Genomic DNA, 115,343 nt, shown 5'->3' with positions numbered 1-115,343 from the left:
CGCCGAGATATTCAGGCGCATTCTGAATGCCGACTGGCACGCGCACGCGTTGCATCACATCAGCGAAAAAATCGAAGTAGAACTGTTCCGGCTTGTCACGCGACGACGGCGGCTGCAGGATCAGCGACGACGCACCATGATCGACGGCGTAGTCTGCTAGCGCGAGTTGTGTATCGACCGTATCGCCTGAAACGGTAACAGCGAACGGCACGCGATTCTCAACATGCCGGCCCGTCCATTCGATGAAGCGCTGCTTCTCTTCGAGCGACAAACGGTTCACTTCCGTAGCAAGGCCAAGAATCACAATACCGTTCGCGCCCGCTTCGATCGTGCGATCGATCTGCGTATGAATCGCGCGCTGGTCGAGTGCGTTATCCGCGTCGAAGTACGCGTAAAGCACGGGCCACATGCCGTGCGGCGAGAAGGGTTGAGATTGAGTGGCCATGATCGCTCAGTGCGAATCGCGTGGTACGGGCGCACCGCTCGCGCCCACGAGGAAGTCGAGGTCCGCGCCCTGATCGGCCTGCAATACATGTTCGACATAAAGGCGGTAGTAGCCGCGCGCGGGCAGTTCGGGCGCTTGCCATGCAGCGCGCCGTCGTTCGAGTTCTTCATCGGACACATCCAGATGCAGGCGCCGCGCGTCGACATCGAGTTCGATCATGTCGCCTGTCTGCACGAGCGCGAGCGGTCCGCCTGCCGCGGCTTCGGGCGATACGTGCAGCACGACGGCGCCATACGCAGTGCCGCTCATGCGGCCATCGGAGATGCGGACCATGTCGGTGATGCCTTTTTGCAGTACTTTTTTCGGCAACGGCATGTTGCCGACTTCGGCGAAACCCGGATAGCCCTTCGGCCCTGCGCCCTTGAGCACCATCACGCAGTGTTCGTCGATATCGAGCGATTCGTCGTCGACCTTCGCATGCAGTTCTTCGACGTTCTCGAACACCACCGCGCGTCCGCGATGCTTCAACAGCGAAGCCGTCGCCGCCGACGGCTTGATCACCGCGCCATTCGGCGCGAGATTGCCGTGCAGTACCGCAATGCCTGCGTGCGGCTTGAAGGGATCGGCGAAAGTCGTGATCACTTTCTGATCGTAGTTCGGCGCATCGCATACGTTGTCCCAGATGCTCTCACCGTTGACCGTCAACGCGTCGCGATGCAACAGCCCTTGCTCGCCGAGTTGCCGCAATACCGCGGGCAGGCCACCCGCGTAGTAGAAATCTTCCATCAGGTATTCGCCCGACGGCTGCAGATTCACGAGACACGGTACGTCCGAACCCAGTTCCCAGTCGTCGAGTGCGAGATCGACGCCGATGCGTCGCGCAAGCGCAATCAGATGTACGACGGCGTTCGTCGAACCACCGATCGCCGCGTTCGTGCGGATCGCGTTTTCGAAGGCTTCGCGCGTAAGAATCTTGTCCATCGTCACATCGTCGCGAACCATGTCGACGATACGGCGGCCCGCGAGATGCGCGAGCACCTGGCGGCGCGCATCGACGGCGGGAATCGCCGCGTTGTGCGGCAGTCCGATGCCGAGCGATTCGACCATCGACGCCATCGTCGACGCCGTGCCCATCGTCATGCAATGGCCGCGCGAACGGTTCATGCACGATTCGGCATCGATGAATTCCTGCTGGCTCATCGTGCCCGCGCGCACTTCCTCGGACATCTGCCACACTCCCGTGCCCGAGCCGATCGTGCGGCCGCGAAAGCGCCCGTTGAGCATCGGTCCGCCTGACACCGCGAGCGCAGGAAGATTGCACGACGCAGCACCCATCAGCAGGGCAGGCGTGGTCTTGTCACAGCCGACGAGCAGGATCACGCCGTCGAGCGGATTGCCGCGTATCGACTCCTCGACATCCATCGAAGCGAGATTGCGAAACAGCATCGCCGTAGGCCGTAAATTCGATTCTCCCAGCGACATCACGGGGAATTCGAGCGGCAGTCCGCCCGCTTCGCGCACGCCGCGTTTGACGTACTCGGCGAGTTCGCGGAAATGGGCATTGCAGGGCGTGAGTTCGGACCACGTATTGCAGATGCCGATGACGGGACGGCCATCGAATTCGTCGTGAGGAATGCCCTGGTTCTTCATCCACGAACGGTGAATGAAGCCGTCCTTGTCGTTGCGGCCGAACCAGCTTTGCGAGCGGAGTTTACGCATGGGGTCTCCTGTTTCTGCTTCGTTTTGCGCGCCGTGCTTCGTGCCGCACGTTGTAGTGAGGCTGCGAATTCAGCTTAGCCTATTCATCGCACGACAAGGCGCGATTCGTTCGGCCTCGCAGGACTGTTGAGCGATACGGTTGCATCGCAGCAGATGCCGCGCGACAGGCGTGGTTCATTGCGGCGCTGACGCTGCCCTTGTTGCGCAAGCGGGGGGCGCGCATTTCATGCATCCCTCATCGGACGCCGACCTTCCAGTAAACGACACGCGCCGTGCGTCATCTCGCACTGCAGCATCCTCACAAACCCTTGCCGCACAACGCTCAGACAAGTCCGCTAACGGCCGTTCGTTTTCGCTCGTGTCGTATTTCCGCAAGCGTCTGTCGCAATTAGTCGGCTAGGCGGGGTTTTTTCTGGCAACTATGTAGTCACACATGTGCGGGCCGGCGCCTGCACCACGAGGAGATGGACTCGATGAAATCCCCAAAGGTGGTAGTCGAAGGTTTATGTAAGGTTTTCGGGCCGAACCCGAAACTGGCGCAGGACATGCTCTCGCGAGGCGCGTCGAAAGACGAGGTGTTCGCCAAAACGGGGCACGTGGTCGGCGTCCACAATGCCTCCTTCGACGTGCAGGAAGGCGAGATTTTCGTGCTGATGGGCCTGTCGGGCTCCGGCAAGTCGACACTGATCCGTCTCATCAACCGGCTCGTCGAACCGACGGCCGGCAAGGTCATTATCGACGGCCGCGATGTGGCGGCCATCAAGCGTTCCGAGTTGACGTCGCTGCGCCGCACCGACATGAGCATGGTGTTCCAGTCGTTCGCACTGATGCCGCAGCGCACGGTGCTGTCGAACGCCGCGTTCGGTCTCGAAGTGGCAGGTGTGGGCCGCAAGGATCGTGAGAAACGCGCGCTCGATGTGCTGGAGCAGGTGGGTCTCGCGACGTTCGCGGGCAAGCTGCCGGCCGAATTGTCGGGCGGCATGCAGCAGCGTGTGGGTCTCGCGCGTGCGCTCGCCGTGAACCCGTCGCTGATGATCATGGACGAAGCGTTCTCCGCGCTCGACCCGCTCAAGCGCAAGGAAATGCAGAACGTGCTGCTGGAACTGCAGAAGAACCAGCAGCGCACGATCCTGTTCGTCTCGCACGACCTCGAAGAAGCGCTGCGTATCGGCAGTCGCATCGCGATCATGGAAGGCGGCCGCGTGGTGCAGATCGGCACGCCGCAGGACATCATCGCCAATCCCGCCGACGACTACGTGCGCGCGTTCTTTGAAGGCGTCGATACGAGCCGTTATCTGACTGCGGGTGATCTGATGCAGGCGAACGGCGTGCCGCTCTTGCGCGATCTGAACCAGACGAGCGTCGCCGAATCGTTGAACGGCAGCGCCGAATACGCGTTCGTGCTCGATGCGGATCGCCGGATCCGCGGCTTCGTGACACGCGATGCGATCGGCAGCGCGACGCCTTCGCTGAAGAAGGTCGAATGCATTTCGCGCGGCGCGACGCTCGAACATGTCGTGTCGCGCGTGTGCGCGAGCACGACGGCTCTGCCCGTGGTCGACGACGAGGACCGTTACTGCGGTTCCGTCGATCAGGCCGCTGTCCTGAAGGTCATTACGCGCAATAGAGGTGCCGCCCATGTCTGAGATCATTCCACTCGGCCGTTGGGTCGACCAGTCCGTTCACTATCTGCTCGACCACGACGCGAGCACGTTCGATTCGATCGGCAAGGCGATCGAGAGCTTCGCCGCGATGATCGAGCATGGCCTGCAGGCCATTCCGATGTGGGCGCTGATGGCTTTCTTCATCCTGATCGGTTTGTGGCGCGTGGGCTGGCGATTTGGCATCTTCGCCACCGCCTCGCTATTGCTGATATGGGCGACCGGCTTCTGGGATCAAACGGTCGTTACGCTGGGCCTCACATTGTCTTCGACCATCATCAGCCTCCTGTTCGGCATTCCGCTCGGCATCTGGGCCGCGAAGAACAAGCATGTGCAGATGATCGTGCGGCCGATTCTCGACCTGATGCAGACGATGCCCGCCTTCGTCTATCTGATTCCTGCCGCGATGCTGTTCGGCCTGGGCCGCGTACCTGGCATTCTGTCGACGGTGATCTTCGCGATGCCGCCCGCTGTGCGTCTCACGAGCCTCGGCATCAAGCACGTGAACCGCGAAATCGTCGAAGCAGGGCAGGCGTTCGGCTGCACGTCGACGCAACTGCTGTTCAAGGTGCAGATCCCGAATGCGTTGCCGTCGATCATGCAGGGCGTGAACCAGACGATCATGATGGCGCTGTCGATGGTGATCATCGCGTCGATGGTCGGCGCAGGCGGCCTCGGCAACGATGTGCTCGCGAGTATTCAGCGCCTCGATATCGGGCTGGGTTTCGAAAGCGGTCTGTCCGTCGTGTTGCTCGCGATCATTCTGGACCGTATCACTGAGAGCTTCGGCCGCTCGCCCGGCGCTGCGACGGCACCGCGTTTCGCCGGACTGCGCAACGTGATGCGTGTGCGCCGCGAACAGCCGGTTGTCGCGCAAAGCTAGATCTTTGTCGCATTGAATCGCGCGCCGGGTTCCCGGCGCGTCTGCAATAGAACCAATAGTGGTCGTCCCGCGAAGGCCTTCTGGCTTTCGCGGTGGCCAAACACATTCTTCTTTATGCATCACGGAGCGCGACGTGACGTCTACCCGGGCTGAAGCGCCGTTGTCGAATCTTGCTCATGTGGGTTTTCTGACCTTACCCAGTTTTTCGATGATCGCGTTCACGAGCGCGGTCGAAGTGCTGCGAATGGCGAACTACGTATCGCGTGCGCAGCACTACCGGTGGTCCATCATCACGCACGACGGCGTGCCTGTGCGCGCGAGCAACGGTCTCACCGTCAAGCCGACGCGCACGCTCGAAGAGTCCGGCATGCCGGATGTGCTGATCGTGTGCGGCGGCACGCAGATACGCAATGCCGTCGATACGAACGTGAAGACCTTGCTCGCCGATGCGGCGTCGCAAGGCGTGCCGTTAGGCGGTATTTGCACGGGCGCTTATGCGCTGATGGCAGCGGGACTGCTCGACGGCTATCGCTGTTCGGTGCATTGGGAAGATCTCTCTTCGCTGCACAGGGAATATCCGCATGTGCGTTTCGCCGACGAACTGTTCGTGATCGATCGCGATCGTTTGACCTGCACGGGCGGCACTGCGCCGCTCGATCTGATGCTCGATCTCGTCGGTTCACGCTTTGGACAGAACCTTGCTGCGCAAGTGTCGGAGCAGTTCATTCTCGAGCGCATTCGCGGCGCGAGCGACCAGCAGCCGATCCCTGTCGATGCGCGCGTCGGTTTCTCGCGTGCCGAACTGATCGAAGTGGTGCGGCTGATGGAGGCGAATATCGAAGAGCCGTTGTCGCTCGATGAACTCGCGCGGCTCGTGCAGTTGTCGCAGCGCCATTTGCAGCGGATGTTCAAGGTGTATCTGAGCGTATCGCCGACGCACTACTACCTGTCGTTGCGTTTGCGGCGCGCGCGCGATCTGCTGCGCACGACGGACGCATCGATTGCGCGCGTGACGGCCGTGTGCGGCTTTCATTCGCCGTGTCATTTCAGCAAGGCATATCGCGCGCAATTCGGCCATGCGCCGAGTGTCGAGCGTCGCCACGCAAACTAGCGAGTCGGGCAAAGCCATCGACTGCGGCCAGAACAGAACAACCCTGAGGAGAATGTCATGAAATGCAAGCTGATGATGGCGGCCGCGCTATTGACGACGGCGGCCGCGACGGCACACGCCGCTGATCCCGCCGTGTGCCGCAACGTTCGTTTCGCCGACGTCGGCTGGACCGATATTGCGGCGACGACGGGCCTCGCGTCGACGATCTTCCAGGGCCTCGGCTACAACCCGACCAAGACGATCGCGTCCGTGCCGATCACGTTCGCGGGCATCAAGAGCAAGCAGATCGACGTGTTTCTCGGCTATTGGGCGCCGACGATGGATCCGATCATTCAGCCTTTCGTGAAGGCGGGCACGATCAAGGTGCTCGCGACGCCGAACCTGACGGGCGCGAAGTACACACTCGCTGTGCCCGATTACGTGTACAACGGCGGACTGAAGAACTTCAGCGACATCGCGAAGTATGCGGACAAACTCGACGGCAAGATCTACGGGATCGAGCCGGGCAATGACGGCAATGCGCTGATCAAGAAGATGATCGACGGCAACCAGTTCGGGCTGGGCAAGTTCAAGCTGGTGGAGTCGAGCGAGGCGGGCATGCTGGTCGAGGTGAATCGCGCGATTCGCGACAAGAAATGGATTGTGTTCCTTGGCTGGGAGCCGCATCCGATGAATGTGCAGATGAAGATTGATTATCTCGCTGGCGGCGATGATGTGTTTGGGCCTAATTATGGCGAGGCTAAAGTGTTTACGGCTACGCCGCCGGACTATGCTGCGCGGTGCCCGAATGCGGCTAAGCTGGTTTCCAATCTGCAGTTCACCACGGCCATCGAGAATCATGTGATGGTGCCTATCATGAACAAGGAAGATGCCAACAAAGCTGCGCTCGCCTGGTTGAAGGCGAATCCTCAGGCTTTGGATAAGTGGTTAGCCGGAGTGCAGACGATTGATGGCAAGGACGGCTTGCCGGCCGTTAAGGCTTATATTTCTGCGCATTAAGGTTTTTTTGTCTGCGACGCTAGTCGCCATGCTCGGTTTTTGTTTTTCTTCTTTGCTGGCGTCCGCGATTTCGTATCGGTTCTTCATGCGTTGCCCCTGTGCGGGGCGGCACCTACTTTTCTTTGCAGCGGCAAAGAAAAGTAGGCAAAAGAAAGCCGCTTCAAACCTCCGGTGCCCGCCAGGATAACGCCACGGCACACGGTGTTTGACCTGTCGCGCAGTGACGCAAACACTCCGTAGAAAGCCCGCAGTCAGGCGCGCGCGGCGCGAAAGATGACATCCACCTGGAGCACATTCGGTCAGCACGTTTTTTTGGCTTTGCCGTCGGTCTGATTGCGGCGGTATGTGCTCCAGACTGTGTGTGGGGCTTTCGCGCCGTGCGTGGTTGACTGCGGGCTTTCTACAGCGTGCGGACGTTGCTGCGCGACAGCTCAACTGCGGCATGCCACAGCGCCATCCTGGCCGGCACCGGAGGTACAAAAGCGGCTTTCTTTTGCCTACTTTTCTTTGCCGCTGCAAAGAAAAGTAGGTGCCGCCCCGCACAGGGGCAACGCGTGAAGCACCGATACGAAATCGCGGATGCCAGCCAAAACAAAAAAAGCGAAAACCCGGAATGGCGACTGCGTCGCAGACAAAACGCTAACCCCGAACAGAAAACCCCTGCAAATAACCACGATCGGCGATGCCGTTCCAAACCTGCCCATCAATCAACCGCACCGAAGGTGCACCATCAACAACGGCAACACCAACATTATCAGCAGCCAAACGATACAAATCAGTCTGATTAACTTCACACGCAATACGAGCAAAGTCATCCCGCCACTCAGCCATTCCCCACCGCGCATACTGAGCAAAAAACCAAACCCCTTCCGCAGGATGCGGAAAATTCACAGCACCGCCCGCGAAAAACTTAACAGCCGAAGCAGACCCACCAGCGATCAACCGCGAAGCGATAGAGTCAACAGACACCCCAAGAAAAGCAGCATCAGCAAGCCTGCGAGCAATCTCGCCCCGATGCTCATCGTCATCGAGCCAACGACACGCTTCAAGCATCGTCTGCACAAGCGCACGTGCGGTATTCGGATATCGCGTGACAAAATCGCGCCGACTCGCGAGTACCTTCTCGGGATGATCAGGCCACACCTCACTCGTATACGCAATCGTCCGCCCGACACCACGCTCCTGCGCAACCGCATTCCAAGGCTCTCCGGCGCATAGCCCGTCGAGTCGATCCTGCTCGAGCGCATCGACCATCTGTGGCGGCGGAATCACCACACTCTCGATATCGCGCAACGGATGCACGCCTTGGGAGGCGAGCCAGTAATACAGCCACATCGCATGCGTGCCCGTCGGAAACGTCTGCGCGAATACAGGCTTGCGGCCGAGCGTCGCCAGTGCTGCGGGCAACGTCTTGTGCTCGTCGAGCGCCGCGGCAAGCCGGTTCGATACCGTGATCGCCTGACCATTGCGATTCAGCACCATCAGCACAGCCATATCCGTCTGCGGTCCACCGAGGCCGAGTTGCACGCCATACACGAGGCCATACAGCGAATGCGCGGCATCGAGATCGCCGGATATGAGCTTGTCGCGTATCGCAGCCCACGAAGGCTGTTTCAGCAACTCGATCGTGAGGCCGTGCGCATGGCCGAATTCGAGCAGCTTCGCGGCGACGAGCGGCGCGGCATCGCTGAGCGCGACGAAGCCCAGACGCAAGTGCGTTTTCTCGAGCTTGCCCGAGTCGGCGGATGAAGAGGGGTAGGCGGTTGAGTTCATGAGCTGCACATCAATCTGGCAAGTCGGCGGCGGCGACGATCTGGCGCGCGACTTCGGCAAGCTTCACGCCCTGGTTCATCGCGCGCTTGCGCATCGTCGCGTAGGCGGCGTGTTCGGTCATCTTTTGCGAATCCATCAGCATGCGTTTCGCGCGGTCGATCAGCTTGCGCTCGGCGAGTTCGTTCTCCGCCTGCGCAAGCCGCTCGCGCAATTGCGATTCTTGTGCGAAGCGCGCAAGCGCCACTTCGAGTATCGGTGCAAGGCGCTCCGTCGCGAGTCCTTCGACGAGATACGCCGTCACGCCTGCGCCGACGGCGTCGCGTATCAGCTGCTGGTTCGCGTCGTTGCTGAACATCAGCACGGGACGCGGTGCCGTCGCGTTCATCACGGCGAGCTGTTCGAGCGTGTCGCGCGACGGCGATTCGGTGTCGATGATCACGACGTCGGGCCGTTCGCTTTCGACAGTCTCGTGCAGCGCTTGCGGCGATGCCGTCGCGGCAAGCATGTCGTAGCCGAGCCGCGCGAGCGTGTCGCGCAACTCGCCGATCGGCTTGTCGGTGTCGGTTACGAGCAATACGCGCAGCATGGATTGCCCGGCATGAGGGATTCGGAATTACGCAGATTCATTCGTCGGATTGCGGGTTCTGCCCGTCGTCCGCGAAGAGACGACGGCAGTCATTGCATGAGCACGTCTTTGCTCTGCAACTTGTATGCCATCGGCGGCAATCCGTATTACGTTGTATGCGTAACGCTCAGGCGTTCATCAAGCTGCGCGAATATTGCACCGCAGCAGTGCGAGTCGACGGCTCGTTGCACCGGATTGGCGCGAGCCGCGCGCAGTTGATACGGCGCGTTTTAACGCGCGCCGAGCCAGCGCGTGTAGCTGCGAGGAGAGAACGCGAAGGTCAGCGCGATCATCGCGGCGATGCACACCGCGAGCATGGTCCACGCAGCCGTGAAGCTGCCCGTGAGGTCGCGCAAACGGCCTGCGACGATAGGCGAAATCGCCGCGATGATAAAGCCGACGCCTTGCACGAACGCGACGAGTCGTCCGGCGATGCGGTGATCGTCTGCATGATCGAGCGATGTCACGAGCGTCAGCGAGAACGTGCCGCCGAGTCCCGCGCCCGCAATCGCGACCCACGCGAGCGGCGCGGCATCGGGCCAGGCGAGCAACCCGACGATTCCGATGAATTGCGCCGACAGCCCCGCCACGAGCCAGGGACGGCGGTCGCGGAACGACGCGGCCGCGAGCGGCAGCAACAGTGCCGACGCGGCCTGGAAAACCGTCATCGCCGCGAGCAGCGAACCGCTGTGCGCGACGCTCGCGCCACGCTGCTGATAGTAGGCGGGCAGCCACGCGACGAGCGTCGTGTAGCCGCCGTTCACGAGGCCGAAGTGCAGGCCTAACGCCCACGCGCGGCGCTTGCGCCACATCGCGACGTGCGGCGCCTGGGAAGCATGGCCGCCGACGTGAGTTGCGGCATCGCGAGACGAAGACGCAGCGCGCTGCAACGCGAGCCAGCATGCGCACGCGAGCGCGGCGGGCACGGCCCACATCGCGAGTCCCGCATGCCACGAATCGAATGCCTTCGCGACATACGGGCTGAGGCTCGCGCCGAGTCCGCCGCCGCCCATGATCGATGCCGAGAACAGGCCCATCGCAAGCGGCACGCGCGCGTGGAAACGCTGCTTCATCACGCCGGGCAGCAGCGCCTGAATGACGGCGACGCCGATCCCCGCGACGAGCGCCGTCATCAATAGCGCCGCGCCGCTCGATGCCGCGAGGCGCGCGCTGCACGCGGCGGCGATCGCCAGCAAACCCAGCGCGACGCCGCGCGTTTCGCCGCCGACGCGCGTCAGCAAACCCGCGCCGAATGCGCCGAAACCCATCGCGACGACGGGCAGGCTCGTCAGCAGCGACGCGCCCGAGAAGCTGAGGCCCGTGACCGCGCGGATCGTCGCCATGAGCGGACTGATGGACGTAAGCAGCGGCCGCAGGTTGATGCCGATTACGACGATCACCGCCAGCCAGAGTCCGTCCTTCCACGTCAATGCCGCGGATGTCGTGGTGCGCGCGAGGCGCGAAGAAGTATCGATGCCGGGAGTCCGGTTCACGGGAATACCTTGCGAGTGAGCCTGAATGGTTAACCATAATAACTTAAAATGGTTAACCATTTTAGTTCGATCTGCTATGCCGGAGATGTGCTCGCCGACGCTTGCGCAAGATGCAGTGGAACGCAACGGCCGCTAAAATACGGCCGCCTGCATCGATCTCACTCGCGATTTCACCCGTCAAACATGGCCACACGCCCGACCACACCGCCGCCCGCCGCAGACGAAGACAACGTCGAGGACCGCATTTACGCGTCGATCACCACGGCGCTGCTCGAAGGGCGCTTGCGGCCGGGCGCGCAGCTCGTCGAACGCGATCTCGCGGCGGCGTTCGCCTGCACGCGCGGCGCGCTGCGCAAGGTGCTCGCGCGGCTCGGTTACGAAGGCAAGCTCGTGCTGGAAGCGAATCGCGGCGCGTTCGTGCCGTCGCCGTCGGAAGAGAATGTGCGGGAGGTGTATCGCGCGCGGCAGATCGTGGAGGCGGGTATCGTCACGGCGCTGTGCGGCGCGCTGTCGACGCAGGACAGACGCGCGCTGAAAGCGCATGTCGCCAGCGAGAAGAAGGCGCTGAAAAGCGGGCGCGTCGACGAGCAGGTGCGGCTCGCCGGGCATTTTCATGTGCTGCTGACGCAGATCGCGGGCGGCGCGGAGTTGCAGGGTTTCGTCGCGCAGCTGGTCGCGAAGACGGAGCTGTACAAGGCGCTATACGATCCCTCGAAAGGCACGACGTGCTCCGCCGACGAACACGCGCATCTGATCGAAGCGCTCGACGCCGGCGATCTGAACGCCGCGCTCGACGCAATGCGCACGCATCTCGCGGAACTGGAGGAGCGTGTCGTCACGCGCATGCAGGCAGGTGCAAGCGACGATCTGGGCGTGGTGTTTCGGGGATGAGGAAGTGAGGCGGGCGGCATGCGTTGCACATGCCGCATCGATTGCTGTGTACTGCGTGGTCGACGGCGCAAATGCGCGACGGCCTTTTGTGCGTCGATTCGTTCCCGCGTCCCGCCCGATTGATCGCGAGACGCCTGCTGCTTCTGGCTACTGCTTGCCGCTACGTCAGCGGCGGCGCATCGGCGCGCTGCGCGGGCCGCTGCTGCGTTCGTCCTTGTGACGGAAGTTGATACGCCCCTTGGTCAGGTCGTAGACCGACAGTTCGAGCGTGACGCGGTCGCCCGCGAGGATACGGATGTGATTCTTGCGCATGCGGCCCGATGCGTACGCACCCACGACGACGCCGTTGTCGAGCGTCACGCGGTAGCGGCTGTCGGGCAGTACTTCGTCGACGATGCCGTCCAGTTCAATGAGTTCTTCTTTCGCCATGCACTACTCCTGGTCGATGAGGGAAGGGTGCCGCGCGCGGCGCGCAGCGTGTCTTGCGCGGCAGCGCGAACGCTGCTGCGGCGATACGGTTGATACGTGAAACGCGCCTTTCGCGGCGCGTCCGATCAGAGATCGGAAACGGTTTGCCCGTCCACCCGGCCGTCGATCACTTGCGACGCATGCTCGATGCAAGCCATGCGCGCCTTGCCCGCGCCTTCGAACGGACGGAAGTACGCGAAGCGGAACACACGGCCGTCGGCGGAAGGATTCTGGCCGACACGGCAGATGCGCACCGACGCGTCGTAACCGCTGTCGATCGAATTGCGGTGGGTCACGCCGCTCGCTGTGCGTCGCGGATAAACGAGCGGATGGATTTCGTAGCCCTTGTACGTCTTGACGCCTTGAGTCATATGCAAATTCCTGTCATGCGTGCCGCCGGTGCGCGCGTCACACAGGCGCGGCGAATGGGCAGCAGGCGGCGCAGCACCGTAGGGCGCACCGCAATGAAAAAGTTTGGCGCGAGCCAGATACGTAGGCTCGAACACGGCCGCGAACAACGCGGAACGGATGGAGAAATACGCTGATGCCGCACAGGCACCGAACGTAGCAAGTGTCACCCGGTCGGGTTCAAGCGCGCAGCGCGTGGCCGAAGTGACGACGACCGCCGGGTTGCCGCTGCATGCTATTGCGCGGTAACGGGACGGTTGGGGTGTAACGCGATCAGTGCAACGCGGTGAAAACGAACTACGCGAAAGACGTGGACGCGTTGCGGTTAAGAGAATGCCGGAGGATGCTGGCAGAACGCTGCGTTCGACATATTATGCCCTAAAAACAGGCCCTTGTGTAGCACAAACTTTCGCGCGGCTGCGTCCGTGAAGCATGCCGCGCCCGAAGATAGCGACAGAGCGCAAGGGCTTTGCGGGCTTACTCCGTCGTCTGCGTCAAGCGTTTTTGCAACTCGCGCGAGGCGGCGAGCGGAATGCGCGCGTCGTCCCATTGCGCGAGCCATTCGATTTCCTTCGACGTGAAAATCTGGCCGTGATTGCGCAGCGCGTATTGCAGCGAATCGATGATGTGATTGCGAATGATCTCGGGCGTGCGTGCATCGTCGAGCACGGAGCGAAACGCTTCGAGCGTAGCCATCGGTTGCCTCTTGTCGGTGAACGCTTGTGAAAGACCTGACTCTTATCGCACATCAAAATGCGCGCTGCCACGCGGTCAAAATTCACGCGGCTTCACTTCACGGTGACTGGGTATGCGCTTTGCACTGCGCAGCGTTGCCATCGACGATGCGCGCCGTTCCCAGCAATACGAGGCACTTCATGAAACTCAGAACGATTGCACCGCTCGCGCTGTGGACTGTCGCGCAACTGTCGATTGCCGCGACGGGCGATGCGTTTTGCGGCGTGCTGTCGGGCGCGGGGGTATCGGCTGAAGCGGCCGAATCGGCTGAGTCGCGGGCAACGGCTGCATCGGGCACGCAGGCCGCGAAGGGCTTTGCGTTGCGGGACGGCGAACCCGTCGATTTCATCGCGGGCGGCAAGACCGTGCGCGGCACGCTGCATGTGACGATGGATGGCGGCGTCTATCGCGCGTACTGGCAGGCGCAGGGCCGCCCCGAACGCTACGTGTTGGCGAATGCGGGCACGGACGCCGTGCGCCTGATCGCCATGCCGACGCAAGGCACGCCTGCCACGGACGGCATGCCGGGTACGACACTCAATCCGCAGCAGGTGCTGTCGTGTCCGTCGTTGTGAGTCCCGTATGACGATGAGGCGCGGGCCACCATGTCCAGCCGCGCTCGTTGTGCCGCAGTTCGACGATGGCCAGCGGCGGCACTTCGATCCGCGCGAACGTTGCTGGCGGCGTCTGCAATATATGCATCAGGGCCGCGCGGATCACGCTTGCATGTGTGACGGCGATCACGTTGCCGCGTTGTTCGAACGCATCGAGCCAGCCGCCGACACGCAGCTTCAGCGCATCGAACGATTCGCCGCCATGCGGCGCGGCGGATGGATCGCGCGTCCATGTGGCGAGCGCGTCGGGCTCTTCGTCGGCGAGTTCGAGCAGACGGCGGCCTCGCCAGCGTCCGTAATCCGCGTCGGCGAGCGCGGGCTCTGCATGCGCCGCGAATCCGAGCGCGTGAGCCGTTTCGCGCGCGCACGGAGCGGGGCTGCTCAGCGCAAGATCCGCGTTCAGCCGATCCGCATTCGCCACCCGGAAAGCCGCGGCTTCTTCGATAGCATGTGCATCGAGCGGATCGTCGGCGGGAAACGCGCCTTTGCGCTGCGCGGCCGTCGCCGGATGGCTGATCAACAACAGACGTGTGCGCATCGGCGGCTCTATGTGTGGACAGTGGAGAAAGTCGGGAGCGTGTCGCAGTTTAGCGCGTAGAATAGACGCCACTCGAAGCGCGGAAGCCGGTGCAAGCCCGGCGCGGTCGCGCCACTGTAATCGGCAGTCAATGCGTACGCAAACATGCAGGACACCAGCCGGAAGCCAGACCCAAGCTTCGACTTCCCTCATCAATCGACTATCGGGGCGCGTTACCCCCAGGAGATGTCCGTCATGAATGACACCGCTCTCGACCACGCCGGTCAGACCGATCAACCCGCCATCACGCCGATTCCGCTTCGCGAACTGCTGCCCTGGATCATCTTCGGCGGTCTGCTGATGCTGCTCGCGCTGTACTTTGTCGGCGCCGAAGAAGGCGCGACGTCGCTGATTCCCGGCATGTACGTGCATGAATTCGTGCACGACGGCCGCCACCTGCTCGGCTTTCCTTGCCACTGATCGCGTAAGGGAGTCATCACCATGGTTGGTAAGTTGTTGATGCGAGGCATGCTCGCAGGCATCGTCGCGGGCTTGCTCACGTTCGCGTTCGCGCGCGTCGCGGGCGAACCGCTCGTCGATACGGCCATCTCGTTCGAAGAAAACATGCACGCAGCGCACGATCACGGCGACGCGGGCGGCCACGATCATGACGAAGAAATCGTCAGCCGCGGCACGCAGGCGGGTCTTGGGCTGCTCACGGGCGTCGTTGCGTATGGCATGGCGTTCGGCGGGCTGTTCGCGCTGACTTTCGCGTATCTGCACGGACGCGTCGGCAAGCTCGGCGCGCGCGCGTTGTCCGCGTGGCTCGCGCTCGGCGCTTATGTCGCCGTCGTGCTCGTGCCGACCATCAAGTATCCGGCGAATCCGCCTTCAGTCGGCGATCCCGATACGATCGGCATGCGCACCGGGCTGTTCTTCCTGATGATCGTCACGTCGCTCGTCGTGGCTGTGTTCTCGATGAAAGTGCGCAAGCACCTGATGTCGCGCCTTGGCTTGTGGAACGCGTCGATCATTGGCGGCATCGTGTTCGTCGCGATCATCGCCGCGATCCAGATCGCGCTGCCGACGGTCAACGAAGTGCCCGAAGCGTTCCCGGCCGTCGTGCTGTGGAAGTTCCGCATGACGGCGCTCGGCATGCAGGCGATCATGTGGGCCGTCATCGGTCTGCTGTTCGGCGCGCTGATCGAACGCAGCGAGCGCATCGCGCGCGCATCGAACGCGGCGGCGCGCAAGTCGGCTTATCTGTAACGCTTATCTGTAACGCTTCTGTCCCGCGCCTGCGCGTCATTGCGCGGGCGCGCGTGTCTTTACTTTTCAGTTCGCCATTTCCAGAAACCGCGCCAGACAAGGATTGCGGTTCGACGGCGACCACACGAGCAACTGCGAAATCGTCGGCGCGTTCGCCAGCGGCCTGAACACGACGCCCGCCAGCTGCGCCTTGCTCATCGACTTCGGCACGAGCGCGATGCCGACGCCTTCATCGACGAGACTCAACACCGTCTGCTGCAACTGCACTTCGAAGCGCACTTCGGGCGTGAAACCGCCTTGTGCGCAATGATCGACGATGGTCGCGCGCAGACTCGGCGACACGGCTTCCGATGCCATCACGAACGGCTCATGCGCGAGTTGCGCGATGTTCAACTGGCGCGCGCGGGCGAGGGCGTGATCGCGTGACAGCGCGACGCACAGCGGCTCCGTGAAGATCGCGCGCGTGTCGAGGCTCTCGCTCGGCGCGCCCGGAAACATGATCGCGGCGTCGATCTGTCCGCTCAGCACTTGCGACGCCAGATCGTTCGATACGACTTCGCGCAGATTCAGCGTCACGTCGGGATACGCGTCGCCATAGGCGCGTGCGTAGGCGGGCAGCACGCTGTACGCGGCGCACATCGTGAAGCCGATGTTCAGCTGCCCGCTGTCGCCGACGGACGCGGCGCGTGCATTCTTCGCCGCCTGTTCGATCGACGCGAGGATCGCTTTCGCGTCGTCGTAGAAGCGCTCGCCGGCTGCTGTGAGCGTGACGCTGCGCGGACTGCGCTCGATCAACGTCACGCCCAGCGACGCCTCCAACGCAGCCAGTTGCCGGCTCAGCGGCGGCTGCGACAGGTTCAGGCGCGCGGCGGCGCGGCCGAAATGCCGGGTTTCGGCGAGCGTGACGAAGTAGCGAAGCGGCTTGACGTCGAGCATGATGCAAAAAAGGTATCGTCGAAGGCTGAATTCCGCATTGGATTGTATAGATAGAAACACTTACGCTGGCGCGTCTTCACTATCTTTGTCTTGGTTGTCGCGATCCCATGCTGTCCACGCTCGAAATCCTGTTGCCCGTCTTCGCGCTGATCTTCGCGGGCTTCTTTTGCCGCCGTCGCAATCTGCTCGGCCCGACGGCCGCTTCTGAACTGAACCGCTTCGTCGTGTGGCTCGCGTTGCCTGCGCTGCTGTTCGACACGATGGCCCATTCGACCTGGCAGCAGCTCGACCAGCCGGCCTTCATCATCACCTTTTCGATTGCCTGCGCAGGCGTGTTCGTGGCAGTGCTGCTCGTTCGGGTCGCGAGCGGCCGACATCTCGCCGATGCGAGCGTCGATGCGATCGCCGCGTCGTATCCGAACACGGGCTACATCGGCTTTCCGCTCGGCCTGCTCGCGTTCGGCAAGGCGAGTCTCACGCCGACTACCATCGCGACGATTCTGGTCGCCTGCGTGCTGTTCGCGCTCGCGATCGTGCTGATCGAAATCGGCTTGCAGACGGAGCGCACGCCACACAAGCTCGGCGCGAAGGTGGTGTGGCGGCTGTTGAAGAATCCGCTGATCGCGTCGCCGATCCTCGGCGTGCTGGCGGCGAGCGTGCACGTCACGTTGCCGCAAAGCGCGGAGACCTTCCTGAAGCTGCTGAGCGGCGCCGCGAGCCCTTGCGCGCTGGTGAGCCTCGGCCTTTTTCTGGCGGAAAAGCGCCCGGTCAAGGACGAGGGCAGCGAGTCGCTCACGTCGTTTGTGCTGACAGCCATCAAGCTGATTGCACAGCCGACGCTCGCGTGGTGGGTAGCGGCGCATGTGTTCGCGCTGCCCGCGCCAACCGTCGACATGGCCGTGCTCCTCGCCGCGCTGCCGACGGGCACGGGTCCTTACATGCTCGCCGAGTTCTATCGGCGCGAGGCACAGATCACGTCGCAGACCATTCTGCTGTCGACGCTCGGCTCGCTCGTGACGCTGTCGTTGCTGCTGTTCTACATGCACGCGCCGGGGTAGCGGGCGCCTGCCGATCCGTTGTCGCGGTCTCGCAACGCGTTTCCAAATGAGCAGTGGTCTGCTCATTTTTTTCGTCTTACACTCGACGTTAGTTCCATATAAGGATATATGTTTTATATATGGAACAAAAACAAGCCATGAGTGAGACCAGACAACATGAAGAAGTTGACCATCAACGCGCGGATCGCGACGACGATCGCGTTTCTCGGCGTGCTGCTGATCGCGACAGGCGCGCTCGGCATTTTCGGTATGGCCGAGAGCAACCGCGCGCAGCGTAACGCGTATGAGGTCAACTTCACGTCGGTGGTGGCGTTGGGCCGCTCGGGCACGGCGATGTCGCGGGCGCGATTCGGCCTCGACTGGGCGATGAGCAATCCGCATTCGCCGCAACTCGGCGAACAACTGAATCGCGCAAAACGTCTGCTCGGCGATTCCGACAAGGCGTGGGCCGCGTTCCGCGCGCTGCCGAAGACGCCCGAACTGCAACGGCTCACCGACGATCTCGACGCCAAACGCACGGCCGTCTTGCGCGACGGCATCGACCAGCTGATTCAGGCGATCGGCAGCGGCGACACGAGCTGGATGGACGAGAGCCGCGCGAATCATCTGATCGGCCTCTATTCGGCGATGAACGCGAGCCAGGGCGCGCTTGAGAAATATCTCGACGATGCCGCACAGGAGGCCGCCGATCGTTCTACCGCCACCTTTAAAACGCTGCTGACCGCGTGCGTCGCGAGCATTGTCGTCGGGCTGGGCGTCGCGTTTCTGAGCTGGCGCGCGCTGCGCCGCGCGATCATGTCGCCGATGCGCGATGCGCTCGGGCAGTTCGATGCGATTGCGTCGGGCGAATTGCGCACGCGCGTCGAGATCCGTTCCGAAGACGAGATGGGGACGCTGCTGCATGGCCTCGCGTCGATGCAGGACAAGCTCGGCGCGACGATCACGACGGTGCGCAAAGGCTCGGACTCGATCGCGGCGGCGACGCAGCAGATCGCGGCGGGCAATCTCGATCTGTCGCAGCGCACGGAAGAGCAGGCGGCGTCGCTCGAACAGACGGCGGCCGCGATGGACGAACTGACGTCGACGGTTCAGCTGAACGCCGAGAACGCGCAGCACGCCAGCCGGCTTGCCGAAGACGCATCGTCGATGACGGCACGCGGACGCGAAGCCGTCGGCACTCTGGTCGAGACGATGCATGCGATCGACGCGGGTTCGTCGAAGATGACGGGCATCATCACGGCGATCGAAGGGATCGCGTTTCAGACCAATATCCTTGCGCTCAACGCAGCCGTCGAGGCGGCGCGCGCGGGCGAGGAAGGGCGTGGCTTTGCGGTCGTCGCGGGCGAAGTGCGCAGCCTGGCTCAGCGTTCGGCGGCGGCGGCGAAGGAAATCGGCGTGCTGATCGCGGATTCGACGGCGCGCGTCGCGCACGGCGCGCAGATCGCGACGGGCGCGGGCGACACGATCCGCGAGATCGAGGCGTCGATTTCGCGCGTCGCGAAGATTGTCGGCGAGATCGCGACGGCGTCGCAGCAGCAGAGCGACGGCATCAAGGAAGTGGGCCTCGCCGTCACGCAGATGGATGAGGTGACGCAGCAGAACGCGGCGCTGGTGGAGGAGAACGCGGCGACGGCGGCTTCGCTCGCGGATGAGGCGAAGCGGTTGAGCGAGTTGACGGCGGCGTTCAGGGTGGAGGGGGAGGTGGCGGCGTAGTGCGTACGCCTGCGCCGCGGATAGTCACGTGAGTGATTCGCGGCGCGAAGTCTTACGCGGCAAGCTCAAACTTGAATTTCTTTCCGAGGGCCGCGGCCGCGCTTGCTAATGTCGTCAGCGTCAGACTGGTGTCGTTCTCGTCGAGCAGGCGATTCAGCGCTGCACGGCTCGTCTTCATCTTTGCGGCCAGGCTGGTCTTCGTCAGATGCTGGGCCTTCATTTCCTGCTCGATCTGCCAGGCAATCACGCGCTTCATAGCTGTTGCAGTGACTTCTTCGAGCATCGCCTCTTCGGCGAGGAAATCATCGAAGTCGCCGCCAATATGCTTGTTTGCCATGATGGATTCCTTCCTGTTTTAGCCATTCCTTAGCTGGCGCAGCCTTGCCTTTGCCAGATCGAGATCATCTTCCGGCGTGGCCTGCGACTTCTTGATGAAGCCGTGAAGCAGAACCATGTCGCTGCCGTCGACTGTGAACATGATGCGAGCGATACGCCGGTGCAAATGGATTCGGATTTCCCAAAGATCCCGGCCCATTTTACGCACTAGCGGCATGCCAAGCGGCCAGCCCATCTGCACGGTCTTCACGTCCTCTCCGATCGTTTTTCGATCCGGCGCATCCAACTCTTTGAGCCAGTCTCGAACCGGCTCGCTGCCGGCTTCCGTTAGAAAAAATCGAACGGACAAAACGATCTCAACGGAACGAACCATCGACAGTTTTGGGAAGATTGCGATGACTAAATCGTACCAAATTTGGTACGATTTAGCAAGTTGGTCTCGAACTCGAACAGGGTGCAGTTTTGTACGAACCGGTCCCGCCTAGCTAGGCAAACCTCTCCGCCCGATAAGCCCGCGGATCCGTAAAAGGCTTCTCCCCCGTCATCATCTCCGCCAGCAGCCGCCCGGTGACAGGCCCAAGCGTCAGCCCATGATGGTTATGCCCAAAGGCAAACCACAGCCCCTTATGCCGCGGCGCAGGTCCGATCACCGGCCGCATATCCGGCGTACAAGGCCGCATCCCGAGCCATGGCTCGGCATCGACGCGCTCGCCGAGCCCGAACGTCGCCCGCGCGAGCGGCTCGACGCGTTCGAGCTGGATGCCCGTCGGCGGCGCGCCGCGCTGCGCGATTTCGACGCCCGTCGTCACGCGCAGCCGGTTGCCTTCCATCGGCGCGACGACGTAACCGCGTTCCGTATCGACGATCGGCACGGACAGCATCTGCCGCGCGGGCCGATAGTGCATGTGATAGCCGCGCTTCGCGCGCAGCGGAATCCGGTAGCCGAGCGGTCCGAACACGGTATCGGACCACGGCCCGAGCGCGAGCACGACCTGCTTCGCGCTGAGCGTGCCTTGCTGCGTCTCCACGGTCCACGCGTCGCCCGACTGACGCAGGCTCGTCGCGTCGCCGTGGACGAACTTGCCGCCGCCCGCTTCGAACAGGCGTGCATAGCCTTTCACCAGCGCGCCCGGATTCATCACGCTCTTCGGATCTTTCCAGTGAATCGCACCGCAGATGCCGTCGCCCACGCCCGGTTCCCGCGCGCGAAGCTCGGCCGTGTCGAGCACGTTCACATGAAGGCCATGCTCGCGCACGGCATCTTCGGATGCCTTCGCTTCATGCTCGAACGCGGCGCGCGTGCGGAACGCCTCGATCCAGCCGCCGTCATGCACGAGATTGCCGACGCCCGCGCGCGCGATCAGCCGGTCGTGCTCGTCGACGCATGCGCCGATCAACGGCATCATGTCGTGCGCGGCGGCCGCGAGGCGTTGCGGCGACGATTCCCACCAGAAGCGCGCAAGCCACGTCGCGTAAGCGGGCAGCGCCTTGTAGTCCCAGTACAGATCCGTCGACTGGTTGCGTGCATAGCGCAGCAGCGTGCCGAGCTTGCGCGGAAAACCGTACGGCACGATCGACGAACGCTCGATCAGCCCCGCATTGCCGAAGCTCGTTTCCTCGCCGGGCGCGCGCCGGTCGACGAGCGCGACGCGTTGTCCGCGATCCTGCAGATGCAGCGCCGACGATACGCCGACGATGCCCGCGCCCAGCACGATGACGTCGAAATCCATAGCGATCAGGGTTGTCCTTGAGATGGCTTTAATCGAGAAGAAGGAAAAGCCGGAAGCGCAACGAGCGCGTGTCGCCACGCGCTCGCGCATTGAATCTGCGGGGTTATCGCTCAGCAGCCTATCACTTCGCGATGATGTCGCGCTTGAAGTATTTCTGCGAGAGCGACGTCAGCGTGCCGTCTTTCTTGAGTTCGGCCAGCGCGCCGTCGATCTTCGCCTGCAACGCCTTGTCGCCCTTGCGCAGACCGAAGCCCGTGCCTTCGCCGAGCGTCGACGGATCTTTCAGCGGTTCGCCGACGATCTCGAAGCCCGCGCCCGCCGGCTTGTTCAGGAAGCCGTCGTTGGCCGTCTGCGCTTCCTGCACGGCGGCGTCGAGCCGTCCCGCGACGAGATCCGCATAGACCTGATCCTGGTCCTGATACGACTCGACCTGCACGCCCGCAGTCGCCCAGTGCTTCTTCAGGAAATCTTCCTGCGACGAACCCTGCAACACGCCGACATGCTTGCCCTGCAGGCTCTTCACGTCCGGCTTCAGGCCCGAGCCGTGTTTCGCGATCGTCACGATGGGCACGATGTAAATAGGCGGCGTGAACGCAATGCTTTCCTTGCGCTTCGACGTGATGTTCATCGCCGAATTGATCACGTCGAACTTGCGCGCCTGCAGCGCGGGAATCAGCCCGTCGAACGCGTTCTCGACCCACACGCACTTCATCTTCAGCTTCGCGCAGACGGCGTTGCCGACGTCGACATCGAAGCCTTCGAGCTGGCCCGACGCGCTCTTGCTTTCGAACGGAGGGTAGGCGGCTTCGATGCCGAAGCGCAGTGTGTCGGACGATTGCGCGCAAGCGGCGCCCGCTGTCATCGCGAGGACGGCGGCAGCGAAGGAGAGCTTCAGGTTCATGACGGTTCCTGTCGTTGAGGATCGGGCCACACGCAGCGAGCGGCGGCGCAGGTGAAATATAGACTGAAAGTCCAGTATGGACTATAGGGAATACGATAGTCCAGTGATCAAAATACCGGCTCCGGCCGTTGCGAGCCTTGCGCTATATGGCTGTCAGCCTCACTGAAAGCGATTCAGCGCACTTGCGGTTGCGTCCCGAACGAGACTTTTTTGTCCAGATCTACAAAGTCTCAAGTAGACTTCGTGTCTACGATTCGATCCGCTGATCCGCTCGCGATCGAACATGAACAGCAATGGGCGCGACGCGCCGACTCTGGAGATGATTCCGATGAAAACTGCCTTGCCACTCGCCGTCGACGAACAGGCCGTCCGCGAAGCGCTGCCCGCGCTCGACGTGCGCGGCGCGCTGACGGCGATGTTCCGTGCGCTCGCTAGCGATGCCGCCGTGCAGCCGCCACAGACGCTGACGCTGTTCCCGAACGGCGCCGGCGATTTCATTACGTATCTCGGCGCGCTCGCCGATGCGAAGGTGTTCGGCGCGAAGCTGTCGCCGTATATCGTGACGGGCGGCAAGCCGGTCATTACCGCGTGGACCGCGCTGATGTCGATGGAAACGGGCCAGCCGCTGATGTGGTGCGACGCAGGCCTGCTCACGACCGAACGCACGGCGGGCACGACGGCGCTCGCCGTCGATCAGCTTGCGCGCGCCGATGCGAAGCGGCTCGCTGTCGTCGGCGCGGGCGCTGTCGGGCTCGCGCATCTGCGGCACGTCGCGCCGCTGCGCGCGTGGGAGTCGATCCGCGTGTATTCGCCCGATCTCGCCGCGAATGACGCAAAGCGCGCCGCCGTGCGATCCGCCGATACGCGCGCCGAAGTCAGCGAAAGCCTGGAAGCCTGCGTGAAGGACGCGGACGTCGTGATGCTGTGCACGTCGTCGGGCACGCCTGTGCTGCCGCGCGACGTGCTGACGAAACCCGCCTTGATTACCTCGATCAGCACGAACGCTGCCAACGCGCATGAAATCGACCCGGCGTGGCTGCCGGAGCTGGACGTCTACTGCGACTATCGCGCGACGACGCCCGCGAGCGCCGGCGAAATGAAGCTCGCCGCGCAGCACGGCTGGTCGCCGGAGAGCGTGAATGGCGATCTGCCGTCGCTGCTGGCAGGCACCTGCGCGAAGCCCGCGTACGAGCGGCACGCGTTCTTCCGTTCGATCGGTCTCGGCCTCGAAGATGTCGCGATTGCAAGCGAACTGTATCGCCATCTGACCGGTCGTCCGCGCCAGGCACAATAGCTACAATGTCGGTCAGCCGCCGCGGCGCGCAGGGCATGAGAGGCGCGCAGCGGCATCACGAAGACACTCGCGAAGATTGCCACCGTCCGCTGATGCGCAAGAAAAAAACATCCCCCGTGAAGGATCTGCTGCTGACCCGCTATGCGCCCATCGCGGACGGCATCGCCGCCTTGTTTTTCCCATACGCGGAAGTCGTGATTCACGATCTGCACGATCAGACGGTGCTATATCTCGCGAACAATCTGTCGAAGCGCGAGATCGGCGACGATTCCGCGCTCGAAGAAACCGAGCATTCGGCGCGCGAACGCGTGATCGGTCCGTACGAAAAGCTCAACTGGGACGGCCGGCGGATGCGCTGCGTGAGCAACGTGCTGTTCGACGACAACGGCCAGCCGGCGGGCATGCTGTGCATCAACTTCAATATCGCCGTGTTCGAGGACGTGCGCTCGACGCTCGATCTGTTCATCAAGGGCGCGGGCGTCGTCGCGCAACCGGAGGAACTGTTCCGCGACGACTGGCAGGAGCGCATCAACACGTTCCTGCACGGCTGGCTGCGCGAGCGGCAGATCGGTCTGAACGGGCTCACGCGCGAGCATCGGCGCGAACTGGTCGAAGCGCTCTATGCGGAAGGCGCGTTTCGCGGCAAGAGCTCGGCGAACTATGTTGCGAACGTGCTTGGCATGGGGCGTGCAACCGTCTATAAGCATCTGAAGCAGATGAAAGAAGGCGCGAGCTGACGCGTACTGCAAAGTACGGCGGCGCGCGGCCCGCGCTGCTTCGTCCGTTCAGGCTTCTTCGAGGAAATCACTGTGACAGTACGCTATCGACACTACAAGGGCGGCATCTACGAACTCATCTGCGAGGCGACGCTCGAATCGGATCCGAGCGTCACGATGATCGTTTATCGCGCCGACAACGGCACGATCTGGACGCGGCCGGCGTCGGTGTTCTTCGAGCTGATCGAGCACGAAGGACAGACCGTGCAGCGCTTTGCACCAATCAATTAGCGCCGATCAACTGGCGCCGATCAACTAGAAGCGTCTGACGGGCGGCGCGGTTGGCGCGGGCGGAATGTCGGCGGCGTCGGGCACGTCGATCACCAGATCGCTTTGCGCGACGGCCACGCACGGCAGGATATAGCCTTCCGCCTTTTCTTCGGCGCTCACGCCGGGCCAGTCGACCGTATAGCGCACGCTGCCCGATTCCAGTCGGCACAGGCATGTGCGGCACGTGCCGTTGCGGCACATGCGCGGCAGATGCAGATTCGCGAAGCCGGCCGCTTCGAGCACGGTGAGCGATTCAGGCGCTTCGAACGTGCGGCCGAGCGGCTCGACGCGGACCGTAAAGGTCCGCGCTTCATGTTCATCTTCTTGCGATGGAGGCAGCGATTCGCTGCCGGACGGTTCTTCGCGGGACATCGCGCCAACACAGACCAGACGTAGGACGGAAGCGAAGCTTAACGCAGCGCGACTTGTTGCGCTGCTTTCGCTGCGTTCAGTGCGTGGTGCGGATCCGCATGTAGCGATAAACCGTATTGCGCGCGAGCCCCAGTTCGCGCGCCGCAGCCGAAATATTGCCGTTGTTGCGCGCGAGCGTTTGCTCGATCAGCGTCGCCTGCAGTTCTTCCATGTTGGCGGGGCGCGAGGGCGTGTGCGGATCGACGCCAGGCAGCGCGCGCAACGGCGGCGCGTCGCTCGGCGTTTCGCAGTCATGCAGAAAATCGTCGGGCAGATGTTCGAGACCGATTTCATCTTCGCCTTCGGCCATGATGCCCGCCGTACGCAGCACGTTCGCCAGTTGCCGCAGATTGCCGGGCCAGCGGCAGCGTTCGAAGCAGTCGAGCACGTCCGCCGACACGCGCACAGGCATCCGCTCGCTGTCGGCTTCGTCGTTGCGCAGCCGCGCCAGGATGCGCTCGACGAGCACGGGCAGATCGGTGCGCTCGGCGAGCGCGGGCAGCGTCACGACGAGCCCGTTGATCCGGTAATACAGATCTTCGCGGAAGGTGCCTTCTTCGATCATCGCGCGCAGGTTGCGGTGCGTCGCGCAGACGATGCGCACGTCGACGGGCACCGCGCGCGTGCCGCCGAGCGGCACCACGGATCGTTCCTGCAACACGCGCATCAGACGCACCTGCTGCGCCAGCGGCATGTCGCCGATTTCATCGAGAAACAGCGTGCCGCCGTCGGCCTGCACGATCTTGCCGACATTGCCGCGTTTGCGCGCACCCGTGAATGCGCCGTCTTCGTAGCCGAACAGTTCGGCTTCGATCAGCGTGTCGGGCAGCGACGCGCAATTGACCGCGACGAACGGCGCGTTGCGGCGCGGCGATTCTTCGTGCATCGCGCGCGCGAGCCATTCCTTGCCGGTGCCCGTCTTGCCGAGCACGAGCAGCGGAATATCGCGGCCACGAACTTTCTCGACGCGGCCGAGCACGGCGGCCATGCGCGCGTCGCCCGTATCGAGCGTCGCGAAGGTGATCGCGGCGGCGCGCGGCTTGCACGACACCGTCGCTGAAGGTGCGCGCTGCATCCCGGAGTCGGCGGAAAACGCGGGACGCGCCGCGTATTCGGCGCGCGCCAGCACGCGCACGCCGCTGGGCAGCATCAGCGTCAGGCATTCGCCCGGCGCGCGCGACGCCTGTTGCAGCACGGCGGGAAACGCGTTGCCGAAGAGCGCCTCGAACGGCTGGCCGAGCAGCGTGTCGAGCGGACGGCCGAACTGGAATAGCGCGCTGCGGTTGGCCGCGAGCAGCGTACCGTTGCCGCCGAACGCGGCGAGCCCTTCGAACAGCGTGCCGATGAACTCGCTGCGCGCATGAAAGCGCACGCGCACGGCATTGCCGAACTGGTTCGCGAACAACTGGTTTTCGATGATCTGCGCCGACATCCTCACCAGCGCCAGCGTGTGCTTGTGAAAGCCGCGCGGGTCGCCGCTCACGTCGAGCGCGCCGATCGTTCGGCCGTAGGGATCGGCGATCGGCACGCACGAGCAGGTCAGGATGCGGTTGGCCTCCAGATAATGCTCGCCGCCGTGGACGACGGTCGGCTGACCTTCGGTGAGCGCGGTGCCGACGGCGTTCGTGCCGCGATCCGCCTCCGACCACGACACGCCGGCACACAGCGCGACGCGGCTCGCTTTCTCGACGAAATCGGTGTCGCCGAGACTGTGGAGGATCACGCCGTTGCTGTCGGTGAGCAGCACCATGCTTTCCGTATCGACGATCTGCGCATGCAGCGTTTCCATCACGGGCAGCGCGTGCGCGTACAGCGAGCGGTTGCGCTCGACGAGATCGCGCAGGGCGAATGGCTGCAAGGGATGGAAGTCGGGCGTCTCGGATGCGCGCAGACCGAATTCGCGTGAGCGCGCATGAGCTTGCGCGAGCACGTCGGCGCGGCCCATGACGGACGGCGTGACGGAACGTTGAGTCACTGCATGTCTCCGATGTTGTGCGTGGACGCTTTGTCGCAGGGATACGTGCACGCGCGATGTTGCGCAGTGCAGCACTGCATGCGTGTTGAAAGCGTCGTGAGCAGGAAAAACGTCCGGTCTGTGCCGACTCATGCCGACCCATCTTACAGGAGGACGCGCAGCGCGTGTTCCGCTTGCCTTCTGGCGCAGAAGTGCAATCATCGTAGAGAGGTACGCGTTCGCGCCGCGTGCCGTCGCTGGGGCAAATCGTCACGGTCCCGGACAGCGCCATTTCGAGGAGAACGTCATGGTGCGCATGGAGTTGAGAGTCGTCCTCGCCACGCTTGCGATCTTCATCGCGTTGGGCGGCATTGGATTGTCGATCCACGGTTCGATCAACTATGTGGATCAGGAGATATGGACGGGGGTGATCGCGATTGCGATCGGGATCGTGGGGTGCGTGACGATGCTCACGCTGTGGCCGCGCGATCTGCCCGGCAAGACGCCGCCCGAACATCCCGCCGACGACGTCGGGCCGCACGAACATCATCATCATTTGCCGACGCAGTTCTAGGCGCGAATTCTCGCTGCAGCGCGGCATTTTTCCGTGGACGATGCGCCGTTCCGGGGTGCATGGCGGCACCATGCTGGTGTGTGGCGAAACAAAACTTGCGGCCCGCCGGAACTCGTCTACAGTGGGTAGATCGACTGATGACCGTGCGATGACGGCGCGTGTTTGCAGTCGACAGCCCGCGCTGCGATCCATAACGGAGGCGTGAACAGGGGCAGGCGCGGTTCCCGGCGGTGACGTTCGACCAAGGTGTTCCCATGCAGATCAATTTCCCGAAAGAAGTCCCTGAATATTCTGGGCGCGAGCTGACTCTGGCGTTTCCGGCTATGGTCGATGGGCAACGGGTGGAATGCACGATCACCGCCGAGGCGCTGGAAGATCACTTCGGCGCTGCGTCACCGCGTCTAGAGGACATGATGGGCGCGTTTTCGACGCACCGCGAGCGGATTGAGGCCGCTACGCGGAGGTTGTTGTCGGAGACGGGGGCGCAGTGTGTGGTGCTGCGGAGTGGGTATGTTCGGTTTTATGAAGCCAACTGGCGGGCTTAGCGTTGGGGTTTTCTGTCTGCGACGCAGTCGCCATGCTTTGGTTTTTTGGTTTTTTGCTGCGCTGGCATCCGCGAATTCGTATCGGTGCTTCATGCGTTGCCCCTGTGCGGGGCGGCACCTACTTTTCTTTGCAGCGGCAAAGAAAAGTAGGCAAAAGAAAGCCGCTTCAAACCTCCGGTGTCTCCCAGGATAACGCCACGGCGCACGGTCTTTGAGCTGTCGCGTAGTGACGCCAACACTCCGTAGAAAGCCCGCAGTCAGGCGCGCGCGGCGCGAAAGATGACATCCACCTGGGGCACGTACGGGCGGTTGTTTTTGTGTGTTTGCCGTCGGTCTGAACGCGGCGTTATGTGCTCCAGACCGTGTGTGGGTTTTCGCGCTGTGCGCGCCTGACTGCGGGCTTTCTACGGAGTGTTTGCGTCGTTGCGCGATAGCTCAACTGCGGCATGCTGAAGCGCTATCCTGGCGGGCACCGGAGGTACAAAAGCGGCTTTCTTTTGCCTACTTTTCTTTGCCGCTGCAAAGAAAAGTAGGTGCCGCCCCGCACAGGGGCGACGCTAATAGACCGATACGCAATCGCGGATGCCAGCGCAGCAAAAAACCAAAAAAGCCAGCATGGCGACTAGCGTCGCAGACAAAAAAAACTCATTCAGATCCGAGATAAAAGAACCTAAACAAAAACACAGCAGCAATAACCCAGACAACGAGTTTGACTTGCCGGGCGCGCCCGGTCAAAAGCTTCAAACCAGCATAAGAAATAAACCCAAACGCGACGCCATTCGCAATGGAATAGGTAAACGGCATCATCAGAGCCGTAAGAGCAGCAGGCACGACTTCAGTAGCATCGTCCCAGGGCAAATCAGCCATCTCCCGCAACATCAGACAGGAAACGTACAAAAGAGCAGGCGCCGTCGCATAACCGGGCACAACACCGGCCAAAGGCGCAAAGAACAAGGCAAGCAGAAACAGCACAGCAACCGTGATCGCGGTAACGCCGGTGCGTCCACCTGCCTGCACGCCCGAGGCGCTTTCGATATACGCAGTCGTCGAAGAAGTACCCAGCACAGAACCCGCGAGAATCGCAGTGCTATCCGCGAGCAGAGCGCGATTCAATCGATGCATCTTGCCATGCACGAGCAGCCCGGCTCGATTCGCGACGCCCATCAGCGTGCCCGTCGCATCGAACAGTTCGACGAGGAAGAACACCAGAATCACGTTGAGCACGCCCGTCGACAAGGCAGCCTTGATGTCGAGTTGGAACAGCGTCGGCGAAATCGACGGCGGCATGGACACGACACCGTGAAACTGATTGCCGCCGAAGAAGAAGCTCAGAATCGTCACGCCGACGATGCCGATCAGAATCGCGCCGCGAACGCGCAGAAAATCGAGCGTGACGATCGCGAAGAACCCGATGATCGCCAGGACGACGTGCGGATCGTGCAGATTGCCGAGCGTGACGAGCGTCGCCGGATTGCCCGTGACGATGCCCGCCGTCTTCAGCGAAATGATCGCGAGGAACAGGCCGATGCCGCCCGTGATCGCCACGCGGATCGAATGCGGAATGCCCGTCACGATCACTTCGCGCACGCGCAACAGCGTGACGACCAGGAACAGACAGCCCGAAATGAACACCGCGCCGAGCGCGGCCTGCCACGAGAAACCCAGGCCCTTGACGACCGTGTACGCGAAATACGCGTTCAGGCCCATGCCGGGCGCGCAGGCAATCGGGTAGTTCGCGTAGAAGCCCATGATCAGCGAAGCAAGCGCCGCAACGAGGCAGGTCGCGACGAACACCGAGTCTTTCGGCATGCCCGCATCGCCGAGAATCGCCGGATTGACGAAGATGATGTAGGCCATTGTGAGGAACGTGGTGATGCCCGCGAGCACTTCCACGCGCAGGGTCGTGCCTGCTTCGTCAAAGCCGAAATACCGTTTTACGGAGTCCATGAGCCGAGTCTCTCGTCGATTGAAATGTCGTTTCGTAACGGCTTGTTGTGCCGCTTCCCGTACCGCTTCCTGACCGCCTGTCGCGCCTGGGCATCGCGACGCCACGGGCGGATTTAATCACGATTGTTCAGTAAATACCGCATTTGCCGCGCGCGCGTGTAGCCGAAGCAACACTCGAAACACGGCGGCAGCGCTTAAACGCGGATTTTTGCTGGCGGAGGGGCGTGATGATACCCGACGCGGGCCTTCAGGTCGGATTACGGGAAGGAATGCAGCGGAATGCAGCGCGAAGAATGGACACCTGCAAAACAACGCCCGACGCTGCACGGGCCATGCGCTGCGTGGCGCGCGATGCCATCGGGGGGCACGCGCGTCATGCACACATCGATCGAACGGAATTACTGCTGGGTGCCTTGAGCCTGCGCGCGATGCTGCGCGACGATACGTCCAGCCGCGATCGCGTTGGCCGGATAGTTGATCCAGTCGAGCGGATCGTAGCCGGCCTTGCGCCATTCGACGAGATCGGCCTTCACTTCGGCGCGGGTTTTGGGTGTGTTCTGATCATAGGCGCGCGACGTTTGCGCGAACGCGGACGATACGGCTGCGACACCGATGAGCGCGCCCAGAACCATACGAGGAATCAGCTTCATGGCAGGGGCCTGAAAAGTTAGGATGACCCCTTTATTTTAGGTTCTGTATCCACAATGAGTAAGGCTCGTAACTGAAATGAACCGTTGCTCACTTTGCGCCAAATGAGGTACGCAAGGCGTAGTTCATGCATGAGCGGCTCGCGTCATCCCATGTGTTGCGAAGGCTTGCCCATACGATCGATGACGGCCGTCAGCAGATCGACGGGCAGCGGAAACACGATCGTCGAATTCTTGTCGGCGGCAATGGTTGTCAGCGTCTGCAAATAGCGCAGCTGCATCGCCTGCGGTTGTTGCGCGAGCATCTGCGCGGCCTGCAACAGCTTCTCCGACGCCTGCAATTCGCCTTCCGCGTGAATCACCTTCGCGCGTCGTTCGCGCTCGGCTTCGGCCTGACGGGCAATCGCGCGGATCATCGTTTCGTTGATGTCGACATGCTTGATCTCGACATTCGATACCTTGATGCCCCACGCGTCCGTTTGCGCATCGAGCACGCGCTGGATGTCGGTGTTGAGCTGCTCGCGCTCGGACAGCAGTTCGTCGAGATCGTGCTTGCCGAGCACCGCGCGCAGCGTCGTCTGCGAGAGTTGACTGGTCGCTTCGAAGTATCGCGCGACCTGAATCACCGCGCGTTCGGGATCGACGACGCGAAAGTACACGACGGCATTCACCTTGACGGACACGTTGTCGCGCGTAATCACGTCTTGCGGCGGCACGTCGAACACGACGGTGCGCAGATCCATGCGCACGACCTGCTGCACGACAGGAATGATCAGCACGAGGCCCGGTCCCTTGACCTTCCAGAACCTGCCGATCATGAACACGACGCCGCGCTCGTACTCGCGAAACACGCGTATCGACGAAGCGATCAGCACGATCACCAGAAGTATCAGGATGCTGCCAAAGCCGAAAGTGAAACCGATCATGTGCGTTCTCCTTGTGATGAGGCAGGGTTGGCGGGCACGACGGTGAGCATCAGGCCGCGTCGCCCGGTCACGCGCACCGCATTGCCTGCCGCAAGCGGCGTACTGCTGCACACGCGCCAGCGTTCGCCATGCACGCGCGCCCAGCCGATGCGTTCCGGCTCGCCGTGCAGCAGGCTGTCCGGCCGGACGTCGGCGCGGTTGTCTTCGGCATCGGCGACGACGAGGCCGTCGTCGAGCACCACGCCGACGCTGCCGATCATTGCTTCGGCTCCCGTTACCACTGGCCGCCGCCGCGATCGCATGACGAGGCTCGACACGCCGAAAATGAACAGCACGCTGAACACGACGACGGCGGCGATCATCGGCAGCGGAATGCCGTAGCCGGGGACGTCGGTGTCGATCAGCATCAGCGCGCCGACCACGAACGCGATGATGCCGCCGAAGCCGAGCGCGCCGAAGGTCGGTAGAAACGCTTCGGCGATCAGGAAGGCGAGGCCGAGGAAGATGAGGGCAAGACCCACGTAATTGACGGGCAGCAGTTGCATCGCAAACAGGCCCAGCAGCAGACTGATCGCGCCCGCGACGCCGGGCAGCACGAAACCGGGATTCGCGAACTCGAAGAAGAGGCCATACATGCCGATCATCAGCAAGATCAAGGCCACGTTCGGATCGGTGATGACGGCGAGGAAGCGGCTGCGCCAGTCGGCTTCGAGCGTCACGATGGGCGCGTGCGCCGTGCTCAGGCGTTTGGTGCCCGCTGCCGTGTCGTAGGTGTGGCCGTCGACTTGCCGCATCAGGTCGGGCAGATCGCGCGCGACGATATCGACCACTTTCTGCTCTAGCGCGTCGCGCGCCGACAGGCTCACGGCTTCGCGCACCGCGCGTTCGGCCCAGTCGACGTTGCGGCCGCGCAGTTGCGCAAGGCCACGAATGTATGCCTGCGCGTCGTGAAGCTGCTTGCGCAGTTCCGTCGATTGACTGTCCATCGCGAGCGCGCCGGATGCCGCGTTGTCCTTCGCGGCCGGGTTCGAAGCGGGTGCTGCGCCGGGCAAGCCGGGCGGCTGGCCAGGCTTGGGCGTGTCCTGCCCGCCGATCCCCAACTGCACGGGCGACGCCGCGCCGAGATTGGTGCCGGGCGCCATCGCCGCGATGTGGCTTGCATACGTGATGTAGGTGCCCGCGCTCGCGGCGCGCGCGCCGCCTGGCGCGATGTAGGTCGCGACGGGCACAGGCGACGCGAGAATCGCCTTGATGATCTGCCGCATCGACGTGTCGAGTCCGCCTGGCGTGTCGAGTTGCAGGACGGCGAGTTGTGCGTGGTCGTCGGCGGCGCGGGTGAGACTTCGCACGATGAAGTCGGCGCTGGCGGGGCTGATCGCGCCCGCGACGGGAATCACGACGACGCTGCCGGGCGCGATGATCGGCTGCGCGGCATGGGCGCTGCCAGAGGCGCACATTGCGACGCCGCAGAACAGCAGCGCGCGTGCAATGCACGCAATCGCATGGATCGCGCGAGCCCCGAAAGTCCATGCGGCGGCGGACGCGGATGCGCCGCGGGCAAAGCATGCGCGATCGGACAGGCGTCGCAAACCCGCTTGCCGGATCGGGAGAAGCCGGTAGGTTCCCATCGTCGACGGCCGGCGCGCTGCGACGGATCACGTTCGTATGCGGCACGCCTGGCCTGAAAAAGCTGGCCTGTCTTAAGCTTAGTCGGATTCCGCCGGTTCCGCGCGGCGGGAGATACCCGCGCCCGGCACGGCTTGCGCACTCGCCGCCCGATAATCCGCCGGCCGCATCCCCGTCCACTTGCGGAACGCGCGATGAAACGCGCTCGGCTCCGCAAACCCGAGCGTCGCGGCGATATCGGCGATCGACTGGCCGCCGCGCTGCAACTCCGAAATCGCGATGTCGCGCCGCAGGTCGTCCTTGATCGACTGATACGTATAGCCTTCCTGCTTCAGATGCCGCCGCATCGTCGCCTCCGCGACGTGCAGACGCTGCGCCATGACGTCGGAACCGGGCCACGCGGCCATCGGGAGTGCGCGCAGCGTTTTGCGCACCCGTGCCGCCAGCGAGCCGGGATTGCGGTACTTGATGATGAAGCTCGCGGGCGCGTCGCGCAGGAAGGGCTTGACGGACTTCGTGGTCTGCACGACAGGCAGATCCAGAAAGTCCGGCGCGAGATCGACATACGACTCGCTCTGTCCGAACGACAGGTCGTCGCAGAACATCAGCCGGTATTCGTGCGCGGCGGGCGGTTCGGCACATCGAAAGCGCGCCTCGATCAGCGGAATGCGCCGCCCGACCAGCCAGCACACGAGCCCGTAGACGAGGATGAAGTACGTTGCGTAGGCAAACATGGCCGGCTGCGGCGCGCCGTCGCGAAGCGTGAACGCGAGACGCACACGGTCGTCGCGCTTCACGATCTGCGCGCTCATGTCGTCGAGTACGAGGCGCATGAAGTTGACGGCGCGCGTCAGCGCCTGGCCGCCGTTGCGCGCCGTGAGCGCCATCTGGGTCATCGCGATGAAACTGCCGCTTTTCATCGCGTGCGAATCCTGGCCGAAGAACTCGTCGTCGAGCGCGCGGGCGATGTTGGCCCACAGCGCGCCATATTGCGCCGACGTCACGCGACTTTTCGGGCTCGCGAGCATCTGCGGCGCGATGCCCGCCGTCTCGACGACAGGCAGCACGTCGACGCCGCGCGCGCGGGCAAGCGCCAGCGTCTCTTCGACAAGACTCACGGAGATCGTGCCTCTTTCGGCTTTCATACGATCGCGGTTCCCATTTCCTGAATTCTGGCAAATGCGCTCACTCGCATTGGCGGTAAGCGCCTGCGGAACCGCCATTCTGCCGCATCGGCGGCGCTTCGAGTATCCGGATATGGCAAATGCGCTCACGCAGATTGATCGCACGCGGCATCGAATCCCGCGTGCGCGCCGCCTACACTTGGCTCCACCAATGCGTCGCATGTGCAATGCAGCAGACGCAGCAAGAAGAGAGGCAAGGAGACACATGGACGAGTTCTATACCGACGAACAACGGATGATCCGCGACGCGGCTCGCGACTTCTCGGTCGAATGCCTCGCGCCGAACGCCGCGCAATGGGACCGCGAAGGCGCGTTGCCCGCGCAGGTCGTCAGACAGATGGGCGAACTCGGCTTTCTCGGCATGATCGTGCCGCCCGAATGGGGCGGCTCGTACACCGACTACATCGCGTATGCGCTTGCGCTCGAAGAAATCGCCGCCGGCTGCGCGGCATGCGCGACGATGATGAGCGTGCACAATTCGGTGGGCTGCGGGCCGATTCTCAACTTCGGCAGCGATGCGCAGAAAGACCGCTATCTCGCCGATCTCGCGACGGGCAAGCGCATCGGCGCGTTCTGTCTGACCGAGCCGCACGCGGGCAGCGAAGCGAACAATATCCGCACGCGCGCCGTGCTGCGCGATGGGCAATGGATCATCAACGGCAGCAAGCAGTTCGTGACGAACGGCTCGCGCGCGAGCATCGCGATCGTGTTCGCCGTCACCGATCCCGACGCGGGCAAGCGCGGCATCTCGGCCTTCATCGTGCCGACGGATACGCTGGGCTTCAACGTCGGGCGTCCCGAGAGCAAGCTCGGCATTCGCGCGTCGGACACGTGTCCGATTTCACTCGACGATTGCGCCGTGCCCGAAGCGAATCTGCTCGGCGCGCCGGGCGAGGGCTTGCGCATTGCGCTGTCGAACCTGGAAGGCGGGCGCATCGGTATCGCCGCGCAGGCGCTCGGCATTGCGCGCGCGGCCTTCGATGCGGCTCGTGTGTATGCAAACGAGCGCATCCAGTTCGGCAAGGCGTTGAAGGAACACCAGACCATCGCCAACATGCTCGCTGATATGGCGATGCGCCTGAACGCTGCGCGCCTGCTCGTGCATCACGCGGCGCGGCTGCGCAGCGCGGGCCGGCCGTGTTTGTCGGAGGCGTCGCAGGCGAAGCTGTATGCGTCGGAAATGGCCGAAGACGTCTGTTCAAAGGCAATCCAGATTCACGGCGGTTACGGCTACCTCGAAGACTATGCGGTCGAGCGGCACTATCGCGATGCGCGCATCACACAGATTTACGAAGGGACAAGCGAAGTACAAAGAATGGTTATCGCGCGGCACGTTTGAGCGCAGAATAAACCGCCAATAGAGCGCATTCCGCGCCAATCCCTGAGGAGACGACGATGACGGCAGAAGCCCAAGGCTTTTTCGACGCGCGCGACCTGTTGTTGCGCCATCGCACGGACTATGAGCGCGCTTATAGCGAGTTCAGATGGCCGGAACTCGGGGAGTTCAACTGGGCACTCGATTATTTCGACGTCATCGCGCAAGACAATTCGAACCCGGCGCTGTGGATCGTCGACGATCCTTCGCAGGAAGGGCTGAAGCTCTCGTATGCGCAGATGTCGGAGCGCTCGTCACGGATGGCGAATTTTCTGCGCGAGCTAGGCGTAGGGCGCGGAGACCGTCTGCTGCTGATGCTGCCGAATCGCGTCGAACTGTGGGACGTGATGCTCGCGGCGATGAAGCTCGGCGCGATCGTGCTGCCCGCCACCACGCAACTGTCGCCCGACGATGTGCGTGACCGCGTGCAGATCGGCGGCGCGAATGTCGTCGTGGTCGATAGCGCGGAGACGGCCAAGTTCGACAATCTCGATGTTCCGTTGAAACGCATCTCGGTTGGCGCGCCGCGCGACGGCTGGACGGATATCGCGGCTGCGTACAAGGCGTCTTCATCGTTCACACCGGACGGCATCACGCGCGCAAGCGATCCGATGCTGCTGTACTTCACGTCGGGTACGACGTCGAAGCCGAAGCTCGTCGAGCATACGCATCAGAGCTATCCCGTCGGCCATCTGTCGACGATGTACTGGATCGGCCTGCAACCCAACGACATCCACTGGAACATCAGTTCGCCCGGCTGGGCCAAGCACGCGTGGAGCTGCTTCTTTGCGCCGTGGAATGCGCAGGCGTGCGTGTTCGTCTACAACTTCGCGCGCTTCGTGCCGAAGGAAACGCTCGACGTGCTGGTGCGCTGCAACGTCACGACGCTGTGCGCGCCGCCTACCGTGTGGCGCATGCTCGTTCAGGAGCCGCTCGCGTCGTATCCCGTGAAGCTGCGCGAGATCGTCGGCGCGGGCGAGCCGTTGAATCCGGAGATCATCGAGCGCGTGCGGCACGCATGGAACATCACGATCCGCGACGGCTACGGACAGACGGAAACCACTTGCCAGATCGGCAACCCGCCGGGGCAGCCGGTCGTGCCCGGTTCGATGGGACGGCCGCTGCCGGGCTATCGCGTCGAACTCGTCGATGCCGACGATCATCCCGTGACGGAAGGCGAAATCGCGTTGCCGCTCGATTCGCGTCCGCTCGGCCTGATGACGGGCTACGCGAACAACCCGAAGGCCACCGAACACGCGATGCGCAACGGCTACTACCACACGTCCGATGTCGCGATGCGGCGCGACGATGGTTATCTCGTCTACGTGGGCCGTTCGGACGACGTGTTCAAGTCGTCCGATTACCGGTTGAGTCCGTTCGAACTCGAAAGCGTGCTGATCGAGCATGAAGCGATTGCCGAGGCGGCTGTCGTGCCGAGCAACGATCCGCTGCGACTGTCGGTGCCGAAGGCGTTCGTCACCGTGCGTCATGGATTCGAAGCCGGTCCCGAACTGGCGCGCGACGTGTTCCGTTTTTCGCGCGAAAAACTCGCGCCGTACAAGCGCATTCGACGTCTGCAATTCAGCGATCTTCCGAAGACGATCTCCGGCAAGATCCGTCGCGTCGAATTGAGGCGGCGCGAACTGGAGCGCACGGCCGAGCCGGCGCGCATGCCCGACGAGTACTGGGAAGAGGATTTCCCCGAGCTTCGCAACGGCAATGGCAACTAGGTGGTCATTGAGTCGCTGCACCGATATCGATCAAGGAGACATTCAGCATGAGCGCAATTCCAACGACAGTCGCGGGCCAGAAAGTCGAGACCGTGAAGCTGCTGATCAACGGCGAGTTCGTCGAATCGAACGCGACCGAGTGGCGCGACATCGTGAATCCGGCGACGCAGGAAGTACTCGCGCGCGTGCCGTTCGCGACGCAAGCCGAAGTAGACGCTGCGATCCGTTCCGCACACGCTGCGTTTGCAACGTGGAAGAACACGCCGATCGGCGCGCGCATGCGCATCATGTTGAAGTATCAGGCGCTGATTCGCGAGCACATGCCGCGCATCGCGAAGACATTGACGGCAGAGCAGGGCAAGACGCTGCCCGACGCCGAGGGCGATATTTTCCGCGGCCTCGAAGTGGTCGAGCATGCGTGTTCGATCGGCACGCTGCAACAGGGCGAGTTCGCGGAGAACGTCGCGGGTGCGGTCGACACGTACACGTTGCGCCAGCCGATTGGTGTGTGCGCGGGCATCACGCCGTTCAACTTCCCCGCGATGATTCCGCTATGGATGTTCCCGATGGCGATCGTATGCGGCAACACGTTCGTGCTGAAGCCTTCGGAACAGGATCCGCTGTCGACGATGCAACTCGTCGAACTCGCGATCGAAGCGGGCGTTCCGAAGGGCGTGCTGAACGTGGTGCATGGCGGCAAGGAAGTCGTTGATGCATTGTGCACGCATGAGCTAGTGAAGGCGATTTCGTTCGTCGGATCGACGGCTGTGGGCACGCATGTGTACAACCTCGGCAGCCAGCACGGCAAGCGCGTGCAATCGATGATGGGCGCGAAGAATCACGCTGTCGTGTTGCCTGATGCGAATCGTGAGCAGACGTTGAATGCGCTCGTTGGCGCGGGATTTGGCGCGGCTGGGCAGCGGTGTATGGCGACTTCCGTTGTCGTGCTCGTGGGTGCGTCTAAGGACTGGTTGCCTTCTTTGGTCGAGAAAGCGAAGACGTTGAAGGTGAACGCGGGACACGAGGCTAAGACGGACGTTGGGCCCGTTGTTTCGCGTGCCGCGAAGGCTCGTATTCTTGGCCTCATCGAAACGGGTGTGAAGGAAGGGGCTACGTTGGCGCTCGATGGGCGTGATGTGCATGTTGCTGGCTACGCCGATGGCAATTTCATCGGGCCGACGATTTTTTCTGACGTGACCGTTGAGATGGATGTTTATCGGACCGAGATTTTTGGGCCTGTGTTGTGCGTGATGACGGTGCCCACGCTCGATGATGCGATTGCGCTTGTTAATGGAAATCCCATGGGGAATGGGGTTGGGCTCTTTACGCAGAGCGGCGCGGCGGCTCGTAAATTCCAGAGTGAAATCGATGTTGGGCAGGTGGGGATCAATATTCCTATTCCCGTGCCGGTGCCTTTTTTTAGTTTTACGGGATCTCGTGGGTCGAAGCTTGGGGATCTTGGGCCTTATGGCAAGCAGGTTGTGCAGTTTTATACGCAGACTAAGACTGTTACTGCGCGGTGGTTTGATGATGCGACTGTTGCCGATGGCGTGAATACTACCATCGCGTTGAGGTAGGTTTTTTTGTCTGCGACGCTAGTCGCCAATCCAGGATTTTTTGATGGCGTCCGCGAATTCGTATCGGTTTATTAGCGTCGCCCCTGTGCGGGGCGGCACCTACTTTTCTTTGCAGCGGCAAAGAAAAGTAGGCAAAAGAAAGCCGCTTTTGAACCTCCGGTGCCTGCCAGGATACCGCTACGGCATATGTTCTCTGAGCTGTCGCGCAGCGACCCTCACACTCCGTAGAAAGCCCGCAGTCAACCGCGCGCGGCGCGAAAGGTGACATCCACCTGAGCACATTCGGTCGGCTTAGTTTTGTGCGTTTGCCATCGTATGTGCTCCAGGCCGCGTGTGGGTTTTCGCGCCGTGCGCGGTTGACTGCGGGCTTTCTACGGAGTGCGGACGTCGCTGCGCGACAGCTCAACACCGGCATGGCGCGGCGCTATCCTGGCGGGCACCGGAGGTTCAAAAGCGGCTTTCTTTGGTTACTTTCTTTGCCGCGGCAAAGAAAGTAACTGCCGCCCCGCACAGGGGCAACGCTAGCAGACCGATACGAAACCGCGGATGCCAGCGCAAGAAAAGGCGATTCACGCGGATAGCGGAAAGAAGCAACGAGGAAGGAGAAGACATGAAGATAGGCTTCATAGGACTGGGCAACATGGGCGCGCCGATGGCGCAGAACCTGTTAAAAGCGGGCCACGCACTGCAGGTCTTCGATCTGAACCCGCACGCAGTGCAAGAATTAAAAGCAGCAGGCGCAACAGCAAAAGAAACACCAAAAGAAGCAGCAACAGACGTAGAAGCAGTGATCACGATGCTGCCAGCAGCAGCACACGTAAAAGCGGTGCTAACAGGCGAAGAAGGCATCCTCGCGGGAATAACGAAGAGCACAACGATAATAGACTCAAGCACCATCGACCCAGCGAGCGTCAAAACCTTCGCCGAACTGGCAAAACAAAACGGCAACACGTTCGTCGATGCACCCGTCTCAGGCGGCACAGGCGGCGCCGCAGCGGGCACACTGACCTTCATGGTAGGCGGCACAGCCGAAGCGTATGAACACGTAAAACCAGTCTTACAGGCAATGGGAAAAAACATAGTCCATTGCGGCGACACCTCGACCGGCCAGGTCGCCAAGATCTGCAATAACCTTGTACTCGGCATCACGATGGCCGGCGTCTCCGAGGCAATGGCACTCGGCGAAGCACTCGGCATCGATCCAAAAGTACTCGGCGGCATCATCAATACATCGACGGGCCGTTGCTGGAGTTCGGATACCTACAACCCGTTTCCCGGCGTAATCGAAACCGCGCCGTCGACACGCGGCTACACCGGCGGCTTCGGCACGGATCTCATGCTCAAAGACCTCGGCCTCGCCACCGATGCCGCAAAACTCGCGCGTCAACCGGTCTATCTCGGCGCTCTCGCGCAACAGCTCTATCAGACGATGAGCACCAAAGGCGCCGGCAAACTCGACTTCTCCGCCGTCATCAAGCTGTACCGCAACGTGGGAGACGCGTAATGATCGAACTCGACTACGCACATGACGGCAGCGTCGCGCTGCTGACCTTGAAGCGCCCGCCCGCGAATGCATTCACCCCAGAAGGGCTCTTGCAGTTGCAGCACACCGTCGAAAGACTGAACGGCGAAGCGCAGGTGCGCGCCATCGTCATAACCGGTGACGGGCCCAAGTTCTTCAGCGCGGGCGCCGATCTCAACGCATTCGCCGACGGCAACAAGGAAGTCGCGCGTCTCGCGGCGTCGCGTTTCGGCGCTGCATTCGAGGCGCTGCAAAACGCGCGGCCCGTCGTGATCGCGGCCATCAACGGCTATGCGATGGGCGGCGGGCTCGAATGCGCGCTCGCGTGCGATATCCGTATCGCCGAGCAGCACGCCGTCATGGCGCTGCCCGAAACGGCCGTCGGTCTGTTGCCATGCGGCTGCGGCACGCAGACGCTGCCGTGGCTCGTCGGCGAAGGCTGGGCGAAGCGCATGGTGCTCACAGGCGAACGCGTCGATGCGTCGACGGCATTACGCATCGGTCTCGTCGAAGAAGTGGTCGAGAAGGGTGCGGCGCGCGAGTTCGCACTCGCGATGGCGGCGCGCGTCGCGGGCCTCAGTCCGCAGGCCGTCAGGTTCAGCAAGGAACTGATCCAGCAGGCGCGCAATGGCGTGCCGCGCGCGGCGGCGCTCGCGGTGGAGCGCGAACGTTTCGTCGATCTGTTCGACGGCGCGGATCAGCGCGAGGGTGTCAATGCGTTCCTCGAAAAACGCGCGCCGCAATGGCAGACGGCACGAGCCCGGGAGTTGCAGCGATGAGCGCCGTTCTCGAACAGGACGTTGTGCACGAACCGGACGTGCTGTTTCGCGTCGTCAATCGCGTCGCGATCGTCACGCTCAACCGGCCCGCCGCGCTCAACGCGCTGTCGCACGATATGGTGCGCGAACTGGCCGTGCTGATCGAACGCTGTCGCAACGATAGCGAGATCGTCGCCGTCGTGCTGCGCGGCGCGGGCACGAAAGGTTTCTGCGCGGGCGGCGACGTGCGTGCACTGCACGGCATGCGTCAACGCAACGAGAGCGGCTGGCTCCAGTTCTTCATCGATGAATACCGGCTCGACTACGCGCTGCATACGTTTCCGAAGCCCGTCGTCGCACTGCTCGACGGCATCGCGATGGGCGGCGGCATGGGACTCGGTCAGGCCGCGCGGCTGCGCATCGTCACCGAGCGCACGAAGATCGCGATGCCCGAGACGCGCATCGGTTTTCTGCCCGATGTGGGCGCGACGCGTTTTCTGTCCGTGTTGCCCGCCGAGATCGAACTGTATGTCGGGCTGACGGGCGCGACGCTCACGGGTGCCGACGCGCTGCTGCTCCAGCTTGCCGATCTGTGCGTACCGTCGGAATGGCTCGATACGTTCGAAGAGCGCCTGCTGCGCATCGATACATCCGACGTCGCTGCCGGCGATCTGCTGCGCGCGTTGCGCACGGTATTCGAGCCGCCGTGCAACATCGTTCCCCACGCAGGGATCGGCGTTTTCACGCAATCGATCATGCGGCACTTCGACCGGCGTTCGGGCATCGAGCGCATCGTCGCGACGTTGCGCCAGGATCTCGAACGCGAACATGCGCGCGAAGTGCGTCAATGGCTGCAGGCCACTTACGATGCGCTCACGTCGCATTCGCCGACCATGCTGTACGTGACGCGCGATGCGTTGTTGCGCGGCCGTCAGATGACACTCGCCGAATGCTTCCGGATGGAGCTGGGCATCGTCACGCGTGCAATCGAAGAGGGTGATTTCAGCGAGGGCGTGCGCGCGCATCTCGTCGACAAGGACCGCAAGCCGCGCTGGGCGCCCGCGACGCTGGCCGAAGTGCGGCCGGAACGTGTGCGGCATTTCCTGTCGTCGCCGTGGCGGGCGCAGGCGCATCCGCTGGCGGATCTTGGCGGGGATGCCTAAAACCGGTAGCCGATACCGCCCATCAGCACATCGGTATCGCGGCTGTAGCGCGTCACCACGCGATTCCACGTGACGCGCGCCGCCCAGTGCTGCGTGAAGCGATACGACGCCGAGACCGACACGAGGCCTGACAGAATGCCGTCGCCCGTCGAACGTTCGTCGGGATCGTTGCCGTGATGGATCGCGGCGTACGCGCCTGCGCCGAAGCCGAGCGTCAGGCTGTCGTCGAGGAACGCGCGCGTGAGCCATAGCTGCGCCGTCAGGCCGTCGCGGCGCGCCTTGAGGCCGCCGCCTTCGTGCAGATAGCCGAGCGTGCCGTCGAGCCAGTGCGTGAGTCCGCGCCGGTATTCGATGGCCGCGGCCGTCGACGTTTGCGACTCCAGACTGTTGAGAATGGTCTGTCCGGCCATCAGCGTGATTTCATTGTTCGTCACGTCATGCGTGCGCGGCAGCGCGTAGCTGCGCGGGCCGGGTTCGTCAGGCGCGTCGAGCTGATAGCCGACGCCGACCAGCACGGCCGTCGTCGAAGGCCCGCGCGACACCTGCACGCGATTGACCTGCAGATTCGCTGTCACACGGCGCGACGTGTACCAGGTTGCCCGCGCGCTGAAGAGGCCGCCCCAGCCGTGCGTGTTCGAATAACCCTGGCCCTGTTCGGCGGCTTCCGTATCGAAGTAGCGGTACGGTCCCGCGCCGAGCGCCACCACGAAGCGGTTCTGCGCGAGCGGCAAACGACCCCAGATCTGCACGGCCTGGCCGTCGCGGTGATGGTCGGGCAGATGGCCTTCGTTCAGCCACGTGATGCTGCCCGCCACGTATCTTCCGAATCCTTCCGTGTAGTCGATTGCCCACGAATACGTGTTCGTGTTCGCGCCCGTCAGCCAGCCGCCGTACAGGCCTATTTCCTGCGCCGACGCGCTGCGCGCCGACAGCGCAGCACATGCCGCACCTGCCAGCAGTAAAGGTCTCAAGCAAGGTCTCAAGCAAGGTCTCAAGCGGTGGCTTGGCGTGTACTTCGGATTCTTTTTCAAGTCGCGCCCCTCGTAGTTTCAATTCATTCTGAATGAATCGACCGATCCGTGCGCCGAAAGGGGCAAATGCAACGTTTACCGTTTTTTGCAGCGCGATCAATGCAGTCCGGGTACTGCGTTTGCTCGCACTCATCGTCCTGACTGATCGATATGACTGATCGATAACAGAAACGCGGACGGATGCAAATGCGCCGCCGCACCGACTCGCCGCGGGCAGATCGGTGCATCGGCGCCTATACTTTTCGCTTGTCCATCGGCGCTCCACGATGCGGCCACCGCGTCGCACCAGCGTGACGCGCGCCATCTGGCATTCGACAGTCTTCCTTCCGATCGTCCGCTTCCGATTGCCGCATGGAGATTCCCCGATGCCCCACACCATTGCACGCCCCCAGGTCACACCGCAGGAAAGCCGTGAGCGCAGCGGCTCACCACACCCCACGCCGGGCGTGACCATTCCCGTCGAACTGAACGTGAACGGCACGTCTTACGCGTTGTCGCTCGATCCGCGCACCACCTTGCTCGATGCGTTGCGCGAGCACCTTCATCTGACCGGCACGAAAAAAGGCTGCGACCACGGCCAGTGCGGCGCGTGCACCGTGCATGTGAACGGCCGCCGCGTGAACGCGTGCCTGTCGCTTGCGGCCACGCACGCCGACGACACGATCACGACCATCGAAGGCATCGGCGAACCCGACGCGCTTCATCCGATGCAGGCCGCGTTCGTCGAATGCGACGGCTATCAGTGCGGCTACTGCACGGCAGGCCAGATCATGTCGGCCGTCGCGCTGCTCGGCGAAACAATCGGCCCCGACGATGCCGACGTGCGCGAAGCGATGAGCGGCAACCTGTGCCGCTGCGGCGCGTACCAGAACATCGTGACGGCCATCCAGTCCGTGCGCGGCAAGCGCTGAGGAGACCGCGATGGAACTGTTCCAGCTTTCGCGCGCGAACGACGTGCGCGATGCCGTCGTTGCGGGCGCCGGTTCGCAGACGGCGCAACAGGGCGCACAGGTGCGCTTTCTGGCGGGCGGCACGACGCTGCTCGACCTGATGAAGCTCGACGTCGAAAAGCCGGCGCGCGTGGTCGATATCAGCCGCCTGCCGCTCGATCGCGTCGAAACGACCGACGAAGGCGGCGTGCGTATCGGCGCGACCGTGCGCAACGCCGATCTCGCGATGCATCCGCTGATTCACGAGCCGTACGCGGTGTTGTCGCAGGCCTTGCTTGCGGGCGCGTCCGCGCAGTTGCGCAACATGGCGACGACGGGCGGCAATCTGCTGCAACGCACGCGCTGCGTTTACTTCCGCGACACGGCGATGCCCTGCAACAAGCGCGCGCCCGGTTCGGGCTGTGCCGCGCGCACCGGCTTCAACCGGACGATGGCGATACTCGGCACGAGCGACGCATGTATCGCGACCAATCCGTCGGACATGAACGTCGCGCTCGCGGCGCTCGGCGCGACGGTGCAGATCCAGGGGACGAAGGGCGCGCGCAGCATTCCCATCGACGACTTCTACCTGCTGCCCGGCGATACGCCCGAGCGCGAAACCGTGCTCGAACCCGGCGATCTCGTCACGCATGTCACGCTGCCGCCGATTCCAGGCAGCCGCTCGCTGTATCTGAAGCTGCGCGACCGCGCGTCGTATGAGTTCGCTTTGGCGTCGGCGGCTGTCGTCGTCAACGTGGCCGATGGGCGCATCACGCGTGCGCATGTGGCGCTCGGCGGTGTCGGCACGAAGCCGTGGCATGCGCGCGAGGCCGAGGCCGAACTCGCGGGCGCGGTGCCCGACACGGCGAGCTTCGCGCGCGCCGCCGATGCCGCGCTCGCCAACGCGAAGCCGCAGAGCCAGAACGGCTTCAAGATCGAACTCGCGCGACGCTGCCTGATTCATGCATTGACTCAGGTCACGCAGTCCGTCTGAAACTTTTTCGAGGACTTCTTTCCATGTCCACTGTGTCCGAATCTCTGCTGTCCGTGGTCGGGCAGCCGCAGTCGCGCATCGACGGTCCGCTTAAAGTGAGCGGGCGCGCGCAGTACACCTCCGATATCGAACTGCCCGACATGCTGTACGCCGTGCCCGTTTGCGCGACGATTGCAAGCGGCCGCGTGACGTCGCTCGAATTCGCGCACGCGCAGTCGATGCCCGGCGTGCGCGTGGTTCTGCATCGAGGCAACGTCGGTCGGTTTTATCGCATCGCGGGCAATTCGATGGAGACGGGTTTCGTCGACGAAGCTCGCCCGCCGTTCGAAGACGACGTGATCCGCTATTACGGCCAGTACGTCGCCGCCGTCGTCGCCGATACGTTCGAGGCCGCGAGCGCTGCAGCAGCCGCCGTGAAGGTCGGTTACGAAACGTCGAACTACGACGTCAACGATGAACTGCGGGCGAGCGGCGAGCCGCAGGTGCAAAGCGAACGCGGCAACGCAGCAGTTGCGTACGACAAGAGCGACGTGCAGCTCGACGAAACCTATGTGACGCCCGTCGAGACGCACAACCCCATCGAACTGCACGCGAGCATCGCGGATTGGGACGGCGAGGGCTTCACGTTCTACGAGACCACGCAGGCCGTGTCCAATCATCAGGGCACGCTAATGCAGATGCTCGGCTTGCCGAAGGAACGCGTGCGCGTGATTTCGCGCTATCTCGGCTCGGGCTTCGGCGGCAAGCTGTGGGTGTGGCCGCATACGCTGCTTGCGGCGGCTGCATCGCGTCATACGGAGCAGCCGGTGAAGCTCGTCGTGAGCCGCAAGATGATGTTCCAGAACGTCGGACATCGTCCGACTACGCAGCAGCGCATGCGTCTTTCCGCCGACAGGACCGGCAAGCTCACGTCGATTCGCCACGATTACCTGAATCACTCGGCGCTCGCCGACGACTACGAGGAAGGTTGCGGCGAGATCACGCCCGTGCTGTACAGCGTGCCGGATCTGCGCGTGACGTCGGGCATCGCGCGGCGCAACGTCGGTTCACCGACATCGATGCGTGGACCAGGCGCCGTGCCCGGACTGTACGCGCTCGAATCGGCGATGAACGAACTCGCGCGCAAGCTCGACATCGATCCCGTCGCGTTCCGTTTGATGAACGAACCGAAGGTGGACGAGTCGACGGGCCTTCCGTTTTCGTCGCGGCATTTCGTCGAATGTCTGAAGACGGGCGCGGAGAAATTCGGTTGGGCGCAGCGCACGGCGGAAGTCGGTTCGATGCAGCGCGATGGCTTGACGCTCGGTTGGGGTGTCGGTGCGTGCGGCTGGCCCGCGATACGCTTTTCGGCGGAAGCGACCGTCGATCTGCGTGCGGACGGTACGGCGCGCGTCGTGTGTGGCACGCAGGATCTCGGCACGGGCACGTACACGGTGCTCGCGCAACTGGTTGCGGGTCAGGCGGGCATTCCCATCGACAAGGTGCAGGTCGTGCTCGGCGATACGATGCTGCCGCTCGGACCGATCTCGGGCGGATCGGCGGCGACGGCTTCCGTGATACCCGCCGTACTGCAGGCGGCGCGCGCCGCAATCGACATGGTGCTGGCGCGCGCGGTGGCCGTCGAAGAGTCGCCGTTTCATCGCGCGGACAAGGACACGCTCGCGTTCGGCGCGGGGCGTGTGCATCGCAAGACGGATGCGCCGGAGCAGGGCGTGCCGTTCGCGCAGATCCTGCAGGCCGCGAAGATGCACGCAGCGTCAGGCAAGGGCAGCGCGCAGGGCGGTTTCGACGATCCGCTGAAGAAGCACCATTCGATCTACTCGTACGGCGCGCATTTCGCCGAGGTGACGTGGCAGCCGGAGACGGCGCGGCTGCATGTGAGTCGCGTCGTCACGGTGATCGACGGCGGGCGCATGATCAATCCGCGCGCGGCGCGCAATCAGGTGGAAGGGGCTGTGGTGATGGGTGTCGGCATGGCGCTGTTCGAGCACACGATGTACGACCCGCAGAACGGCGCGCCCATCAACAGCAATCTCGCCGATTACATCGTGGCATCGCATTCGGATGCGCCCGCGCTCGATGTGTCGTTTCTCGATTATCCCGACCCGGTGTTCAACGAGCTGGGCGCGCGCGGGATCGCCGAGATCGGGCTGGCGGGCGTGGCGGCCGCGATCACGGATGCCGTGCATCACGCGACGGGCGTGAGGGTGAGGAAGCTGCCCGTGATGATCGAGGATCTGCTCGCGGGCTGAGGCACGATGGCGAGGCGTTACGCTTCGCCGACCGCTTCCGGTCCTGCTGCGGGCGTCGCCGTGACGCCTGCGGCGCCTTGTTCGCCCGCGCCATTCACGCGCCCGATCCACCAGCACGCGAACACGGCCGCCGCCGCCGCGAGCCAGCCAACCGCGCCATAACCCGCGATCTGCCCCTGCGCCGTCGACGACAGCATCAGGCCGCCGAACCATGCGCCGCAGCCCGTGCCCATCGCCTGCACTGCGCTGTTCGCGCTGAGGAACGCGCCGCGCGTCTGCGGCGCGGGGACGGTCGTGAGCAGTGCCTGCATCGGCACCATCCGCGACGACATCGCGACCATGAAGAACGGGAAGAACAGCACCATCGCGTAGAACGGAATGTCGGGCAGATGCGTGACGAACAGCACGGGCAGAATCGACAGTAGCGCGGCGATACGGAAGACGCGCTTTTTGCCGTAGCGGTCCGACAACTGTCCGACGCGCCGTGAAGTGAAGAACGTCGCCGCGCCTCCGGCCATATACAGCCACGACAGATTTGCAGGCGCGACACCGTGATTCGCGACGAGCGTCGGCGCGATGAAGGGAATCACCAGCATGTGGCCGATCATCACGACGAAGGTCAGCGCGAACGCGTTCAGATGCCGCACGTTTGCAAAGAGCCGCCACAGATCGGGCAACACCTGCGCGAGCGGCACGCGCTGCTTCTGCAGATGTTCCGTCAGCGACGGCACGATGCGCAGACCGCCCAGCCAGATCACGCACGACAGCACGACCAGCAGCACGAACGGCGACGCCCAGCCGAAATGCGCGCCGAGCATCACGCCAGCCGGCACGCCCGCGATCGCGGCAAGCGAGAACGCCGTCATGATCGTGCCCGTCGCCGCACCGCGTCGCGAAACAGGGATCACGTCGCCGACGATGGCCATCACCACCGACGCCAGCACGCCGCCCGTGATGCCCGCGAACGCACGCGCCACGAGAAGCAGCGGGAAGTTCGTCGCCAGCGCGCAGCCGAGGTTCGACAGCGCGAACAAAGCGTAGATGGCGAGCAGCAGACGTCGCCGGTCGAAGCGGTCGATATACGTCGCGGCCAGCAGACCCGACAGCCCAGAGCACCACGAATACGCGGAGACGGCCGTCGCGAAGCGCGCAGGCGAAATCTCGAACGCATGCATGATCTGCGGGCCGAGCGGCATCATCACCATGAAGTCCATGATGATGGTGAATTGCGTGAGCGCGAGCAGCCATAACAGGCGCCGCTCGTGCCCTTCGTTCAATGAGAACATCCCGTCTCCGGTTGAATGAGAGGCATCAGTCGTCGAGATTTTCGTGGACGGCCTGTTCGCCCTGTTTCCAGTACGCCGACGCGCGGATACGCGATTTGTCGATGCCGCGCTCGTTGACGAGGTGCTGGCGCACGGCGCGCATCGTCGCCGCTTCGCCCGCGGCCCACACGTAGCCTTCGCCGTCCGGCACGAAGGTTTCGCGCACAGCCTTCAGCAGCTCGCCGCCGCGATATTCGCCTTCGCTGCGATAGCGCCACTCGATGTACAGATCGGCTTGCGTGTCGAACTCGATGCGCGCCGACGGATCGGCCACTTCGATCACGGCCGCGACGCGCGCGCCTTGCGGCAGTTCCGCGAGACGCCGGCCGATGGCGGGCAGCGCCGTATCGTCGCCGATCAGCAGATGCCAGTCGAAACCCGTCGGCACGACGAACGAGCCGCGCGGCCCGCCGACGCCGAGGTATTGCCCGGCTTTCGCCTGCGTTGCCCATTCGGCGGCAGGACCGGCTTCGTGCATTGCGAATTCCAGATCGAGTTCGCGCGCGTCGCGATCATAACGCTTCGGCGTGAAGTCGCGCGCCACAGGGCGCGGACGGTCGGTCGGGAATACGGGACCATCGGGGCCGGCTGCCGGCAGCGTCGGCTTGTTTTCGCCGGGTGCGGGGAAAAACACTTTCACGTGATCGTCGAACGAAGCGGAGACGAAATCGTGCAGATCGTCGCCCGTCAGCGTCACGCGGATCAGATGCGGCGTGACGGTTTCGACGTGCTTCACTTCGAGAAGGCGGAATTTCAGAGGATGACGCACGCGCGTCACGGTCAGATCGGTTCGGGTTGCTTGCATACGATGTTCTCTCTCTACGTGTTCAGGCGTTTTCGTCCGGTGCGTTTGGTGCGTTTGGTGCGTCCGGTGTGCCTGGTGTCGGGTTGCCGTTTTCGCGCGGCTTGCTCTCGATTTCGGCTGTGGCGCGCGCGAGGATCGCCGCGATGCGCCGCTGTTCTTCCGGCGAGGCGTTGTCGCGCAGCAGCAGCGCGTGTTTCAGCGCGCGGCGCGCCTGTACGAACTCGGGCAGCCAGCCGCCGTATCCACCTGCGCCGTCGTCGTTGGCTTCGCCCGCTTCACCGGCGAACGCGCGGCGCACGGAGTCCATCTTCCGCGCGATATGCGAGAGCTTCGCGAGCATCAGATCGGCGCGCTCGCGGTTGCTGGCGAGGTACTCGCGGCCCGCGTCGGCGAGCGAATAGCGCTTGCGATTGCCTTCGAGCTGCACGGTCACGTAACCGAGTTCTTCCAGATACGTGAGGGCCGGGTAGACCATGCCGGGACTCGGCGCGTAGAAGCCGTTCGAGCGCGCTTCGAGCGCCTTGATCAGCTCGTAGCCGTGGCGCGGCTGTTCGTCGATCAGCGCGAGCAGCAGCAGTTGCAGATCGTCGGATGTGAACTTGCGGCCGCGCGGGAAGCCGTCGCCTTCGCCGCCGAAACCTCCGCCGAAGCCGCCTCCGAAGGGACCTTGACCACCGCCCAACGGCCCGCCGTGCCGTCCGCCGCCGCGCTGATGGCGGCCGACGGCATGCCACAGCGCATGGAAGCGCTCGTAGAAGCCGAAGAACGATGGGTCGCGGGCAAAAGCGGCGTCGCGGTCGAAGTCACGGGAAAAACGGTGGTGATGACGCATGGTTGGCATCTCCGGGTGTCGTAAGATGTATCTTAAGATATATATCTTAAGATAGTTCGTCAAGGGGAATTTGGGTCTATTATCGGGAGACAACAAAGTGTGCGGGAACGCAAAACTTGCGTTTCAGAGACAACAAAGTGTGCGGGAACCGCGAAATTCGGTGTGCGGCGCACAATTTTTCTCTGGTTTTGCTATCGAGAGGTGATTTTGATAGTGATGAAAGACGCGCAGCTTGAGCGTTTTGCGCAATGCCGACGCGCATCTTCATTTTTCAAAATACAGGGTCGCATCATACTGGCCGTCTAGAGCCTTCGGAGCGCGCGCTTTCGGCCTTCGGGGCCGTGGCGCCCTAGGCACCGTGGTGAGCCTCCATTCAGTGCCAGAACATCCGTGCTTTTATCCGAGTCGCTATGCGTTCCCTGCATGCAATCAAGCTTCCATCGCTTGGACACGTGTTCATGGCGCTCAAGCTCCACTTCGTGGATGGCAACGAATCGCTCAGGGCGATGTTGCCGCAGTGGGTCGCGCAGCTTATCGGTGAGAAGAGAGCTGGCCGGTCGCTGTCCACGTAACCGAGAAACGAATTGTCTCGTCGTCGATACCCACGCGACATGCTGTCGTGTGAAATGAAAAAGGCTCCAGCTGTGCCCAGCTGGAGCGAAACGTGACGGACATCACGAGGGGTGGACCGAACGATATAGATACTCGGTGATTGAGCGGCGCCCGATAACTTATACCGGCCAATCAGGGAATGATTTTAGGGAGGGCGTCCCTTCGCTGAAACCACACAGAGGAACTGCACTGTTGTCATTTCGGTGAGGGACATCATTGAGGTTATGCGAGGCGTCCGGCGAGACATTTAGGCCGGTGCGTGCACACGTTGCCACTTACGACACGCGGCTATCATCCCAATCGTCGTCGTCGCCGCTGCCATTGTTCAGGTCGCCGAGCGGCGGCAGTGGCTCGCCGTATTCGTCGAGGTTGCCGTAGCGGTCCTCGTGATCGGCGATGTTCGCAGCATCAACGCCCGGGGCCGCCGCGTAGACGTCTGCGATGACCGTTGACTCGGGCTGGCCGCTGTCTTTAGCGAGGACTGCCACGGCTTGCTGGGCTTCTTGCGAAAGCTCGTTCTCCGCCGCCAGCCAGTCAGTATCGTGCATGTTGCAGATGTCATTCACGCGTTCGCGATACTGGAAGCTCTTGGAGAATTCGCCAGGTGTGAGGCCGATATTCTGCGTGTCGCCAGTGCCAACTTGGGGCGCGGGGAGTTTTGCATCTTCAGGCATATGCGCCATTTTTTGCTCCATCAGGTGGATTCTTGGGTGCATATCGCGTGTCGTCGGACAGGCCGAGGGCTGTTCGACAAACTAGCTAAGAGAGCTTCGCGACGGGGCTGACTCAGCCCCCACCCATAAAAGATTAATCGGAATTGCGCGCGCTGGCGGCGCTACGAAGGCCTTCTTCATAGGCGCGACGTACCTCGCCCACCAGTTCCCGAGAGAACTCAAGCTCGACAAGCACGCGGTCTAGCGGCAGGGCGTAGCGCGCGCCAAGCTGGCCGGCAACAGCCGCACCAGCCATACGGCTCGAGCGTTGCACCGATTCCGAAATGCTACGGCCCACAACAAACCCGAGCACATAGTCTTCCTTGTAGCGCGACATCTCGCATGCGTCAGGTGCTTCGGCCGCGTCGAGGCCGACCTGCAAACCGACGTCGACCAGCGTTTTCGCTTCGTTGGAATGCTGGCTCATGGCTACGCGCCCTCCTTACCGGCGTTGCCGTCACGTGAAGCGGCCGCTCGCATGCGTGCCTTTTCGCTGGCGAGCCACGCCTCGGCTACTGCTGCACGGAGCTCGAGCTCTGCGTACGGATACGCTTTGGCGATGCGACGGTAGTGCTGCGCTTTTTCTTCGTCGGGTGCAACCTTGTGGGAATAAAACCCCTCGGGGTCGTCGCCATCGCGAACTTTTGACGGGTCGGAATAAAAGTGATACAGGTGGAGGGCGGCCTTCCAGTGACCGCGATCGGCGGCGCGCTCTAGGATGCGGATGACCGAGCTGACCAGTTTGGGCGTAGCTTCGGAGTCGATGAGTGTGATTGCCGCGTCTGCCAGTTCCGCGTAAATCGAATCCGCGAGCGGGTCCGCATCAAAATTCTCTTCGCTTGCCTGCTCGACGAGCTCCCGCGCTTGCTGGCGATTTTTGCGGTTCCAGCCTTTGGTGAGGAACTGGGCAAGCCGGGCCTTTGCGTAGGAATTGAAGAGTGAGACTGCGCGAAGAATGCGAAAGCCAACCTCAGCTTTTTCGTTTTCTTTGAGCTTGGCAATAATGTCGCACGCAAGTTCGCCCGCTCGCATGCGAATTCGCTCAGCCCACACGGGCGCGGCCCAGTGCACGTTTTCGACGATGAGCCGCACCTGTGCCTCGGTCGGAAGGCTAAGGGTCTTGAGGCAAACGGCCATCACGTACTCGCAATACGCCTCACTGCCCGTGCTGCCGCACTTTTGAGCCGCGAAGTAGTTTTCGACGTCCAGCTCGGGATAGCGTGCCGAAGGTTGCCACTCGCGAACGAACTGAGCCACGAGTTCCGGGGTCGTCGCGATGTCTCGCGCGGTGAGGAACTGCAGCGCGCGTGCGTTTTGCTCTACGCGACGACCGACGAAGTGTTGCTCGTCATCTTCGTCAAGCGGTGAGGGGGATTCAGCGTTTGACCAAGACGTTCTCATGTCGCGCCACGAATCGAGCGCGCACAGGACAAAGGCGGTCAGGTCTTTCGGGGGGATTTCGCCAACCGCATTGGGAAAATGCTTGGGAAGGAGTTCGTCGCAGCGCTCAGCTGCTCGAATGGGAGCTCTTGAATTCTTGAAGTACATCATACTGACCTCTACAGACGTCAACAGTTAAGCTCCGACGCTTCCGCGTGGGAACCAGAGGAATTCGTGCCAGCGTTTCTGCTGACTCGAGTTTCTCGTAGCTGTTGCGTTGCCCGTAGGGCCGAATGGGACGCACGGCAGCGGAACCCCGTATTACTTTCCGCACCACCCAAAAGAGACCGAACAATCCGCCAGGGGGCACTGTCGGACGCTTCCGAGTGTCTGGCCTCGGGGGCAAATATACGGGACAAGCCCCCGGCAGGTCAACAGGTGTCGCGCCCGACCCTCAATCACGTTTCAGCGCGCAACGCCCTAGGCGCGGGGCGGAGTCAATGGCGCGGCGGCAATCTCCAGAAATCTGCCCCCAATTCAGCTTGCGATGGCGATGCCCGCAGGCGCCAGGTTCTCGATGGCGCGAAACACGACGCCGAGAATCGATTCACTCTCGGTGGCCGAGTGCGCGGCCTGCAGCCTCGCGATATTGGCGACGCATCTGCGACCAGAGACCCCCGGCATCAACCTCGCGACTTGGGGTCAAGCCTTTGACTGACAATCATTGCTGGATTTTTAACTAGGCGAAGGCCTTACGCTGTGGGCTTCAACCCGAAAAATGACGATAGCAATCTATCGTTGATTTTTTTAACGATTCGAGTATCAGTGATCGCGACTAGTCTAAATGGCCATGGCCTCGCAAGGGAATACCCATTACAGGCTTGCAAAAGCTCGTTGGCTACGGATGCCGGATGACGGGCGAATCTTCAGATTATTCTCGATTCCTCATGTCAACATGGGGACATAGGGCCGATAGATTGCGACAAACAGAAGGTCTTGGAACCGATCTCGCGTGCAGTGATGTCGGAGTTTCGGCTATTGTGGCCTTTTGGCCGATCGCCGGGCAACGATCGCTATAGGTCGCGCAGGGGGCGCTCGACGACCTGCTATTTAGAATGACAGCTTCTCGAACCTCAGAGGATGGCGCCCGACCCGTTGCTCCCGTTCGGGGCTTGCAGTTTCGAGGGCGGGTACGGTTGCCCCGGGTCACGCTAGAAGTCAGCCGCTTGGTGAACATGTCCGAGTCCTGCAGGCGCCTCCGCTGGCCTATGAAAAAGTCACGGCTGCTAATCAAGCGTTGAAAGACGATGTGGAGCGGACGTTCGATAGACGGTCAGGTTGAGCAGCACTACATCTTTACGCGATGCAAAGCTGCATTCGCGCGTATCTTCCGTGGTGAGCCGAGAAAACAAGTCTGCGTGCTGCTGAACGCTGTGCAACATTGAGTTGATCATAGGGTTGGACGCCCGGCAGGTTGCAAGGCCCGCATGTCACAATGCACGACCCCTCGTAGTGCGTACTAGGATGAACGGCTGCTTCCTCAATACTACATAATTCAATCCCGATTAATGCGCAGCTTGTTAGGTTAGGTGCCCATGTTCGCCAAGAATCTTGAACATTTCCTGGTAAATCATTTCAAGGGGAGTGACGTTGCGTCCGACGACCTTGCAGACGTAGCGCAGCGCTTCGAGTCGCTGCGCGGCCATCGACAGCTTCCGCAGGGGCGCGAAAATAGAAGCAGGCATCTGAGCGTTGCAGGAGTTGCTGCTTCGCTATTGGGCTTTGCCACAAGCCGTCCAAACTGGGCAGGGCATGCCGCTACAATTCTCAAGGATTTGCGGCCGGTGGGAGGAACAGTAGCGTCCTGCTGGGGGGCCGCCAATTTCGTGGCCGCAATCGAGACTGTGCTGACGGACGCAGACGCGCGAGCGACTTTGTCTCGCATCTCGATGTCGAGTGCCGAATCAGGGACAAACGTGTACGGAATTGCATCTGTCACCTATCGTCATGATGGGGCGTTGCGGACTGTCTGGTTCGTCTCCCAATTCGCGGTCTCGCTCACGACTCCTGGGGCAGAGTTGACCTTCGATCCCGGCACCGTGGAGCCGGAAGTTGCCCGTAACCTGTCGCTCAACGGGCGCTTCTTCGAGAGACTTGTGCGAGCCATAGCACTATCTCTGATGAGTTCGGCCGAGCCAGAGGGAGACGGTTCGGAATATGACGCTGTCGAAGCCGAGCAAGCGCGCCGAGCAGCGATCGGCGTAACTGGCAGTTCTCGCTTCCTGAATGTGGGCATCGACACGCAGGTTACCTGGCCAAAGAGCGAGTTACTGGTGAAGTTCGACAAGTATCACCTTGTCCTGATGCCGAAAACGAAAGAGCACACGCAGTCGGTGCACATCGATTTGGTCGGGAATCAACTTACGCGGCGTGCGGCGAACACTGTGATCAACCGGTTCCTGAGTACGCTGGCTTGGTGTGATGACCAGTTTGCTATTGTTGAAGGCGGCTGGGCAGGCAACCCGATTCCGGTGCCCGTGAGAAAGCGTGATCTCGCCTTTGCGACAGTGCATACCTGGATTTTCTCCCGAACGATACTTGGGGAGGACAAAGCACGTAGGGCGTTGGCACTCTATCGGGAAGGCCTGAATGCGGAAGCGGCATCCTTGACTAGCTACGCGGTTCTGAGCTTCTTTAAGGTTATAGAACTGGGGTACCGGGAGAGCGAGCGGGTTAAAAAGTGGATCGGGCGGGGTTTCCAGAGCATTGCGCAGGAGGCGCACGCGGACGACGTGCGCATGAGTGCCTTCCTCGAGGACTGCAGAGCCGCTTCACCTGAGGACTATATCTGGGAGGCGTGCCGACTGGCTGTCGCGCATGCGAGCCTGAAAAGTCCTTCAGACGCCGACGACGCGGCGGAGATTCGTCGATTGAGCGTTGCGTCTTACGTGTTGCGGTTGCTTGCAAGACGCTTCATCAGAGAACGTTACAAAATTTCTGAGAGTCCTGTTTCCGATGTCGCCGAAATGTCCGACACTTCATCAGACGGCAATCGTCACTGACGATCCGTTGCTGGCCGCGCGCTTCTCTTGCTCGCTGGCGCGAAAAGGTGTTTATGTCGCGGTGCTTGATGGGCCTCGCATGACGCGCGACGATGCCGACGCCGAGGTTCTGCGTCGGAACAATGCCCTTGCCAGATTGGACGCCAAAAAGATAGTCCTCACCGGACTGAGCGACGTTTCCACAGCGGCAATGTCTGCAAAACTACCGAAGAATCGAGTGTCGCTTTGCATCTCAGACGACATTGGCAGCTTTGCAACTTCGGAACGGAGAGGCCGCGAACCGCTACGCTGGGGACACAGCTTCATCGGCGCGGGCGTCTTGCGCGCCCTTTACGAAGGGCGTCTGATCGAATTTGGAGATGGGGCCCCTACCGTTGCCGCGTATTCGCCTCGAACGGTCGATCACCTGGTCATCTGCGAGGCCGGAGAGCCGCTTTCAGAGGTGATTGCAGCAAACTATGCATTCGCGCTTGGTGCGAGTCTGCAGATCATTCCTCAGGTCGACAGCGTTGAAGCGGTCAGCCTGCTCGAGAGGTACTACTCGATAGACCTCGGAGGCGCATCGCAGGCGAGTATCCGCGATGAGCTCGAGTCGCAATTGAGAACGTTATGCGGAAATCTCGAACTTCCTCAGCAAGGGGCATTGACTTTCTTCACGCGATCGCTCCCGTTCGGGGTTGCTTTCCCTGAGCTGCCCTCGACTCATCTTTTCACATATCCGGATTTGGGAATCGCAGTCGTTAATGGTTTTTCGGCTGAGCAGCCAGGCACCCGTGGCGTGAATATTGGTGTACTGGTGGATCCTGAAAGAACTCGAGCGCCCGAGATAGAAGCGGCCGCGAAAATCTTGCCGGAAAGGGGGATGTTCGTTCGAGGATATCGTGGTGCTGGCGCTACCGTAACCGACATAACTGAGATGGTTCATCTGTTCCCGTACGACTTGCTGATTTTTGCGACGCACTGCGGGGATACAGATGGATACCGCTGGACGTATCAGTTCATCGATAGCGAAGGTTTTGAGCGAGAGCTGGTGGTTGATATAGCGGTCGGCGTTGGCCAGACGGCAGATCCTGACAAGCTTGACGTTGTGCAGTTCACCCGCTTTCACTCCCTTGATGGAGTAGACTGGAGCGACCCGGTAGCAAAAGCGAAACTTCATGTGGGAACAGCGATTCGCGACTACGAAAAAAGAATACGCAACGACGAATTAGAACCGGTGAAGAAGGAGACAATTAAACGAGTTCGGATGTCCGCCGCGATGGCCATGCACGACCATAATTACATCGCAATCCCACGTGCCTTGGCTGAGCATGGTTCCCCTGTCGTTATCAACAATGCTTGTGTGTCATGGCATGAACTGTCTGCTAGATTTGTGTTTGCAGGCGCGCGAGCCTACATTGGTACTCTCTATCCGGTGAGCGACCTCGAGGCAGAGAGTGTCGTCGTAAAGCTTCTCGATAAGGGTTGGGGAAAATGTTTGCCACATGCATTGTGGTCAGCCCAGAATTCGACTTATGGTGCTGGTAGTACCCGCCGCCCGTATGTCGTTACAGGTGTCTATCCCCAGCGTCTTAGAGTAACCCGAGAAAAAAACACACCATCATATCTATTGAAAAGGCTTGAGTCGGCTCGTGACAACTGGCAAAGGCATTTGACGACCTTAAGCGCCTTAAGCGATGACGTGACTGGAAAGCGCACGGAAGGAATCGTAGACTACTATGACCGGGAAGTGGCGTCCGTACGAAAGCGGTGGAATCTATAGCAGATGCACCAGATGCTGGCGCAGTGCGTTCGCTCGAGTCAAAAACTAGCGACATGCTGTCTGGCAGAACCTGTATCAACTAATCCGGAATAAAAAAAGCGAGCATCTGCCTTCGCAGTTCGACATAGCCCATGACTTGTGTCTCATTCGTCATGATCTGATGACACAAACACTAGTAGATGGGGAGACGATTGGACATGGTTGGCGCCAGCGTCGCTGGAGAGCGGTCTGTGCGTTGCGCGTGAACTATCGTCAAAAGGAATCCTTGTGACCACGAGCGGTTATGGGGCGGCGGCATTCGAGCTTGCCAATGGTAAACCTATTGGGCTGCTTTGCGGCAGTACCTTGCTGTATCTGCTTGAGGACCATGCGGGGAAAAAGCAATCACCACACCGGAATGATGGCGCGACACGCATCCTGACGATTGACAGAATCGCAACGTCTCGTTGTTTTACGAGACAAGGCTTGAGCAGGCTAGTTCTGATTCGCCTTCGCATGCCGTCCGATATTGCATCAATGAGGCCGACGCTCGGTCGGCCTCTTGCTGGTCAACTACGATCGGTCAGCTTTAGGCCACAAACGGGTACTCTCGCTTCCCGTTTTCTGTAGCCGACTCAACTCCGTGATGCGCCTGACTAACTCCTTGTCGATCGTCGCGTACCCGATGGGAACGTGAATCGTTGAACTCAGCGCGACCATGACAGAGATCACTGCAACAGCCTCGGCAACGATCAGAACTTCGAGGGCAAGAGGAGATGCACCCGCGGGAGCGTGAAGACCTCGATCGAAGACGCGAGTGAAGAGAAGTGCTTCCCTAGTGTTGACGGCGGCCGGAGAGATGAGCGCGGTGGAAAGGTTCGCTCCTTTTGTACGTACACGTATTGCCGAGCGAAGTGACTCCAGCATAGTCGGTAGGTCTTCGGTTGCTCCCCAGCGAGTTCCGCCTGGCCGTTGCCACAAAAGTTCAGAACGGCCTTGTTCGCTAACATTGACTTTCGCCTCGTCGAGCAGTTTCGTTATTGCTTTTCTATTTCTTTCGACGTATGGGTAGCCTATGAGCGGTGTTGTGATGTCTGCGCCAGATCTCAGTTCGTTGGCGTACCAGCTAGAGAGGTCGAACGAACCGTCCGGGCGCGTCCACCGCACTAAGTCGTCTTTGCCCATCAACCGTGCGAACTCCGTCGAGGACGCTTGGCTGGGAGTTGCCTGGTCGCGCGTACTCAATTCGACGGCCATAGCTTCTGTGAGCCGTCTCGCCCTGCCTCCGCGGTCATAGTCGTCAAGTTGCAAACGAGCTTCAATCTTGGGTACGGGTTCGATCCGCAGAATTTCGCTGCCTCCGATTTGGACGAAGCTGTAACGTCCAGCATGTACATCGAGTATGGAATAGAGCGTCCATTCGTCGGGGCTTTTTTCTCCGCGCGCTATGCGGAGGTATTCCCGGAAGTTGTCATGGAACGCCACGCCTGCCTCATTTTCATCGAGACTTTGGCGTGCAGGAATAGAGATGAGGTGCTGGACATTCCGCAATCCACGACCACTTGCCATATGCTTGGTAACCAGATCGAACCATACGTCGGCATGCATCGGTTCCGCGAAAGTTATCGTTGGTGCAGATTCATTGGATGTTCGGAACAATTCCTTTGCGGAAGCGTGGAGCGTCAACGTGTCGTCCTCGACAACTACGAGACCCCGCGCCTGCAGGTCAGAAATGACAATTCCAAGATCCTTGCCTTCGAATCCAAAGAATCGTGCGAGTCGCGTCGCCGTGATGCTTCGAACTGCATGGAGGGTGCGGAGGACGAATTCGTCGACCATCGGGAGGCGTCGCTCGCGTGTTCGCTCCGCTGCAATGACGAATTGGCGACATGGCAGGTTGAATCCGAACGTATTCGTTTGGAAAGACTCAGTGGTCGCCATGTTCACGACAACTCCTCAACAGACAGAACCCTGGAAGATGAAGGATGTTCGTTCATGTGCTCAAGGACCAGTCGCATTGGTGATTGCGAGGACACTTGTTTGCCCCACATCTTGCCGTTTCCCACGATAATTAAGCGTTCTTTCGCGCGTGAGGTGGCGACATTGCACCGGTTCTCGTTGCCCACGTGACCGGTAGAACCGCTCTGATTGCTGCGGACGAGCGAGAGGATGACGATCGCGTTTTCTTTGCCCTGGTAGGAGTCCACAGTGTCGATGCGCACGAGGCGCCTGAATTTTGGATCGAAGGGTCGGCGCGACCATGCAGATTCGAGTTGACGTTTCTGACCGCTGTACATACAAATAACACCAATCGGTGTTTCATCGTCCAATTTTGCTAACGCTTCGATCAATTTCCTGTCTTCAGAAAGACGCTCCAGAACGGTCATGACTGCGTCTACCTCGGCAGGGTTGTGATAAGTTGTATCGCCCTCGAGTTGAACCTCCTCGTGCCCCTGCTGCGACTGGGTGTCGATCCATACCATTGGAGTGGATAGCCATGGCGCTTCAATGTCCGAACGTTTCAATGTCGGCTGACGATCAATGGAAGTGTCAAGTCTGATGTCATGCGCCTCGTAAAAACATCGCGACACCATCGTGCAGATAGCCGGATCCATACGATACTGCTCGGTAAGCCTGACTCCGACTTCCAATCCATATTCCGATGTGAACGCGCGCTCGAAGTCGCTTCTCGTCAGTTCCTCCTGCTTGACATCAGGGCTGTATGCGCTCAGATCCTCCAGCATCTCCCGGTCAAACATCGGCCGCAACTGTAGGTGGTCTCCAACGAGCAGGACACGTCGCGCCATTTGAATCGGTACGGCCAGTTCGCCGGGAGTGCAGCGCGCGGCTTCATCGACGATCACCCAGTCGAAGACTTGTGCATCGATCCGGATTCGCGTCTGGCCAACGCCGACGCAAGTTGCCGCTACGACGCTGCGAGTCTTGGCAAGAAACTCTTCAAAGTTTCGACCGGGCGATCCGAGCGAGTGTAGCCAGTCGTTGGTGAGCTTCAATGCGTTGCAGGCCGCCGTGACGTCGGCGGGTGAAATTAGCGAATGCTCTGCCGCGAGATTCTCAACGAGTTGCTCATACTCTTGCAGGGCCTGACTGACATCAGGCTCCCGTCCTGCGAATGCTCTGAAGGCAGAACGAAAAGCGTCTTCCACACGTGATCGTTGCACGCGGTTGCGTTCGCGGTCGATGGCCAGTTGGGTCTCATCATCCTTGAGGGCTTCCTGGATACTCGCGCAGCGGCGGGCCAAGGTGCCCACCTGTTTATCAAGATCAAAGAGGTCTGATGAGTAAGCTCGGTCAACTCCGAGACTCGACGAAAGCTGACTGAACCGGAACTTCGCGGCAGCTTCGAATTTTACTCGATAGCGTTCGCGCAACTCCGCCGTATGGTACGGACGAATTCGCTCAGTTATACCTTTTGAGCCGATACGTAGCAGGCTAGGGCGCGTTCCACGATCCTTATGCAAGCGCAACAGAGAATCAATTGCATTGTTGACCGCTTCATGGGACTGACTCGCGATCAAGATTCGCTGGCACCCTCCGCGGGTTAGTAGCCAGTGCACGAACGAGGCGATAAAGCGAGTCTTGCCGGTCCCTGGCGGTCCTTGCAATAGGCCTACGGGGCCTGCCGCGAGAACTTGGCGGAAGGCGTGCTTTTGGCCATCGTTAAGGTGATAGGTATTGAGGTCTTCGGTCTCTGGTTTTACATCATATGGCGTCGGCCTGATCTGTTGGTGTGGATCGAAGTAGTCGATCAGGTTCGAAACGACTGAGCGATAGTCCAGAATACGACGTACCGCTCGAGCACGTCGGTCCATCGATGTTTGCTCACGTCGCCCGGCGAGCCGGAGCCGGTCTCCTTCAGAGATACGGCCACGAGTATCAGTAATGGCGATCGCCACGGGCAGCGCGCTAGCCGTAAGATCCACGCGGCCAATCCGCCGAGTGCCTGCGTAGATCTCGATAATGTCTTCCTCATCGAAATCGAAATCCTTTCCCAGATTTTCATAGGTGCACACCAGCATTTGGTCGCGCACAGACAGAATTTCCGTGATAACGATCTCGACGCGGGCGTCCTCCTCTAGCTCAACGAGTTTCATCCAGTGCCACATCACATCGAAGTGAGGGGGGCGAACTGACGGCTGAGGTTCGCCTTTGGGAGTAGCGAAGCGCTCATGTCCGCATAGATAAGCATAAAGTTCTTCAAAGCCGGATTCGACGCCATGCTCGACTCTTACGCGAAACGGCAGATCGCCATGTCCGGAGGCTGACTCGTAGGCGAGAGCCGTAAAGGGAGTCTGCCTGAACCGATGATGTGTCAGGAGGATGCCATCCCCGTCCAGAACCAGCTGAGCACTAGGTGTGGTTAACAAGAACGTACTGAGGCCGGAGTCTCCGACCTTGCGTCGTACGTAGATCTTGTCTGCATTGCCGAAGCTGTAATTCAGTGCGGGCGAGCGCAGGATGAACTCTCGAGCGGCAGGTGCGCTCGCCGCCACTATGGCTTTGGAAAGCGACGAAATGGCAACTTGCAGAGACTCGATTACCGGCTTGTCTAGCTCGGTTGCAAGGTCTTTCAACAGTTTTTTTGCATGCTCTCCTGGATCGAGCAGGAGTAGCATGCATGTCACTTTTAACGCTGCGTACCGGTCGATAGCAGCCTGATTCAGATGCTCCCAGTTCGTGGGGCACATCGTCGGCGTGCGTACCGCGCCATTGCCTACAGGCGACACGTCGAAGGGGTCGATCAGACACACCGAACCGGTGTCGACGTTGATCATCATATTGCCTGGTGATATGTCTCCATGCTCGCAACCGAGCTCATGCAATGCGGAGACTGCGCGCAGGAGTTCCAGGGCGAGCGGCAATGATGCGTTTTCGGGGAGTTCGGTGAGGGCCGCTAGCGGTACACCTTCAGACCGCTCGTAGACGACGAACAAACCGACGGGGGAGAGGCCGTAAGCGATGAACTTGGGCAGACCCTTGATAGGTGCACTTCGAAGTAGGTCTACGCTTTGCAGAAGTCGGAGGAGGGCGGAATCACTCGCCAGCGAGCGGTTCCTGCCCAGTGACATCCAGACCTTGACAATGAGAATCTGCCCATCTTTTTCATGAGGGTAGATACTCTTCAGCCCGAGGGTCGTACTAGGACCAGTCGGAGGCCACGCGGTAAATGGGACAACATGTGACTCGAAACGGTCTAAGAGGGCTGCGTCGAAACCATCTGGCGTATGGTCCTCGACAATCGCAGAGAAGGTATCCGTAAGCTCGATTGCGTCGATGAATCGCTGCGCCGGGTTCGACGCCATGCCACGCCGAAACCAGTCGCCCAGATTTGAAGCCTCAGGCGGCAACGCTGCGACAACTCGCTCGGGGTCGGTCGGCGGCGCCGTTCCGAGGAGGATCTGAGCGGCGAGGTAAGTGCACGCGTACACATCCCTCTGACGGCCAGTGCTCGAAATGGCTGACGCGTCTTCTGGAAGAGCTGGCGCATACCCACGCAGGTCCGCCAGCCAGTCCATGACGGAATTTTTGTCCGGCAACTGGCACGACATGAATCCGGTCAGGGCGAGGTCGCTGTGACTTCCAATCCAGACGGCTCGGGGACCAATGTCGCGGTGCGTTACGTTGTCGCGATGAAGATGGGCGACAATATTTAGCAGGCTCGATACGATGACCAAACGGTCAGAGAGGCTGAGGTCGTCCCCTTGTTGCACTAGGTAACGATCCAATGGGCTCCATCCCGGGCCCAGATGACGCACCTCGAAGTGATCAGTCGAAATTTCGTCGTCAGGTGCAACTGCCTCCTTGAGCACATGATTTCGAGTGATGAGGTCGCTCTGAATGTCTTGAAGGTAGCCGAAAACGTTGGTCTCGCGAAGGGCCACAAGCTTGCGCATTTCACCGCTGTTGAGTCCAACGGGAAGTCGATCAAACGACCACGTTCTTACCATCCCCTTGATGCGCGGCTCGCTTTTCCGCTGCGAAAAGTGGTCATGCCATACTCCACGCGGATGTATGAAGACGTCCTTCTCTGTGACCGCGTAGCCTGACCAATCCATTTCCGAGCGTTGGAACAGCCTTGGATTGTTGAAAACCTTTTCAAATTCAGCTTCCAGCTGATGGGCCTTTGTCAGCTGGATCCTACCCCTGGGGATGTAGTTGTATCGCTGCGAGGGATCACCTATCAGGCACGCTTCTGTTAGTGTCAAGGTGCGCGCACGTTCTTGTGCTGGAAGATGCGACGCGTCGGCTGTGCCGGTAAACACGACTCTGGCCTCAACTGCAAAGGCGCCGGCTAGGTTGCTAGCGCCTTTTATGACCGATCTTAGCTTCCTTGCCTTCTCTTCGCTAACGATGACAGCGGATCTTTTGCGAGGCGCCTTATTGAGAAACCAGCGGTCGCCTTTAGAGGTTAGCTTGCCGTTCCAGTCTTTTATCTCCAGCAGAAGGATCTGATCGTCGGTCACCACGACCGCATCGATTTCCATTGGATCTTGATTGCGGGGGAAACAATTAAGCGATACGTAGAGAAGCCACTCTGACGGGAACGCACGCGAAAGCGCGTCGACCCCTTTGATCTCGCGCGGCATGATGCCTGCGCTGTTGAGATATCTCACCCGACAAACCATTTTTTATATCCCCCGGACTCGCGCAACGTCGATTTTTTAGGCGGTTGCAGCTGGTGGAGGATTCTATCGTATTGGCGCATAAGTCCCCACTGCCGCCACGCTGTCGAACGCCCGAAGCAATTCGCTACTTCCTCGGCAGACACAATGCGGTAAGCATTGCGCAACTAACTGTCCCGTGCGCCAAGATACCACCCAACTTGGCCCACAAACGTATCGACAAGAAAAATGACATCCAAACAAGTCGGCGCGCTCTTTGGGTAGCTCTCGGGTTGCTAGACCGATGCACGTGGTTGCGAGACGTACTTATGTGCGCTGCGGTTTCACAACATATTGATCGTGGATTTTGCCGACGAGCGGGACGCGATGATCGAGGCGTCCGCCATCCGTAAAGCGTTCTACGCGTTGGCCACATTTCGAACGGCGAATGGAACGCTTCTATAGAAAACAGCGACGAACTGCCTCCGTGGTGTTGACATGATTCAGCGAACATAAAAGACCTGACCATACATGTATCAAAATGCGTCCGGATAAGACTAAGGCGCCTTACATTCGGTGTGAAGACCTTGGCTTTCCTTTCCCTCTTAACGCGGTCAAGGCGGCTGGGTTCTACTCTGACAGAGTAGAACGATGGTACGCCACGGATTGAAGAGCACCTTCGTGGCCGCGGTCCACGACGCTGACCCATCTTCGATCCTTGGATTCCTCGAAAGAATGGCTATAGTGTCCCTCGACACCAACGAAACAGAGGTGCACACAATGCAGAATAATGTGGTGCCGGGTTCACCGACTAACCCCGAGCGTGTGTTTGAAATCGACTCGACCGTGCCGAACACTGCGTTGTCCGGCCAAACGCGCCCTCCAGCTGTGCTAACGACGGTCGACGCTCTTTTCAGGGCGTTAGTTGATTTCAAAGTGATGATCAGCGATCGACAAGACTCGCAAGGCGATATGTCAAGCCGGCGGTGGAGGCCTGCTCTCAAGATGGATGAACTAGCGGCCGCACATTATCCTACCGCTCGTCCCACATTCGTCCGCGGAAAGTGTCTAAGACCTTATGCGGAATGGGAGGACGACTGGGAATTATTGCAGAAAGGGCTGTGGACACCTTGTTCGAACTGGCAGCGTGCTTCTGATGACCTATTTCGCTTGTCGGAAGGTGTCGTTTCGGTGACCACGGATGTTATCGCGCGGAGCTTTTCTGCGTACCGCCGACGTAGTACGACACGGGACGACAGAGGGAAGTTCGCGCCTGCATTGTGTCGCCAGTGGGCTGACCTCGATCAATATAGTGCGCTCCAAGTGCATCTTGACGCGTGCGACGAGCAGTTGAAGTAGGCGATGGCTCGAGCACAATTTCGCTAGTCGGACGAGGATTTCGCCTTTGTAATAGGCATCAGTTCTCCCTGATTTTCGGAAAACTTCCCTCCACAAAGTCCCGCAGCTGCGTGAGATCGGTGCGCGCGTACGCGGCCGTCGTCTGCACCGACGCGTGCCCCAGTAACGTCTGCGCGACCGGGAGCGGCACCGCGTAATCGACGACCAGCGTGCGTGCATAGCCGTGCCGCAACCAGTGCGTGGATGCCGCGTGAATCAGCGCGCGGGTCGCCGCGTCACCGGGCGGAACCTGCTGCTCGGCTGCGTGCAGCACGGCCTTCACTTCATCGTAGAGGCCACTGTGGCCGAGGGCATCGCGCTTCTCGCTGTGGATCAGCGGTATCGACTCGAACGGCGCCGGTTCGGCCGGCAGCCCGCGCAGCACGCGATAGTCACGGAGCACCGGTACACAGCGCGACGGCAGCGGGATCGCCCGCACCTTGCCGCCCTTGCCGTGCACGTGCAGCGTCCAGGCGAGTCCGACAGGATCCGGCAAAACGCTTGCAACGGCGGCCGTAGTATCGACCTCTTTCCTGGCGGCTTCGTCGACGCTCAGGCGCGGCAGCCCCTGTTCGGCAGACCATTCGAGTTCGGCCAGGCGCACGCCGGCGAAGCGGTACAGCGACCAGATCGCGCAGCGTCGTGCCCAGACGAGCGGTGACACCCCGGGTGGCCGTACGCCGGCCGTCACCGCATCACACAGCATCAGCAGCTTGGCCGGCAGGATCCGCGCCGGCGTCCACGTCATGCGCGCGGCACCGTCGCCCGACAGTTCCACGGCGGGGTTGACCACCAGGTAGCCGGTCTTCTGCCAGTAGCGGAACAGGCTCGAGATGACCGCGAGCGCGCGCCGGCGGCCCGCGTCGCTGCGCGGCGCGTGAACGGCGGGTGCGTTGCCGGATGTGACCGCGCGTGCGGCGCCGGCGATGTTCCCGGAATGGCCCGGTTGATCCAGTGCGCGCCGGAACGCCAGCAGGTCCTCACGCGTCAGGTCGGATAGAGGGCCACGCCGGTGCGCCTCGCACCAGCCGATCAGACGCCGAAGTTCGGTCCGGTATCCACGCAGCGTGTGCGGCGAGCGCTGGGCGCGGTCGCGCAGAAACAGCGCGAGTGCCTGCGCGTCGTCGGCGACGCCCAGCGAGTTGGTGGTCGACGCATTCATGAAGCGGCCGGCGCGGGTGAGCCACGCGCCCAGCGCCGCGGGATCCTGATTGCGAGACGCGACCAGAGCGAGCGTGTCGGCGGTTCCCATGATCACCGGACCGCCGGCTGCGTCGCCGGGCGGGTGGTTCGTGCCGGGATGGATCGCGGTCGAACCGTGCGCCGCGGCCCCGGTTCCTTCGGGCAGGTAGCGGAAGCGGCGCCGGTGCGCGCGCAGGACCCCCGCGAGCACCCCTTCGGCGGCGGGCGCCCCGCCGTCGGGGGCGAGGTGCAGGCGTCCGTGGGCCCAGTACTCGATCGCTGCGTCGTGCTCGAGCAGCAGTGCGAAGACGGCGGGGTGCACGCGTTTCGCGTCGGCGAGCGACGGTGAGACGCGTTTCAGGTCGGCGAGGGTCCAGCACCGGTAAACCGGGTGACCGAGCACCTCGCTGACGTAGGCGAGCGCGGCGTCAATGGCGGGTGGAAGACGCCGGGCAGGCAGCACGCCCGCGTCGACCCAGTCGGCGGGCGTCATGATGACGGGCCTTTATGCGCACGGGCCCTTGGACGCGGCGCGGCGGTACTTGCGGACCGTGCGGCCCCGTGGCCGGGACTTACGGGCCGCGCCGGCTGGCGCCGGGTAGACCGTTGCTGCACGACGGACGGCGTGACCTCCGTGGTATGGACGGCCTGCAGCGCCTGGAGCGCATGCCGCTGCTCCGCGACGACGGTCGCGAGCGCTGCCGCTTCGGCCGCCGCCTGCCGGTGTGCGTCGCGTCCCGTGGCGAGTTCTTCCAGCAGGCGTTCGCGCAGCCCCTCGAGCGCACTGATCCGTGTCTGCGCATCGGCCAACTGGGTGATGAGCCGTTCGCGCTCGGCGGCGAGCGCGTGCCGCTGGTGTTCGGTCTCCTGCAGCAGCCGTTTCGACAGGCCGTCATAGCGGGCGCGCACGTCGGTGAGCTCCGCTGCATGCGCGTGCCGTGCTCCCTCCAGCGCGGTGCGGGCTGCATTGAGCTGGGCCTGGAGCGCCGCGGAGGCAGCTGTCAGGCTCTCAGCGCGCTCCGCCGCGCTGCGGCAGCCGGCGCGTAACGCCGTCAGTTCGGCGTCGCGCACCGTGAGCCGCTCGCGCAGTTCACCCAGTTCGACGCGCAGCATCTCGCAGCGCACGTCGGCGTCGTGTCGGGCGGTGTCCGCGTCGGCGGCCACCTGCTGGGCGTCCTGCCGCAGCCGTATCACGTCGTCGAGCTGCACGCTGACGGCCGCCGCCCACAGCGCGCGCATCTGCTCGGCAATGGTATCCGGCAGGCCGGGCAGCGCAACCTGCGTGAGCCCCGCCTGCACCAGTTCGGCCTCGATCGTGTTCAGCGCCCGCGACAGCACCGCGGGGTCGCCGGCACCCAGCCGCGCGCGCAGGCGCCGCACCGACACGGCGCGACGGAAGCGGTCATGCGTCACCGCTGGGGCGCATGAGGTTTCGGGGGCAGAGCCAGTCTCGCCGGCTTCGGCGAGCATCGCGAGCACGGTGGTGCGGATCTGGTCGGGGGTGACGGCGGCGGGGCGGGCCATGGCGGGACTCCGGCGCCCAGGGGAAAGAGGCGGGGCGCTGTCTTCAGTCTAGGTCACAGTCTGGTTCACGCACGGCTCGAACGTTAGACAAGCCTTTTCCGGGCGAAAACGAAGCGCGTTCCGGTGATAAACGCCCTTATCACCGGAAAACTATGGCCGCACCAGCAGTGGGCCTGGTGGCCCTGACCGGGTCGTCAAACGAGGTGGGATGAAGGAGAATCGGAGAACGGCTCAGCGCAGATAACGACGGCCCAACGCCGATCCACCGCAGTGTGCCTCACCGGCGGGGTTTGCTGCGGCGAACTGCACCTGTCGGTGTCAGGGCCAGGCGTCCACAGAGCTGCTTGAGCCAGCGTCGGACCCACACGCGATCGTCGGCACTGAGCTTTTCCAGCATCTCTACGATGTCGCCGGCGACTTGCCTGGACTCACTTGAGGGGGGAGCGAAGAGGCTGCTCACTTCGATCCCGTAAAGGGATGACAGCGCAACGAGTCGCGCTGGCGATGGCCAGGACTTGCCGGTTTCAATCCGGCTGATCGTCTGTTTGTCGAGATCAAGAATTTCCGCGACTTCTTCCTGTGTCCTGCCAGCTTCAAGACGCGCATTGGCCAGCGCCTGCCCTACCTGAACTGCAAATTCTTCTTCCGCGCGCGAAGCCACCGGGTGAACACCTTTGGTTGTTGATCGACGTGGAATCGTCGCTGCGTTCGCTTATTCTGGTAACATCACAAAATGCCTATGACATAGGCGAAATATGCCTATATGAAAACTGCGTTACGAATAATGGCCTGTACCCGCGGTGTGTGTCGGGGACCTGGTCGGCCCAAGGCTCATCAGCCAGGGCCTGCGCAAGCACGGACTACGCATCAAGGCGGGACGTGGCGCCATTTCACACGGCATTGAGTCGGGATGTTTGTCGTTTAAAGAGTGATCGTATGTTTTTGACTTCTGACCAGAACCGTCTGCCCATGGGACCCTCGCTGGGCGGGCCCGGTGCAGCGTTATGGGGCATCGTCGAGATGTGGAGCGGTGCGGATGTCCTCATCGTGCAGTTTGCGGCCACGAAGCGGGCCCTGACGCGGGTCGCCATGGTGGATCTGTCTTCGGGCGCAGTGACTCTTGAAAAGCTTACGTCGGACGGGCACGTGGTTCGCGGCGCGGCCGTGCTGAGCGCCAGGCCTCAACATGAGTGCGGGCAGTGGGTGCTGGAGCCGCTCAGCGAGATACACCTCGGGGCGACAAGAGCGTACGACGACAAGCATCCACTCGTCTCGTTCGTCCGTTACACGACCATCGAGGGCCGCGAGTTTTCGATGCCCATCGCGATCGCCGACAAGCATTCGCGCGGCAAGCTCATTTACGGAATCAAACCCGGGCGTTCCGCGAAAACCGCCCGTCCGCTCGCGACCGGAAACGTTGCAGGTTCGACCTGACATATGGGCATCCGGATTGCCTCGCGCTTGCGCCTTCCAATGCAGGGGCAGAGCTTTGCAGGCGGGAGGCCAATCGCACGATCCGACACGCGTCTGGTGGCATCAAGATCTTGATTGATGAAAGCGATTGGGGGACCGAACGGAGTCGGAATGAGCAAGACGAAGCGAAAGAGGGCAAAAGAGGCCAATCTCCCACCGTCTGAAACGACGGAAGAGCTGGTGGCAAGGTTGCGCGCTTACGCTGAGCGTACTCGCGAACAGGCGATGCGCCGATTGACGGTCCCTTTCCCTGAACATGTGACAGTGCTGGCTGGTCCCTTGCGGAAAATACGGAGACGCGGATGACCCGGAAGGCTGGAAAGCGAAAGAAGTCGGGTTCACGGGCTCGTCGCGTTGTCGACGATTCGCCGAAGGCACTTCAGGCGCGTCTTGACACGTTCCTCGAGCGGACGCGCGGATGGGGGCAACGGGCCATACACACGCCGCTGCCTGAAGACCTTGTTGTACTTGTCGGGCCTACGGTGAAAACACGGAATCGATGAAGGTCCGATACCACATCTTCTTTCCCGCTCTGGCGGCCACCATACCGGGGCTCATCGTGTTGAGGGAGACAGGACATGAACTCATCGAAGTACTACAAAGACAACGGATGTAGAGCATCTCAAAGCGACGGAGTCGACCTGGCCGGAGATACGCGTTCCAGTAAAGGATTCCCGATTCGAAATGTGGACGATGAACGGGTGGCCTCGTGACGGCGATCCAGGACGAGAGCGATCGAGTGATGGAAGCTGCACGTGAGTGCTCCGCTCAACGTAGTGGGGCGAGTGCGATCGAGGCATCATTTGCCTTCCGAAAAAGGCTGCTCGCGAATAGCTGGAAGGACGAATCACAACTGCTTGAACTGTTGAAAGGACCTGATGGCGCCGACGCACAATGTCCTTTTGCCTTGATGCGTAGTGACGGTGTGTTGTTCGGTGTGTGGTCGGCACCGCGCGGGCGCTTTCTCTACCCGGACTTCCAGTTTGACGGGAACGGACGTCTCATTCCTGAAGTGTCTCTGCTTCTGCGGATACTGCCCGCTGAGGGCGACGATGGAGGATGGAGGCGAGCGTTCTGGCTGTATTCGCCGCACGCGCTGCTTGACGGGCGTGCACCGTCATCGATCTTCGCCCGCGATCCGCAGAAGATACTGGAGGTGGCAAAGGCAGAGTTTTGTGTGCCGCCAGACGCGGGATGGTGACATCGGCGCGCGCGGCCCGGAACTGCGTGGCATGGATAGACATAGTCATGTGAGTGATGAATGCACACTCAACCCAGCGTCTGTCGCGTCCTGCCGTTGATCCGATGCGAGTATGAATCGTGAGCGATTTCAGGAACATCGTACGAGCTCACATACGCACGGAAAACCACAGTGACGTGTTTGATGAGAAGGTAGAAACGACCATGCATCCCATTGACAGAGCGGTCGTCTTTCTCGATTTTGATGGTGTGCTGCATGCCGTTGGTGTCCCTGCAATAGATGAGAACTTCCGCCTGACCGGAAATCCGGACCTGTTTGTGTGGCGCCCAATTCAAGGACGTTTGCTTGCACCTTATCCAATGATCGGGATTATCGTCAGCTCGGACTGGCGTCGGCTCTTTGATGATGCGGCGCTTGTCCGGTTACTGGGCCCGCTGGCTTTGCGGTTTGCCGGCATGGTTGAATGCTGCGGATCGTCCCGATCTGAGCAGATACTCGCGGAAGTGAGGCGAAGGGGACTAAAGGAATGGGTGGCGCTGGACGATCACCCGAGTGTTGTCGCCGCTCAGGCGACGGACCCACGTTTCATCGCATGTGAGTCCGCCACGGGAGTAAGCTCGGTTGACGTACAGCGAACTCTCAGCGCAAGGCTCGCCGGCCTGTCGCTCGACGAGGTTTGATTTTTTTGCCCATTCACACCTGGTTGCACAAGCCAGTGGCGTCGCATCGGGCTCACTCGAGATCCGGTCGAGTGCCAACGCCTTGCTGGAGAGCTGTTGTTAAAGAGATCAATCTCCTGGGAAGAGCGCGGGGATCCAATTGATGCTGTCCGGAAACATGATCTTGAGATGTATATCTAGTAGGCGACGCACACGATGCTGACAGGACTGCCGGGCCCCGCCTATGCCGTTCCGCCGCCGCGACGGATGGGCGGTCGTGTTGTTTATCTGGATCTGGATGGTTGCCTGCATCCCGACGCCGTATACGAGAAACCTGGCTCCGGAGGAGGACCGTTTATCTTTGGCTATCCGGATCACAGGCTTTTCGAACATGCACGGCTGCTTGAGGATGTGCTGGCGCCGTACCCGCGTGTACGCATCGTGCTCAGCACGTCATGGGTTCGGCGTTACCGTGGAAGCATCCGTCGCGTGTCGCGTGGACTGACTCCGGCGTTGCGGGAGCGAGTCGTTGGCGCCACCTTCCATAGTCGCATGGACCTGAGCGTATTCGATGACGCGCCGCGGGGTTTTCAGGTCTGGTCCGATGTGCTTCGCCGCAAGCCGGAGGCATGGCTCGCGCTCGACGATGATTTTGAGAACTGGCCGAGTTGGTGTGAAGACCGTCTGGTATGCACAGACCCGATCTTCGGGATCAGTGCGCCGGAGGCGCTGGCCCAGTTGAAAGAGAAACTTTATGAAATGGACGTATGCGAGTGATTGGGTGGGTCCTCTCGCAAGTATACGAACCTGATTGCCCTATCAAACGCGCTATCGCCGATCCCAGATGACTAAACATGTACCTGAAGATTTTCCTCGAGACGTCACACCAGCGTCGCTGGCGGGCGCTCATCCGAAGCTCGCTGGGCGACTTATCGACGGCAAGTTCGTCGTCGGTCTGACCGAAGAAGAACGGTTCAAGCGGTGGGACATATGTGAGGATCTCGCTCAGCAACTGGTTGGAGTCGTGCACAGAGAAGCATCGAAATTTCCAGAGAATTCTCGCGTGGAGACGCTGGATCGTGTCCGGCGTGGAATTGAGGGGAAGCAGTGGACATACGCAGCGGAGACGAACTGGCTAATGGCGCGTCTCAGGTCGTTGCTCGAATGGTAACGGGCAACTGCAAGGGTTACCAATACAGCACGGCACGTGAGCGAAACGCGGGGCAGGGGTCGATGCCCCCGAAGACGTAGATCTGCAATGGTGCTCGTAAGGAAATACAGACCTGGGGCGCAGGGATCGGCACTGCCCACGTTCTCGGCGCGGCAATCCATGAGGTGCGTCGAATTTCCGATTTCGGCCATGATCGGCCGGTCGAGGTCGTCGTCCAGTTTGGCTGACCGAGGCCTCGTCCGCCCTCGCTCAATGGCCGGTCTTCGGTTAGCAGATCGCAGGTGGCATTGCCTCCACGCGGCCACAAGCGGTCCGTCGAAGCTTAGTCCGAAATTGTTGACGATCACTGCGCTGAGAACTCTTTCAGCCAAACGATTCCCGCGCGTTGCCAAGCCTGACCGATTGGCACGGCGTGTCACAATTGCGCCACCTCCAATCCCGACCACACTCCATGTTCCGTCCCGCCCTGCAATTCGCCGCGCTGCTTCTGTTTTGGATGACCGCCAACACGGCGCTAGCCGACTCTCAGTACTTCCACAAGACCTTTGCGGGTCGCATCGGCGATCGCTATGCGTTCACGATGGATCTTAAGAATGTCGACGGCAGGCTGTCAGGAAGCTATCGCTACGACGGCAAGCGCAATGATATCTCTCTGAGCGGCAAGATCGACCCGTCAGGTACCTTTACGATGGACGAGATCGGCAGCGCCGGCCAACGCACCGGCACCTTCACCGGCAAGGTGGCCAGCGACACCCTCGGTGGCAGTTGGGTTTCCGCCCGTGGCGACCGGCATTTGCCCGTTGACGCGCATCAGACCTCGGAAATTGTCATCGGTTCGAAGCGCGAGATTCTCACGCAGGCGATCGGCACTTATACGCTCGATGGCATCAGCGGCTCGGGCGGCGCCAACGGCATGTGGGAGTCATGGAGGGACAAAGGCCGATGGCAATCGAACGTATCGTCCATCGAGATGGCGCGCCGCGAGTTCTCGGACGTGAGCCTGACGCACGAAGACCTGCACCGTCTCAACAGCATGACGGTCACAGTAGACACCTCGCTCGCCATGCGCCTGAGCGTCGATGGCAAGGTGGTGCTGTCGATCCCTTACCGCGACGCCGGCATGCAGTACGAGATCAGCCAGCCCCACGACAGCGTCGTGGAGGAAGACCTGAAGACGCTGTCGCCCGCCAGCACCGTCCATGATGAGCATCTCTACCTGCTCGCCCGCGACACGATTGATTTCGTGCCGGCGATGTCGGGCACCTATCTGCCCGACGACGCCGTGGACGTCGTGACGGTCAGCTACGCCGTCGTCGGCAAGACCTTCGACGTCTACCTGCGGGACGGCAGCTGCTGCGGCGGTACCGTGTTCACCTTCCGGCGCAAGGGCCGATGACGGCGCCACATCATGCGCCTCCAGGTAAGACCCCAAGTGCAGCGTCGGCGTCTGTGCTCGCCTGAATGGCCGTTGACGAGAAATGTGTACGACCGTAAAGGGTCGGCTTCAGAAATTTGTCACCGCAACCGGGAGAGCGAATCGCGGGTAGGCGACGATCTTCCGGGTTCCGGCCACTAACAGTCGTTCGACACTGGCGCGAGAATCGTCAACAATGCAGCCAGGAGGGACGGCCCGATTTTGGGGCTGCATGATTCTCTACATCGGCTTTTCGATAGGCGGGCTCAACCCATGATTCCTGTTATGAACGATACAAAATGGTCCGAATTACGGATGGGTATGCATGGGCTCGGGGAATTGTCGCCTCGATTCCGCGTTCGCAGCCTTCGTAGCGGTGGAATCAGCGCGTGGGATCGGGAATGGTTCTATCACTTCTTCGGTCGTCATGAAGAGGATGAATGGGTCGAGGTTGAGGTGACGTCAACTGCACAGCACGACGCTGTACTGCGTCTACTCCAGTCGGTGCATGTCCCTGGTGTAACGACAGAGAACGGCTTCAAAATTTTCGGCTACGTTGCTAGAGGAGCACAGGTTGACTACCTTTAGCTGGAGCAGCCCGAGGACGAATTGCGGCCAGAACGAGACATTCGTCCTTGTGACGAGAATCGTTGACGATCAGTAGTGGAGGATCGGCTTACTCTGCAGCACTCCATTCGCGGAATCGATCGAATAATCGGAACCCAACATAGTCGGCTTTTCGCTTGTATAGCCAACGGTAGTAGCAATCCCAGTAACTAATCATTCGATCGCGCGTCCTTTGGAAAAATAGAGAATTCTCTCGGAAGAACGCTCCGTAGGTGTGTTGATCCATGGACGACAGCCGCGCTTCGATATGATCGAGAATCTCAATGACATACTCGCCGCAGAGTTGCATAACGAATGGTGCAACCCAAGGTTCAGATGATGCTACCAGCCGTTCGATCTGGCGCTGACGTACATGCCCATCATGGTGCCTCGTTAACAAGCACGCATATAAGATGGCTTGAGTTTCATTCAGACATGCCAACAGGGTTTCGTCGGGATCGTCGTAAATCCGATATGGGATATTTAGCGATTCGCCTCGAACAACGACCGGCAATCCACGACCGGTCGCATTGCTACTTCCGATCAGATCCGCGACGACACTCACATCGGAGCGCAGCGCCTCTGGAAAAGCCGCTATCAATGGGCTGTGTAGGGCCGCGTTCGCGGCTGGTTGAGTGAGAGTCATACGTCGTCGCGGGCAGTACGAGATGTTGCCATTGTGGCATAGGAGCATCATGCGCCTTCAGCGCTCCTCCCGAATGTCCGCTTCTGCTAACTGCGATCGTCCCTTCAGGGTCGATGGATGCCTTTTACATCGAGTGGCACGTCCCAGACGATCGATCCTCGGCGTTGAGTTCTGTGCGGCCAGGCTGGCGTCGGTTCGCATCGCCGTTGGACTCTCATCCGTAGGATCTGCCGGTAACGCCGACATACAATAATTTGCTTTGATCACATTTCAGCAAGAGCGACCTGCTTGCTACAGTATTGCCGACAATACGACAGGAGCCGAGATGGCGATTAGCAAATACGTAGAGATTTTGGACCCTTATGACTGGATGCCAAGTTACGGTGAGAATGCGATTGCCATCCGGACCGAAGGGACTGACTTGTTGGTTGCCATATCGTACGATGGAGAAAATGGACCATCTGAGCGGCAGTTACTGTTCCAAAGCGTCTGCGCATTTTACGTGCAGACGTTTCCCGGTCCGTCAATGCTGAGAGATCAGCCTGACGATGCGGCTCCGCTTCTTCGTGGGTTGTTAGTGGAATATCCGGGTTCTGAAATAGCGTTGAAATGGAGAAGTCACTTTGGACCAACCCGGGAGCCTCGTCATTTCGCGATTGCTTTTTCAGCGGAAAACAGATTGCTTGTTGTCGTTGCCGATGGCGTTCTCCTAAAGGAATAAGGCCTTTGGCTAGTGAGAGGGAACTGCTGGAAGCCCGCCTGGTAAGCCAGGCATTGTTCTCCGTGAGGTAATGGTCCGAATGCCAGCCAGTGGTTGCCGAGTGGCCGTTATTGAGGGAACTGAAGGTCCCCTTCGGGTCGGTTTGTTGCCTTCGCCGTCGGCCCGGATTCGAAAGGCGATGAATGGGTAGAGTCGGCCAAGAACGGCCACTCGACGGCTCGCGTGAAATCGTCAACAATTCGTGTAACGAAAGAAATGGCCGGAAGGACGGAATTGGATGACGAGGGAGTTAGGCTACCTTCATGAGGTTTGGTATTGCCCGGACGGGCGTGGCAACTATCTTCCTGCATGCATCCCGCATGGGCCGGACGGAGACGCCGCTCGGAGCCTCAACGAGCCAGGCAGTGAATGGGTATGGACGTTCTGGGCATCGTCACATATTGAGGCGATGAACATTTACTACGAGTTCGTCGGCTACGGAAAATACAGCGCCGGTTACGACGACGATCTGCTTCCCTATTCGCAAGCTATGTATGAACGCCAAGCCACGTGCGGAAAGCACGAGTGACCATTGTCCTCGGTCGTGCGCCGCAGTGCGGCCAATAGGAGCCATTCGACGCGATGACATGAATCGCTGGCAATACCTCCATTCGTCTTTACCGAAGGAAGTCTCGTGATGTTCGACGAAGCGGTTCTGTCAGCGTCGCGCCGAGCTACCGGTTGTATCCCATCACGACCGAGTCGCAGCAGATCGATTCGGCTATGAGCGCTTACGGTGTGCGGGCGGCTTGATTCGCCGCGATGCATCCGTTAGCCGCTGACCCTACGCGAAAGCACCCGGTATGCATTACCGGATATACGGAATCATACGTAGAATTTTCGCGCCATTTAAAATGCCCGGCGCATATTTAACCTTTCTCGATTCCCATTTAAAGATTTTTTAAAATCTGGCCAATGGTTTATTCGTCTTATTCTTGTAGAATCGCGCGGGTTAAGTAGTAACGGACAAAAAGAGGCGTTATGGGGGCGCAGGACGTTATCGCGGCCATTACTGGTCGTCTTGCACAGGGCGACCGGCTGTTGAAACTGGATACGCCGCTCGGCAGCGATGTACTTGTACCGCAACGAGTGGTCGGCAAATCGCCCATCGGGCGGCACTTCGAGTTCACGCTGGACGTCGTTTCGACGTCGTCGAACATCGAACTCAAGAAACTGATCGCGCAGCCCGTTACGCTCTGGATCCAGCAGTCCGATAAGTCCTATTTGCCGCATAACGGCTTTGTCCATACCGCACGCCGGCTCGGTTCGGATAGCACGCTAACGAGCTATCAGATCGGCTTCGCGTCGTGGATGCACTTCCTCAAGTTCAGGCGCGATCAGCGTATCTGGCAGGACGTGAGCGTCGAAGAAATCGTCAGTGATGTTTTCAATGCTCATCCCCAGGCGCAAGGACGATTCCGGTTTGCACTCTCCCGGCAGTTGCCTACGCGTTCGTATTGCCGGCAGGACGAATACGACTGGAACTTCGTGCATCGATTGCTGGAATCGGAAGGTCTTTATGGTTTCTGGCAGCAGGCAGAGGACGGCAAGTCACATATGCTGCTGATCACAGACAATCTGTCGTCATTCAAGCCCACGTCGCCGAAAACGGTGAGCTTCTACCGTGCTGGAACGAACAGCGAAACGGATGCGCTCACACAATGGTCGGGTACGCGCACGTTGCAAAGCGCGCTGTTGACGACGCGTACGTTCGACTATAAAAGCCCCGCCGGTGTTTATAACCCCAAGGGTACCAGCACGCCGACGATGCCATCACAGGGCGCATTGCCGGCGCAGGCAGAGGTGTACGAATATACCGGTGCTTATACCTACGGCGAGCAGGATCGCGGCGATCAGCTGTCGCGCATCCGTATGGAAGAGTGGGAGTCGCGAGCGAAGCGCTTTCATGGTGTCGGCGGTATGCGCGGTATCGATGCCGGACAGCGCTTCACATTGAGCGGCCATCCCGATCACGATCGCGATGCGGCCGATCAGCGGGAATTCGCCGTGATCGAAACCGTCTGGACAATCGAGAACAACCTGCCTGTCAGCAGCGATGCGCCCGTCTTTCCGCATAGCATTCAGGCAACGGTGGCGGCAGTGCGTGCACGACATGAGGGTGCATCTGCGCCGAGCACGCTGATCAGCGATGGATCGGAAGGCTTCTATCGCGTCGATATCGAGGCGCAGCGGACAACTGTGCCTTATCGGAGTCCATTCGAGCACGCGAAGCCGGATGTGCAGCTTGAATCGGCGATAGTCGTCGGCCCGCAGAACGAAGCGGTCTATACCGACGAACTGAATCGCATCAAGGTACGTTTCGTTTGGGACCGGCTCAATAGCGGCGACGAGCGGGCGTCCTGCTGGCTGCGCGTCGTGCAGTCGGATGCGGGCGGTGCTTATGGTGGCGTGCATCTGCCGCGTGTTGGCGAGGAAGTCCTGGTCGATTACGTCGATGGCGATTGTGACCGTCCGATTGTGGTGGCAAGGGTCTACAACGGCGCGGCGAAACCGCAGTGGCATTCGAATGGTTTGCTGTCTGGCTATCGTTCGAAGGAATTCGGAGGTAGTGGATACAACCAGATGGTGATGGACGACGCGACGGGCCAAAACCGCTTGCACCTCTACAGTACGACGGCAAATTCTGGTCTGCACCTGGGCTATCTGGTCGCGCAGAATGGCAACACGCGCGGTGCGTATCTCGGCAGCGGGTTCGATCTCGCCACAGACAACTACGGCGCGGTACGGGCTGCCGAAGGTCTCCTCATGACGACGTACGCGAAGAGCGTGGGCAGCCAGCAACTGGATGTGAGCGAGACGCGGCAGCAAATCACGAATTCACAGGGTGTGATCGATGCGATGTCCGCGGCTGGCGAGATGCATCAAGCGGAGAACCTCAAAGGCGGTTCCGACGCGTTGAAGTCGTTTGCCGATGCGATGCAAGACAGCGTCGAGGGTTCAGCCTCGGGTGGTCGAACAGCGGGCGGCGGCACGGGCAGTGCGAATGCGTTCGCGCAACCCGTAATCGCGCTCGCGAGTCCGGCGGGTATCGGCATGTCGACGCACGATTCGACGCATGTGTCGGCGGCACAGCAGATCAATCTGGTCAGTGGGCAAAGCACGCATATCGCAGCGGGTAAGTCGCTGATCGCAAGCGTGGGGGAGAAGCTCAGCCTGTTTGTCCAGAGCGCAGGGATGAAACTCTTCGCGGCCAAGGGCAAACTCGAGATTCAGGCCCATGCCGATAACATCGAACTGACTGCGCAGAAGACCTTCAAGGTACTGTCCGCGACGGAAAACATCGAAGCGGCGGCGAAGCAGGAGATCCTGCTTACATCGGGGGGCGCGTACCTTCGGATCAAAGGCGGAAACATCGAGATTCACGCGCCAGGGAAGATTGACATCAAGGGAAGTCAACATTCGTTTGCGGGGCCGACGGGCGATGTGTATCCGCTGCCGTCGATGCCGAAATCCATCTGCATTCCTTGCCTGCTCGCTGAATACTCGCAGGGCGCGCTGCTGGGTACGAAATGAGTTCAAACGTGTCCGTCAACGAGTCTATGGCGCCCGGAGCGCTGGAGCAGGAAATCGCCGGATTCCATGCACACGCCGCTGGACGGGCGCTTTATGCCCTGGTATATGGCGTCGCCTATCCAACGCTTTTCTCTGTGTTATCGGGGAAAGCGCTCGATTTTCCGGCGACCCCTAACATCGAACTGGTGTTCGACGCGCCGGATGACATCGGCGCACGGCAATTCGGGCCATTCGTCATCGCAATCCACTCGCCGCAGTCCGATGTAGTGCGCCTGCTTTGCGAGAAATGTGTCGAGGATCCACGCGGGTTATCGTTCATCGTGTCACCGCTTTCGCTTCTACGCCTGACCGACGCGCTCCGGATTAGACTGGATGCCAGATGCGACGACGGAACGGAATGGCAGGTCAAACTGTTCGACACACGCGTGATTCCCGTATTGGTAAAAGCATTGACTGAATACCAATTGAAGTCGTATCTCGCGATGTTGGACGAATGGTGGTATCTGGATCGCAAGGGTTCGCTTCAGAAAGTGATCCACGAGTTTCAGGCCGATGCGCCATATCTCGCGCCACTGAAGTTGAACGATCGACAGGTAAGCGTCTTCACCGACGCGGGGGTCGTCGATTCAATCTTATACATGTTGGCGCAGACGGACGACGATTTGCTGGCAATGATCGATGAATCGATGCGCTACGACCTCGTAGCCGACGCGCTGAATGGGGCGAGCGACCAGGAAAGGAACAGTTCTTTGCTGCTCGCCGACCGTGCACGTCGCGCGCTGATCGCATTTTGTGAGGACAAACTCGAGTGATGCGTTTGAGAAATCTGCTCAAGGTCGGAATTCTTGTCGGAGTCGGTATGGTGGGATCTTCAAGTTTGACGGGTTGCGCGAAAGAGCCGTATGAGCTCGAACTGGTCGGTTACGACTACACGGATCGGGCATTGCTGGACTTCGCGGTCAACGGCATATCGGGTGGCAACGTCTTTTTGAGTACAAAGACATCGGGTGGCGGCAAATACGCCTGCTGTGTGCTGCTCGATCGTTCGACGAAAACGCCGTTCACGATCGACGTCGACTACATGCGCGAAGCACTCGTGGCCTATCCGTCGGACAAGATTGTCGAACCCGCCGACAAGGATCATCTGAAGGCGCATGTCGAAGTCAAAGGGCCTATTCCGGAGAAGCCTGCATATCTCGAAGTGCACTTCTATCCGGATGGACATATCGAAGGCGCGATTTCAGGTGACGACGGCCCTTCGCCACCGCGTTTGAAGCTCGAACGCCGTTTGCCTTACGTTCGCTGACGGGGCAGACATGCTCGACGATACCCAGCTTCCGCCATTGGCAGGATTACGCTCGTTGTCGCTCGAAGAGCGCAGGCAACGGGCGGCCGCAATCGCTTGCCTTGACCCGTCGAAAAAGCCCGGAACGCCTGACTGTTCCCAGACGGTATGGGTCTCGGTGTTCTTTGATGGAACGGGCAACAACCGCTTCAACGACACACCGAAACTCAAGCACAGCAACGTCGCGCGGCTCTTCCTGACACATCCGGAAAGCGATGACGAGTTGGGCAAGTACGCCATCTATGTTCCCGGACTCGGTACGCCGTATCCGGAAATCGGCGAGCATGACTACAGCACGATGGGGCTTGGCGTGGCATCGGGCGGCGACGCGCGGCTTGTGAAAGCGCGCGCTGATTTCGACAAACTGGTGGCGAAAGCCAAAGCACGCGCAAAAAATCCGTCACAGCCGATACGCATGATCAATCTGGCGCTGTTCGGCTTTTCGCGCGGTGCGGCACTTGCACGGGCTTTCGCGATTCGAATTGCGAAAGACTGTCGCCAGGGTGCCGGCGGCTGGACGTATCAAGGGCATCCCATTCGCCTCTATTTCATGGGACTGTTCGACACCGTCGCTTCGGCCGGCGTGCCCGCAAGCGCCAAAACGTATGATCACAGTCCTCTCGTCAGGATTGGCACCTATGTCATTTCGCCGTTGGCAGGCATCGGATTGTCCGTCACGAGCAAGGACGGCCACTACGAGTGGGCGAAGGATCTGCGCATACCGGCGATGGTGGAGCAGTGCGTTCACTACATCGCCGCACATGAAGTCAGAGACTCGTTTCCGCTCGATTCCGTGCGTGACGGAAAGCACTATCCTGCCAATGTTCACGAAGTCATCTATCCGGGTGTGCATTCGGACGTCGGCGGCGGATACGCGCCGGGCGAGCAGACGCGCGCCTTGAAGGACGAAGACAAACTCAGCCAGGTGCCGCTGCTTCATATGTATCGCGCGGCAAGAGCGGCGGGCGTACCGCTGTCCGCGCTTGACATTCTGGGTCCGGGTATCAAGGGGGCGTTCGACGTTTCGTCAAAGACAGCCGCGCTCTTCGACTCGTACATGAGCCGCGCGAAGGCAAGCGGCCCCGTTGAGAAAGCGACGTCGGATCATCTCTTTCAGATGTATATCGCGCGCAGCTATCTGTCGAAGCTCACGAACGACGAGAAAGCCCAGGCGCGGGTTGCGGCAGCCGAACAGGTACTGACCGAGACCCACAATAACGACCTCGTGCCGAACGTCAGGAAGGAACTCGCCATTATCACGGCGGATGGCAACGCTGTGAATGAGGCGACTGCTTCCGCCGAGACCAAACGGCTTGACGGCGGCAAACTCAGCTTGCGGGAAGAGACGCTTGCAAGAGCATATGAGGATGTCTCGCTGATTGTCGGCGAGGCGGAACAGCGCGACCGTTTGCTCGACTTCTTCGACTATCTGGTCCACGATTCCGTCGCGGGTTTCGCGAAAGATTTTTCCAAGTTGCAGAATTGGCGGATGGTGTATTTCGGTCAGGTTGCGTACGAGCCGGCAAACGATTGGAGTCTGTCGGGACCTGCATCGCCGCTTTGAAGCCATGTAGCACAGGCCTCGTCGCCGCCTGCAGAACAAATCATGAAATGACTGTTCTTCGCCGCAGTAGCAGCGACTGGTCTGCTGACGTTCCTAGCCTGTGACAGCGGCTTGCACTTCTGCCAGTTGTTGAATGAGTCGTTCCGGGACACTTCCGGTCACTCGGCAGCAGCCCCTTTATTGTCAATGTGAAAGGAACATGATTGTGCAGAGAACCGGAATTGCGCTTTGTGTGGCAATTGTGCTTACTGGCAATGCGTCAGCGGCAGTCGCAGACCCGAACAGTCTCGAATGCTCTGTTGACCAGAAAGAGGTGTCTCACGATCTTGAGGTGAAGCAGTCCAATGGTGTCATCGTCAGCTTTTCGTATCTGTCCAGCGTTCCCATGCAGGGTCTCGCGACGAATTGCACCATAGATTCCAGCTTGGTCAAGGGTACACCCATCGTCTCCGGTACTACGACTACATACCCGATGCTGGACGGTGATGTTTTGACGGTCACAAAGACGGCGCGTGGCTTCCTGTTCGATATGTCGAAGTTGGACCAGGTGAAATACTGCAGCGGTACTATCGCGACGAAAATTCTCCTTCAGCCTGGGAAAAAGAAGTGTGTGCTCATGCCTTGAACGGTGTACTGAAATAGTTCGCGATTTTGTGAGGTGGCATCGAAGGTTCTCTCGCGACGCGAGCGTCTCGGGTAACCGCGCAGTGGTCATTGCAGGGCCGTCTGAACTGCCCTGCCGATGTGCTAGATGAAACTTCGATGCCGAAACTTCTGCGTGGTCTGTAACTTTCCCGGCTCGAACAGAGGAACTGCGACCATCCGCTAACGAGAATGCCGAAGGTCCGCTCCGGGTCGTGAGTACGCACTGCCGACTGGCAGCTTCCGGGAAGCGGAATTCCACTGGCCGCTTTCCGGCGATGAATTTGAAGAGCGGGCTGACGCAGCCCGACCCAACCCGGCCGTTCGACGCTCGGTACACCGAGGGTCTCTTGACGAAGAGCAACGGGCAGTCGCTCGATCTCCCGACGACGCATCGTCGGTCACAGCCGACGTTCAACGACAGTGCAAGGTTCGACGGCTATCGACTTCGAGGAGCTGCGACCGGCTGATGTGGCGATGACGTGGCTCGCGCAGCCAACTGCATCTTTGCGTAAGGATCCATGCCGATAGCCGGTACTGGCCTGCCGATGAAGTATCCTTGCGCGGCATCGCATCCAAGCTTACTGACAAAGGCGAGTTGCTCCTCATTCTCCACGCCTTCTGCGACGGTTTCCAAACCAAGCGCGCGAGCGAGTGCCACCATCGCTTCGATCATCGCACGAGCCTGCCGACAGGTCTCATCAACGGTGAGCTGCTGCACAAACGACTTATCGATCTTGATGCGGTCGACGGGTAACCTTGTAAGGTACGAGAGGCTTGAGTAGCCGGTGCCAAAATCGTCGAGCGAGACGGTCGCGCCGAGCTTGCGGACGGCTGCGAGCGAGCGCGCAGCGCCTAGGAAGTCACTGACGATGACCGTCTCCGTCACTTCAATATCGAGTACTGAAGGGCATACGCCGGCCGCGTCGGCCGCCTTCGAAACCAGTGCGGCAAGATCGGTGTTTTGGATCATCGCAGCCGAGAGGTTGACGGCGACCTTGAACCCCTTGCGATCCGTGGCCTGCCATTTCGCCGCCTGGCGTAATGCGAGATGGATCAACCAATCTGCCGTCGCCTCGTAGGTTGGCGACTCGAGCAGGACATCGAGGAAAGCGGCTGGCGCAAGGAATCCTAATTGGGGATGATTCCATCGCAAAAGCGCCTCTGCACCATAAATACACCCGGTGTCCAGGTCCAGTTGTGGCTGGTAATGCAGTTCGAACTGGCACGCCGCGCTGGCACTCTCCAGATCTGCGCGTAGCCGAAGGCGATGCGAGAGACGCTGCGCGTCCTCCTTGCTAAACGACCAAACATGCGAGCCGCCCTGGCGCTTCGCCTGATACATAGCGGTGTCGGCATTGCGCAGCAACTGGTCGGCATTCGCGGCTGAAATCGGGTACCGCGCCAATCCGATGCTCGCGCTTACCGACGCGCGCACGGACGCCGTCTCAATGCGCTCCCGCATGCGAACCACGATGTTGCGAGCAACGCGCGCGGCCGCGTCTTCAGGCGCGTCAACGACGAATACCACGAACTCATCACCGCCGATACGCGACGCATAGGCCCGTTCACCGAGCGAGCCCGAAATACGCTCGCCGATCACACGCAGGACTTCATCCCCAGCCGCGTGGCCAAACGAATCGTTGATTTCCTTGAAGCGGTCCAGGTCGATGAAGAGTACATCGATGGAACTGGCGGTGCCGTCATCGATGAGACGGTTAAGGCGCGTAAGCAGCTCGCGCCGGTTAATGAGGCCGGTGAGCGCATCATGCGTGGCTTGCTCCGACAAACGCGCCGACATCTCGCGCGCCTCGGTGACATCGCGCACCAGCACGGTGATGCCGTCTTCGCAGGGGAATGCCCGCGCTTCGAACCAGGTATCGAGCGGCGCGTAGAATTCGGTCGCGGTACTAGGTAATCCAGTCTTGGCCGCCTGCCGATAAGCTTTCTCGTAATTCGACCCAACAAGGTCTGGATATTCAGCCCAGATTTCGCGACCTATCAACTCTGTCGACGAACGCTTCAGCAGCCGCGCGGCGGTGCGATTGACGTTTCGAAACTTCCACTGCCGGTCGAGCAACATTACTCCGTCCGTAATGTGATCGAGCACCTGAAAGTCTTCCACGCCTTTGCCTCCCTCAGCAGACTATCGGAGTCCGCTATCTGTCTGAGAATCACGAGCCGATATCGTAGGACAGTTGGCCGCCTTTGTGAACGGTGAAGTCAGTTGGCCTCTACCGGCGCGTCGGTCGCGCTCTCATGACGACCGTCTATGAGCATGGCCATGGTCCGCTTGACCGTTATGGAGTGCATGGCGTTCAGGTCACATGCGGCTGTGGGTCCTCAACCTCAGACATCACCATCAATCATCGCTCGCCACCTCATTTCCCTCGTTCGCGTCTTGCATGCCGGGCTGTCCGTTGCTCAGCCATTGCCCGCCTCGCCAGCATGCCCAAAGTGTGTATCTCCTTTTCAACGTCCGAGGTCCACGGACGACCATAGTTAAGCCGGATGTGACGACGAAATTCGCGGCCGCATGAAAAGATTGGACCGGGTGCTATGGCAATTTCGTGCGCTTCCGCCATTTCGAACAACTGCAACGCCTCCACGCCTTCTGGAAGCTGCACCCATAGAAAGAATCCGCCCGGCGGCCGGACCAACAGTGTCCCTTTGGGGAAGTACCTGACAACTGCGGCGACCATCCGGGTCTGAAGGGACGACAGTTCGCGGCGTAGCTTACGTAGAAGCCTGTCGTATTCCCCATGCTCAAGATAGTCCGCAATTGCGCATTGCGCGGGCACAGACGCCGGCGCTGTCGTCAGCCAGCTCGCGTGCTCAATTCTCGCGGCGTAGCGCCCCGCTGCGACCCAACCGAGGCGCAGCCCCGGCGCAAGGCTCTTCGAAAACGAACCGCAGTGCAGCACGAGACCTTTAGAATCGAAGCGCTTCGCCGGATATGCCGGCGTCAAGCCGAAATGCAGCTCGCGAAATACGTCGTCCTCGATGAGCGGCACGTCATGTTTCGCCAGCAACCTCACGAGCGCCTCCTTCCGTTCATCGGAGAGCGTCGCGCCCGTAGGCTGCTGCAGCGTCGTCATAAACCAGCAAGCCCGGACCGGATGCTGCTGCAACGCGTCCTCTAATACGCCGAGGTCGAGTCCAAGGTGTGGATCGACAGGGATTTCCACGGCCTTCAGACGGAGGCGCCTAACCGTATCCTGCACAGCAAGGAAAGCAGGCCGTTCTATTGCGATGGTGTCGCCCGGCCGCGTCAGAACCTGCAGACAGAGTATCAGTGCATCGAGCGCGCCACTCGTCACAACAACCTCATCGATTGGAACCGTAACACCCGTCACAATGTAGCGTAGGGCGATCTGGCGACGCAGATCTGCTTCCGCCTCTCCCGCAGACAAGGCGTTCCGGCAACTCGCCATCCTCCGGGTTGCTGCCGTCAAAGAGCGCGAAATCCGGCTAAACGGAAACAGCAGCGCAGATGGTTCCGAAGAGCCAAGCCCCGGATGCGCGCATCGACGTTGAGCCTTCATGAAACGGATAATCAGGCTGTCACCATCAGCCTCCTCGATACTGCGCTTCGAAAGAAGCGTCAGTGATTTCGTTGGCGTGGACCGACTTGCGACGAAATAACCCGAGCGAGGTCTTGCGACGATCAGGCCTCGTCGTTCGAGAGTGTAGTAAGCCTGGAAAATGGTTGAAGGGCTCACGCGGTACGAACTGCTCGCCCGGCGCACCGATGGAAGCCGTACACCGGGCACAAGCGTACCGTTCGTAATCAGGTTCTCGAACTCCGCCGCCAGTTGGAGATAGCGCTTCATTATTATGTTATGCTAATTAAGTGAAACTGTCCCGACCCGATACGGTTGCCGGTGTAACAATTCGCTTAGAAGTTTCGGACCCGCCAGCCGAGCACAGTCGAGGCTCCTGCGCCAGTTGAGGACGGTGCGTTGGCGGCCTCGAGAAATACCTTCAGCCGGCCGGCGCTGAGTGCGCGGCTATAGAAGAACCCTTGACCAAACTCGGCACGGCTCGCCCGCGCGACATTGTGATGCGCCGCGTTCTCAATGCCTTCGACAACGACCACGGCGCCCATGTCGTGGCCCATGCTCGTCAACGCACTGATCTGTCTGGAGCGCTCATTGGGATCCATTCCCATCACCTCCCTGCCGATCTTCACCATCTCAAAGCTCATGTCTGCTGGCAGTTCAGGTCCGAGGTCAGTGGGACGCACGGCCGACAGGGCAAAACGCATTCCTTTATCGCGCGCCTGCGCCATCATCGGGATGAGACGTTTTTTAAACTTCTTCGCATTGCCTGCCCCGATCTTTAGTATCACCGGCGGAAGACCGAGGGAGCCAATCTCGCCTAGAACGGCGATGAACGCGGAACTCACCAGGTAAGCAGCAGGAGCGGAAACGCCCAGGTAGAGCGCTTTCGGAGCGCCGATTTCCCCCAGTTCCTGAGCGGCGCGCGACAGGACCAATCGCGTCATCGGTCCGATCAGATTACTGTTCTCAATGAGCTTCATATAGTGAGCGGGGCCCAACGCGCCGTACTTCTGATTGTCCCATCGCAACAACGCGTCGACGCCAACGCATCTGGCTCGCCTGATCCCAACGACGGGTTGGTACTCAACATGGAACTCGCCGCGACGCAGCCCAGCACGCGCAGCACGCAGCAGCGACTTCTCGTAGCGAAACCAGCTTTTGAGGGCCCAACAGGCAACAACGATCAGGCCTCCCGCGAGGATCGGCCACAATACAAACCTCAATATGGTCCATACTGAAGTATGTTGCGCGGCAGTCCTGGCCGGGGGCTGTGCCCGGGCACGTGCGTCGGTGCCGATCGAAGGCGAGACCGATCGCTCTTCGCAACCCTTCCCCGGCGAGCAATTTGGGGACGACATCGTTGCCGATTCGGACGAGTGCTCCGTCCGGTCGACCCGCGAATCAATCGCGGCTACCGCGTCAGAAGCCAGAAACCCGTCTCGAACTGCCGCTGCGTGGCCGCGAATTTGCCAAGGCAGCTCCATTAGCAGCATCACAACTTTCGGCGCCAAACTGTCCGTTGCAGCAGCGGTGCCTGTGACAACGGCACGCGTGTCGTCGAGCGAATCGCAAGTATTGGTCCGTATCGGCATCGGACCGGCGACCGGTCCGGCAACGGCAGCGGGAAAAACTGGCAACTGCGCAATAGATCCGCAGGCTGAGCCAAAGCGAATTGGGAGCGCCGGTGGATCAGCGAGCCAGTGCGTCAATTGCTGCCAGACGTTGCGTTCAAATGTGAGAATGCGACCCGAATCCGTTTCGAGTGGACCCGCAAGAGCGCGCGAGATGCCTGCGCAGATGACCAGGACGACTGCGAACCCTCGACTCGAGGCACGACAAAGCGCAGTGAAGGCGCTGCGCCTGATTGTTGATACGGGGAATCCAAATACCATTGATTTATCGCTAAAAGAATTCGGCCTGAAAATCGTTATCAATCGGACCGCTACGCGTAGGCGAAACATTGAAAGAAATGAACCGTTCTGCGCCGCACTTTGCCAGCGTGTGTGCGTCCGCAATAGAAGCAGATGGCAAAAGAAAAGCCGTATCAGATTGAAAAGCGGTTATCTTCGGGCGTCAGGCGCGGGGCGAGCGCGGCGGTCCGACGCCCCCAATGCTTTTTTTGTGAGGAGCACGCGAGGTGAAACGATACGAGCGGTTAGCCGACCAGATCAGTGAACTCATCAAGCGCGGTGATCTGCCACCCGGCGCACGTATTCCTTCGGTTCGCGCGGCGTGCAAGGCATGGGGCGTGAGCCCCGCGACGGTGTTTCGCGCCTACTACCTGCTCGAAAATAGGGGCATGATTAGAGCGCGTCCGCGTTCAGGCTATTTCGTGTCGCCGAACACCGGACAATCGTCGCGGCAAAGGTCCGCGAGCTCGACGGGTGTCGACCCGAAGACCGTCAATATCAGCGACCTTGTCTTCGAGGTTCTCAAGACGATCAGGCAGCCCGAGACTGTCCCGCTTGGTTCCGCGTTCCTGAGCCCCGCGTTGTTTCCAATGGCGCGCGTCGGCAAGTCGTGCGCGACTGTCAATCGTTCAACGGACCTGGCTAGCATGGGTGACTCTCTTCCGCCGGGGCACGAGGGATTGCGTCAACAGATTTCGTTGCGTTACCTGATGGCAGGGATGACCGTGCCCGTCGACGAGATCGTCATTACCAGCGGTGCACTCGAAGCCCTGACGCTCGCTGCCCAGTTGCTCGTCGCTCCAGGCGATGTGATCGTGATCGAAAAGCCGACGTTCTATGCAGCGCTGCAGGCTATCGAGCGTCTGAGGCTGAACATAGTGGAGATTCCTGTCGACCCGGTACACGGTCATGATCTGGAAGCGCTCGCGCGGGCGCTGGAGCAATATCCCGTTCGGGCCTGCTGGTTCATGACCTCGTTCCACAACCCGACCGGGGTGACGCTGGGCGATTCCAAAAAGCAGGCGCTAGTTGATCTGCTCGCCAGACACGACGTGCCGCTCATCGAGGATGACGTCTACAACGAGTTGCATTTTGGCCAGGATCCGGTGCGTCCGGCCAAATTCTTCGACCGGAAAGGTCTTGTCATTCATTGTGGATCGTTCGCGAAGTGCCTTGCGCCCGGATATCGCATCGGCTGGGCGGCAGCCGGAAGGTTCGCGCGCGGACTGGAAAGTGCGAAATGGATGACCACGCTATCGGCCAGCATGCCGGCACAGCGCGCAATCGCCGACTATCTGGAGCACGGCGGCTTTGAACGGTTCCTGCGCAAACTACGTCGCGAGTTGGCCAATCAGCAATCACAGATGCTCGACGCGATCAACCGGTACTTCCCGGCCAATACGACGGCGACTAAGTCTGACGGCGGCTATTTCACATGGGTAGCGCTGCCGGATCACGTAGACGCGATACAGTTCTTCCAGGCTGCGCTCAGTAGTGGCATCAGCGTCGCGCCAGGACCTATCTTCTCTGCGGATGGCGCTTTTCGCCATCGCGTGCGTCTGAACTATGGATACCCGTGGTCGGCACGGCTCGATAGAGCGACCGCGACACTAGGCGCCCTGTGCGCCGATGAATCGCGTTGCGGCGCAAAGCTGGCCGGTCCGGTTAAACCAGCATGACGCGGACGTCGATCTCGCGTCGAACTTAACCGGGCAGGCCGGTCCGTGAATCGTTAAGCTCACGCACGACAATACGCGCATGCCCGCGACCTTCGCACAAACATTGCGGAATCGGGCGCGGGAAACCGGGCTTCGCAACTCAATGACGAGATAGCGCCGCCCGCGGTACAAAGCATTACGTGCTCGAAGGGCTTGCACGACGGGCGGATCGGCTTCGCGCCCGGATACGAAAGCTCACTAGGGCAATCGCTAACGGACTATTCCGGAGAGAGGGTGATCAGCCTGCCGAGGGTCCTCTTTCGGTATCGAAGCCGACGCCTGAACGTCGTTCTTGGCGTCCTCGCGAACGACCGCAGATGGCCGATTATGTGAGGTCGCCAACGGCCGCTTTATGGCACTCCAGTTCGCGAAAACCTTGATTCGACTGACTGACCGCTTTGGAGACGGCCGTCTGACCGGAGAGGGTCGACACCGGTCCGATGACCCTCACCGTGAAAGTGATTGCCGTGATAAGGCGGCAGTTATCACGGCGAGAGTTGGGGAGGTCCGCGTCTGCCGGCTGTTCGGCCATACCTGAAGACTACAGACGAACGCGTACTTGCGACTTCGCAGACCGTCGCCTCACGCCGATCACGCAGCGCGATGTCGCCGAGACGTTCTGATGCAATCACACGCTTTATCGGTGTATTAAGAACCGGCTCGAAGAACAATTGATTGGCATTGAGAATCGCGCGATGAACGAACTGGCGTCACTATTCACGCACGATCACCTATGCGGATCGGAATGCCGACCGACCCAGACGTTCCTGACGAGATTGCGAAAAGAAAACGGCATTCCTTTCGGATGCTGATTTTCTTATGACGAGCAAGTTGCCAGGTGTCACGCCGGCACGAACGGCACTTGTAACCGCATGAAGGTCCGACACATGGCACGCGAGGTCGGCGACGAATCGAATAGCGTCCGATGCGCGATTCTCAAGATAGCTGACGACGAACCGTTGTAACGGCAGTTGCTTGCGGTCAAACACGTCTCTGTCTGTCACCTGTCAATTACAGGTCATCCGCCGAAGCGCTATATACATCATCACGGAATCCTCGAACGTAGACAGATTCAATCCCGTTGCATCGTTTATCTTTTTTAACCGATAGTCGAGGGTATTTCGATGTATTCCGAGCGCTTTTGCGGTGCGAGTAGGATGAGCCTCGTGTTCATACCACACGTTCAGCGTGTGTTGCAGAAGGGGCGCATCCCGTTCGGTGTCCAACAGGCGCCGCAGCGGCAATAAAAGCTCCGCAAGGGCCCAGTTGTCAGGTAGCGTTGAGAACAGGACCGCAAGCCGATGGTCATAATAGGAGAAACAGTGCTCCCCAGCGCCATTGCTGCGCTGTGCCTCGCCTGCTTGCAGCGTGTTGATGGCGCAAGTCCAAGATTGTCTGAGGCCATCGATGTTTGGCAGAGCGACGCCAAGCGCAAGAAGAAATGAACGCTTGCAGACCGATGCTATTAGCGTCTTTACTTCGTGCAGCACCTTGTGCGCCGTCTCTGCGGCTTGATACGGGTTAGCTGCGTCAACCTCGAACTCACGGAAAATGGCCAACTCACTGAGAGAACTCCGTGCGACCATGAAATCGGGGCGCTGCGCGGTAAGGTGAGCCTGAACTTGTTCCAGCTCGGACAAGAGAGCGTTCTGGTCAGTTTGATTGAAGGTAAAGCGACATAAAACCGCGCATCGAGTCACGGTCAGGTCTATTCCCAGCCGCTCGGCCCAAGCAGCGAGGTCTTCACGAGAGCTTTCTGAACGTTCGTTGATGGCCTGCCGGATGAACTCTTCTTTGTGTCGTTCCTCTCGCCTGAGCTCTAGCGTCAACTGTTCTCGCTCGAGAATAAGCTGAGCCATTCCTTGTAGCAGTTTTCCAAACCGACGAACTTCATCGGGTGCGCCGGTCAGCCCGACGACTCCAATCAATTTCCCGCGTACCACCAGGGGTAGGTTGACGCCCGGGCGAACGTTCGTGATTCGAGCCGCCGTGGCGTCGTCAATCTCGACTTCCCGCGAGCTGCCCAACACCATCTGCGCGCCGCTGTGAAAAGTGCCGACACGCGTTGGGTCCGTGCTCGCGACCACGGACCCTTTCGCGTCCATCACATTGATATCGAACGGCAGTACGTTCGTTACCTGCTCGACGATCTGTGCCGCAAGTCTGGAGTCAATTCGCCCGTTCATTCTCGGGAGAATAGCAGGTGGCGGCTCACAAATCAGCAGGCGAGCATGGGTTCCTGCGTTGCCAGGCGTTCAATTTCTGCCGGAAGAATGACGCGCAGGAGATTTGTCGAGCCCGGAAGACCGAATGGCACGCCGGAAGCGACCACGACCGCCTTATTGGACGTGTTCAACCCGGTTGCCTGGACCGCAGATACGGCAAGGGACACGACGTCCTCGGTGGTTTCGGCCGCGGCGCTTGTGCGCGCCATGACGCCCCACGCAAGACACAAGCGGCGAGCAATCTCAATTCGTGGACCAAGGCTTAGAATTGACGCGCTGGGGCGCAGACGAGCTACCCTCAGGGGAGTGCCCCCGGTCGTGGTGTAAGTGACGGCTACGGCCACGGGCAATGTACGAGAGATTGCTTGTATCGCCGCACCAATGGCGTCGGTTCCATCAGCGACCGGGTCAGTGCCACTAGCCTTCATCAAGCGGCGATGTAGCGGGTCCGCCTCCGTTTTGTCGATGATTCTGGACATAAATTGAACTGCCTCGACAGGGAACTGCCCAGAAGCTGACTCGGCGGATAACATCACCGCATCGACGCCATCATAAACCGCCGTCGCGACATCTGATGCCTCCGCGCGGGTCGGGGTACTCGCTGTTGTCATTGACTCCAGCATCTGTGTTGCCACGATGACAGGCTTTCCGGTTCCTCGCGCCAGCTGTACGAGATGCTTCTGAACGGCCGGAACATCTTCGGGTGGCATTTCGACGCCCAAGTCTCCGCGTGCGACCATCAAGCCATCTGACGCGTCCAGAATATCGACGATGTTCTCAAGCGCTTGCGGTTTCTCAATCTTCGAGACGATGGCAGCCCGCTCGCCGATGAGTGCGCGCGCTTCGATGACATCCTCGGCACACTGAACAAACGAGAGTGCTACCCAATCGACGCCGAGGCTCAGACCGAATGCCAGGTCTGTCTTGTCTTTCTCTGACAACGCGGGAATAGAGAGGCGCGCTTCCGGCACGCTCACACCTTTGCGGTCGGAGATGCACCCGTCCGTCTCCACGCATGTAACGATGCGTTCAAGGTCCGCGCTGATGACTCGAAACTGCATCTTTCCATCATCGACCAGGAGTCGGTCACCGGGTGACACTGCGGAGAAGATTTCAGGGTGCGGCAAATGTACCCTGGTGCCATTGCCGGGTGCTTCGTTTGTGTCGAATACGAACTCGTGCCCACGGTGAAGCGTAGGGGCTTGCTCTGCGAATTTTCCGACTCGAAGCTTTGGTCCCTGCAGGTCAATGAGGATACCCAGAGGCCTTCCCAGTCGAGCTTCGACATTGCGGATCATTGCGTGGCGACTTGCATGGTCCGCGTGGCTGCCGTGGCTGAAGTTAAGGCGGAATACGTTGGCTCCCGCAATAGCGAGGCTTTCAATGATTGCTTCTGTAGAGCTGGCTGGGCCGAGAGTGGCGACAATTTTCGTAGAGCGCATGGACGTGTTCCTGTTGATTGAGGGGCCGTGTCGAAGGCGGCCTACTACCTTTTGATCGCCATTCCCAAGCGAACGGCCGCAGCAACGTTTCGCGCAGTGGCTTGCAGGTTGGCAGCGGCCTCTCGTAGAGCGTCATCCAACGAGCACGCGCGACGTACGGATGGGAAGGCGGCGTGAATGCCGACATGATTAAGGTCCTCGATGTCTGCGGTCACGGCGCCACCTAGCGCTATGACCGGCACGCCCAAACGGGCGGCAACCCTGGCAACCCCCATGGGTGCTTTACCACGGGATGTCTGGCCATCGACGCAGCCTTCCCCCGTTATGACGAAGTCGGCGCCTACGATGGCCTGCTCCAACCCAAGCGCGTCCGTGATAATTTCGGACCCCGGTCGCAGATTCGCACGCAAAAACGCGAGCATGGCCGCACCCACTCCGCCTGCCGCCCCGGCCCCAGGAGTTGTCGCCACCGGGAGGTCGAAGTCGCGTTGAATAACATCTGCGACATGACGCAACGAGGCGTCAAGGACGGGAATCATCTCCAATGTGGCCCCTTTTTGAGGGCCGAAGACGGCTGAGGCTCCCGTTGGGCCACACAATGGATTGTCGACATCGCAAGCTACGTCGAACGTGCAGGCTGCGATTCGTGCGTCGAGTCCACTACAGTCTATGTGTTTGAGTCTTTGCAGGTCTGCGGCGCCGTCGGAGATGTCTCGGCCGTCGCTGTCCAGGAAGCGGATCCCTAGAGCGTTTAAGAATCCGACGCCGCAATCATTGGTCGCACTTCCACCAAGTCCGACGATAAAGTGGCGCGCGCCGGCGTCTATCGCAGCCAGAACAAGCTCGCCCAAACCGCGACTGGTCGCGACCCGTGGGTCGCGTTCGTGTGACGAAAGCAGGTGCAATCCGCAAGCGGACGCCATCTCGAGAATGGCCACTCGGGTGTCGGTCAAGCCAAAATCCGCCTCAACCGGGCGGCCCAACGGGTCACGCACCGTTGCGGAGTGCAATCGCGCCTTCAGTGGTTCCTTTAGCGCGTTGACTGTGCCTTCACCGCCGTCCGCGATGGGTAGGCTGGCAAATCGGGCGTGAGGAAACACCTCGGAAAATCCTGCCTGGATAAGCCGGGCCGCTTCGGCAGCAGATAGACTCTCTTTGAAAGAATCCGGGGCGATGACAATTTTCACGGAAGGGCCTGCTCGCTGGAGTGATTGGCGAGAATGGTACGGACCCGTGCGAGCGTCGCCATCGTGCAAATGCACGGTTCCATGGCGTACTTCAGTGGGGTTTTTCAGGCAGATGCACAGTCACGACAACTGGCACCATCTGTTCCCGCAAATTGAGGGTAGAGGTGAAGGTACGACTTCAGATCTCGGCCTCTGTGAAATCAACAGACTGGCGCCACCTCGCGGGCCGACTACTATCCGGACGATGGCGAGAGCGACGTCAACGACGGTATCAATTGCCGGCAGGGGCGTTCACAACGTTTCTCGGTGAGCCCTGAACATACGCTGTGACGTTGTCCATTAGCTGGTCGGCGAGCGACTGAATTGCTTCCTTGCTAGCCCACGCGACGTGAGGCGTCAGGATGAACCCAGGGTGATTCAGGATTTCATTCAACGGGTTGTCGCTTGACAACGGCTCCTCAGTCACTACATCGAAGCCAGCACCTGAAATCAAGCCATCCTGGAGCGCACGGACAAGGGCGCCTTCATTCACGAGCCCGCCCCGAGCAGTGTTAATGAGAAGCGGGCGACGCTTCATTTGCACAAATTCGGCGTCGTCTATTAGGTTCCTGGTTTCATCAACGAGCGGACAATGGAGCGTGATGATGTCGGATTCTGCGAGGACACGTTCGAACGGGGTGTAGAGGACGCCCATGTCATCGCGACCCTTGAAAGCCGAAAACAAAACTTTCATCCCTAGAGCTTTTCCGATTTCGGCGGTCGCCCTGCCCAACGCACCATCACCGATAACGCCGAGCGTCGAACCTGCCACGTCGCTGATGGGGTAATCGAAGAAGCAGAACTGGTCGGACTCTCGCCAACGGCCTGCTTGGACTGCAGTGCGATAGGGCGCGAGGCTCCTGCGAAGGGCAAAAATCAATGCGAATGTGTGCTCGGGGACCGTGTTCACCGCGTAGTTCCTGATGTTGCACACTGTGATACCTCGCTCGTTGCACGCGGAAAGGTCCACGTTGTCCGAGCCAGTGGCCGCGATGGCGATTAGCTTCAGGTTTTTCGCTTGCGCGAGGGCGTCGCCACCGAGCTTCACCTTGTTGGTGATGACGACGTCTGCATTGCGAATACGCTCGCCGACCTGGTCGGGCTTCGTTGAGTCGTGCAGCTCGAGCGTGTGTCCGAACGGTAGCTCCTTCAAATTTGTCGTTGGTGGAATTGTCGCTTTGTCGAGAAAGACGACCCGAAGACAAGAGGATGACATGACGTATTTTTCCTTGAGGCTGCATTTTTTACAGGAGGCGCGCGTCGGCCGGAGTCGGCGACGCATGCCTTAATGGACGGGCTGGCGCGAGACGAAGATGTCTTTAGTCGTCTCTCGGCCCTCGCGCCAGTTGCGCTTTGAATGTGCTTCGATCGAGCGCACGTTCCCACTTCGCCACCACAATCGTCGCGATGCCGTTGCCAATGACATTGATGAGCGCACCACCTTCCGAGATGAACCGATAGATACCAAGCACGAGCACGAGGCCTGCGACTGGGATACCTGGGACAGAGCTCAGCGTTGCGGCCAGGACGATGAAGGCTCCGCCGCTGACGCTCGCTGCCCCCTTCGACGTTAGCAGCAGGACGAGGAGAAGGGTTATCTGGTGTCCAATGCTGAGCGTGCTGTCTGTGGCTTGCGCGATGAAGATTGCGAGGACGGTCATATTGATACAGCTGCCGTCGAGATTGAAAGAATATCCAGCCGGCACGACCAGACCGACCACGGATTTCTCGCAGCCAAGTCGCTCGAGCTTTGCCATCAGTCGGGGCAGGGCAGATTCAGACGACGAAGTGCCCAAAACCAGAAGCAGTTCTTCTCGGATGTATCGAAGGAACGCGATGAGGCTGAAGCCTGCAAGTCGGCACACCGCTCCGAGAATGACGAATACGAAGACAAAGCCAGTCAGGTAGTAGGTCAAGAGAAGCTGACCGTAAGAACCCAACGAGATAACCCCGTACTTGCCGATAGTGAAAGCAATCGCTCCGAATGCCCCAAGAGGCGAGACATACATCACGATTCGAACCATATTGAAGAACGTGTTCGCGCCGGCATCGATGACGCTAAGTAACGGCTTCCCACGCTCACCGAGCATTTGCAGCGCAAACGCAAAAATGACTGAAACGAACAACACTTGCAGGATGTCGCCTTCGGCAAACGCACCGAAGACGGTCGAGGGGATGATGTGCGAAAGAAAGCCGACTACGCTCTGGTCGTGGGCTGCTTTCGTGTAAGCAGCAATCGCCGAGACGTCGAGCGTCTTCGGGTCGATATGCATGCCACTGCCAGGCTTCATGATATTCACGGCAATAAGGCCGATTGCAAGCGCCAGCGTCGTCATCAACTCGAAGTAAATCAGAGACTTCACCCCTACGCGACCGACCGACTTTATGTCGTTCATGCTGGCGATGCCGTGAACCACAGTGCAGAAGATGAGCGGGGCAATCATGAGCTTGATGAGCTTTAGGAAGTTGTCTCCCAATGGCTTCATCGCTTCGCCAGCCGACGGATAGAAATGTCCAAGGAGAATGCCCAGAACCACCGCTATCAATACCTGTATGTAGAGGTGCTGAAACCACCGCTTCCTGGCGCGTGGCTTCGCTTGTGGCTCGACGGAGGCTTCCGTTGCGATGCTCATAATTGTCTCCTGCAAGATGTCTGGAAATGTGGGTCGGCTTATCTGCCGTTCACCGGTAAGGGACCGGCCCTGCATCTGCGAAGACGGATTTCGTCGCGCAGAGCGGGGACCAGTCACGCTGTGCTGCTTATATAACTTCCGATATTTCGATAAGGTTCAGGTCTGGGTCGCGAACGTAGACAGAGCGAATCTTCTGAACGGCACCCGTGCGTTCGACTGGACCTTCAAGAATCGGCCATCCGCAACGGTTAAGATGCGCGATGACATCATCGAGCGGGACGACGGCAATGAAGCACAGGTCGAGCGCGCCGGGGACGGGGAGATGCGCTTTCGGCTCGAACTCGGTGCCCTTCACGTGCACGTTGATTTTTTGATTTCCAAATTGGAAAGCGATGCGTCCTTCGCCGAACGTCTGCAGGTGCATTTGCAGCACTTCCGTGTAAAAGCGCTTCGTTGCGACCAGGTCGACGCAAGTGAGAACGAGATGGTCCAGATGGTCGATGAGTGCCATCTCAGACTCTCTCTGCGAAGGCGCGCTGCTCCGGAAGCCCGTCTTTCGATAGACAGGGCATCGAGTGCAAGTCGAGGCGTCGGCCAGCCTTCAGCAACTGACTGGGCACGTCGTGCCCGATGAGGGTCGGGAGTGTGGCGGAGGCGGCGAGCAACTCAGCAAGGTGGACTCCGGTGTTGTAGCCGTCGAGCTCCAGCATGTGAACAAGCTCTTCAGTGCAGACATTCCCTGTTGCGCCCGGCGCATACGGGCAGCCGCCGAGACCACCAAGTGAAGAATCGAAGCGATCTATACCGGCTTCAAGTGCTGCGAGGGTGTTGGCAAGGGCCATGCCGCGTGTATTGTGGAAGTGCAGCGTAAGCTCGAGCTCAGGAAATTCATTGCGTGCGTCAGTACACAACTGTTGCACTTGCGAAGGGTAGGCCATGCCAGTTGTGTCGCACAAAGTCACCCCATGCGCGCCCAGTTCAGCAAAACGCGCCATCCAGCGAAGCACCTCCGTCTGCTCGACGTCACCCTCCATTGGACAACCCATCGCAGTTGAAAGAGATACGTTGATAGCAACCTTTGTCTGCTTCACAACACTGATGACATCCCCGAGTTGGGCAAACGAGTCCTCGCGACCCATGCGAAGGTTGGTCCGGTTGTGACTCTCGCTTACAGACATAACGAGGTTCACTTCATCGACGCCGCACGACAGCGCGCGTTCAGCCCCGCGGATGTTCGGAACAAGCACCGTGTAAATCACGCCGTCACGCCGCTGGATGCCGTGCATGACGGCCTCGGCGTCTCGAAGCGCAGGTATCGCTTTCGGTGAAGTGAACGACGTCACTTCAATCTTCGCGTACCCGCACGCGCTCAACCGGTCGACCAAGGCAATCTTTGCATCGGTGTCGACAAACTGAGCTTCATTCTGGAAGCCGTCGCGCGTAGCGACCTCTTGGATAAAAAGGCGTTTACCTTTCATGGCAGCGTTCCTCTCAATCAGATAATGTCGCGCGAGCGCCACGCGTCTCGCGTCGCCTGGTCGATGCCAACTCGCTCCAGGACAGCGTCCGTGTGCTGGCCGAGCGTCGGGGCAAATGATTCGACCGCGCCCGGCGTAGCGCTAAGCTTGGGGACGATGCCTGGGACCAGTACCGGGGTTCCGTCCGGTAATTGGGCCTCGAGAATCATGTCGCGGGCGTGGTAGTGGGGGTCGCTAGCAATGTCTGCGACGTCGTAGATTTTCCCGGCAGGAATTCGTGCTTCGTTGAGTGCGGCGAGAACGTCCTCGAGCGGCTGACGTCCTGCCCAATCGCTGATGGCTGCATCGATGCGTTGTACCTGCTTTACGCGTCCATCGTTCTGCGCGAGGGCAGGGTCGTCCGCAAGGTCGCTCCGTCCGATGAGGTCCATCAGGCGGCGGAAGATGCTGTCACCGTTGCCGGCAATGAGCGCGTATTTACCGTCGGCACAGCGGTAGGCGTTAGAGGGCGCGATACCTGGCAGGCTGCTGCCCGCTGGTTGACGTACCGCACCGAAAGCAGAGAACTCAGGGAGAAGGCTCTCCATCATGTTGAAGACCGACTCATAGAGTGCAACGTCAATCATTTGCCCTTCGCCGCCGTTTTGGTCGCGATGGCGCAACGCCAGGAGGATGCCAATGACGCCGTGTAATGCGGAGAGAGAATCGCCAATAGAGACCCCAACGCGCACCGGGGTGCGACCGGGCTCGCCGCTCAGATGACGCAGGCCGCCCATTGCTTCGGCTACGACGCCGAATCCAGGCCGGTCGCGATAAGGACCCGTTTGTCCGTAGCCCGAAACCCGAAGCATGACCAAGCGCGGGTTCAGCGCGTGAAGCTCTTCCCAACTCATCCCCCAGGCTTCTAACGTTCCCGGACGGAAGTTTTCGATGAGTACGTCGCTCTCTGCGACGAGCTTGCGTGCTATGTCCTGTCCCTCGGCTGAGCGAAGATCGAGCGTGAGGGACTGCTTGTTGCGGGATTGAGCAGCCCACCAGACTGAGGTGCCCTCGTGCAGGAGGCGCCATTTCCGGAGCGGGTCGCCGGTTCCCGGGGGCTCAATCTTGGTTACGTGTGCGCCAAATTCGGCCAACATCTTTCCCGCAAACGGACCAGCGATGAGTTGTCCCATCTCCAGCACGCGTACGCCTTCGAGCGGCTTTTTTGTCACGAATGTCTCCTGTGAAGCGTCGTTTAACCGATGCTTCACTTTGAGACAAAGGGCTCGACGTGAAAATCGACGATTTCTCAACGACCCTTTCCATTTCGGAAAGGGTCGGGCGGCGGACTATGCGTCGCTCCGCCCGGCCATGAAGTTGAAGAGTCGAGTCGCTTCAGGGGATAGATCATCCAGCGACCGCGTGCCAATGAAAAGCGTTCGGTCGGCCCAGTCGTCGACTAGCTGCACCTGACGTAGTCCGGAGGCAAGAATTTCGTTGCGGACGGCCGCTTCGGGCAAAACGCCGATGCCTAGCCCCTGCTCAATCATTCGGCAGATTCCGTCGAAGCTGCTCACCTGAATGCGAACATTGAGAGTCCGTTCGGCGGAAAACGCTGCAGCGAGCAGGCGCGCGAGGAGCGAACTGCCTTCGTTCAACCCGACATACTCGAAATCAAGCGTGTCGACGAAGGCAACGCTTTCAAGGAGGGCGAGTGGATGGTCATTGGGGACGAGCAATACCAGCTTATCCCGTCGATAGACGACTTTCTCGATGCCCGGAGCGGGAACATTGTCGGCGAATATGCCAATGTCGACATCCCCGCTCTTGACCGCAGCAACGATATCTCCACTAAGTCGTTCCTCCAACGAAATCTTGACGCTGGGGTTGTCAGTGAGGAAGGTGCGAACGTCGCGCGGCAAGAACTGGACGATTGCGGACGTATTCGCCCACATCCTCACGTGCCCACGTACTCCCACGGCGTAGTCACTCATTTCGTTGGCCATGCGATTCACGCGTTCGACCACCTGCCGGGCATGTACAAGAAGCCCCTTACCTGCGCCGGTTAATTCGACCCCACGAGGCTGCCTCAGCAGAAGCGCGCATCCGGTGCTTCGCTCAAGGTCGGCAATCCGTTTGCTGACTGCCCCGAGTGTAAGGTTCATTCGCTCAGCAGCTTTCGTGAGGCTCCCGAACTCTGCGACCACGATGAAGAGTCGGAGCGAGTGCAGGTCGTAATGGAAGTAACTCGACATAGTGCGGCAAGCGGAAGTAGGGTTAAGTGCCTGAGTGGGAGTGTATTGCACTTTTGTCGAAGTGCACCCCAAGTGCTTGTAGCCCTGGTGACTCAACGCTGGCGAACCCTAAAGGTGGGCGGTAGCGAACACAAAATTGCCCGTCGCGAGCACTGGCATCCTTAAGTTTTTGGCTCGTGGTATGTCCCGGGACATGACTGTCGGATTCCGCCTACGCACGTGTGTTTCAACTCAAGATACTCATCAATATCGACAAGAGTGGCCTCGCTTCCGTTACGCGTGACGGAGACTGCGAACAGCATGGCGAAGCGGGGCCGCGCGAAGTCAGAAGATATCAGAGCCGAGTCTTTCTCATCTGGTGAGCGGGGTATTCACAATATTCCGTGGCGACCCTTGAATATATGCAGTCACGTTGTCCATGAGTTGGTCGGCGAGGGACTGGATAGCCTCCTCGCTTGCCCACGCGACGTGCGGCGTGAGAATGAATGCGGGATGATTCAAAATCTCATTCAGCGGATTGTCGGCCGGCAAAGGTTCCTGTGTGACTACATCGAATCCCGCGCCGGAGATTTGATTCGACATAAGTGCTCGAACGAGCGCGCGTTCATTGACGAGGCCACCACGTGCGGTGTTGATAAGAAGCGGACGACGCTTCATCTTCGCGAATTCAGCATGGCTGATAAGGTCACGGGTCGCATCGTTGACCGGGCAGTGCAGCGTAATGATGTCGGACTCTTCCAGGACCTTCTCGAAAGGCGTGTACAGCGTCCCCATATCATCGCGACCCTTGTATGCCGAAAACAGCACCTTAAGCCCCAGCGCTCTTCCGATGTCGGCCGTTGCTTTCCCCAGTGCACCATCTCCAATGACGCCAAGGGTTGAGCCTGTCAAATCCCTGATAGGGTAGTCGAAAAAGCAGAACTGCCCGGATTCCTGCCAACGCCCTGCTTGTACTGCAGAGCGATAGGCTGCGAGGCTGCGGCGCAGCGAGAAAATCAGTGCGAACGTGTGTTCGGGAACCGTGTGCACGGCATAGTCGCGGACATTGGTTACAGTAATGCCATGTTTGTCGCACGCAGCTAGATCCACATTATCCGTTCCGGTCGCTGCAATCGCGATGAGTCTAAGGTTTTTTGCCTGTTCAAGGGCCTCGGCGCTCAGCTTCACTTTATTTGTAATGACGATATCGGCCTCCTGGATTCGCTGGGCCACCTCGTCGGAACTCGTAGAGTCATGGACGGTAAGGGTGTGAAGAAAGGGCAACTCTTTGAGTGTTGTCGTGGGCGGAATCGTCATGCGGTCCAGGAAGACCACTCGCAAAGAAGAGGATGACAGGGACATGTTCACTGAGAAAAGAATGCTTCAGGTTCGAGACACTGTCCTCAAATAACACATCAAATCGGCGGGGCGCTCAGGGCCCGGACCCTGAAGAAGGGTGCGAAGCCGACTCGGCTGGCAGTTAAGGTACAGCGGAGAGGAGGCCGGTTGCCTGCTTATCTCACTGGCAAAGCAGCGAATAGCAACTGACCCGGCGCCACGGTAGCGGCGACGTCGAGGCAGTGTCAAGGATGCTGGTCCCGACATAGAAGCGTTCTATACCCCGTAGTTGAAAACAGTATTTCCAGTTGGTTGAGGTTCTCTTGTAGATTCGGAGCACATAGCAGAAAAAGCCTCCTCAACCAGGCACGGAGACATTCATGTATCACCAGATCTACAACCCTCTCGGGCAGTCCATTGGCGCGTCCGCTGCTGCTGCTGCGCTTCCGCTCGTGGTCCTGTTTGTGCTTCTCGGCATCTTCAAGGTTCAAGCTCGATGGGCCGCTTTGTGTGCACTCCTGTGCTCATTGGCGGTCGCAGTATTTGTTTATCAGATGCCGTACGTTCAAACGGCTAGTACCGCAGCGTTGGGTGCGTCGACGGGGTTCTTTCCAATCATCTGGATAGGAATCAACGCAATTTGGGTCTTCAAGCTCACGCAGACGAGTGGTCACGACGTGGTTTTGCGAAATTGCCTTTCGCAGGTGAGCCCAGACACGCGTGTGCAGGCGGTGCTCATCGCTTTCTGCTTCGGTGGTCTACTCGAATCCTTGGCAGGGGGCGGAGCACCAGTCGCAATTTGCGCGGTGATGCTCATTGCGGTCGGGTTGGACCCGGTGAAAGCAGCTGCAATCTGCCTTCTCGCGGATACAAGTCCTGTTGCGTTTGGTTCGCTAGGTTTGCCGATTTCCCTTCTTTCAAAGGTCACCAGTCTGCCGGTTCAGTCGCTCAGCATGATGGTCGGACGCCAGACACCACTTCTCGCCATGTTTGTTCCTCTGATTCTCATTGTCGTGGCAGACGGTAAGCGCGGCGTGAAAGAGGTGTGGCCGTTGGCGCTCCTGGCTGGAGCCGTCTTCGCGTCCGCGCAATGCATCGGCTCGGCGTTCCTCCCGCTCGAACTAGTCGACATCGTTTCGGCTCTCTCGGCGACCGGTGCAGCCCTGCTCTTCCTGAAAGTGTGGCAACCCAGGTCGACGTCGCAGGTCGAAAGCAAGGGTCAACTTGCAAGCGCAAAAACCGGGGAGATGACACCTTCCTGGGCCATCCCCTCGGCCGCGGGTGTGCCGGCAATGGCCGCATCGGCTGCTGGCGTCTCGGTAGAGTCGCGCCTCAACCGCGAGGAAGCGACCTTCGGGAGGACCGGGTCGGGCAACGCGGGCGGAGCCGGAGTTACCGCTGCCAAATATCCGACTTACAGCGCATTGGAGATTTTCCGAGCGTTGGCCCCGTACCTGGTCATTATCGGCCTCGTCGCCCTCATGCAAGTGAAGTGGATTGGCCATGCATTTGGTTCCGCTACATCGAGCTTCGACTGGCCGTTCCTTGACATCATGACGGCGAGCGGGAAGCATGTGAGCACAAAAGCCAAGTTCGAATGGCTTGCTTCTGCGGGGTCGATTGTCTTGTTGGCCGGCCTCATCGTTGGTCCGATTCTCGGCCTCTCTTTCAAACAATCTTTGTCGGCGTACAAGGCTACGCTTCACCAACTGCGGTGGGCTGTGTTCACCGTCTGCTGTGTCGTCGGCGTTGCCTACGTGATGAACTACTCCGGGCAAGTCATCACGCTCGGCATCTTCGCGGCAAACGCTGGTCCCGCCTTCGCCTTCGTATCTCCAGTGCTGGGTTGGATTGCAACGGCACTGACCGGATCCGATACATCGGCAAATGCGCTGTTCGGCGTGTTGCAAACGACCACGGCACAGCACACCGGCCTCTCACCCATCCTGCTGGCAGCAGCAAACTCCTCCGGTGGTGTTGTCGGCAAAGCAATTTCGCCTCAGAACCTGGCAATCGCCGCGGTAGCGGTCGGCATGGCTGGAAAAGAAGGGCTTCTCTTCCGACGTGTCTTCGGCTGGACGCTTCTCATGATTGTCGGCATGAGTATCCTTGTATATCTGCAGTCCACAAACCTCCTCGGCTGGATGGTGCCGTGAGCGGGGCGCACTTTGGACTCTTCCAGGAATTTGACTATGACTTACCCACTCGACGATATCCTTGTTGTTTCGATTGAACAGGCGATTGCTGCGCCGTTGGCTAGCCGTCACCTCGCAGATTGGGGAGCACGGGTCATCAAGATTGAACGTCCCGAAGTCGGTGACTTTGCCCGCCAGTACGACACCGTCATGGGCGGACTGTCCAGCCAGTTCATCTGGGCAAATCGGTCGAAGGAGAGTCTTGCCATCGACATCAAGACCGATGAGGGTAAAGATGCGCTCGAGGAGCTTCTGAAGCGGGCGGACGTATTCATCCAGAACTTGGCTCCTGGTGCTGCCGTGCGCCAAGGGCTCGATGCGAAAAGCATCGTGAGCCGTCACCCGCAAATTATCGCGTGCGATATTTCCGGTTATGGCTCGACTGGCCCATACCAGAAGAAAAAGGCATATGACCTCCTGGTCCAGTGCGAAGCGGGCTTTTTGTCTATCAATGGCACAACCGAGTCGCCGTCGAAATGCGGACTCTCGATTGTCGACATCGCGACTGGTATGTACGCGTTGAATGGCATCCTGATGGGCCTGCATCAACGCGACAAGAGCGGTAAAGGGATGGCTTTTGAAGTGTCACTGTTCGACTCAATGACCGAGTGGATGAGCTATCCGGCGTACTACACGCGGGCAACGAAGAAGCCGATGCCGCGCACCGGTGCTCGGCACGCGACGATCGCGCCGTACGGACCGTTCTCGGTCGGTGACGGTACAACCGTGTTCTTCGGAATTCAGAACGAGCGCGAGTGGAAGAGTTTCTGCAACGTGGTGCTCCAGAACGACGAAGTTGCTATCGACGACCGATTCAAGTCCAATTCGCTTCGACTGCAACACCGTGAGGAGCTTCAAGGCGTGATTGAGTCGCGCTTTGCAGACCTCACGTCCGAAGCGGTCCTTGCGCGCCTGGACGAAGCGGCGATCGCCAATGGCCGAATGAACGATGTCGACGGGCTTATCAATCACGCGCAGGTCTTGGAGCGCGGACGCTATCGTTCGGTAGAGACCGAAGCCGGTTTCCAGGACCTGTTTTTGCCCCCCGTGATCATTCCCGGCGTCGAACCGGTTATGGGTAAGGTCCCTGCGGTGGGGGAGCACAATGAGAAGATTCTGGCCGAGTTGGGATTTTCGTCGAAAAAGACGATTAATGAAGCAGTGGAGAAAGCATGAGCAAGCATCGGCTTCAAACCTCGATGCGCCTCGTTCGTTCCGTTCTGGCCGTCCCGGGGCATCGATACAAAATGGTTCAATCGGCGGCGGCGAGCGCAGCCGATGGCGTGTTTATCGACTTGGAAGATGCGGTCCCTCCGAGCGAGAAGGAAGAAGCTCTTGCAGGTGCCATCAAAGCCATCAACGAGTTGGATTGGGGACGCAAGGTCGTCACGGTCCGGGTCAATTCCTTCGATGGGAAGGTTGTCGACGACGAAATCAAAGCCTTGAAGAGTGCCGAGCGTCTCGACACCATTCTGATTCCAAAAGTTGAGCGCGTTGAGACGCTCCGCCAGGCAGAAGATTTGATTGCCAACCAGGCCAGCGGTTGTAAGGACCTCGGTCTGGAAGCACTCATCGAGACAGCGGGTGGTCTCGCTAATGTTGACGCCATCGCGGCGGCTCGCGGTCGTTTGGTTGGTCTTCACTTTGGGGTCGGTGATTTTTCGGCATCCATCGGCGCGCGGAACGTCGAAGTAGGCGGGACGCATGTGGGCTACGCAGTTACCCGACGCGACGAGGTCGGCAATTATGCGACCGTGACGCAAGACCTCTGGGGCTACCCGATGATGCGTATCCTGGTTGCGGCTCGCGCAAACGGATTGCGTGCTGTTGACGGACCTTTCGGTGGGTTTCGAGACCTCGTACTGACGAGGTCGACGGCACTCAAAGCGGCGGCGATGGGATACGACGGGAAACAGGTCATCCACCCGGCACAGATTGAGGTCACGCAGGCCGCCTTTACGCCGACGCCTGAAGAGGTTAGCCAGGCGCAAGCAATGGTTAGCGCGATGGAGGAGGCCGAGGCACAAGGGTTGGCTGCAGTCTCCGTCAACGGCAAGATGGTCGACTACGCCAACGTAAGAATGGCGCGCCGCATTCTTCTGATGGCTGAGGCTGAAGCATAGGGATTGGTGTAGGAGAGCGCAAAGTGTATTCTGGCGCTCTCTGGGTCGTTGCCTCTCAATCATGGACGTTAAGCAACTACGATACTTCTCCGCAGTGGTCGAGGCTGGCAGCCTGTCCAAGGCAGCGCTGAAGCTCGCCATATCTCAGCCATCGTTGAGCCACTTGATAGCGACGATGGAAGAAGACATGGGCGTCGAACTTCTTCTGAGAAGTCCATCTGGCGTTCGACCTACTGATTCCGGTACCACGCTCTATCGACATGCGAAGACGATACTGAGACAGTTCGACCAGATGCGAGACGAAGTCTCTCTCGGATGCAGCAACGAGGTTGGCCGCGTGGCGGTTGGCCTGCCGACTAGCATTGCTGCAGTAATCGCCCCGCAACTTTTTGCCGAGTTGAGGGAGAAGTATCCTGGTATCCAGCTGGAATTGTTCGAGAGCATGAGCGGGTACTTGGTGGAGCTTCTTGCAAATGGCCGCCTCGATATGGCGGTGCTTTTTCGAGACGTTGAAACAACGGGAATCACGGTCATCCCGCTAATCAACGAAAATCTTTCTTTGTATGGTCTCGCAAAAATCGGGAAACGAAAGTCTGCTACGGTTCGCCTGCGAGATCTCGATCGCGTACCGCTTGTCCTTCCCACGAAATCCAGTGGCCTCCGGCTGCTCGTTGAACGAGTGTTCGCACGGGAAGGCGTCGAGCTAAACACGGTCGGCGACATCGACTCCCTTCCGACAATGCTTTCCGTGGCCGCGCAAGGTGCAGTGGGTACCATTCTCTCAAGCGCTTTGAGCAAGCTCCCTATCGCTGCGATGCCTTTTCGAATGATTGTCGAACCAGAGCTATCACGTACAGTCAGCCTTTGCATCCCCAATGCCATGCCACAGAATGCAGCTTCGAGAGCTGTCCAGCGAACAATCGAGAGCCTGATTCATCAGCACTCGGGGTTATGGAAGCAAAGTTCGACCGTGTAAATCCGAGAGCCTGCGTCGGTGGAATCCATCCACCCGTCGCTCTGGCGTGCGTCCCAACTGGCAAGCGGTCACGGTCGCGTCGGGACACCGCCGCAAAGGCACGGGTCGGGCCAACATCAGTCATCGGATCGTGCTCGACGGAGGTCAGTCAAGCGTCACCTTTGCGGTTGATATCGGGCATACAAACTCAAATCCAATGGTCGCGTACAGACTGCGTTCGGTTGTCTGTCTACGCGCGACTCGCCAGATAATCGACGAGTCGTTGCGCTGCCGGCTGTAACGACTCCAGGTTTCTGAAGCACACGACGAACCGGCGTTCCGCCCAGTCGTCGGTCAGCTTTATCACTTTTACACCGAGCACGGGCCGATAGGTTTCGGCCACTTCGACCGGGATTACGCTAATACCCAGCCCCGCAGCGACCACCCGAAACGCTGCGTCGAAGCTCGACACAATTACCCGATACGACAGCGTCTTGCCAGCGCTCGCCGCCGCCCGTTGAAGCATGGTATGGACAGCCGTTGTCGGCAGCAGGCCGACATGCTCGTAGTCGAAAGTCTGATCGAAGCTGAGCACGGGTTCGTTCGCGAGTGGATGGTCCGGATGCACGGCGAGCGCCAGCCGGTCTCGCCGATATGGAACGTGCTGTAAGCCTTGCAGGTTTACGTTGTCCCAGCACACTCCGACGCTCGCCGCGCCCTCGCGCAATTGGCGCACAAGGTCCGACGAAAGGCGTTCCTCCACATCCACACGGATGTTTGCGTTCCCGGGCTCGCGCATGAACGCTGCAATGTCGTCGAGCAAGGCCTCCGCGATCGCCGAGGCTGACGCGCAAATGCTCACGCGGCCCTTCAGCCCGCCACCAAACGCCGCGACATCGCTCTCGATGCGCTCGATGGTGAACAGAATGCTGCGCGCATGCTCGAGCAACGCACTGCCCGCTCCGGTGGGTTCAACGCCACGTCGTGAACGCGACAGCAGCGGCACGCCCAGATCGGTTTCGAGTTGGGCGATACGTTTGCTGATCGCCGACGGCTCGATGTGCGCTTCCTCTGCCGCCCGCGCGATATTGCGGTGGTCGCACACGGCCACGAAAAGCCGCAACGTTTTCAGATCGATGTCACGCACGGTTTCTCCACGCAGACGTTCCGACTCGGAAGGATAGAGGTTCCAAAATACCGCTTTAATGTTTCTCGGGAAGCTCTAAAGTTAGCACAACGCCAGCGATTCAACGACCGGCGAATTCACGGAGACAGTCATGTCCTTATTCCCCACCGACGTCGTCATACGCGAAGTCGGCTTGCGCGACGGTCTGCAAAGCATCCAGCGCACTGTGCCGACGGAACGCAAGATCGAATGGATACGCGACGCCTACGCCGCCGGTCAGCGTGAGATCGAGGTCGGCTCATTCGTGCCGGCGCGCCTGTTGCCGCAACTCGCGGATACGGCTGAACTGGTCGCCTTCGCCAAAACGCTGCCCGGCCTTTTGGTCTCCGTGCTCGTGCCGAATCTGAAGGGCGCCGAGCGCGCGCTCGAATCCAACGCCGATCTGCTGCTCATGCCGCTGTCGGCCAGCCGCGAACATAGTCTCGCCAATCTCCGCAAGACACCGGACGAAGTGATCGCCGAAGTGGCGCGCATTCGTGCTGCTCGTGATGCCGCCGGGGCAAAAACGCTCATTGAAGGCGGTATCGGCACCGCGTTCGGCTGCACGATCCAGGGGCGCGTCGAAGAAAGTGAAGTGCTGCGCTGCATGCAGGCATTGCTGGATGCGGGCGCCGACCGCGTGAGCATCGCGGATACCGTCGGCTACGCGGGGCCGCGCGCGGTACGCGCCCTTTTCGAAAAGGCGCGCCGCGTTGCCGGTGAGCGCTTCTGGTGTGGCCACTTCCACGACACGCGCGGTCTCGCGCTCGCCAATGTCTATGCCGCGCTCGAAACAGGCGTCGCGCGCTTCGACGCAACACTCGCAGGCATTGGCGGATGTCCGCACGCACCCGGTGCGAGCGGCAATGCATCGAGTGAAGACCTCGCATTCATGCTGGCCGATATGGGCATTGAAACCGGCATCGACATTTATGCCTTGCTGCGGCTGCGTGCCAGGGTCGCGCAATGGCTCGAAGGCGAAACATTGCATGGCGCGCTATGGCGCGCCGGACTGCCAAAAACTTTCGCGTGCGACGCGGCAAGCAGCGCGCTAACTGTCTGAGATCAGAAACGATGACTACTCACGCAAGACTCCCTCTCGATGGCGTGCGCGTCGTCGAATTTACCCACATGGTCATGGGACCGACGTGCGGCATGATTCTCGCCGATCTCGGCGCGGAAGTGATCAAGGTCGAGCCGCCCGGCGGCGACAAAACACGCAAGCTGCCGGGGCTTGGTATCGGCTTTTTCCGCACGTTCAATCGCAACAAGAAAAGCGTCGTGCTGGACATCAACACGCCGGAAGGCATCGAGACCGCTATCCAACTGATCGGCAACTGCGACGTGATGCTGGAAAACTTCCGTCCTGGCCTGATGCAAAAGCTCGGCCTCGACTACGACACGCTGGTGAAGCGCTATCCGCGTCTGATCTATGTGTCGCACAAGGGCTTTCTGCCCGGACCGTACGAGAAGCGCCTTGCGCTGGATGAAGTCGTGCAGATGATGGGCGGGTTGTCGTACATGACGGGGCCCGTGGGACGACCGCTGCGGGCGGGAACATCGGTCAACGACATCATGGGCGGCATGTTCGGTGCGATCGGCGTGCTCGCTGCGCTGCGCGAACGCGATTTCACCGGACGCGGCCAGGAAGTGCAAAGCGCACTCTTCGAGAACTGCGTGTTCCTCAGCGCGCAGCACATGCAGCAATACGCGATGACGAAGGAAGCACCGCCGCCGATGCCCTCGCGTGTTTCGGCGTGGAGTGTCTATGACGTGTTCACGCTCGCCAATAATGAGCAGCTGTTCATCGGCGCGGTAAGCGACAAGCAGTTCATCACCCTTTGCGACGTCCTCGGCCGCCCGGATATCGCCGCCGAGCCGCGCTTCGCGGATAACGCGTTGCGCGTCGCAGTGCGGCCCGAGTTGCTCGAGGTGCTTGGCGCCATACTCAAGGATCACCGCGCGGACGAACTGGCGGCAAAGCTGGAAGCGGCCGGGATTCCTTATGCGCCGATCGTGCGCCCCGAGCAACTGCTCGATGACCCGCATCTCAAGGCAAGCGGCGGTCTCGTACCCATGGAAGCTGACGACGGCACGACGACCGACGTTGTGCTCCTGCCGCTGACGATGGGCGGCCGCCGCCCTGGCGTGCGGCAGGCACTCGCGCGAGTCGGCGAACATACCCAGGAGATTCTTTCGCGCCTGACGAAGCGAGCCACGGCATGACGATCTACAGCATCAGCGGTGAAAATCCTCAACTCACCGAATCCGCGTGGGTCGCACCACAGGCGGTCGTGATCGGCCGGGCGGAGCTGGCCGCGCGCACGAGCGTCTGGTTCAACGCCGTCATCCGGGCGGACAACGAGCCAGTCAAGATCGGCGAAGGAAGCAATGTACAGGAAGGCGCCGTGCTTCATACCGATCCGGGCTTTCCCATGGATATCGCCGCGAACGTGACGATTGGTCATCAGGCGATGCTCCATGGCTGCACTGTTGGCGAAGGCTCGTTGATTGGCGTACAGGCGGTCATCCTGAATGGCGCTGTCATCGGCAAGAACTGTCTGGTGGGCGCGGGCGCCGTGGTGACCGAGGGCAAGGTTTTTCCCGACCGCTCGCTCATTGTTGGCGCTCCGGCGAAAGTCGTACGCGAACTGACCGACGAACAGGTCGCGAGCCTGCTGGAGAACGCCGCCGACTACGTACGCCGGGCCGATGTCTACCGGCGCCAGCTCGATCAGGTGGGCTGAGCCTGTCATTCAATTGCGGAGAAGTAGATGGCTGATCTGTTTGAAAACCCGATGGGCCTGATGGGATTCGAGTTTGTCGAATTCGCCTCGCCCACGCCCAACACGCTGGAACCCGTGTTCGAAAGCATGGGCTTTACGCTGGTCGCGCACCATCGCTCGAAAGATGTTGTTCTGTATCGCCAGGGGGATATCAACTTCATTGTCAATCGCGATCCAGGCAGCCCGGCGGCATACTTCGCGGCCGAGCATGGCCCGTCCGCATGCGGTCTCGCGTTTCGCGTCAAGGATTCGCATGCAGCCTACGCACGCGCGCTCGAGCTTGGCGCGCAACCGCTCGACATGCCGACAGGTCCGATGGAATTGCGTCTGCCCGCAATCCGGGGAATCGGCGGCGCGCCGCTTTATCTGATCGACCGCTTCGAGGACGGCGAGTCGATCTATGACATCGACTTCAGGTTTATCGAAGGTGTCGACCGGCATCCCGTGGGCTATGGCCTGAAGACGGTCGATCACCTGACACACAACGTGTATCGCGGCCGGATGGCATTCTGGGCGCGCTTCTACGAAAAGCTCTTCAATTTCCGTGAGATCCGCTACTTTGACATCTCGGGCGAATATACGGGGCTGACGTCAAAAGCCATGACGGCTCCGGACGGCAAGATCCGTATTCCGCTTAATGAGGAATCGTCGAAAGGCGCGGGACAGATCGAAGAGTTCCTGATGAAGTTCAATGGTGAAGGTATTCAGCACGTCGCGTTGCTCAGCGACGATCTGCCCGCGACCATCGACAGGCTCGCGATGGCCGGTGTCCCGCTGATGTCAGCGCCGAGCGAAACATACTACGAGATGCTCGAAGAGCGTCTGCCGGGGCACGGCGAGCCTGTGCACGAACTGCAGACGCGCGGCATCCTGCTCGATGGCAGCACGGCGGGCGAGAAGCCGCGTCTGTTGCTGCAGATTTTCTCCGACACCCTGCTTGGACCCGTCTTCTTCGAGTTCATTCAGCGCAAGGGCGATGATGGCTTCGGCGAAGGCAACTTCAAGGCGCTGTTCGAGTCGATCGAGCGCGATCAGATCCGCCGGGGCGTCGTCGGACAGACGAGCTAGACGTTTCTTGGCCGCGGTCGACATCGCGGCCTGTCACTACGGCAGACGGAAAACATAAAAATACCGTCGCTACCGCTGTATTCAGGAGACACACATGCAGCCCTCTGCTACGGCGGATTCGCATCCGCTCATACCCCCCGTCATTGACGTCGACGCAACGCCCCGTGCAGCGATTGCCGCTCGCATCGACCGACTGCCGATCACCCGGCATCTCTGGATGCTGGTTTTTCTGATCTCGCTCGGTGGTTTTTTCGAGGTTTACGACCTGATCTTTACGGGATACATCGCGCCCGGTATGGCGAAGAGCGGACTTCTTCAGACGACCACTCACGCATTTTTCGGCTTCACGGGTATTGCTGGGTTTATCGCTGCCACGTTTGCGGGTCTTTTCGTCGGTACCTTCGGATTGGGCTGGATGCCGGATCGCTACGGTCGCCGCGCCGTGTTCACGGTCTCGCTGCTGTGGTATTCGATCGGCTCGGCAATCATGGCATTTCAGACGACGCCTGAAGGCGTCATCCTTTGGCGGTTCATCACAGGGATCGGCGTCGGCGTCGAGATCATCACGATCGACAGCTACGTGACCGAGCTCGTCCCTCAGCACATGCGCGGACGTGCGATGGCATTCAACCAATGCGTGATGTTTGCGGCCGCCCCTGTGGCTGCCATTCTCTCGTACTGGCTGGTTCCGACGACGGCATTTGGGATCGACGGATGGCGGGTTGTCGTCCTTGCGGGATCAGTAGGCGCGGTGCTGGTGTGGTTCATTCGGCGCGCGGTGCCCGAGAGCCCGCGGTGGCTGGCCATGCAGGACAGGATTGAGAAGGGCGACAGCATTGTGCGCAGGATCGAGGCCATCGTGGAGCGCCAGTCGGGCGGACCGCTGCCACCACCATCGCCCGCCGTCGAACTGCCGGTGCATCGCCGCGCATCGCTTGCGGAGCTGTGGCAGCCCCCGTACCGCTCGCGTCTGATCATGTTGATCGTCTTCAACTTTTGCCAGGCGATCGGCTATTACGGCTTCGCGAACTGGGTGCCCACGCTGCTGATCGGCCAGGGGATCACCGTGACGAAGAGCTTGCTTTACTCATTCATCATCGCCTTTGCGATGCCCCTTGGACCGCTGCTGGCAATGACTTTTGCCGACCGGATCCAGCGCAAGTACCTGATCGTCGCGGGCGCATTGGTTGTGATCGTGTGTGGACTGATCTTCGGGCAGGTTAAAGGTGTGGTTCCGCTTATTGTCCTCGGCGTACTGATCAGCTTTGCCGGTCAGACCATCTCCGTGTGCTTTCACGCCTACCAGGCCGAACTGTTTCCTAC

At 60.4% G+C, this 115,343-nt stretch carries 96 protein-coding genes, 1 pseudogene and 1 riboswitch (2 of these 98 only partly in view); of the genes and pseudogenes, 49 read left to right on the top strand and 48 right to left on the bottom strand.

What is annotated here, in order from left to right; all coding sequences use genetic code 11:
* Nucleotides 1–445, bottom strand: the beginning of a protein-coding gene (locus QEN71_RS12585; protein WP_233471974.1) for a dihydrodipicolinate synthase family protein. It extends 488 nt beyond the left edge of the window; only the first 445 of its 933 coding nucleotides appear in the window; its start codon is at nucleotides 443–445; the stop codon falls past the left edge of the window.
* A gap of 6 nt (nucleotides 446–451) precedes the next feature.
* Nucleotides 452–2,164 carry an IlvD/Edd family dehydratase gene (locus QEN71_RS12580; RefSeq protein WP_201653580.1) on the bottom strand — a complete coding sequence of 571 codons (1,713 nt, stop codon included), beginning with the start codon at nucleotides 2,162–2,164 and terminating at the stop codon, nucleotides 452–454.
* A gap of 341 nt (nucleotides 2,165–2,505) precedes the next feature.
* Here QEN71_RS12580 and QEN71_RS12575 point away from each other — a divergent pair.
* The 4 genes and pseudogenes from QEN71_RS12575 to QEN71_RS12560 form a co-directional block, all read left to right on the top strand.
* A pseudogene (locus tag QEN71_RS12575) lies at nucleotides 2,506–3,810 on the top strand (quaternary amine ABC transporter ATP-binding protein); the annotation flags it as partial.
* Nucleotides 3,803–4,708, top strand: coding sequence for a choline ABC transporter permease subunit (gene choW / locus QEN71_RS12570; RefSeq protein ID WP_201653574.1), 906 nt, complete (start codon nucleotides 3,803–3,805; stop codon nucleotides 4,706–4,708). The pseudogene QEN71_RS12575 and the gene choW, both read left to right, overlap by 8 nt.
* A 133-nt stretch (nucleotides 4,709–4,841) precedes the next feature.
* Nucleotides 4,842–5,819, top strand: a complete 978-nt coding sequence (locus tag QEN71_RS12565; protein WP_201653571.1) for a GlxA family transcriptional regulator — start codon at nucleotides 4,842–4,844, stop codon at nucleotides 5,817–5,819.
* A 57-nt stretch (nucleotides 5,820–5,876) separates the two neighbouring features.
* The gene (locus tag QEN71_RS12560) at nucleotides 5,877–6,818 is read left to right on the top strand and encodes a choline ABC transporter substrate-binding protein (RefSeq protein WP_201653569.1); all 942 of its coding nucleotides are present in this window, start codon (nucleotides 5,877–5,879) and stop codon (nucleotides 6,816–6,818) included.
* A gap of 639 nt (nucleotides 6,819–7,457) precedes the next feature.
* Here QEN71_RS12560 and QEN71_RS12555 read toward each other — a convergent pair.
* From QEN71_RS12555 to QEN71_RS12545, 3 genes are all read right to left on the bottom strand, one after another.
* On the bottom strand, nucleotides 7,458–8,591 hold the full coding sequence (locus QEN71_RS12555; protein WP_201653566.1) for a CmpA/NrtA family ABC transporter substrate-binding protein: 1,134 nt from the start codon (nucleotides 8,589–8,591) through the stop codon (nucleotides 7,458–7,460).
* 10 nt (nucleotides 8,592–8,601) lie between these two features.
* Nucleotides 8,602–9,177, bottom strand: a complete 576-nt coding sequence (locus QEN71_RS12550; protein ID WP_201653564.1) for an ANTAR domain-containing response regulator — start codon at nucleotides 9,175–9,177, stop codon at nucleotides 8,602–8,604.
* Between the two features lie 269 nt (nucleotides 9,178–9,446).
* Entirely contained in the window at nucleotides 9,447–10,709 is a 1,263-nt protein-coding gene (locus QEN71_RS12545; protein ID WP_233471973.1) for a cyanate transporter, read from the bottom strand.
* Between the two features lie 183 nt (nucleotides 10,710–10,892).
* Here QEN71_RS12545 and QEN71_RS12540 point away from each other — a divergent pair, with 183 nt between their 5' ends.
* Nucleotides 10,893–11,600 (top strand): GntR family transcriptional regulator, encoded by a 708-nt coding sequence (locus tag QEN71_RS12540; protein WP_201653558.1) that lies wholly within the window; start codon nucleotides 10,893–10,895, stop codon nucleotides 11,598–11,600.
* Between the two features lie 165 nt (nucleotides 11,601–11,765).
* On the opposite strand, the gene infA is transcribed toward QEN71_RS12540, so the two are convergent.
* From infA to QEN71_RS12525, 3 genes are all read right to left on the bottom strand, one after another.
* The gene (gene infA, locus QEN71_RS12535; protein ID WP_028364761.1) at nucleotides 11,766–12,029 is read right to left on the bottom strand and encodes a translation initiation factor IF-1; all 264 of its coding nucleotides are present in this window, start codon (nucleotides 12,027–12,029) and stop codon (nucleotides 11,766–11,768) included.
* Between the two features lie 125 nt (nucleotides 12,030–12,154).
* A complete protein-coding gene (locus QEN71_RS12530; RefSeq protein WP_201653555.1) occupies nucleotides 12,155–12,439 on the bottom strand; it encodes a hypothetical protein in 285 nt (94 codons plus the stop codon).
* A 514-nt stretch (nucleotides 12,440–12,953) separates the two neighbouring features.
* A complete protein-coding gene (locus QEN71_RS12525; protein ID WP_201653552.1) occupies nucleotides 12,954–13,172 on the bottom strand; it encodes a hypothetical protein in 219 nt (72 codons plus the stop codon).
* A 179-nt stretch (nucleotides 13,173–13,351) separates the two neighbouring features.
* On the opposite strand from QEN71_RS12525, the gene QEN71_RS12520 reads away from it, so the two are divergent.
* Nucleotides 13,352–13,786, top strand: a complete 435-nt coding sequence (locus tag QEN71_RS12520; RefSeq protein ID WP_201653549.1) for a hypothetical protein — start codon at nucleotides 13,352–13,354, stop codon at nucleotides 13,784–13,786.
* Here the strand turns inward: QEN71_RS12520 and QEN71_RS12515 are convergent.
* Nucleotides 13,749–14,363 carry a histidine phosphatase family protein gene (locus QEN71_RS12515; RefSeq protein WP_201653546.1) on the bottom strand — a complete coding sequence of 205 codons (615 nt, stop codon included), beginning with the start codon at nucleotides 14,361–14,363 and terminating at the stop codon, nucleotides 13,749–13,751. The genes QEN71_RS12520 and QEN71_RS12515 overlap by 38 nt on opposite strands.
* A 28-nt stretch (nucleotides 14,364–14,391) precedes the next feature.
* Nucleotides 14,392–14,558, top strand: a riboswitch (cobalamin riboswitch).
* Nucleotides 14,559–14,597: 39 nt separating this feature from the next.
* On the opposite strand from QEN71_RS12515, the gene QEN71_RS12510 reads away from it, so the two are divergent.
* Both QEN71_RS12510 and QEN71_RS12505 read left to right on the top strand, forming a co-directional pair.
* Nucleotides 14,598–14,822: a CbtB domain-containing protein gene (locus QEN71_RS12510; RefSeq protein ID WP_201653543.1), complete on the top strand. Its 225-nt coding sequence runs from the start codon at nucleotides 14,598–14,600 to the stop codon at nucleotides 14,820–14,822.
* 21 nt (nucleotides 14,823–14,843) lie between these two features.
* Nucleotides 14,844–15,611, top strand: coding sequence for a CbtA family protein (locus tag QEN71_RS12505; protein WP_201653540.1), 768 nt, complete (start codon nucleotides 14,844–14,846; stop codon nucleotides 15,609–15,611).
* 66 nt (nucleotides 15,612–15,677) lie between these two features.
* Here QEN71_RS12505 and QEN71_RS12500 read toward each other — a convergent pair whose 3' ends face one another.
* Entirely contained in the window at nucleotides 15,678–16,547 is an 870-nt protein-coding gene (locus QEN71_RS12500) for a LysR family transcriptional regulator (RefSeq protein ID WP_201653537.1), read from the bottom strand.
* Between the two features lie 107 nt (nucleotides 16,548–16,654).
* On the opposite strand from QEN71_RS12500, the gene QEN71_RS12495 reads away from it, so the two are divergent.
* Nucleotides 16,655–17,605 (top strand): AEC family transporter, encoded by a 951-nt coding sequence (locus QEN71_RS12495; RefSeq protein ID WP_201653534.1) that lies wholly within the window; start codon nucleotides 16,655–16,657, stop codon nucleotides 17,603–17,605.
* 156 nt (nucleotides 17,606–17,761) lie between these two features.
* Nucleotides 17,762–19,318 carry a methyl-accepting chemotaxis protein gene (locus QEN71_RS12490; RefSeq protein ID WP_201653531.1) on the top strand — a complete coding sequence of 519 codons (1,557 nt, stop codon included), beginning with the start codon at nucleotides 17,762–17,764 and terminating at the stop codon, nucleotides 19,316–19,318.
* A gap of 52 nt (nucleotides 19,319–19,370) precedes the next feature.
* Here QEN71_RS12490 and QEN71_RS12485 read toward each other — a convergent pair whose 3' ends face one another.
* The 4 genes from QEN71_RS12485 to QEN71_RS12470 form a co-directional block, all read right to left on the bottom strand.
* Nucleotides 19,371–19,655 (bottom strand): helix-turn-helix domain-containing protein, encoded by a 285-nt coding sequence (locus QEN71_RS12485; RefSeq protein WP_201653528.1) that lies wholly within the window; start codon nucleotides 19,653–19,655, stop codon nucleotides 19,371–19,373.
* Between the two features lie 18 nt (nucleotides 19,656–19,673).
* Nucleotides 19,674–20,027, bottom strand: a complete 354-nt coding sequence (locus QEN71_RS12480) for a type II toxin-antitoxin system RelE/ParE family toxin (RefSeq protein ID WP_201653525.1) — start codon at nucleotides 20,025–20,027, stop codon at nucleotides 19,674–19,676.
* 112 nt (nucleotides 20,028–20,139) lie between these two features.
* Complete coding sequence (locus QEN71_RS12475) at nucleotides 20,140–21,384, bottom strand: NAD(P)/FAD-dependent oxidoreductase (RefSeq protein ID WP_201653522.1); 1,245 nt, start codon at nucleotides 21,382–21,384, stop codon at nucleotides 20,140–20,142.
* A gap of 121 nt (nucleotides 21,385–21,505) precedes the next feature.
* Complete coding sequence (locus QEN71_RS12470; RefSeq protein WP_201653519.1) at nucleotides 21,506–22,285, bottom strand: ABC transporter substrate-binding protein; 780 nt, start codon at nucleotides 22,283–22,285, stop codon at nucleotides 21,506–21,508.
* 328 nt (nucleotides 22,286–22,613) lie between these two features.
* Between QEN71_RS12470 and QEN71_RS12465 the strand changes: the two genes are divergently transcribed.
* From QEN71_RS12465 to QEN71_RS12455, 3 genes are all read left to right on the top strand, one after another.
* Entirely contained in the window at nucleotides 22,614–23,579 is a 966-nt protein-coding gene (locus QEN71_RS12465) for an ornithine cyclodeaminase family protein (protein WP_201653516.1), read from the top strand.
* A 92-nt stretch (nucleotides 23,580–23,671) separates the two neighbouring features.
* Nucleotides 23,672–24,316, top strand: coding sequence for a helix-turn-helix transcriptional regulator (locus QEN71_RS12460; RefSeq protein WP_201653862.1), 645 nt, complete (start codon nucleotides 23,672–23,674; stop codon nucleotides 24,314–24,316).
* Nucleotides 24,317–24,388: 72 nt separating this feature from the next.
* A complete protein-coding gene (locus QEN71_RS12455) occupies nucleotides 24,389–24,586 on the top strand; it encodes a DUF1653 domain-containing protein (protein ID WP_147236201.1) in 198 nt (65 codons plus the stop codon).
* A 24-nt stretch (nucleotides 24,587–24,610) separates the two neighbouring features.
* Here QEN71_RS12455 and QEN71_RS12450 read toward each other — a convergent pair whose 3' ends face one another.
* Nucleotides 24,611–24,997: a 2Fe-2S iron-sulfur cluster-binding protein gene (locus QEN71_RS12450; protein WP_201653513.1), complete on the bottom strand. Its 387-nt coding sequence runs from the start codon at nucleotides 24,995–24,997 to the stop codon at nucleotides 24,611–24,613.
* A gap of 76 nt (nucleotides 24,998–25,073) precedes the next feature.
* The gene (locus tag QEN71_RS12445; protein WP_201653510.1) at nucleotides 25,074–27,011 is read right to left on the bottom strand and encodes a sigma-54-dependent Fis family transcriptional regulator; all 1,938 of its coding nucleotides are present in this window, start codon (nucleotides 27,009–27,011) and stop codon (nucleotides 25,074–25,076) included.
* 286 nt (nucleotides 27,012–27,297) lie between these two features.
* Between QEN71_RS12445 and QEN71_RS12440 the strand changes: the two genes are divergently transcribed.
* Together QEN71_RS12440 and QEN71_RS12435 are read left to right on the top strand one after the other, a co-directional pair.
* Entirely contained in the window at nucleotides 27,298–27,564 is a 267-nt protein-coding gene (locus tag QEN71_RS12440) for a DUF2964 domain-containing protein (protein WP_201653507.1), read from the top strand.
* A 254-nt stretch (nucleotides 27,565–27,818) separates the two neighbouring features.
* The gene (locus QEN71_RS12435) at nucleotides 27,819–28,109 is read left to right on the top strand and encodes a DUF1488 family protein (RefSeq protein WP_201653504.1); all 291 of its coding nucleotides are present in this window, start codon (nucleotides 27,819–27,821) and stop codon (nucleotides 28,107–28,109) included.
* A 645-nt stretch (nucleotides 28,110–28,754) separates the two neighbouring features.
* On the opposite strand, the gene QEN71_RS12430 is transcribed toward QEN71_RS12435, so the two are convergent.
* The 5 genes from QEN71_RS12430 to QEN71_RS12410 form a co-directional block, all read right to left on the bottom strand.
* Nucleotides 28,755–30,056, bottom strand: a complete 1,302-nt coding sequence (locus QEN71_RS12430) for an NCS2 family permease (RefSeq protein ID WP_201653501.1) — start codon at nucleotides 30,054–30,056, stop codon at nucleotides 28,755–28,757.
* Between the two features lie 398 nt (nucleotides 30,057–30,454).
* Complete coding sequence (locus tag QEN71_RS12425) at nucleotides 30,455–30,706, bottom strand: DUF4148 domain-containing protein (RefSeq protein WP_201653498.1); 252 nt, start codon at nucleotides 30,704–30,706, stop codon at nucleotides 30,455–30,457.
* 143 nt (nucleotides 30,707–30,849) lie between these two features.
* Complete coding sequence (locus QEN71_RS12420) at nucleotides 30,850–31,629, bottom strand: slipin family protein (RefSeq protein ID WP_201653494.1); 780 nt, start codon at nucleotides 31,627–31,629, stop codon at nucleotides 30,850–30,852.
* The gene (locus tag QEN71_RS12415; RefSeq protein WP_201653491.1) at nucleotides 31,626–33,257 is read right to left on the bottom strand and encodes an NfeD family protein; all 1,632 of its coding nucleotides are present in this window, start codon (nucleotides 33,255–33,257) and stop codon (nucleotides 31,626–31,628) included. The genes QEN71_RS12420 and QEN71_RS12415 overlap by 4 nt, the downstream gene beginning before the upstream one ends.
* Nucleotides 33,258–33,335: 78 nt before the next feature.
* Entirely contained in the window at nucleotides 33,336–34,400 is a 1,065-nt protein-coding gene (locus QEN71_RS12410) for an AraC family transcriptional regulator (RefSeq protein ID WP_201653488.1), read from the bottom strand.
* A gap of 244 nt (nucleotides 34,401–34,644) precedes the next feature.
* Here QEN71_RS12410 and QEN71_RS12405 point away from each other — a divergent pair, with 244 nt between their 5' ends.
* The 6 genes from QEN71_RS12405 (at nucleotide 34,645) to QEN71_RS12380 (ending at nucleotide 42,564) form a co-directional block, all read left to right on the top strand.
* Nucleotides 34,645–35,778 carry an acyl-CoA dehydrogenase gene (locus QEN71_RS12405; protein ID WP_201653485.1) on the top strand — a complete coding sequence of 378 codons (1,134 nt, stop codon included), beginning with the start codon at nucleotides 34,645–34,647 and terminating at the stop codon, nucleotides 35,776–35,778.
* 56 nt (nucleotides 35,779–35,834) lie between these two features.
* The gene (locus QEN71_RS12400; protein WP_201653482.1) at nucleotides 35,835–37,544 is read left to right on the top strand and encodes an AMP-binding protein; all 1,710 of its coding nucleotides are present in this window, start codon (nucleotides 35,835–35,837) and stop codon (nucleotides 37,542–37,544) included.
* A 47-nt stretch (nucleotides 37,545–37,591) separates the two neighbouring features.
* A complete protein-coding gene (locus QEN71_RS12395) occupies nucleotides 37,592–39,121 on the top strand; it encodes a CoA-acylating methylmalonate-semialdehyde dehydrogenase (protein ID WP_201653479.1) in 1,530 nt (509 codons plus the stop codon).
* Between the two features lie 610 nt (nucleotides 39,122–39,731).
* A complete protein-coding gene (mmsB, locus tag QEN71_RS12390; protein ID WP_201653477.1) occupies nucleotides 39,732–40,625 on the top strand; it encodes a 3-hydroxyisobutyrate dehydrogenase in 894 nt (297 codons plus the stop codon).
* Nucleotides 40,625–41,422 (top strand): enoyl-CoA hydratase, encoded by a 798-nt coding sequence (locus tag QEN71_RS12385; protein WP_201653474.1) that lies wholly within the window; start codon nucleotides 40,625–40,627, stop codon nucleotides 41,420–41,422. Before mmsB ends, QEN71_RS12385 begins: the two co-directional genes overlap by 1 nt.
* Nucleotides 41,419–42,564 (top strand): enoyl-CoA hydratase/isomerase family protein, encoded by a 1,146-nt coding sequence (locus QEN71_RS12380; protein WP_201653471.1) that lies wholly within the window; start codon nucleotides 41,419–41,421, stop codon nucleotides 42,562–42,564. The genes QEN71_RS12385 and QEN71_RS12380 overlap by 4 nt, the downstream gene beginning before the upstream one ends.
* On the opposite strand, the gene QEN71_RS12375 is transcribed toward QEN71_RS12380, so the two are convergent.
* On the bottom strand, nucleotides 42,561–43,535 hold the full coding sequence (locus QEN71_RS12375; RefSeq protein WP_233471972.1) for a hypothetical protein: 975 nt from the start codon (nucleotides 43,533–43,535) through the stop codon (nucleotides 42,561–42,563). The genes QEN71_RS12380 and QEN71_RS12375 overlap by 4 nt on opposite strands.
* Nucleotides 43,536–43,960: 425 nt before the next feature.
* Between QEN71_RS12375 and QEN71_RS12370 the strand changes: the two genes are divergently transcribed.
* Genes QEN71_RS12370 through QEN71_RS12360 form a run of 3 tightly spaced genes read left to right on the top strand, consistent with a single transcriptional unit; the run spans nucleotide 43,961 to nucleotide 47,770 of the window.
* On the top strand, nucleotides 43,961–44,506 hold the full coding sequence (locus QEN71_RS12370; protein ID WP_201653465.1) for a (2Fe-2S)-binding protein: 546 nt from the start codon (nucleotides 43,961–43,963) through the stop codon (nucleotides 44,504–44,506).
* A 10-nt stretch (nucleotides 44,507–44,516) separates the two neighbouring features.
* Nucleotides 44,517–45,518: an FAD binding domain-containing protein gene (locus QEN71_RS12365; RefSeq protein WP_223959933.1), complete on the top strand. Its 1,002-nt coding sequence runs from the start codon at nucleotides 44,517–44,519 to the stop codon at nucleotides 45,516–45,518.
* Between the two features lie 23 nt (nucleotides 45,519–45,541).
* Complete coding sequence (locus tag QEN71_RS12360) at nucleotides 45,542–47,770, top strand: xanthine dehydrogenase family protein molybdopterin-binding subunit (RefSeq protein ID WP_201653462.1); 2,229 nt, start codon at nucleotides 45,542–45,544, stop codon at nucleotides 47,768–47,770.
* A 17-nt stretch (nucleotides 47,771–47,787) separates the two neighbouring features.
* Here QEN71_RS12360 and QEN71_RS12355 read toward each other — a convergent pair whose 3' ends face one another.
* The 6 genes from QEN71_RS12355 to QEN71_RS12330 all read right to left on the bottom strand — a co-directional run bounded on the left by QEN71_RS12355 (nucleotide 47,788) and on the right by QEN71_RS12330 (nucleotide 53,608).
* Nucleotides 47,788–49,056, bottom strand: coding sequence for an MFS transporter (locus tag QEN71_RS12355; protein ID WP_201653459.1), 1,269 nt, complete (start codon nucleotides 49,054–49,056; stop codon nucleotides 47,788–47,790).
* A 25-nt stretch (nucleotides 49,057–49,081) separates the two neighbouring features.
* Entirely contained in the window at nucleotides 49,082–49,900 is an 819-nt protein-coding gene (locus QEN71_RS12350) for a siderophore-interacting protein (protein ID WP_201653456.1), read from the bottom strand.
* Between the two features lie 22 nt (nucleotides 49,901–49,922).
* Nucleotides 49,923–50,732 carry a PadR family transcriptional regulator gene (locus tag QEN71_RS12345; protein ID WP_201653453.1) on the bottom strand — a complete coding sequence of 270 codons (810 nt, stop codon included), beginning with the start codon at nucleotides 50,730–50,732 and terminating at the stop codon, nucleotides 49,923–49,925.
* A gap of 887 nt (nucleotides 50,733–51,619) precedes the next feature.
* Entirely contained in the window at nucleotides 51,620–52,039 is a 420-nt protein-coding gene (locus QEN71_RS12340) for a hypothetical protein (RefSeq protein ID WP_201653450.1), read from the bottom strand.
* 112 nt (nucleotides 52,040–52,151) lie between these two features.
* Nucleotides 52,152–52,484: a DUF2623 family protein gene (locus QEN71_RS12335; protein WP_201653447.1), complete on the bottom strand. Its 333-nt coding sequence runs from the start codon at nucleotides 52,482–52,484 to the stop codon at nucleotides 52,152–52,154.
* A 2-nt stretch (nucleotides 52,485–52,486) separates the two neighbouring features.
* A complete protein-coding gene (locus QEN71_RS12330; protein ID WP_201653444.1) occupies nucleotides 52,487–53,608 on the bottom strand; it encodes a hypothetical protein in 1,122 nt (373 codons plus the stop codon).
* 1,424 nt (nucleotides 53,609–55,032) lie between these two features.
* On the opposite strand from QEN71_RS12330, the gene mauJ reads away from it, so the two are divergent.
* The gene (mauJ, locus tag QEN71_RS12325; protein WP_201653441.1) at nucleotides 55,033–56,499 is read left to right on the top strand and encodes a methylamine utilization protein MauJ; all 1,467 of its coding nucleotides are present in this window, start codon (nucleotides 55,033–55,035) and stop codon (nucleotides 56,497–56,499) included.
* Nucleotides 56,453–58,261: a hypothetical protein gene (locus QEN71_RS12320; RefSeq protein ID WP_201653438.1), complete on the top strand. Its 1,809-nt coding sequence runs from the start codon at nucleotides 56,453–56,455 to the stop codon at nucleotides 58,259–58,261. Before mauJ ends, QEN71_RS12320 begins: the two co-directional genes overlap by 47 nt.
* Before the next feature lie 552 nt (nucleotides 58,262–58,813).
* Here the strand turns inward: QEN71_RS12320 and QEN71_RS12315 are convergent.
* The 5 genes from QEN71_RS12315 to QEN71_RS12295 all read right to left on the bottom strand — a co-directional run bounded on the left by QEN71_RS12315 (nucleotide 58,814) and on the right by QEN71_RS12295 (nucleotide 69,628).
* Nucleotides 58,814–60,187, bottom strand: coding sequence for a hypothetical protein (locus tag QEN71_RS12315; protein ID WP_201653435.1), 1,374 nt, complete (start codon nucleotides 60,185–60,187; stop codon nucleotides 58,814–58,816).
* Nucleotides 60,184–64,848: an AAA domain-containing protein gene (locus QEN71_RS12310; RefSeq protein WP_201653432.1), complete on the bottom strand. Its 4,665-nt coding sequence runs from the start codon at nucleotides 64,846–64,848 to the stop codon at nucleotides 60,184–60,186. Before QEN71_RS12310 ends, QEN71_RS12315 begins: the two co-directional genes overlap by 4 nt.
* Nucleotides 64,849–66,280: 1,432 nt before the next feature.
* Nucleotides 66,281–67,936, bottom strand: coding sequence for a tyrosine-type recombinase/integrase (locus QEN71_RS12305; protein ID WP_201653429.1), 1,656 nt, complete (start codon nucleotides 67,934–67,936; stop codon nucleotides 66,281–66,283).
* Nucleotides 67,933–68,967 (bottom strand): DNA-binding protein, encoded by a 1,035-nt coding sequence (locus QEN71_RS12300; RefSeq protein WP_201653426.1) that lies wholly within the window; start codon nucleotides 68,965–68,967, stop codon nucleotides 67,933–67,935. The genes QEN71_RS12305 and QEN71_RS12300 overlap by 4 nt, the downstream gene beginning before the upstream one ends.
* A 277-nt stretch (nucleotides 68,968–69,244) precedes the next feature.
* Entirely contained in the window at nucleotides 69,245–69,628 is a 384-nt protein-coding gene (locus tag QEN71_RS12295) for a helix-turn-helix domain-containing protein (protein ID WP_201653423.1), read from the bottom strand.
* A 275-nt stretch (nucleotides 69,629–69,903) separates the two neighbouring features.
* Between QEN71_RS12295 and QEN71_RS12290 the strand changes: the two genes are divergently transcribed.
* From QEN71_RS12290 to QEN71_RS12265, 6 genes are all read left to right on the top strand, one after another.
* Nucleotides 69,904–70,401, top strand: a complete 498-nt coding sequence (locus QEN71_RS12290) for a hypothetical protein (RefSeq protein ID WP_201653420.1) — start codon at nucleotides 69,904–69,906, stop codon at nucleotides 70,399–70,401.
* Between the two features lie 748 nt (nucleotides 70,402–71,149).
* Nucleotides 71,150–71,641, top strand: a complete 492-nt coding sequence (locus QEN71_RS12285) for a hypothetical protein (protein WP_201653417.1) — start codon at nucleotides 71,150–71,152, stop codon at nucleotides 71,639–71,641.
* 119 nt (nucleotides 71,642–71,760) lie between these two features.
* Nucleotides 71,761–72,321 (top strand): HAD domain-containing protein, encoded by a 561-nt coding sequence (locus tag QEN71_RS12280; protein ID WP_233471971.1) that lies wholly within the window; start codon nucleotides 71,761–71,763, stop codon nucleotides 72,319–72,321.
* A gap of 195 nt (nucleotides 72,322–72,516) precedes the next feature.
* The gene (locus QEN71_RS12275; RefSeq protein ID WP_201653414.1) at nucleotides 72,517–73,077 is read left to right on the top strand and encodes an HAD domain-containing protein; all 561 of its coding nucleotides are present in this window, start codon (nucleotides 72,517–72,519) and stop codon (nucleotides 73,075–73,077) included.
* Between the two features lie 845 nt (nucleotides 73,078–73,922).
* Nucleotides 73,923–74,867, top strand: coding sequence for a hypothetical protein (locus QEN71_RS12270; protein WP_290468251.1), 945 nt, complete (start codon nucleotides 73,923–73,925; stop codon nucleotides 74,865–74,867).
* Between the two features lie 303 nt (nucleotides 74,868–75,170).
* A complete protein-coding gene (locus QEN71_RS12265; protein WP_233472246.1) occupies nucleotides 75,171–75,473 on the top strand; it encodes a DUF6678 family protein in 303 nt (100 codons plus the stop codon).
* Between the two features lie 88 nt (nucleotides 75,474–75,561).
* Here the strand turns inward: QEN71_RS12265 and QEN71_RS12260 are convergent, their stop codons facing one another.
* Nucleotides 75,562–76,137, bottom strand: a complete 576-nt coding sequence (locus tag QEN71_RS12260; protein ID WP_233472247.1) for a hypothetical protein — start codon at nucleotides 76,135–76,137, stop codon at nucleotides 75,562–75,564.
* A 325-nt stretch (nucleotides 76,138–76,462) separates the two neighbouring features.
* On the opposite strand from QEN71_RS12260, the gene QEN71_RS12255 reads away from it, so the two are divergent.
* The 7 genes from QEN71_RS12255 to QEN71_RS12225 all read left to right on the top strand — a co-directional run bounded on the left by QEN71_RS12255 (nucleotide 76,463) and on the right by QEN71_RS12225 (nucleotide 83,965).
* Nucleotides 76,463–76,858 (top strand): hypothetical protein, encoded by a 396-nt coding sequence (locus tag QEN71_RS12255; protein WP_201662928.1) that lies wholly within the window; start codon nucleotides 76,463–76,465, stop codon nucleotides 76,856–76,858.
* A gap of 277 nt (nucleotides 76,859–77,135) precedes the next feature.
* Complete coding sequence (locus QEN71_RS12250) at nucleotides 77,136–77,426, top strand: hypothetical protein (RefSeq protein ID WP_201662890.1); 291 nt, start codon at nucleotides 77,136–77,138, stop codon at nucleotides 77,424–77,426.
* Between the two features lie 452 nt (nucleotides 77,427–77,878).
* Nucleotides 77,879–80,431, top strand: a complete 2,553-nt coding sequence (locus tag QEN71_RS12245) for a type VI secretion system Vgr family protein (RefSeq protein ID WP_201662887.1) — start codon at nucleotides 77,879–77,881, stop codon at nucleotides 80,429–80,431.
* Between the two features lie 8 nt (nucleotides 80,432–80,439).
* Complete coding sequence (locus tag QEN71_RS12240) at nucleotides 80,440–81,243, top strand: DUF4123 domain-containing protein (RefSeq protein ID WP_290468250.1); 804 nt, start codon at nucleotides 80,440–80,442, stop codon at nucleotides 81,241–81,243.
* Between the two features lie 47 nt (nucleotides 81,244–81,290).
* Nucleotides 81,291–81,737: a DUF3304 domain-containing protein gene (locus QEN71_RS12235; protein WP_201662995.1), complete on the top strand. Its 447-nt coding sequence runs from the start codon at nucleotides 81,291–81,293 to the stop codon at nucleotides 81,735–81,737.
* Between the two features lie 157 nt (nucleotides 81,738–81,894).
* Nucleotides 81,895–83,340, top strand: a complete 1,446-nt coding sequence (locus tag QEN71_RS12230) for a T6SS phospholipase effector Tle1-like catalytic domain-containing protein (RefSeq protein WP_290468249.1) — start codon at nucleotides 81,895–81,897, stop codon at nucleotides 83,338–83,340.
* A 199-nt stretch (nucleotides 83,341–83,539) separates the two neighbouring features.
* On the top strand, nucleotides 83,540–83,965 hold the full coding sequence (locus QEN71_RS12225) for a hypothetical protein (RefSeq protein WP_201662978.1): 426 nt from the start codon (nucleotides 83,540–83,542) through the stop codon (nucleotides 83,963–83,965).
* A gap of 456 nt (nucleotides 83,966–84,421) precedes the next feature.
* Here the strand turns inward: QEN71_RS12225 and QEN71_RS12220 are convergent, their stop codons facing one another.
* From QEN71_RS12220 to QEN71_RS12210, 3 genes are all read right to left on the bottom strand, one after another.
* Entirely contained in the window at nucleotides 84,422–86,107 is a 1,686-nt protein-coding gene (locus QEN71_RS12220; protein WP_201658433.1) for a sensor domain-containing protein, read from the bottom strand.
* 256 nt (nucleotides 86,108–86,363) lie between these two features.
* Complete coding sequence (locus tag QEN71_RS12215) at nucleotides 86,364–87,815, bottom strand: aminotransferase-like domain-containing protein (RefSeq protein ID WP_201658431.1); 1,452 nt, start codon at nucleotides 87,813–87,815, stop codon at nucleotides 86,364–86,366.
* Between the two features lie 65 nt (nucleotides 87,816–87,880).
* Entirely contained in the window at nucleotides 87,881–88,756 is an 876-nt protein-coding gene (locus tag QEN71_RS12210; RefSeq protein WP_233472072.1) for an EAL domain-containing protein, read from the bottom strand.
* Between the two features lie 926 nt (nucleotides 88,757–89,682).
* Between QEN71_RS12210 and QEN71_RS12205 the strand changes: the two genes are divergently transcribed.
* Nucleotides 89,683–91,134, top strand: coding sequence for an aminotransferase-like domain-containing protein (locus QEN71_RS12205; protein WP_201658427.1), 1,452 nt, complete (start codon nucleotides 89,683–89,685; stop codon nucleotides 91,132–91,134).
* A gap of 1,046 nt (nucleotides 91,135–92,180) precedes the next feature.
* On the opposite strand, the gene QEN71_RS12200 is transcribed toward QEN71_RS12205, so the two are convergent.
* The 10 genes from QEN71_RS12200 to QEN71_RS12155 all read right to left on the bottom strand — a co-directional run bounded on the left by QEN71_RS12200 (nucleotide 92,181) and on the right by QEN71_RS12155 (nucleotide 103,707).
* Nucleotides 92,181–93,359 (bottom strand): sugar diacid recognition domain-containing protein, encoded by a 1,179-nt coding sequence (locus tag QEN71_RS12200; protein WP_201658425.1) that lies wholly within the window; start codon nucleotides 93,357–93,359, stop codon nucleotides 92,181–92,183.
* Nucleotides 93,360–93,391: 32 nt separating this feature from the next.
* Nucleotides 93,392–94,840, bottom strand: a complete 1,449-nt coding sequence (gene pyk, locus QEN71_RS12195; RefSeq protein ID WP_201658423.1) for a pyruvate kinase — start codon at nucleotides 94,838–94,840, stop codon at nucleotides 93,392–93,394.
* A gap of 44 nt (nucleotides 94,841–94,884) precedes the next feature.
* Nucleotides 94,885–96,027, bottom strand: a complete 1,143-nt coding sequence (locus QEN71_RS12190) for a glycerate kinase (protein WP_201658421.1) — start codon at nucleotides 96,025–96,027, stop codon at nucleotides 94,885–94,887.
* Nucleotides 96,028–96,298: 271 nt separating this feature from the next.
* Entirely contained in the window at nucleotides 96,299–97,282 is a 984-nt protein-coding gene (locus QEN71_RS12185) for a D-2-hydroxyacid dehydrogenase (protein WP_201658419.1), read from the bottom strand.
* A gap of 103 nt (nucleotides 97,283–97,385) precedes the next feature.
* Nucleotides 97,386–98,699 carry a dicarboxylate/amino acid:cation symporter gene (locus tag QEN71_RS12180; RefSeq protein WP_201658416.1) on the bottom strand — a complete coding sequence of 438 codons (1,314 nt, stop codon included), beginning with the start codon at nucleotides 98,697–98,699 and terminating at the stop codon, nucleotides 97,386–97,388.
* 127 nt (nucleotides 98,700–98,826) lie between these two features.
* Nucleotides 98,827–99,210 carry a VOC family protein gene (locus QEN71_RS12175; RefSeq protein WP_201658413.1) on the bottom strand — a complete coding sequence of 128 codons (384 nt, stop codon included), beginning with the start codon at nucleotides 99,208–99,210 and terminating at the stop codon, nucleotides 98,827–98,829.
* Nucleotide 99,211: 1 nt separating this feature from the next.
* On the bottom strand, nucleotides 99,212–100,177 hold the full coding sequence (locus QEN71_RS12170) for a hydroxymethylglutaryl-CoA lyase (RefSeq protein ID WP_201658411.1): 966 nt from the start codon (nucleotides 100,175–100,177) through the stop codon (nucleotides 99,212–99,214).
* A 17-nt stretch (nucleotides 100,178–100,194) separates the two neighbouring features.
* Nucleotides 100,195–101,349, bottom strand: a complete 1,155-nt coding sequence (locus QEN71_RS12165) for a CaiB/BaiF CoA transferase family protein (RefSeq protein WP_233472073.1) — start codon at nucleotides 101,347–101,349, stop codon at nucleotides 100,195–100,197.
* 156 nt (nucleotides 101,350–101,505) lie between these two features.
* Nucleotides 101,506–102,411 carry a LysR substrate-binding domain-containing protein gene (locus tag QEN71_RS12160; protein ID WP_201658407.1) on the bottom strand — a complete coding sequence of 302 codons (906 nt, stop codon included), beginning with the start codon at nucleotides 102,409–102,411 and terminating at the stop codon, nucleotides 101,506–101,508.
* A gap of 351 nt (nucleotides 102,412–102,762) precedes the next feature.
* A complete protein-coding gene (locus QEN71_RS12155) occupies nucleotides 102,763–103,707 on the bottom strand; it encodes a D-2-hydroxyacid dehydrogenase (protein ID WP_290468248.1) in 945 nt (314 codons plus the stop codon).
* Between the two features lie 401 nt (nucleotides 103,708–104,108).
* Between QEN71_RS12155 and QEN71_RS12150 the strand changes: the two genes are divergently transcribed.
* The 4 genes from QEN71_RS12150 to QEN71_RS12135 all read left to right on the top strand — a co-directional run bounded on the left by QEN71_RS12150 (nucleotide 104,109) and on the right by QEN71_RS12135 (nucleotide 109,022).
* On the top strand, nucleotides 104,109–105,884 hold the full coding sequence (locus tag QEN71_RS12150; RefSeq protein WP_201658403.1) for an L-lactate permease: 1,776 nt from the start codon (nucleotides 104,109–104,111) through the stop codon (nucleotides 105,882–105,884).
* A 36-nt stretch (nucleotides 105,885–105,920) separates the two neighbouring features.
* The gene (locus QEN71_RS12145) at nucleotides 105,921–107,099 is read left to right on the top strand and encodes a CaiB/BaiF CoA transferase family protein (protein ID WP_201658401.1); all 1,179 of its coding nucleotides are present in this window, start codon (nucleotides 105,921–105,923) and stop codon (nucleotides 107,097–107,099) included.
* On the top strand, nucleotides 107,096–108,046 hold the full coding sequence (locus QEN71_RS12140) for an HpcH/HpaI aldolase/citrate lyase family protein (RefSeq protein WP_233472071.1): 951 nt from the start codon (nucleotides 107,096–107,098) through the stop codon (nucleotides 108,044–108,046). The genes QEN71_RS12145 and QEN71_RS12140 overlap by 4 nt, the downstream gene beginning before the upstream one ends.
* Before the next feature lie 61 nt (nucleotides 108,047–108,107).
* Nucleotides 108,108–109,022, top strand: coding sequence for a LysR substrate-binding domain-containing protein (locus tag QEN71_RS12135; RefSeq protein ID WP_201658397.1), 915 nt, complete (start codon nucleotides 108,108–108,110; stop codon nucleotides 109,020–109,022).
* A gap of 229 nt (nucleotides 109,023–109,251) precedes the next feature.
* Here the strand turns inward: QEN71_RS12135 and QEN71_RS12130 are convergent, their stop codons facing one another.
* Nucleotides 109,252–110,148, bottom strand: coding sequence for a LysR family transcriptional regulator (locus tag QEN71_RS12130; RefSeq protein ID WP_201658395.1), 897 nt, complete (start codon nucleotides 110,146–110,148; stop codon nucleotides 109,252–109,254).
* A 130-nt stretch (nucleotides 110,149–110,278) separates the two neighbouring features.
* Between QEN71_RS12130 and QEN71_RS12125 the strand changes: the two genes are divergently transcribed.
* The 5 genes from QEN71_RS12125 to QEN71_RS12105 all read left to right on the top strand — a co-directional run.
* Nucleotides 110,279–111,229 (top strand): hydroxymethylglutaryl-CoA lyase, encoded by a 951-nt coding sequence (locus QEN71_RS12125; protein ID WP_201658392.1) that lies wholly within the window; start codon nucleotides 110,279–110,281, stop codon nucleotides 111,227–111,229.
* A gap of 11 nt (nucleotides 111,230–111,240) precedes the next feature.
* Entirely contained in the window at nucleotides 111,241–112,392 is a 1,152-nt protein-coding gene (locus QEN71_RS12120) for a CaiB/BaiF CoA transferase family protein (protein ID WP_201658389.1), read from the top strand.
* Nucleotides 112,389–112,913, top strand: coding sequence for a gamma carbonic anhydrase family protein (locus QEN71_RS12115; protein WP_201658386.1), 525 nt, complete (start codon nucleotides 112,389–112,391; stop codon nucleotides 112,911–112,913). The genes QEN71_RS12120 and QEN71_RS12115 overlap by 4 nt, the downstream gene beginning before the upstream one ends.
* A gap of 27 nt (nucleotides 112,914–112,940) precedes the next feature.
* Nucleotides 112,941–114,020 (top strand): 4-hydroxyphenylpyruvate dioxygenase, encoded by a 1,080-nt coding sequence (hppD, locus tag QEN71_RS12110; RefSeq protein ID WP_201658382.1) that lies wholly within the window; start codon nucleotides 112,941–112,943, stop codon nucleotides 114,018–114,020.
* A gap of 94 nt (nucleotides 114,021–114,114) precedes the next feature.
* Nucleotides 114,115–115,343: the 5' portion of an MFS transporter gene (locus tag QEN71_RS12105; protein ID WP_201658379.1), read on the top strand. 211 nt of this gene lie beyond the right edge of the window; the window shows 1,229 of its 1,440 coding nt (coding positions 1–1,229); it begins with the start codon at nucleotides 114,115–114,117; its stop codon lies off the right edge, out of view.

The organism is Paraburkholderia sabiae, assembly GCF_030412785.1.
GTDB lineage: Bacteria > Pseudomonadota > Gammaproteobacteria > Burkholderiales > Burkholderiaceae > Paraburkholderia > Paraburkholderia sabiae.
This window is presented reverse-complemented; position numbering and strand designations above follow the sequence as displayed.

Coding starts and splice junctions, on each gene's coding strand:
- QEN71_RS12275 (WP_201653414.1), top strand. CDS start 72,517: ATGCTGACAGGACTGCCGGGCCCCGCCTATGCCGTTCCGCCGCCGCGA.
- QEN71_RS12355 (WP_201653459.1), bottom strand. CDS start 49,056: ATGTTCTCATTGAACGAAGGGCACGAGCGGCGCCTGTTATGGCTGCTC.
- QEN71_RS12440 (WP_201653507.1), top strand. CDS start 27,298: ATGGTGCGCATGGAGTTGAGAGTCGTCCTCGCCACGCTTGCGATCTTC.
- QEN71_RS12495 (WP_201653534.1), top strand. CDS start 16,655: ATGCTGTCCACGCTCGAAATCCTGTTGCCCGTCTTCGCGCTGATCTTC.
- QEN71_RS12470 (WP_201653519.1), bottom strand. CDS start 22,285: ATGAACCTGAAGCTCTCCTTCGCTGCCGCCGTCCTCGCGATGACAGCG.
- QEN71_RS12480 (WP_201653525.1), bottom strand. CDS start 20,027: ATGGTTCGTTCCGTTGAGATCGTTTTGTCCGTTCGATTTTTTCTAACG.
- QEN71_RS12540 (WP_201653558.1), top strand. CDS start 10,893: ATGGCCACACGCCCGACCACACCGCCGCCCGCCGCAGACGAAGACAAC.
- QEN71_RS12180 (WP_201658416.1), bottom strand. CDS start 98,699: ATGAGCATCGCAACGGAAGCCTCCGTCGAGCCACAAGCGAAGCCACGC.
- QEN71_RS12395 (WP_201653479.1), top strand. CDS start 37,592: ATGAGCGCAATTCCAACGACAGTCGCGGGCCAGAAAGTCGAGACCGTG.
- QEN71_RS12245 (WP_201662887.1), top strand. CDS start 77,879: ATGGGGGCGCAGGACGTTATCGCGGCCATTACTGGTCGTCTTGCACAG.
- QEN71_RS12530 (WP_201653555.1), bottom strand. CDS start 12,439: ATGACTCAAGGCGTCAAGACGTACAAGGGCTACGAAATCCATCCGCTC.
- QEN71_RS12125 (WP_201658392.1), top strand. CDS start 110,279: ATGTCCTTATTCCCCACCGACGTCGTCATACGCGAAGTCGGCTTGCGC.
- QEN71_RS12320 (WP_201653438.1), top strand. CDS start 56,453: ATGTCGCCGAAATGTCCGACACTTCATCAGACGGCAATCGTCACTGAC.
- QEN71_RS12120 (WP_201658389.1), top strand. CDS start 111,241: ATGACTACTCACGCAAGACTCCCTCTCGATGGCGTGCGCGTCGTCGAA.
- QEN71_RS12150 (WP_201658403.1), top strand. CDS start 104,109: ATGTATCACCAGATCTACAACCCTCTCGGGCAGTCCATTGGCGCGTCC.
- QEN71_RS12500 (WP_201653537.1), bottom strand. CDS start 16,547: ATGCTCGACGTCAAGCCGCTTCGCTACTTCGTCACGCTCGCCGAAACC.
- QEN71_RS12385 (WP_201653474.1), top strand. CDS start 40,625: ATGATCGAACTCGACTACGCACATGACGGCAGCGTCGCGCTGCTGACC.
- QEN71_RS12465 (WP_201653516.1), top strand. CDS start 22,614: ATGAAAACTGCCTTGCCACTCGCCGTCGACGAACAGGCCGTCCGCGAA.
- QEN71_RS12330 (WP_201653444.1), bottom strand. CDS start 53,608: ATGATGTACTTCAAGAATTCAAGAGCTCCCATTCGAGCAGCTGAGCGC.
- QEN71_RS12460 (WP_201653862.1), top strand. CDS start 23,672: ATGCGCAAGAAAAAAACATCCCCCGTGAAGGATCTGCTGCTGACCCGC.
- QEN71_RS12145 (WP_201658401.1), top strand. CDS start 105,921: ATGACTTACCCACTCGACGATATCCTTGTTGTTTCGATTGAACAGGCG.
- QEN71_RS12155 (WP_290468248.1), bottom strand. CDS start 103,707: ATGACGATTCCGCCCACGACAACACTCAAAGAGTTGCCCTTTCTTCAC.
- QEN71_RS12260 (WP_233472247.1), bottom strand. CDS start 76,137: ATGACTCTCACTCAACCAGCCGCGAACGCGGCCCTACACAGCCCATTG.
- QEN71_RS12215 (WP_201658431.1), bottom strand. CDS start 87,815: ATGAAGCGCTATCTCCAACTGGCGGCGGAGTTCGAGAACCTGATTACG.
- QEN71_RS12400 (WP_201653482.1), top strand. CDS start 35,835: ATGACGGCAGAAGCCCAAGGCTTTTTCGACGCGCGCGACCTGTTGTTG.
- QEN71_RS12175 (WP_201658413.1), bottom strand. CDS start 99,210: ATGGCACTCATCGACCATCTGGACCATCTCGTTCTCACTTGCGTCGAC.
- QEN71_RS12135 (WP_201658397.1), top strand. CDS start 108,108: ATGGACGTTAAGCAACTACGATACTTCTCCGCAGTGGTCGAGGCTGGC.
- QEN71_RS12165 (WP_233472073.1), bottom strand. CDS start 101,349: ATGGGACAACTCATCGCTGGTCCGTTTGCGGGAAAGATGTTGGCCGAA.
- QEN71_RS12140 (WP_233472071.1), top strand. CDS start 107,096: ATGAGCAAGCATCGGCTTCAAACCTCGATGCGCCTCGTTCGTTCCGTT.
- infA (WP_028364761.1), bottom strand. CDS start 12,029: ATGGCGAAAGAAGAACTCATTGAACTGGACGGCATCGTCGACGAAGTA.
- QEN71_RS12415 (WP_201653491.1), bottom strand. CDS start 33,257: ATGGGAACCTACCGGCTTCTCCCGATCCGGCAAGCGGGTTTGCGACGC.
- mauJ (WP_201653441.1), top strand. CDS start 55,033: ATGTTCGCCAAGAATCTTGAACATTTCCTGGTAAATCATTTCAAGGGG.
- QEN71_RS12335 (WP_201653447.1), bottom strand. CDS start 52,484: ATGAGCCAGCATTCCAACGAAGCGAAAACGCTGGTCGACGTCGGTTTG.
- QEN71_RS12265 (WP_233472246.1), top strand. CDS start 75,171: ATGAACGATACAAAATGGTCCGAATTACGGATGGGTATGCATGGGCTC.
- QEN71_RS12290 (WP_201653420.1), top strand. CDS start 69,904: ATGTTTTTGACTTCTGACCAGAACCGTCTGCCCATGGGACCCTCGCTG.
- QEN71_RS12580 (WP_201653580.1), bottom strand. CDS start 2,164: ATGCGTAAACTCCGCTCGCAAAGCTGGTTCGGCCGCAACGACAAGGAC.
- QEN71_RS12225 (WP_201662978.1), top strand. CDS start 83,540: ATGATTGTGCAGAGAACCGGAATTGCGCTTTGTGTGGCAATTGTGCTT.
- QEN71_RS12485 (WP_201653528.1), bottom strand. CDS start 19,655: ATGGCAAACAAGCATATTGGCGGCGACTTCGATGATTTCCTCGCCGAA.
- QEN71_RS12410 (WP_201653488.1), bottom strand. CDS start 34,400: ATGAAAGCCGAAAGAGGCACGATCTCCGTGAGTCTTGTCGAAGAGACG.
- QEN71_RS12510 (WP_201653543.1), top strand. CDS start 14,598: ATGAATGACACCGCTCTCGACCACGCCGGTCAGACCGATCAACCCGCC.
- QEN71_RS12555 (WP_201653566.1), bottom strand. CDS start 8,591: ATGAACTCAACCGCCTACCCCTCTTCATCCGCCGACTCGGGCAAGCTC.
- QEN71_RS12115 (WP_201658386.1), top strand. CDS start 112,389: ATGACGATCTACAGCATCAGCGGTGAAAATCCTCAACTCACCGAATCC.
- QEN71_RS12365 (WP_223959933.1), top strand. CDS start 44,517: ATGGAACTGTTCCAGCTTTCGCGCGCGAACGACGTGCGCGATGCCGTC.
- QEN71_RS12520 (WP_201653549.1), top strand. CDS start 13,352: ATGAAACTCAGAACGATTGCACCGCTCGCGCTGTGGACTGTCGCGCAA.
- QEN71_RS12515 (WP_201653546.1), bottom strand. CDS start 14,363: ATGCGCACACGTCTGTTGTTGATCAGCCATCCGGCGACGGCCGCGCAG.
- QEN71_RS12430 (WP_201653501.1), bottom strand. CDS start 30,056: ATGGACTCCGTAAAACGGTATTTCGGCTTTGACGAAGCAGGCACGACC.
- QEN71_RS12360 (WP_201653462.1), top strand. CDS start 45,542: ATGTCCACTGTGTCCGAATCTCTGCTGTCCGTGGTCGGGCAGCCGCAG.
- pyk (WP_201658423.1), bottom strand. CDS start 94,840: ATGCGCTCTACGAAAATTGTCGCCACTCTCGGCCCAGCCAGCTCTACA.
- QEN71_RS12160 (WP_201658407.1), bottom strand. CDS start 102,411: ATGTCGAGTTACTTCCATTACGACCTGCACTCGCTCCGACTCTTCATC.
- QEN71_RS12250 (WP_201662890.1), top strand. CDS start 77,136: ATGACGAGGGAGTTAGGCTACCTTCATGAGGTTTGGTATTGCCCGGAC.
- QEN71_RS12350 (WP_201653456.1), bottom strand. CDS start 49,900: ATGCAAGCAACCCGAACCGATCTGACCGTGACGCGCGTGCGTCATCCT.
- QEN71_RS12405 (WP_201653485.1), top strand. CDS start 34,645: ATGGACGAGTTCTATACCGACGAACAACGGATGATCCGCGACGCGGCT.
- QEN71_RS12185 (WP_201658419.1), bottom strand. CDS start 97,282: ATGTCATCCTCTTGTCTTCGGGTCGTCTTTCTCGACAAAGCGACAATT.
- QEN71_RS12370 (WP_201653465.1), top strand. CDS start 43,961: ATGCCCCACACCATTGCACGCCCCCAGGTCACACCGCAGGAAAGCCGT.
- QEN71_RS12345 (WP_201653453.1), bottom strand. CDS start 50,732: ATGCGTCATCACCACCGTTTTTCCCGTGACTTCGACCGCGACGCCGCT.
- QEN71_RS12435 (WP_201653504.1), top strand. CDS start 27,819: ATGCAGATCAATTTCCCGAAAGAAGTCCCTGAATATTCTGGGCGCGAG.
- QEN71_RS12505 (WP_201653540.1), top strand. CDS start 14,844: ATGGTTGGTAAGTTGTTGATGCGAGGCATGCTCGCAGGCATCGTCGCG.
- QEN71_RS12270 (WP_290468251.1), top strand. CDS start 73,923: ATGTTCCGTCCCGCCCTGCAATTCGCCGCGCTGCTTCTGTTTTGGATG.
- QEN71_RS12450 (WP_201653513.1), bottom strand. CDS start 24,997: ATGTCCCGCGAAGAACCGTCCGGCAGCGAATCGCTGCCTCCATCGCAA.
- QEN71_RS12305 (WP_201653429.1), bottom strand. CDS start 67,936: ATGACGCCCGCCGACTGGGTCGACGCGGGCGTGCTGCCTGCCCGGCGT.
- mmsB (WP_201653477.1), top strand. CDS start 39,732: ATGAAGATAGGCTTCATAGGACTGGGCAACATGGGCGCGCCGATGGCG.
- QEN71_RS12420 (WP_201653494.1), bottom strand. CDS start 31,629: ATGATCGGTTTCACTTTCGGCTTTGGCAGCATCCTGATACTTCTGGTG.
- QEN71_RS12380 (WP_201653471.1), top strand. CDS start 41,419: ATGAGCGCCGTTCTCGAACAGGACGTTGTGCACGAACCGGACGTGCTG.
- QEN71_RS12560 (WP_201653569.1), top strand. CDS start 5,877: ATGAAATGCAAGCTGATGATGGCGGCCGCGCTATTGACGACGGCGGCC.
- QEN71_RS12490 (WP_201653531.1), top strand. CDS start 17,762: ATGAAGAAGTTGACCATCAACGCGCGGATCGCGACGACGATCGCGTTT.
- QEN71_RS12310 (WP_201653432.1), bottom strand. CDS start 64,848: ATGCCGCGCGAGATCAAAGGGGTCGACGCGCTTTCGCGTGCGTTCCCG.
- QEN71_RS12550 (WP_201653564.1), bottom strand. CDS start 9,177: ATGCTGCGCGTATTGCTCGTAACCGACACCGACAAGCCGATCGGCGAG.
- QEN71_RS12300 (WP_201653426.1), bottom strand. CDS start 68,967: ATGGCCCGCCCCGCCGCCGTCACCCCCGACCAGATCCGCACCACCGTG.
- QEN71_RS12235 (WP_201662995.1), top strand. CDS start 81,291: ATGGTGGGATCTTCAAGTTTGACGGGTTGCGCGAAAGAGCCGTATGAG.
- choW (WP_201653574.1), top strand. CDS start 3,803: ATGTCTGAGATCATTCCACTCGGCCGTTGGGTCGACCAGTCCGTTCAC.
- QEN71_RS12340 (WP_201653450.1), bottom strand. CDS start 52,039: ATGGAGCAAAAAATGGCGCATATGCCTGAAGATGCAAAACTCCCCGCG.
- QEN71_RS12200 (WP_201658425.1), bottom strand. CDS start 93,359: ATGAACGGGCGAATTGACTCCAGACTTGCGGCACAGATCGTCGAGCAG.
- QEN71_RS12255 (WP_201662928.1), top strand. CDS start 76,463: ATGGCGATTAGCAAATACGTAGAGATTTTGGACCCTTATGACTGGATG.
- hppD (WP_201658382.1), top strand. CDS start 112,941: ATGGCTGATCTGTTTGAAAACCCGATGGGCCTGATGGGATTCGAGTTT.
- QEN71_RS12525 (WP_201653552.1), bottom strand. CDS start 13,172: ATGGCTACGCTCGAAGCGTTTCGCTCCGTGCTCGACGATGCACGCACG.
- QEN71_RS12425 (WP_201653498.1), bottom strand. CDS start 30,706: ATGAAGCTGATTCCTCGTATGGTTCTGGGCGCGCTCATCGGTGTCGCA.
- QEN71_RS12170 (WP_201658411.1), bottom strand. CDS start 100,177: ATGAAAGGTAAACGCCTTTTTATCCAAGAGGTCGCTACGCGCGACGGC.
- QEN71_RS12475 (WP_201653522.1), bottom strand. CDS start 21,384: ATGGATTTCGACGTCATCGTGCTGGGCGCGGGCATCGTCGGCGTATCG.